This window comes from Scandinavium sp. M-37 (assembly GCF_043558715.1).
In the GTDB taxonomy this organism is placed as follows: Bacteria; Pseudomonadota; Gammaproteobacteria; order Enterobacterales; family Enterobacteriaceae; genus Scandinavium; species Scandinavium vulneris_A.
In genome coordinates, this window is the sequence record NZ_JBIGIN010000006.1 from 1 (window position 1) to 114,966 (window position 114,966).

Sequence of the window (114,966 nt, forward strand, 5' to 3'; positions counted from 1 at the left end):
CGGTTGAGTGGCTGGTTAGTGTTTTGGCGAATACAAAACTAACCACTTTTACCGCCGTTTTCTATTGATTCACGCTTAACCGCGATGAACCTTATTTAATCCGTACTTTCGTCGCCACCAATAAGGCGGTGAGTAGCATCAGGGTGCCGGAAATCATCAGCGGCGAGAGTAAACCGAAATGGTCCAGCGCCACGCCGCCCACGGCGGCCCCGCAGGTGTTGGCTAACTGGATAACCGCTACCTGAATGGAACCGGCTTTCTCCGCCTGATCGGACAGCGAGCGGGTTATCCACGTCGACCAGCCGACCGGCACCAGCGCAAAAGCAAAGCCCCAGATAACCGCCACCGTGGCGGCCACGAATTTCTCGCTTCCCCACAGAATCAGTACCAACGCGCTAATCGCGAGGATCAGCGGGGCGCAGGCCAGGGCCACTTTCACCGAGCGTTTGAGGATCACAGCGGAAAGCGATGTGCCAACAAAACTCGCGATGCCAAAACTCAACAACACCAGGGTCAGGCCATCAACATCAAAGCCCGCAAGATTCATGAATACCGGGCGAATGTAGGTAAAGAACGCGAACTGACCGGCAAAAGCCATGAAAATCGCCGTCATCCCTGCCAGCACGCCAGGGCGTTTTAACAGCCCAAACATGTTTGCTTTCGGCCCGGTTTCGCCGGGTAATGACGGCAGCACCTTCCAGACCCAGATCACGCACAGCAGACCCATCAACGCCGCGCCGTTAAACACGTTGCGCCAGCCAATAATGCCGCCTAAAAAGCTGCCGAGCGGGGCGGCAATCACCAGCGCGATAGATACCGCGCCAAAAATTACCGACAGCGCTTTCGGCACCATCCGCGCCGGAACCAGCCGCATGGTTAACGAGGCTGACATCGCCCAGAACCCGCCGAGCGCCAGCCCCAGGCAGGCACGCCCGAGTAGCAACAGGCCGAAGCTTGTGGCAAACGAGACCAGCAGGCAGGAGACCGTCAGCAGAACAGAGAACAGGATAACCACGTAACGGCGGTCGGTGCGGCCAATCACGTGAGTGATGAACAGGCTGGCGAACATCGCCACGAAGGCGGTGGTAGTGACCGATTGCCCGGCCACGCCTTCGGTAATGCCAAGCTCCTGCGCCATCGGCGTCAGCAGGCTCACTGGCAGAAATTCAACGGTAATCAGGCAGGCAACGCAAAACGCCACGGCAAAAACCGCCGACCAGTTTGGACGGGTTAGCGTCTCACCGCGGGGGAGTGTTTCAGTACATTCGCTCATGGGACACCTGCGCAATTTCGATGGGAAAGTTGCGCAGTGTAACATTTTGTTTGTGACGTATTTAACGTTTTGACAACTTTAGGGTGGCAAACAATCCCCTCTCCCTGGAGGGAGAGGGTCAGGGTGAGGGGGAAATTACGGCACAGGCGGCGAAATAGGTGCAGCCGGCGTCGGCGCAGGCGTAACCGGTTGCGCCGTATTCACTTCGCCGTTGCGCATCGTCTGGGTGACTTCTTGCTTGCTCATATTCACCGCGTGTAGCTGTCCGTTGACCGTCGGTTTGAGTGGGGCATTGGCCTGCACGTTGCCGCTGGCGCGCAGTTGGAGGTTGCCGTCGCCGCCGAGAGGCAGCCCTGGCCAGCCCCACTGTTGCAAAATATCCAGCGGCACGCCGCGCCCGTTCAGGTTAATGGCGACCTCCCGCTGCGGTTGCTGTGACACCGCGCCGGTGGCTTCGAGAATGCCTTTTTCGGTGAACGCGCTCAGCTCGTTGATATTAACCTGCGCGTCATTAGCCACCAGTTTGAGCGACGGGCGGCGCACGTCCACCCGGTTGAAGGTTGCGGCCGCGGCATTCAGTGCCGCGCTGCCGCGCCATACGCCCCAGCTGCCGTTTTTCGCCAGCTGCAGGTTGTCACCGTAGCCGTCGAGGGAAGTGGTTTGCCATGGGAACGCCGGGTCGATATCGATGATCAGATTGCGGCTGGCGGTGAATTTCGCCAGGGTGACGCTTTGCAGCCAGGCCGGGAGGGGGGCCATCCACAGCTGCTTCCAGTTGGACGGCAGGGTGTATTCCAGCCCTGCGATGGCGGTGTCATTGAGCACCAGCGCGTTACCGTTGCGTAACCAGTTGCCGGAGGTGCGTACCACCCCGCCTTCCCAGCGCGAGGTGAACTGGCGGAGTGCCACACCCTGCGGAGAAAATTCGGCGTTAAAAATAGGGTCCATCAGGTGCATCGAGCCATAGATAAATTCGTCGGCGTTCATCGACAGACGCCCGCCGTCGCTGGTCCAGCCACCGTTGCTCAGGGTCAGATTACGCAGGCTGAGATCCCAATCGGCAATCGCCCAGTCCGGGCCTTGCAGTCGGGCGTCGGTCACTTCCAGGCTGCCAATCGTCAGCGAAGGGACGGTCATCAGCGGGGCGAAGAAATCGGCCAGTGATTTATCGCTCTGCATACGGATATCGGTCAGGCGCAGGCTATCGACCAGCCAGCTGCCGTCGGCATTGCGTTTGGCGTTCCCGGTCAGCGAGCCGCGCGCGATATCGGCCCCCAGCGTGCCGAGCGTCACCACCCCATTGTCGATGCTGCCCTGCACCAGCACATTGGTGGCCGGGATCCCGTTGAGGGTCATCGAGCCTGCGCTCATCTGAATTTGCGTTTGTTTCCCGAGCACGTTGCCGGCTTCTGGCACCCACGGTGATACGCCGCCGGTCACGCGCTGAGCGCTAAGATCCCAGCCGCTTTCCGGGCTGTTCAGCGCCATATTGCGCAGTTGTAGGGTATCGGCTTCAAACGGGAACGGCGCGTTGGACGGCGACAGGTTCAGGGTGCCATCCTGTAGGGTAATGGTATCGGCATGCAGCGGATCGGTGAGCTGACGGCTGCTCAGGCCAATATCGACGCTTTTGGCGACCAGCGTCGCGGGCTTGCCATCGCGGCCAAAGGTGACGTTTCTCAGCAGGACGTGTGACGGAGAGGAAAAACGATGATCCATCGCGTCGAAAGCGATGTGGTATTGGGAGTTACTGGAAATCCAGCCGCTGACCTCACGTGCGCCCCAGCGTGTTTGCAGCAAAAAGTAAAACGCTACCACAACCAGCAGCAGGGCGATAAGCAGCCAGACCAGCAGCTTCCCGATAAATTTCATCGTCTTCCATCCAATGAAGGGCACATAAAGGAGTTATGCACGATTTGTGCGCAATCCTCAAGGAAGGATTCGTGTAATAAGGTTTCACGGCGGCACCGATAGCGCCGCCGTGATGAGGATCAGTTCTTTTCTGGCGGGAAAACCAGGTTCAGAACAATCGCGGTGATGCCGCCGGCGGCGATCCCGGAGGAGAGCAGATTTTTCAGCCAGTCCGGCGCGAATTGCAGGATCAGCGGCTGTTGGGAAACGCCGAGGCCCACCGCCAACGACAGGGCGATAATCAGGATTGCACGGCGATTCAGCGGCTCGCGCGACACAATACGCACCCCGGAGGCCGCGATGGTGCCGAACATCACCAGCGTCGCACCGCCGAGTACCGGCTCAGGAATGTGCTGCACGAAACCACTCACCGCCGGGAACAGGCCCAGCACGATCAGCATCAGCGCCACCACAAAGCCCACGTAGCGGCTCGCTACACCGGTCAGCTGGATTACGCCGTTGTTTTGGCCGAAGCAGGAGTTAGGGAAGGTGTTGAAGATGGCGGACACGCAGGAGTTAAGGCCGTTGGCCAGTACGCCGCCTTTCAGACGTTTCATGTACACCGGGCCGGAGACCGGTTGCTCAGAGACATCGGAGGTGGCGGTAATATCGCCGATGGTTTCCAGGGAGGTGATCATGAACACCAGCATCAACGGCAGCAGCAGGTTCCAGTCGATCCCGAGACCATAATAGAGCGGGGTCGGCACCATGATTACCGGGCTGTTGGTCGGCACGGTTTCCGGCAACATGCCCAACAGCCAGGCCGCTGCATAGCCTGCCGCCATCGCAATGACCAACGACGCTATGCGCAGGTACGGGTTACGCTGACGGTTAAGAACGATGATGATAGCCAGCACGATACCCGCCAAAAGCAGGTTTTTCGGGGCACCAAACGTGTGGTCAGCCATCGCCGCATAGCCGCCGCCGATGGACGTCAGGCCCACCTGAATCAGCGACAGGCCGATAATCATCACCACCACGCCAGAGACCAGTGGAGTAATAATGCGGCGCGCCAGATGCAGCACACGGGAGAGCGCCATTTCGGTGAAGCTTGCGAGCATTAAGGTGCCAAACAGGGCGGCCATCATGGTTGGCACATCTGCGCCGCCGGTTTTCAGCGCGGTACCGCCCATGATAAGCGGAGCCACGAAGTTGAAACTGGTGCCCTGAATCGACAACAGTCCGGAGCCAACCGGGCCCCACGCTTTAATCTGAATTATCGATGCCACACCGGAAGCGAAAAGCGACATGCTGATGATGTGCTGCGTATCTTCGGCGGGTAAGCCGAGCGCCTGGCAAATTAGCAGGGCGGGGGTAATAACCGCCACGAACATCGCCAGCAGGTGCTGGAAGGCAGCGAACAGGGTCTGTGGCAGCGGAGGTCGGTCTTCAAGGCGGTAGATAAGCTCGCTGTTCTGTGTCTGCGCAATCGGTTGCGCATTTTCAGCTTCGATGGTGTTCACTGACATTTTCAGAGGCAATCCCGTGTGGAAAAGGGGGGATTTTAGCGGACTGCCAGGCAAAAGCAAACGGTTGCTTTCAATATATTAAGGACGAATAAGCAAGCAGATTTTTATGCTGTTTTTGCTGCTTTTGTCGCAAATTTCACCGCTTTGATTATTTTTCTCTGTCATTTTTCACTGCGTTTTGCGTAAAATTCGGCTCCTGATGATAAACGATGAGAACTTTTCGCCGCAGGACATCACATCGCGTGATATTGGATTATGCGCTAACAAGGAGCTTTTATGTTTCATCTCGATACCTTATCGACGCTTGTTGCGGCAACACTGGTGTTGCTGTTAGGACGCAAACTGGTCCATACCGTTCCCCTCTTCAAGAAATACACCATCCCTGAACCGGTTGCGGGTGGCCTGCTGGCTGCGCTGGCGCTACTGGTGCTGAAAAAAAGCATGGGCTGGGAAGTCGATTTCGACATGAGTCTGAAAGATCCGCTGATGCTGGCGTTTTTCGCGACCATTGGTCTGAATGCGAATCTCTCGAGCCTGCGCGCGGGCGGTAAAGTGCTTGGCACCTTCCTGATTGTGGTGGTTGGGCTGCTTTTGATGCAGAACGCCATCGGCATCGGGATGGCGAAAATGCTGGGGCTGGATCCGCTGATGGGTCTGCTGGCCGGGTCGATTACGCTGTCCGGCGGTCATGGCACCGGTGCGGCCTGGAGTAAGCTGTTCGTTGAGCGTTATGGCTTTGCCAATGCTACCGAGGTGGCGATGGCCTGCGCGACCTTTGGTCTGGTGCTGGGCGGCCTGATTGGCGGCCCGGTGGCGCGTTATCTGGTGAAACACTCTTCAACGCCGGACGGGAATCCGGACGATCAGGCGGTGCCGACCGCGTTCGAAAAACCGGACGTGGGCCGCATGATAACCTCCCTGGTGATGATTGAAACTATCGCCATGATCGCCATCTGTCTGACGCTCGGTAAAATTGTGGCGCATTGGCTGGTGGGCACCACCTTTGAGCTGCCAACCTTCGTCTGCGTGCTGTTTGTCGGGGTGATCCTCAGCAACGGTCTGGCGCTGCTGGGCTTCTATCGCGTGTTTGAGCGTGCGGTGTCGGTGCTGGGGAACGTGTCGCTGTCGCTGTTCCTGGCGATGGCGCTGATGAGTCTGAAGCTGTGGGAACTGGCATCCCTGGCGCTACCGATGATTGCGATTCTGGCAGTGCAAACCGTGGCGATGGCGCTGTATGCGGTGTTCGTCACCTATCGCATGATGGGTAAAAACTACGACGCGGCGGTGCTGGCGGCGGGCCACTGTGGATTTGGTCTGGGTGCGACGCCGACGGCGATTGCCAATATGCAGGCGATCACCGAACGTTTCGGTCCGTCACACACGGCGTTCCTTGTGGTGCCAATGGTTGGCGCATTCTTTATTGATATCGTGAATGCGTTGGTGATTAAGCTGTATTTATTGTTACCGATGTTCGGTTGATGAATTGCCCGGCGGCGCAGTCCATTCGCTTGCCGGGCATACAAAACCTAACCTGATTTACTCGTGATCTTCCCACGCCATTGCGCGTTTGACCGCTTTCTGCCAGCCGCTGTAGCGATAGTTACGCTCGGTGGTTTCAATCCCCGGACGGAACTCACGTTCGATCACCGCTTTTTCCTTCAGCTCATCCAGATTCTGCCAGAACCCGACTGCCAGACCGGCAAGATAAGCCGCGCCTAGCGCCGTCACTTCACGCACTTCAGGCCGCTCAACGCGAGTGCCTAAAATGTCTGACTGGAACTGCATCAGGAAGTTATTGGCAACCGCACCGCCGTCCACGCGCAGGGCGTGCAGACGAATCCCGGAGTCAGCCTGCATTGCTTCCAACACGTCGCGGGTCTGATAGGCGATAGATTCCAGCGTGGCACGAATAATGTGGTTCGAGTTCACGCCGCGGGTCAGGCCAAAAATTGCGCCTCGGGCATACGGGTCCCAGTACGGTGCGCCCAGACCGGTAAACGCCGGAACCACGTACACGCCGTTGGTATCGTTCACTTTGGTGGCGAAATATTCGGAATCGAACGCGTCGTTAATCAGCTTCATTTCGTCACGCAGCCACTGAATAGACGCCCCCGCCATGAACACTGCGCCTTCCAGCGCATAGTTCACTTCCCCGCTCGGGCCGCAGGCGATAGTGGTCAGCAGGCCGTGCTCGGATTTCACCGCGGTTTCCCCGGTGTTCATCAGCATAAAGCAGCCGGTACCGTAGGTATTTTTCGCCATCCCTTCTTTGACACACAGTTGGCCGAACAGCGCCGCCTGCTGGTCACCGGCAATTCCGGCGATAGGAATACGCGTCCCGCCTTTACCGCCGATGTTGGTCTGACCGTACACTTCGGATGATTTGCGCACGTCCGGCAGCATGGCGCGCGGAATGTCCAGCGCCTCAAGCATTTTGTCGTCCCAGTCCAGCGTATGGATGTTGAACAGCATGGTACGCGAGGCGTTGGTGTAGTCGGTGACGTGTACCCGGCCCTGGGTCATGCGCCAGATAAGCCAGGTGTCGACGGTGCCGAACAGCAGTTCGCCACGCTTGGCACGCTCACGTGAGCCTTCCACGTGGTCGAGGATCCACTTCACTTTAGTCCCGGAGAAATACGGGTCGATAACCAGGCCTGTGGTGCTGCGAATGTAGTCTTCCATTCCATCGCGTTTCAGCTGCTCGCAGATTTCTGCGGTGCGGCGGCACTGCCAGACGATGGCGTTGTAAATTGGTTTGCCGGTTTCTTTATCCCAAACGATGGCGGTTTCACGCTGGTTAGTTATCCCAATCGCCGCTACCTGGTCGGAATTGATGTCGGCCTTCGCCAGTACTTCAATCAGGGTGGAGCTTTGGGAGGCCCAGATTTCCATCGGGTCGTGCTCGACCCAGCCAGGCTTAGGGTAAATTTGGGTGAATTCGCGCTGTGAAACGCTGACGATATTGGCGTCGTGATCCATGACAACGGCGCGGGAGCTGGTTGTACCCTGGTCGAGGGCAACGATGTATTTTTTATCAGTCATAATGCTTAGTCCCGTAGTCAGATTACAGCGAAGCTTTGTGTTGAGTGGTGCTGGCGGTGGTTTCTTTCTCTTCCGCCACACAAACGTCGCACGGCAAATGGCGGCCAATCAGCTTGCGATAGCCGAAAGCGCCCAGCGATGCGCCGACAATGGGTGCGAACAGCGGCACCACGAAATACGGAATATCTTTCCCGCCGGTGAAGGCCATTTCACCCCAGCCCGCAAGCCAGGCAAAGGTTTTGGGTCCCAGGTCACGGGCCGGGTTCATCGCAAAGCCGGTCAACGGCCCCATTGATGCCCCGATCACCGCAATCAGCAGGCCGATTAACAGCGGTGCCATCGGGCCACGCGGCACGCCGTTACCATCATCAGTCAGCGCAAGGATCACGCCCATCAGGATAGCGGTAATGACCATTTCTACCGCGAAGGCCTGCACAAAATTGATATGTGGGTTCGGGTAAGTTGAGAAAATGCCTGCCAGATCCAGACTTTCAACGCTGCCGCGCACCATATTGTGCGTGTGTTCGAAGTCGATGAAAAGATTGTAATAAAGCCCGTAAACTAACGCCGCTGCGCAAAACGCGCCGGCAAACTGAGAAATAATGAAGGGGGCAACTTTACGCCCGTCGAAACAGGCAAACAGCCAGAGTGCGATGGTAACCGCCGGATTGAGATGTGCGCCGGAAACCCCTGCGGTCAGGTAAATGGCCATCGCCACGCCCAAGCCCCAGATAATACTGATTTCCCACTGACCGAAGCTCGCGCCTGCAACTTTTAACGCGGCAACGCATCCCACACCGAAGAAGATCAACAACCCGGTACCAAGGAACTCGGCAATGCACTGGCCTTTTAAGGTTGATGTTTGACTCATGATCGGATCCTGAAGACTGATGAATGATTATGGTGAACGTTTATTGTGAACATGGTGGCCGAAGACGACCATGCTGCCATGTAGGCATAGTGTTAATTTATCGTTAACGAACAAAAACGAGAAATATCGAAATCAAATTCTGTGTGCCCCGTCAATAAAATGAGCGTTATCGCGCGAAAAAGTGCGTGATTTGACCATTCGACCTCCGTGCGTCGAACCATTTTCTTAACGAATGGATTAACAATTTAGGGGGATTTGCGCCGAATGCGTTAGGTATAGACTGAAAAGTGTTGCAAACCACGATCCGTGCGCCCTGGCGCTGGACAGCAGGTGCTGCGCTCCATACAATCGGATGCATAGTAGTGCGCACATTTTCGTTAAGGCGTCGCCGGGGTTCCGGGACGAGATCAACGCCTTGCAAATTCAGGAGAGGTATGACGATGTCATTAGAAGTGTTTGAGAAACTGGAATCTAAAGTACAGCAGGCGATTGATACCATCACCCTGCTGCAGATGGAAATTGAAGAGCTGAAAGAGAAAAACAACGCGCTGTCGCAGGAAGTACAGAACGCACAGCACGGTCGTGAAGATCTTGAGCGCGAAAACAACCAGCTGAAAGAACAGCAGCACGGTTGGCAGGAACGTCTGCAGGCGCTGCTGGGCCGCATGGAAGAAGTGTAATCTTCGTTCCCTTCCCCTTCCCCTTCCCCTTTCAGTGGGGAAGGGAAATTTAACCCATCAGGCCTTTTCCTGACGATACGACGTGCCATACGTGCTGTATCCGTAACCGTAGTCGCTGCTTTTCCTTTTCTTCACACCGTTCAGGATCCACCCCTGGACTGCGATACCGTTCTGTTTAAAACGACGGATGCAGACCTCAACCTCTTTCGCCGTATTCTCTTCAAAACGCGCCACCATCATGATGGTTTCCGCATGACGGCCCACAATCGTTGCATCCGTTACCGCCATCACCGGTGGAGTATCAATGATAATCAGGTCATAGCGGGAAGAGGCAGTGTCGAGCAGTGCCTTGAAGGCGGGGCTCGTCAGCAACTCCGCCGGATTGTTGGGGACATGGCCGCGCGAGAGATAATCCAGCCCGATATCAGGCAGTGAAATCACGCTCTGATCAAAGGTGCTGGTCCCCTGCAGTATTTCTGCCAGCCCGCGGCTTTCCTCCAGACCGAACAATTCGTGCAAATAGCCTTTGCGCATGTCGGCATCAATCAAAAGTACCTTTTTCTGCGTCTGCGCAATGACTGCCGCCAGGTTGCTGCAGATAAACGTTTTGCCCGCGCCAAGGCTGACGCCTGAAATCATCAGCACGTTATTTTTCGCCTCCATCATGGTGAAGTAGAGGCTGGTACGTAGGCCGCGAAGGGTCTCAATAGCCATATCTGCGGGATTTTTGATGGCCAACACCAGGCTGGCCGTGCCTGTTAGGCTTTTGATATTTTTTTTGCGCTGCCACTCGGAGTGGGGAACGCTGGCAAACACGTTGATGCCTCTCTCTTCCAGCTGTTCCTGAGAGCTAATCCCCTGATGAAGAGAGAATTTCAACAGCACAATCGCGACGGAAACCATGGCTCCCAGCATCATGCCAACCACCACAATAATCGCTTTTTGGGGTTTGACGGGTTTTACCAACGTGACCGCATCGTCGATGATTCGCACATTGCCAATGGCGCTGGATTTGGCGACGCTCAGTTCCTGTTGTCGGCTAAGTAACTGGAGATAGACCGCACGCCCCGAATCCACATCCCGGCTCAGGCGGAGCACTTCCTGCTGCGTTGAGGGCATGGCACTGACGCGCTTGTTCATCTTGGCCCTTTCGCTTTGCAGCGTTTGGCGCTTTTCCCTCAAGGCCCGGTAGTTCGGATGCTCTTTTTTATAGCGCTGCGAGATTTCCGCTTCGCGGAACGTCAGTTCATTGAGCTGATTCTCAATGTTAACGATCTGGTCGAGGGCGGATTTGGCTTCCATGTTTAAGTCGACCGAGTCTTTCTGTTTTCGATAGGCGTTGAGCTTATCTTCTGCACGGTCAAGGTCGTGGCGGATCGCTGGCAGCTGCGTATCAAGAAATGCCAGACTTTTGCCGTCCTGCTCCGCCTGCCGGGTTATATTCTGTGCCAGATAGTTCTCGGCGATATTCTGCAGAATCGCGTTAATCAGCTGCGGGTCTTCGCCGGACATGGTCAGGTTAAGCATGCCGGTGTCTTTCCCCTGTTCAGAGACGTTAAAGCTTGCCTGCAACAGGGAAATGGCCTGCAGACGCGACGTTTGGGTCACCGTGAACAGCGTGCCGGGTTCGGCATTGATTTCAGTGACGAGCAGCGACACACCGTTTTTTTCCAGGCGTTCGCCCTTGTGGCCATCAAGCTCAAAACCCTCCCCGGAAAGATGATATTGGTTGCTATTGATGACCCTGAGCGTGGCACTGGCGCTTTCATCGTTTTTGAGTGGGAGAACCAGATGCGTTAACCCTATCTTGCCGGGCTTTTGCCCTCGCAGCCAGGCTACCGTTCGACCGATTAACGGGAGATAGCGCGGCTGGATTGTCGTCTGGAGCGCCAGGGCATCAACGGTGGTGCCAAGGATCATCCGTGAGCGCAGCAGCATAATTTCTGGCGCCGATTGCGGCTGGTTATCCGGCAGCATCTGGCTCAAGTTGTTAAGTAATGCGTTCCCCTGTTTTTGTTCAATCTGAACCAGCGCATTGGCCTGATAAATCGGGGTGGCATTCAGGGCATAACCCATTGCCGCGAGGGTAAATAATACTGTTATCGCTACGATAAGCTTATAGCTATCGAAGAGCACGCCCAGCAGCATCACAAGATTAATCTCTTCGATCTCGCCCTGAGGCCGAGAGGCGTTTTTTATATTTATTAATGACATTACGTCGCTACCTGATTATTAACTGGCGAGTTTGCTGACCCACGCCTGACAAGATTGGTTGATCAATTGAAAGACGTGATTAAAAGCTTCATCGCTTTGGTGCCACGGATCGGGAATTTCCATTTGATTGAGCCAGTAGCCCAGTAGCATGCTTTTACTGCGGGCTTCAGGTGCAATATGGGCGATGTGTTTGAGATGCAGTTTCTCCATCACCAGAATGAGATCGTATTGGGCGCTCAGTGCAGCAGTAAATTGCTGACTTTGATGGCCATCAAGCGATAGTTTGTGTCGATCGGCGACGCGCTTTACATCAGGATCTACGCTTTGGCCAGCCCGAGCGACCATTCCCGCTGAAGCTATGGTTTTATGCGGCAGACGGTGGCGCAACAGCCGCTCGCCGAGGGGAGAGCGGCAGATGTTGGCCGTGCAAATGACGAGAATGGCATTACACATTAGCGAGGCCACGTTTTGATGTAACGGACCGTTTCGGTAAGATCATGCACTCCACTAATGGTCGGAACCAGCTGCGAAACAACGCGGTTCCATCTCACCAGCGGCGCGGTGGTGACATAGACGATATCGTAGGGTTGCAGCTGAAATTCGGTACTGAGCACCATGGCGGATGCATCTTTTGCATCCAGCTGATAAATGGTGGCAATTTTCCCATCGGCCTCTTTCGCTTTCTGGCGAATAATAAATATCCCTGATGCATCCGCCATGCTCTGGTTAATCCCGTTGGCGTTACCTAAAGCTTCCGCAAGCGTCATGCCGCTGCGATCCATTTTCAGCGTGCTCTGTTTGGCGACCTCGCCCATCACAAATACTTTCAGGTCATCGTTCCGCGGTACGAAAAGAATATCGCCCGGATAGAGCAAATGATTTTGGGTAAGATCCCCGCGTTGCATCAGGGCATAAAGCGAAATTTTGGTATCCGCACCGTTATGTGTCAGCACCACGTTCCGCCAATCGGCATCGGCTGTTAAACCGCCGGCGGTATTAATTGCATCCATCACGGTGAGGGGGACATTGGTAATGGCCTGCTGCCCTGATTTTGCCACTTCGCCAGTGATATAGACTTTCTGCGAGCGAAACGATGCCACGCTGACATCCACCTGCGAACTTTCGATAACGCTATTCAATCCTTGCGTGAGGGTGGTGCGGACCTCTTCCAGCGATTTCCCCACGACCCTTACTTTGCCGACGTAAGGATAGAAAATGGTGCCGTCAGATTTGACCCAATTCCCCGTGTCGCTGCCGCTACGATACTGGCCTGCCGGGGTGGTGAGTTCCGGATGATCCCACACGGTGACCATCAGGACATCGCCCACGCCAATACGGTATTCGTACTGGCCGATCAGCGTTTCGAGTTGGGGATTGGGCCGTGAGGAAACGACGGGGGAGCGCAGCCGGTCAATAACCTGCGGCGTTAAAGGCATTACGCTGACCATCTGGTTGATGTCATAGTCATCGTTCGCCCCTGTCACCTGCGCTTTGTGCGAAAGGCTCAGATCTTGTCCGGGAGAGAGTGTGCAGCTGGTAAGTAACGTTAAAAAGGGTACCAACGCAAAGACGTTAAACCATGAGTTTTTCATTTGGCTCTATAAGTAATGAGTAATTTATTCGTTTGTTTTTATAAATATTGCCACGCTAAAATAAATCTTCAGGGCGTAATTAAAACAATTGTATTCGGAGTGATTAACAGTATTGCATACATTTAAATGCATGATACATAAGATAAATATTTCCGCGCCGCAATGGTATCCCTGAACTTAACCTTTACTCAACTTAATAACATTATTAGAAAAGATATATCGGTTAATTTTATGGCGTCAGGGTTGCTTTAATAACAACATCTGGAACCTTCCGGTTATTTAATCTTTATTGGTGGGAATGATAGGGGTAGGTTATTTAATAAATAAAGCTGATAATTCCCTGTTGGTGTGAACGGTCAATGCCCTTATTTCATAAAGTTATATCCAATCTTTTTTTATTCTTTAATCATCGGATCTGTTTCTGGCAGGCTAGGCTCATCACAACATCACATAAGAGAGTGGTCGATGAACAAGTTAGGCCTCGGGTTAACGCTGCTGCTGGCTTCTGCTGGCGTTCTGGCAAAAGATATTCAGTTACTCAATGTCTCGTACGATCCGACGCGCGAGCTTTACGACAACTACAACAAAGCTTTCAGCGCTTACTGGAAACAAAAAACCGGTGACAATGTGGTCGTTCGTCAATCACACGGCGGTTCCGGGAAGCAGGCCACCTCGGTTATCAACGGTATTGAAGCCGATGTGGTGACTCTGGCACTGGCCTATGACGTGGATGCCATTGCCGAGCGCGGTCGTATCGATAAAAACTGGATCAAACGCCTGCCGGATAACTCTGCACCTTATACCTCCACCATCGTTTTCCTGGTGCGTAAAGGCAACCCGAAACAAATCCATGACTGGAATGATCTGATCAAACCGGGCGTGTCGGTGATCACCCCGAACCCGAAAAGCTCCGGCGGCGCACGCTGGAACTATCTGGCAGCCTGGGGCTATGCCCTGCACCACAACAACAACGATCAGGCGAAAGCCCAGGACTTCGTGAAAGCCCTGTATAAAAATGTCGAAGTGCTGGATTCCGGCGCGCGCGGTTCGACCAACACCTTCGTCGAACGCGGGATTGGCGATGTCCTGATCGCCTGGGAAAACGAAGCCCTGCTGGCGACGAACGAACTCGGCAAAGATAAATTCGAAATCGTGACCCCGAGCGAATCGATTCTGGCTGAACCGACCGTTTCCGTGGTCGATAAAGTGGTCGACAAAAAAGGCACGCGCGACGTAGCAGATGCTTATCTGAAGTATCTGTATACCCCAGAGGGCCAGGATATTGTCGCGAAGAACTACTACCGCCCGCGTGACGCGGCAGTGGCGAAGAAATACGAAGCGGAATTCCCGAAACTGAAGCTGTTCACCATCGATCAGGAATTTGGCGGTTGGACGAAAGCGCAGAAAGACCACTTCTCCAACGGCGGTACGTTTGACCAAATCAGTCAGCGATAAACACCAAAAACGAAGCGGCCCTACGGGGCCGTTTTCATTTGGTCATCATTTTGCGTTACCCTTGCGCTTCAGAGCTTTCACAGGGACCGAAAAATGAAGCGCATTAACTACCTGATTCTGGGGATCATTGTTTTAGTCGGCGGGGCGGCCGCGGGCGGCTGGTATTGGTTGCACTCAGGCAATCCCGATGCCTTACGCCACTTTGTTATCGACCAGTGCGTACCTAACCAGCAACAGCATCAGTCGCCTGCGCCGTGCGCGTCGGTGAATCTGCAGGGGGGCTATGTGCTGTTTAAAGACCGGAACGGGCCTCTGCAGTATCTGCTGATGCCGACTTATCGCATCAATGGCACGGAAAGCCCGCTGCTGCTCAACCCACACACCGCGAATTACTTCTGGCAGGCCTGGCAAAGCCGTCAGCTAATGAGCGCCCGACACGGCTCACCGGTGCCTGATTCAGCTGTCTCACTGACCATCAATTCGCGGACCGGACGCACGCAAAACCATTTCCACATCCACATCTCCTGCCTGCGGCCCGATGTGCGCCAGCAACTCGACGCCAGCCTGGATTCCATCAACAGCCGCTGGCAACCGTTGCCGGGGGGATTACGCAGCCATCAATACCTTGCGCGCCGCGTGACGGAAACGGAACTGGCGCAGAAAAGTCCGTTCCTGATGCTGGCGGAAGAAGTGCCAGAAGCGCGTGACCACATGGGGCGCTTTGCCCTGGCGATGGCGCAGCAGAGCGACGGAACCTTTGTGTTGTTGGCGACCGAGCGTGATTTGCTCACCCTGAACCGTGCCTCGGCGGAAGAAATTCAGGATCACCGCTGCGAGATCTTGCAGTAAAGCCGCTCCTTGCAAAGCCATAAAAAAACCCGGTCGCAATGACGCAGACCGGGCCTTATGTTTTGAAGTACAACAGCGATTAAGCCTGTTTAGCGGCTTCTGCAGCTTTAACGATCACCGCGAAAGCGTCAGCTTTCAGGGAAGCACCGCCAACCAGCGCGCCGTCGATGTCCGGCTGGGTGAACAGTTCAGCAGCGTTAGCAGCGTTAACAGAACCGCCGTACTGAATGATGACCTGCTCGGCCACTTTCGCATCGGCTTTAGCAATGTGATCGCGGATGAATTTGTGAACCGCCTGAGCCTGAGCTGGGGTGGCAGATTTGCCGGTACCGATAGCCCATACAGGTTCGTAAGCGATAACCACGCCTTCGAATGCGGCTGCGCCCTGAGTTTTCAGAACGGCATCAATTTGACGGGCGCACACTTCTTCGGTTTTGCCCGCTTCGTTTTCTGCTTCGGTTTCACCGATGCACAGAACCGGCACCAGACCCTGCTCTTTCAGCACGGCGAATTTCTTGGCGATCAGTTCGTCAGATTCTTTGTGGTATGTACGACGCTCAGAGTGACCGATGATGATGTATTTCGCACCGATATCTTTCAGCATTTCCGCAGAGGTTTCACCGGTGAATGCGCCGGACAGGTTCAGGTCAACGTTCTGCGCGCCCAGGATGATATGGCTGCCGCCAGCGGCCTGTTTAGCCAGGTCGATGTACATTTCCGGCGGCGCGATAGCCACGCCACAACCGGTCACGCCAGACAGCTCTTTACGCAGGTTAGTCACCAGCTCGTTCACCATGTGGCGGCTGCCGTTCAGTTTCCAGTTACCCATCACTAAAGGATGTCGCATTTGAATTCTCCACGCTACTTGAGCGAATTAAGGATTATGGCCACCCATAGGGGCGGCATGGTCTGTGAAACAGTATAGAGATTCGACGCTGGAAAGGCTTTGCTTTTTGTCATTTATTGTTGCTTTCCAGAGTCTCAGATAGCGCCAGCTTAATCGGTTCAACAGCGAAGGTCAGGCCTTTTTCACCGTTGTCTGCGACCACATAGCGAAGTGCACCTTCGTTGCTGGTGTAGTACCGCTTGTTCTTCCCGGCGTTGAGTAGTTTTTGCAGTTTTTGCAGGCTTTGCGCTTTGGTGATAGCCGGGGTAAAGACGCGTAACACCGCGCTCATGTACTCCAGTGCTTTCGCTTTGGCGGCTTTTTGTTCCGGGCCCTGAATCGGTAGCCAGGTAATCTGCATCGATTTAATTTTCAGCGTGCCGCGCTCCAGGGCGGTGGAGGCATACAGATTTTCATTAATTTTGCTGGCAGCACGGGTGAGGTTGAGCTTATCGCGGCTGGTGGTTATCGAGCGAAATTCATTCAGCGGCAGCGTTGGATTGTCGGCATTAAACTTCTCGCGGAACTGACTGACCGAGAGGTCGAACGTTGGCGCACCCGAGAGCAGATAAGGCGCGGTAGTGTTCTCGCCTGTTTCAGCCGACAGCGCATTCGGGCCGATAGCCAGCGCCATCAGCCCAAGAAAACACAAAGTCAGCCATTTGATCATCTACATCACCTAAGATTTTTTCCTGTGACGATTAAAACGGTAAACCGCCCCGCTTGTCAAAAAGAGACCACTTCAGGGTAAACTACGCCCCATTACGATGATAAGGATTTTTCCATGACCCTACAGCAGTGGTTATTTTCGATTAATGGGCGTATTGGACGCCGTGACTTCTGGATTTGGATTGGCATTTGGGTGCTGGCGATGATTGTGCTGTTCACCCTGGCCGGGGGCGGCTGGCTGAATCTGCAAACTGCCGCGTTTGCGCTGGTGTGTCTGCTGTGGCCGACTGCGGCGGTGACCGTCAAACGTCTGCACGATCGCGGTAAATCAGGCATCTGGGCGTTGCTGATGATCCTGGCGTGGATGCTGCTCGCCGGGAACTGGGCGATGCTGCCGGGCGTCTGGCAGTGGGGCGTGGGCCGCTTTATTCCCACTCTGATCATCGTGATGATGCTGATTGACCTGGGCGCGTTTGTTGGCACCCAGGGTGAAAATAAGTACGGGAAAGAGACGCTGGACGTTAAATACCGCTGATCACCAGTAGTGCTCGGCGGTCATATGGCCCGGTCGGCGGCGCAAATGTTTGGTCATCTGCCGGGACTCTTTTAGCAACTGCTGGGTGTCGCGCACCATCTGCGGGTTGCCGCACAACATGACATGGCTGTTTTCAGCGGTCATCGTCAGGCCCGTTGCGGCTTCCAGCGCGCCGCTTTCAATCAGCGCCGGAACGCGGCCCGTAAGCGAGCCAGGCACAGCTTCACGGCTCACCACGGTTTGAATCCGCAGTTTGCCCTCATAGCGCTGTTGCAGCTCCAGCATCAGCGGCAGATAGCTTAAATCGGCGGCATAACGCACGGCGTGTACCAGCACCAGATTTTTGAAACGCGCTAAATCTTTGCCTTCCTGCAAAATCGAGAGATACGGCCCCAGCGCGGTACCGGTCGCCAGCATCCACAGGGTCTCGCAGTCCGGGACTTCATCCAGCACAAAGAACCCTGCCGCTTCGCTGACCAGCTGGACTTCATCGCCGGGTTTCAGCGCCGCCAGCCGTGGGCTGAGCTTACCTTCCGGGACGGTAACCAGATAAAACTCGAGGTCGGGATTGCTCGGGGCGTTGACGTAGGAATAGGCGCGCTGAACGCGCTCGCCGTCAATTTCCAGCCCCAGCTTGGTGAACTGTCCGGCCGTGAAGGGGTGAACGGGGGCATGAACGGTGAGGCTGAACAGGGCATCTGTCCAGTTCTCGATTTTGGTAACTTTGCCTGTGACCCAATCCGCCATGTTAGTCTCCTCGTTACTTTGATAGTCCTATCTTCGCCACCCGGAGGAAAGATTTCCAGCCCCAAAGGGCCTGAAAGCTCTATTGATCAAATGAATCAGAGAATGTGACGCTGGATTTCGGGATCTTTGCGATCGAGATAGTGAATCGACTGAATGCGGCGGATGGTGCGCGATTTACCACGAATCATCAGGGTTTCGGTGGTGGCGATATTGCCCTTGCGAGTGATCCCGTCCAGCAGGTCGCCTTTGGTTATCCCGGTGGCGGAGAAAATGACGTTATCGCTGCGGGCCATTTCGTCGAGACGCAGAACTTTACCGGCTTCAATGCCCATCGCGGCGCAGCGTTCCAGTTCGTTTTCGCCGATACGACGGTTCTCTGGCGTGTCGCCTTTGACATCGTGACGGGCCAGCAAACGGCCATGCATATCGCCATCAAGCGCGCGGATCACCGCTGCCGACACCACGCCTTCCGGCGCGCCGCCAATTCCATACAGCACGTCCACTTCGCTGTCCGGCATACAGGTGAGAATCGAGGCCGCCACATCGCCATCGGGAATAGCGAATACCCGCACACCGAGTTTCTGCATGTCAGCAATCACCTGGTCATGGCGCGGCTTGGCCAGAATGGTCACCGTGAGTTCTGACAGCGGTTTATCCAGCGCTTTTGCGACGTTACGCAGGTTCTCTTCCAGCGACAAATTGAGGTCGATGGCGCCTTTCGCGCCCGGGCCGACAATCAGTTTTTCCATGTACATGTCCGGCGCGTTGAGGAAGCAGCCTTTGTCGCCGACCGCCAGTACCGCCAGCGCGTTGGCTTGGCCCATGGCGGTCATGCGGGTGCCTTCAATCGGATCGACCGCGATATCCACCGCGTCGCCCTGGCCGGTCCCGACCTGCTCGCCGATAAACAGCATCGGGGCTTCGTCGATTTCACCTTCGCCAATCACGATTGTGCCGTCGATATTGACCTTGTTGAGCATGATGCGCATGGCGTTCACCGCGGCACCGTCGGCGGTGTTTTTATCACCCCGGCCCAGCCATTTATAACCCGCAAGCGCGGCGGCTTCGGTCACACGCGAAAATTCGATGGCAAGTTCTCGTCTCATAACATACTCATTGTGGAAGCTAAAAATGGCACGCAGCGCTGACGGCTACGCGTTGGAATATCGTTCGGTTTCCGGCATCCAGCGTTCGATTAACGCCTGCGCCTGCTCGGGATATCTTTCATGAATATGGCGCGCGATGCGTTGAATGTCGGGGATCATCGCCTGATCGCGCAGCAAATCGGCCACTTTAAATTCGGCTGCACCGGTCTGGCGAGTGCCGAGCAATTCGCCCGGGCCACGGATCTCGAGGTCTTTTTGTGCAATCACAAAGCCGTCGTTGCTGTCGCGCAAGACCTGTAAGCGTTTTTGCGCCGTTTTTGACAGCGGTGCTTTATAGAGTAGTACACAGTGTGAGGCGACCGCGCCACGGCCTACGCGCCCGCGTAGCTGGTGGAGCTGCGCCAGGCCCAGACGCTCTGGGTTTTCTATAATCATCAAGCTGGCGTTGGGCACGTCCACCCCGACTTCAATCACCGTGGTGGCGATCAGTAAATGGAGTTCACCCTGCTTGAAGGCCTGCATCACGGCCTGCTTCTCAGCGGGTTTCATACGACCATGCACCAGACCGATATTCAGTTCCGGTAGCGCGATTTTCAGCTCTTCCCAAGTTGCTTCTGCCGCCTGCGCTTCCAGTAAATCGGACTCTTCAATCAGGGTGCAGACCCAATAGGCCTGACGACCTTCGTGCATACAGGCGTGGCGAACACGCTCGATAATTTCATGTCGCCGCGTATCGCCAATGGCCACGGTGGTCACCGGGGTACGGCCCGGCGGCAGCTCGTCAATAACCGAGGTGTCGAGATCGGCGTAGGCGGTCATCGCCAGGGTGCGCGGGATAGGTGTCGCGGTCATGATCAGCTGATGAGGATGGAAGCCCTGCTGCTGACCTTTCTCCCACAGCGCCAGACGCTGGTGGACGCCGAAGCGGTGCTGTTCATCAATGATAACCAGCGCCAGGCCATTAAACTGCACCTGTTCCTGGAAAATGGCATGGGTACCGACCACCATTTGCACCTGACCGCTGGCAATAGCTTCCTGCTGCGCCAGCCGCGCTTTGCCTTTCTGCTTGCCCGCCAGCCAGCCCACTTCAATGCCCAACGGCGCAAACCAGCTGCGGAAGTTATTGGCATGCTGCTCAGCCAGTAGCTCGGTCGGCGCCATCAACCCCACCTGTTTGCCGTGAGCGATAGCCCGCAGGGCGGCCAGAGCGGCAACCAGCGTTTTCCCCGAGCCGACATCGCCCTGAACCAGGCGCATCATCGGGATATCCTGCGCCAGGTCTTTTTCGATTTCAGCCACGACCCGCGCCTGTGCGGCGGTTGGCTTAAACGGCAGGGCGGCAAGCAGGCCGTTTTTCAGTTCGTCTTTCGCCGGGAGTGATTCTGCGTGATAGCGCTGGGCACCCGCGCGAAGCGCCAGCATGCTGAGGTTATGGGCCAGCAACTCTTCCATGATCAGGCGGCGCTGTGCCGGGTGTTGACCACTTTCTAGATCCGTCAGCTGTAACGACGGCGGGGGGCGGTGCAGCGTGCGTAACGCTTCCGGCAGGCTCATCAACCCTTGCGCCAGTTCCGGCGGCAGCAGTTCGGTAATGGCGCAGGTGTCGAGCAAATCCAGCGCCTGGTCGGTGAGCTTGCGCAGCGTGGCCTGACGAACGCCTTCGGTGGTCGGATAGACCGGCGTCAGCGTTTCCTGCAACTCTGGCTCGCTCAAATCGCCCTGCACGCGGTATTCCGGATGGATCATCTCCGCGCCGTATTTCCCGCGCTTGGCTTCCCCGTAGGCCAACACACGGCGGCCGGTGGCGAGACTGTTTTTCATCGCCGCGTTGAAGTTGAAAAAGCGCATGGTGAGGATGCCGGTGCCGTCGCTGATCTGGCAGGTCATCATTCGGCGACCGCCGAAGGTGATATTGCTGTTGAGGACTTCGCCTTCCACCGTGGCGTAGATGCCAGGCAGCAGGTCATTAATGGGGTAAAGCTGGGTGCGATCTTCGTAACGTAGCGGCAGGTGCAGAAGCAAGTCCTGCACGTTATGCAGGCCGATTTTCGCCAGTTTGCTGGTTTGCGCTGCGCCAACGCCCGTTAATGCACTGAGCGGGACGGCATCCAGCAGACGGCCTTTCATGGCTTACTTCGCCGCCTGCATGGTGGCCCACCAGGTTGCATCGGCCTCGATTTCACCACGGTCATTGACGTGCGGATAGGGTAGCTTTTTGCGTTTTGCGACGTGCGCCAGAACGGGATAACCGCCCTCGAACAGCAACCGCTGCTGCTCGTCATCCGCCAGCACGCTGTTTTCGCGCTGATACATACCGGCATTTTGCCGTTGTCGCTGGGCTTCGTAGAGGATAAGCGCCGAGGCCACGGAGACGTTCAACGACTGCACCATCCCGGTCATCGGGATGATGATGTCCTGGTCGGCGAGATCTAAGGCTTCCTGAGTAATGCCGGTTTTTTCCTGACCCATCAGAATGCAGGTCGGACGCGTGTAGTCGATTTCACGAAAATCGACAGCGTTATCAGAGAGATGAGTTGCAAGGATTTGCATGCCACGGCTTTTCAGCACGCTCACCGCATCGCCAATGGTTGGATGGGTTTTAACCTGCACCCAACTGTTACTGCCTGCAGCGGCAGAGGCCATGGTGCGCATGCGATTGCCCGGCCAGACGGCGTGGACTTCATGCACGCCAACGGCATCGGCCGTGCGGATAATCGCGGAGACATTATGAGGCTTATGAACCTGCTCCATGCAGACCGTCAGATCAGGCTGACGCCTGGCGAGCATCTCACATATACGCGCATAACGCTGTGTATTCATTGCACTAGTTTCGGTTACGGGTAACTTTAATCACATCCGGCATAACGCGAATTTTGCGCATAATGTTGGCCAGATGGACGCGATCGCGTGCCGTCAGACGAATGAAGGCGCTGTAGACGCGACCATCTTTCTCTTCCGTATTCAGGCTCTGAATATTGGATGAGGCGGTGTTGATCGCGGCGGTGAGATTCGCCAGCGCACCCTGATGGTTGAACATATCCACCTTAATTTCGGTGATAAATTCCTGTTCGGTCTCTTTATCCCACTCCACGGCCATGAATTTTTCCGGTTCTTTCTGGTAACCGCGAATATTTCGGCACGACTCGTGGTGGATAACCAGCCCTTTGCCCGGGCTGACGTGGGCGATGATCGGATCGCCTGGAATAGGACGACAGCACTTGGCGAAGGTGATCAGCACGCCATCGGCGCCTTTAATCGGCAGATGTCCGTGGCCGGTTGGCGTAGGCTGCAGCTGTGCCGCACCCGCTTCACCCTGCTGAAGATTTTTCGCGACCACCACGCTCATGGCGTTGCCCAGACCAATTTCGGCCAGCAGATCGTCGAGCGTCGGCAGCTTCATACGGACCAGTTCGCGATGAATATTTTCTTGCGGAATTTCTGCCAGCTTGCGGCTGCCGCCGAGCGCATGGTTCAGCAGGCGACGGCCAAGGCTGACGGAGTCATCACGTTTCAGGTTTTTCAGCAACTGACGAATTCTGGCGCGTGCTTTAGAGCTGACAACAAAGTTCAGCCACGCGGCGTTCGGACGAGCGCCCGGTGCGGTAATTATCTCCACCGTCTGCCCGCTGGTTAGCGGCTGCGACAGAGGATACGGCTGCCTGTCGACGCGTGCGCCCACGCAGGCATGACCGATATCGGTATGCACCGCATAGGCGAAATCGACCGGCGTAGCGCCAGCAGGCAGTTCGACAATGCGGCCTTCCGGGGTGAAAACATAAATCTCATCCGGGAAGAGATCAGATTTTACGCTCTCGATAAATTCAAACGAGCTACCGGCGCTCTGCTGTAGTTCCAGCAGGCTTTGCATCCAGCGCTGGGCACGGATTTGCGCGGTGGTACTGCTTTCGCCGTTCTCTTTGTACGCCCAGTGAGCGGCAACACCCATCTCTGCCATCATGTCCATGTCTTCGGTGCGGATCTGCACCTCAACCGGCACGCCGTGCGGGCCAATCATGGAAGTATGCAAGGACTGATATCCGTTCGCTTTCGGAATGGCGATATAGTCTTTCACCCGGCCCGGACGCGGTTTGTACAGGCTGTGCATCTGCCCCAGAACGCGATAGCAGGTGTCGAAATCATGCACGATCACGCGGAAGGCGTAGATATCCATGATCGAGTGAAAACGCTGCTCTTTGAGCACCATTTTGCAGTAGATGGAGTAAAGATGTTTTTCCCGGCCGCTGACGCGACATGGAATACCCGCTTCCTGTAAACGCCCATCGATTTCCGAAAGGATTTTTTGAATCATCTCTTTACGGTTACCGCGTGCCGCTTTAACCACTTCTTTAATGACGCGATAGCGGTTCGGGTACAGCGCTTCAAAGCCCAGCTCTTCAAGCTCGGTTTTGATGTGATGGATACCTAATCGGTGCGCCAGCGGGCTGTAGATTTCCAGCGTTTCGCGGGCGATGCGGCGACGTTTATCCGGACGAAGAGAGCCCAGAGTGCGCATGTTGTGAGTACGGTCGGCGAGTTTGATGAGTATGACGCGGATATCCTGCACCATCGCCATAATCATCTTGCGGAAGTTTTCGGCTTGCGCCTCTTTCTTATCGCGGAATTTGAGCTTATCAAGCTTCGACACCCCTTCTACCAGTTCGGCAACGCTTTTACCAAACAGCTGTTCCATATCCTGGTAGGTGGCGGGAGTATCTTCAATCACGTCATGCAGTAGCGCGGCCATCAGCGTTTCATAGTCGAGTTTCATCTCGGCCAGAATGCAGGCGACGGCTACCGGATGGGTGATATAGGGTTCACCGCTTGAACGTGTCTGTCCCTCGTGAGCATCACGTGCGACGAGATAGGCCTGCTGAAGACGCTTAATCTGGTCTTCTGGCAGGTAAGTTTGAATCAGCTGATTCAGGCTCTCAAACAGATACAAGGGCGACCCGCAGGGTTAATTAACGACGACCTTCAGCAATGGCGGTTACGGCCTGCAGTTCTGCGGCTTCCTGCTCTTGCTGCTCCTGGCGATCACGAACGTCGAGGATCTGGTTGTTGATCAGACCTTCTTCGATTTCGCGCAGCGCGATTACGGTAGTTTTGTCGTTCTCTTCCGGTACCAGCGGATCTTTACCGCCTGTCTGCATCTGACGAGCGCGACGCGCGGCGACCAGCACCAGGTCAAAACGGTTACCAATTTTTTCTACAGCGTCCTGAACAGTTACGCGTGCCATATTTCAAAGCTCCACAGATGACGAAATGACTGGGCATGATACTGAATGTGGGTTCAGTCTGCCAATAGTTTGCTGATTAAAGCGTCATGGCGCTGTTTTTGGCGGCTCATGCGCAGACGTTCAGCACGAATGATGGTTTTCAAGTCGCCCAAGGCGGTATCAAAATCATCGTTCACAATCAGGTAGTTATATTCGGCGTAGTGGCTCATTTCCGCCACGGCCTGCGCCATACGTTTGGCGATCACTTCTTCGCTATCCTGACCACGACCGCGCAGACGGCGATCGAGTTCGTCTTTCGACGGCGGCAGAATAAAGATACTGCGCGATTCCGGCATGGCTTTGCGGATTTGCTGCGCGCCCTGCCAGTCGATATCAAGGAACACATCGACGCCGGATTTCAGAACCTGCTCGATGGTTTCACGCGAAGTACCGTAATAGTTACCAAAAACTTCTGCGTGCTCAAGAAACGCATCTCTGCCAATCATCGCTTTGAATTCGGCGTGATCCACAAAGAAATAATGCTCACCGTGAACTTCACCCGGACGCGGCGCGCGCGTGGTGTGTGAAACAGAAACCTGGGTGTCGTATAACGGTTGGGTTTTCAGTAATGCCTGAATCAGGCTGGATTTACCCGCGCCACTAGGGGCAGAAACAATATAAAGCGTGCCTTGAGCCATGAGAGTCTTGTGTATGTTGAGTCGAAAGAAAGTCTACATACGAGCCTATTATACACGTCGCCGCTGCGTGACGTAGTCTTTGTCACACTTTTTGCGTGAGTTTCTTTACTTTTGCGCACTGCTTTCCTGATTTTTCTGCCTGTTGCAGCAACAACGCATGTTTCTCTGAATCCTCTGCGCAAACCCGTAAAGCCCGCCTCGCCAGCAGATTGTGGTCGCGTTACAACCAGCCGTACTTAGGCAGGAGAAGAGACATGACAGGGATAAGAGGAATAGTGATGGTGGTATTGGCGGCATTGGCGTGTTCCGCCCAGGCGGCTTGCCCCGACTGGTCTGCGGACAGGGCCACACAGGAGATTACCCGTCTGCAGCGGCAAATAGACGAGTGGAATGAAGCTTACTGGCTGTCGGGGATTAGTGAGGTGAGTGATGATGAATTCGATCAGCTCAGCGCCCAGTTAACACAGTGGCGTCGATGCTTTGATAAAGCAGTCGAAATCCCCGAAATACCTGCGCTGAAAGGCGCTCTCGCTCATCCTGTGGCGCACACCGGCGTGCGTAAGCTGAAAGACAACCAGGCTGTCGCCCTTTGGATGCACGATAAAACAGACTTATGGATCCAGCCCAAAGTTGACGGTGTGGCAATGACTCTCGTTTATCGTAGCGGCGAACTGGTGCAGGCGATCAGTCGGGGAGATGGCCTGGCCGGAGAGGACTGGACGGCGAAGGTGCTTCAAATTCCAGCGATCCCCAAAAAACTCCAGGGCAGGTTGGCCAACAGCGTGCTGCAGGGGGAGCTTTTTCTTCGACAAGCCGGACACATCCAACGGCAAAAGGGGGGGATAAACGCCCGTTCAAAAGTCGCGGGTGCCATGCTCCGTAAGACCGACTCTGGCCTGCTCTCTGACTTGGCCGTGTTTATCTGGGGCTGGCCGGATGGCCCTGAGGAGATGCTCCAGCGGCTGGCGTGCCTGCATGAGGCCGGTTTTGCTCTGGTGGCGGAATACTCTCTTCCCGTGAAGACCGTTTCAGAGGTGGCCGCCCAACGCCAGCGCTGGTTCTCTTCGCCGCTGCCTTTTGCCACCGACGGCGTTGTACTGCGTTCGGCAAAAGAGCCCGATGGGCGGCACTGGCAACCGGGAGAAGGCACCTGGGTGGCAGCCTGGAAATATCCGCCAGCAACACAAATCGCCGAGGTGAAAGCCATTGAGTTTGGTGTGGGGCGCACCGGTAAAGTGGCCGTGGTGGCTCGGCTTGAGCCCGTTATGCTGGATGATAAACAGGTTCGCCGGGTGAATATCGGGTCACTTCGGCGCTGGCAGGAGTGGGATATTGCCCTCGGCGATCGACTGAATATCAGCCTCGCCGGGCAAGGCATCCCGCGTATTGATAGCGTTGCCTGGCGCACCGTTCAGCGCATTAAGCCCACACCACCGGCTGGAAACGTTAATGAGCTGACCTGCTTTTGGTCCTCACCTGAGTGCCAGCCACAGTTTTTGGCGCGGCTGGTATGGGCGGCTCAACGGCTGCACATTGACGGTGTGGGCGAAGCGAGTTGGCTGGCACTGTCTCAGGCACATCATTTCGAACACCTGTTTTCATGGCTGGCGCTGGATGAAGCGCAACTGCGCCAAACGCCAGGCGTGTCGGCAGGTAAAGCGCGAATGCTCTGGCATCAATTTAATCTGGCGAAGCAGCAACCTTTTACTCATTGGCTGCTGGCGATGGGTATTCCACTCAATCAAAAAACGCTATTGAACCTGCGGGTGCAAGGCTGGGCGCAGCTTGTGGAGATACAAACAGAAGACTGGCAAAAACTGCCGATGATCGGAAAAACCAAAGCCAGCCAATTGAGGCGCTGGCTGGCGGATTCGCAGGTTAAGGCGTTGGCGCGGTGGCTTGCGGGTTATCACATTGAGGGTTTTTAAAGGGAGTTTTTCCCTACTTTGCGAAAACGTGTATTTTTCTCTGGCGAACCGAAGGTGTCACGCAGATCGTCATAATCGAAAATATGACGACCACCATCCATCACCGGGAATGATGTCTCTGGTTTATAACAGGCTTCAAGAGGGGATTCGCAGTGAGAGACTCCCGTAGAAATGCCCATCAAACTGAGCATCAATTCATAGTTATGCGCAGTGGAGTAGCGTTCTTCCACTGTACCAAGTCGACGCGGTTTGTTGGCAAGAGCTGACGGGCTGTACCAGATAAATTGGGGCACATCATAGGCTTCCTTACTCGGATTACGAGAACCGTGCATATAGTGTGATTCAAGACTTGGGTTTTTCTCTAAACCATGATCGGAGAAATAGAGCAGCGCCGAGGCACTGTTGTTAAGTCGTTTGACGACTTCCCCAATAACGTGGTCGGTATAACGAATAGCGTTATTATAACAATCTTCATATTTATCTTGGGTATGGAAATAGTCCGCAGAGGCTGGATAGCGAATACAGGCCATTTCATGGCTGCCATTGATATGCAAAACAATCAGTTTGCGGCCCGCAACCGTCAGGGCTTTATCCAGCGCAGGAAGAAGCTCTTCGTCATAGTTAGTGCTGATCCACTGTGCCTTTTGGCTCAGTGAAGCAATCGCTACCACATAATTATTACTTTTCCCGGAATTACCCTGGGCACTGATCCACTCGGTGTAAAAACCTGCTTCATTGGCAACGCGAAGAATATTATCGGCCAGTTCATTGGCAGTGAAATTGTCAGGATCTGCTTTGCTGAGGATCATCGGAACAGCCAACACCGTTGCCGATGCAGGCGCAATCGCGTGCTTGAAGACCAGCGCGTTATGACGAAAGGCGGACGCAACGGGGGTGGTATCCAGGCCGAAACCATAGAGCTGCATGTTACTGCGGCGGGCAGATTCACCCACGATAACAACATAGTTCTCGATGCCGGTATCACTTGCGGTTAATGCGGGATAGTGAAGATCGGCCTTATAAATTTGCTCGGCGAGTTTACTGTCACGCACCGCAATAATAAATTCCGACCCTACATAAAATGGGGTATTAGCCAAAACTCGAGAGCTTAACGGGTAATAAACTTCCAGATCTTTACGCTGCTTCAACCAGCATGCTGAGGTGTACCAGACAAAAAACACCACTAACAAGCTCATCCCCACGCGTTGAGTCGTGGTGGAGGTATTTTCAGCCAGATAACGAATGGCCAGCAGTGTCATGATGAAATAGAGCGCAATGATTGGTATGTAATAGGTAAAAAGCCCAGACATACTGGTCACTTCACTGAAGTGCGTGGTCAAAATACTCATAGCGAAAACGCTACTGAATTCGCTTTGGTATATGCGCCAGGTACAAAATGAAATCGCAAAATTGAAGGTTAAGGCGATGGTCAGCAGCAGAGAGAATAATTTCCCAACAAAGTAGCGGTAGACCGCAGCGGCTGACAGCAGCAAAAGTGCGTTACAAATCGCAATGCGGATCACGAACCTGAACGGCAGCGTGACGGCTGCAGGCCAGATCTGAATCAGCATGGAAAAAAGAAACGCCAGGATAAAATACTGGCTAAGATTCTTTTTAAGAATAGGTAGCGATGCACTAATAAACGACATAAGAGACTTAACGTAAATTGGACTTAAAAAATTGTCGCTATTGTATCCGCTTTTTCAAAATTTCGCTGTGCGGGATGTGTGTTTTTCACCGTAAATTAATCACCAGGCAGAGCATGTGCCCCATATTTTGGGTAAAAATTAATGTGAATTGTGCGTGTAATGAAAAACAGGCAGTCCAAGCTTAAGCCGCAGGGCTAACATGCGCATCGTAAAGCCAAAGAATAGCGTGGCGATCACTACCACGTCATGGCTACTGACGTAGTGCTGCAGGGCGATATACAGCACCGCTGAGGCAAACGAGACGCCGGCATACAGCTCTTTCTGAAATACCAGTGGAATGCGTTTACAGAACATATCGCGCAGCACGCCGCCAAAGACACCGGTGATGACCGCCGCGATGGTGGCAATAATGGGGCCTTCACCCATGTCGAGGGCAATTTGCGCCCCGATAATGGAAAATACCACCAGACCCAGGGCATCCAGCACCAGGAACAATTTGCGAAGATGTGGCATCACGGGTGCCACGATGGTGGTCAGCACCGCGGCAACCGCCACGATAACCACATATTCCGGGTGCTTCACCCAGCCCAGCGGATAGTGCCCGAGCAGAATATCGCGCACTGAACCGCCACCCAGCGCTGTCGCGGTGGCAATAATAATGACGCCAAAGGTATCCATCCGACGACGACCCGCCGCCAGCGCGCCTGTCATTGCTTCCGCAGTGATACCGATAAGATAGAGAATGTGTAGCAGCATGGTCGCCCCCGAACTGTGTCGAGGCAGATTAGCGATTTGTGCGCTGCATCACGATTGAGATTTTCTAAGGCAAATCAGAATGGATTAGTTTTTCTTATTCAATGTTGCTTATGCGTGAAGGGTTGGCGGAATGGGTGTTCAATTATGGATTAGAAAAAGTATGTCATATAAGTTGTGTGTAGCGTGGGATTTACGGTGACGAGCGTGGGGTGAGAAGAAGCCCGAAGAGCCGGGCTTCCAGGCGCTTATTCGATTGAATCTGAATATTGAGTGATTGTATGAATGTGTTGATCTTATTGTGTTTTTTATAATCTGTTTTTTCGTTAAGTACACCCTTAAGTACACAAGAAAAGAAAGTGTTCATTGCAGTTGGGGAAATCGGTTCAGTAAGATGAAGTAACAAGTGCGGATTGTTGGCATACTTTACATTTTGCAACTTTAAGAGAGGGCTCTGTAGGGCCTCCTCCTTGCCATTCTGTATGAAAATGTTGGAAAGAGCCTCTGACCTGCTCCCCGTTGATTAGTACACCCCGATGTTAGTAATGTCTTCATAAGCCACATGAGGACATCCCCATGAAGAAGCGTTTTTCCGACGAACAGATCATCAGTATTCTCCGCGAGGCCGAAGCCGGTGTATCCGCCCGTGAGCTCTGCCGCAAGCACGCCATTTCTGATGCCACGTTTTACACCTGGCGTAAGAAGTATGGCGGTATGGAGGTGCCCGAGGTTAAGCGCCTGAAGTCGCTTGAGGAAGAGAACGCCAGACTCAAGAAGCTGCTTGCCGAAGCCATGCTGGATAAGGAGGCGCTTCAGGTGGCTCTGGGGCGAAAGTACTGACGACAGACCAGAAGCGCGAAGCCGTTGAGTTTATGTGTGATGCGACCGGTCTGTCGCAACGTCGTGCCTGCGGGCTCACAGGCTTGTCCCTGTCGACCTGCCGCTATGAGGCTCAGCGTCCGGCGGCTGATGCCCATTTATCAGGGCGCATCACTGAGCTGGCACTGGAGCGCAGGCGTTTTGGCTACCGCCGCATCTGGCAGTTACTGCGCCGTGAAGGCCTTCATGTTAATCACAAGCGCGTATACCGCCTTTATCATCTGAGCGGGCTGGGCGTAAAACGCAGACGACGTCGTAAAGGGCTGGCAACAGAACGTCTGCCGCTGCTCCGCCCGGCGGCGCCCAACCTGACCTGGTCGATGGATTTTGTCATGGACGCACTGGCTACCGGTCGCAGGATCAAGTGCCTGACCTGTGTGGACGACTTCACGAAGGAGTGTCTGACAATTACCATCGCATTCGGGATTTCAGGCGTTCAGGTCACGCGTATTCTGGACAGCATTGCGCTGTTTCGAGGCTATCCGGCGACGATAAGAACTGACCAGGGGCCAGAGTTCACTTGCCGCGCACTGGATCAATGGGCCTTTGAGCATGGTGTTGAGTTGCGCTTAATCCAGCCGGGCAAGCCAACGCAGAACGGATTTATTGAGAGTTTTAACGGACACTTTCGCGATGAATGCCTGAATGAACACTGGTTCAGAGACATCAGTCATGCTAGGAAAATCATCAGTGAATGGCGGCAGGATTATAATGAGTGTCGCCCGCACTCCACGCTGAATTATCAGACGCCGTCTGAATTTGCGGCGGATTGGAGAAAGGTTAATTCTGATAGTGAAGGATCCGACATTACTAACTAAGCGTTGTATCTAATCCTGGGGGCAGGTCACGACGGCGAAGGATATCTGGATGTTTCCAGTTCCCTAATATCTGGCGTTCGAAGTACTCATGGGCCAGATCTGAAACCTTCAACGCATTTTTTTGCTCTTCAATCTTTTTGATAGCCTCGGCCTTACGTTCCTGCTTTTCTCCTGCAACGTCATAGCCTAAGGCAACACGCGCGGAAAGTTCTTTCGCCATTTCTCGCGCTTTAGCGAGTGAAAATTCAGAGTAGGTTCCAATAACCATTGCCCTCTGTTTCCCGACAAACCGATAGCGGAAACGCCAGAATGGGATAGCGTAGTTTTTAGGAAAGCATAGATACAAGCCATTGCCATCAGATCGACCATTAAATCGTTCCCCAGCCCTCACCCATGCTTTGATCTGAATGTCCGTTAGCTTTGCCATAATTCGTCCTCAATAAAGTTCTTACTGTGTACATAGATGTGCGTGTACATAACATGAGTATATACACAACTATGTACACGATAAACGTGCGCTGTATTGAGATCGCGTGAGATTCTATGGCATTAGAAAAGCCCGTTATTACACGGGCTTGTTGGTATGGTGGAGATGTTGTGAGACTTAAAAAGTTTGTCTAAAACTTTACTCTATGTTTTGAATCTGTTCGCGCATCTGCTCAATCAGCACTTTCAGCTCAATGGCAGAGTTGGTGACTTCGCTGTTGATGGATTTGGAACCCAGGGTGTTCGATTCGCGGTTGAATTCCTGCATCATAAAGTCGAGGCGACGGCCAACGGCTTCTTTCTTCTTCAGGATATTCCAGGTCTCTTTGACGTGGGCTTCCAGTCGGTCGAGTTCTTCAGCGACGTCGATACGCTGCGCCATCATCACCAGCTCCTGCTCAAGACGGTTGTTCTCAAGCTGGACCTGCGCTTCTTCAAGCTTGGCGACCAGACGCTCGCGTTGCCATTGCATTATTTCAGGCATATGGGCACGCACTTTGCTGACTTCTGCGCTAACACCGTCGAGACGCTGTTCGATCAGGGCTTTCAGCGCCTGGCCTTCGGTTTCACGGGCCACGATGAAATCATCCAAAGCGCCATCAAGGGCTGAAAGAATCTCCGCGGTGATGGCATCCAGGTCTTGCTCTTGTGCGGCCATTACACCCGGCCAGCGCAGGATATCGACCGGGTTAACCTCACCTTCGTCGCTCTGCATTTTGACCCAGTTGGCAGCGTTAACCAGCTGTTTAGCCAGCTTTTCGTTGAGAATAAGCTCACCTTGGGCGCTCGGATCCTGCTCAAAACGCAGCGTGCATTCGACTTTACCACGCGTCAGACGGGCACGAATACGCTCACGAACCACGGGCTCCAGGCTACGGAACTGCTCCGGCATGCGGAAATAAGTTTCGAGATAACGCTGGTTTACCGAGCGCAGTTCCCACGCGGCACTGCCCCATTCACCCTTGATTTCACGCCGGGCATAGGCGGTCATACTGCGGATCATAGACGTTCCTGTTTTGAAAGGAGTGATGGGGGGATTATAGCTAGCGGGGCTTTCTCATGATAGGAATATGCATCCTTAATCCGTATATACACGTCATCTTTCAGGCTGCTTCTTTGTTGGCTGCCTTCGCTCACCCCGGTCACTTACTGATGTAAGCTCCTGGGAGTTCACTCAGTTGCCGCCGCAATGCAACCTAAATGATTTTGTGTATAATGCGCGCCACACTCGTTTTAAGCCGGAGATATCATCATGCGTCCAGCAGGCCGTAGCGCTCATCAGGTGCGTCCCGTAACCCTGACCCGTAACTACACCAAACACGCTGAAGGCTCCGTGCTGGTCGAATTCGGTGATACGAAAGTGCTGTGCACTGCCTCTATTGACGAAGGCGTACCGCGCTTTCTGAAAGGCCAGGGCCAGGGCTGGATCACCGCCGAATACGGCATGCTGCCGCGTTCGACGCATACCCGTAATGCCCGTGAAGCGGCAAAAGGGAAGCAGGGTGGCCGTACTATGGAAATCCAGCGTCTGATCGCCCGTGCGCTACGCGCAGCGGTCGATCTGAAAACCCTGGGCGAGTTCACCATCACCCTGGACTGCGATGTAATTCAGGCCGATGGCGGCACGCGTACGGCTTCCATTACCGGTGCCTGCGTGGCGCTGGCAGATGCGCTGAATAAACTGGTGGCTGCCGGTAAGCTCAAAACCAACCCAATGAAAGGCATGGTTGCTGCGGTTTCCGTCGGCATCGTGGCGGGTGAAGCGCTGTGCGATCTCGAGTATGTAGAAGATTCCGCCGCAGAGACCGACATGAACGTGGTGATGACTGAAGACGGTCGCATCATCGAAGTTCAGGGCACGGCAGAAGGCGAGCCGTTCACCCATGAAGAATTGCTGACCCTGCTGGCGCTGGCCAGAGGGGGGATTGAATCCATTGTCGCGACGCAGAAAGCGGCACTGGAAAATTGATTTTAAGGGCGACGTTGTCGCCCTTTTTTTTGTCCGTAGAAAAGTAAGATGAGGAGCGAATCCATGAAACCGTATCAGCGCCATTTTATTGAATTTGCGCTTAACAAGCAGGTACTGAAGTTCGGCGAATTTACGCTGAAATCTGGGCGTAAGAGTCCGTATTTCTTTAATGCCGGGCTGTTTAATACCGGGCGCGATTTGGCACTGTTAGGCCGTTTCTACGCAGAAGCGTTGGTGGATTCCAGCATTGATTTCGATTTGCTGTTTGGCCCTGCGTACAAAGGTATTCCGATTGCGACCACCACCGCGGTGGCGTTAGCGGAACATCATGAGCGTGATGTGCCTTACTGCTTCAACCGTAAAGAAGCCAAAGATCACGGCGAAGGCGGAAGTCTGGTAGGAAGCCCGCTGGAAGGGCGCATTATGCTGGTCGATGACGTGATCACCGCCGGGACGGCGATTCGCGAATCGATGGAGATTATTCAGGCCAATGGTGCGACCCTGGCCGGGGTGTTGATCTCTCTGGACCGTCAGGAGCGAGGCCGCGGTGAGATTTCTGCTATTCAGGAAGTGGAGCGCGACTATGGCTGCCAGGTGATTTCGATCATTACCCTGAAAGACCTGATTGCTTATCTGGAAGAGAAGCCGGAGATGGCTGACCACCTGGCTGCGGTCCGAGCTTACCGCGAAGAGTTTGGCGTTTAAAAACGAAACCGGGCTTTACGCCCGGTTTTGTTACTGTAACTGCGCCGCAACCAGCGGCCAACGGGCATCAAAATCTTCCGTTGGGCAGTATTTGAATTCACTGCGTACAAAGCGAGACAGCATCCCTTCGCAAAACGCTAACAGCTGACCGGCGAGCAGCGTTTCATCCGTCGTATAGCCTTCACCTTCGCGCATTTTCTTTTCACGTAGCACCTGACGCAGCTGAGCTTCGATACGTTCAAACAACTGATTGATGCGGCTCTGCAGCCTGTCCTGCTCAAACATCAGCGCATGGCCGGTCAAAATGCGGGTCAGACCAGGGTTACGTTCCCCGAAGCCGAGGATCAACAGCACAATCAGGCGCAGACGAGCGCTGGTATCTTTCTCATCCTTTAAAATCAGATTGATACGCGTAATCAGACTGTCTTCGATAAACTCGATCAGGCTATCGAACATCCGGGTTTTGCTTGGAAAATGACGATACAACGCCGCTTCGGATACGCCGACCGATGCCGCCAGTTTTGCGGTGGTAATACGTTGGCTACCGTCACTGGATTCAAGCATAAGTGCCAGAGATTGAAGTATTTCTTCGCGACGATTCCGTTTCGCGGTTTGTTTTTCTGCCATGTTATTCAAATACCCCTGAAAATAAACACTCGTCTGGCGGGCATCCACACAGCGACCGCAAACGGTCGCTTGCGGTGATGTTATTGCATTATTTCGCTGTAGGATGCTGCTTCAGAACGGCTTATTTGCGTCCTGAATGACCGAAGCCGCCTTCGCCACGCTCGGTGGTGTCAAACTCTTCCACCAGGTTGAATTCTGCCTGAACGACAGGAACAAACACCATCTGGGCAATACGCTCGCCCGGCTCGATGGTAAAGCTTTGCTGACCACGGTTCCACACGGAAACCATCAGCTGGCCCTGGTAATCGGAGTCGATCAGGCCGACCAGGTTGCCGAGCACGACACCATGCTTATGACCGAGGCCTGAGCGTGGCAGAATAACCGCCGCCAGAGACGAATCGGCGATATGAATAGCCAGACCGGTTGGCAGCAGGGTGGTTGCGCCAGGAGCCAGTTCCACGGCGTCATCAAGACAGGCTCGCAGGTCAAGTCCGGCAGAGCCGGAGGTGGCGTAAGTTGGCAGCGGGAATTGCTCGCCAACGCGCGGGTCCAGAATCTTAACGTCGATTTTTTTCATCATAACGGGTAACGATCTCGTCCAGTAGTAATTGGCCCAGGAGTTCCTTTCGCGTAAGCGGTAAGACTTTATCTCCATCCTGCCAGAATAGGTGCAAGGCGTTGTTATCGCTGTTAAAACCCTGATTTTCCTGCGATACGTCGTTCGCACAGATCAGATCAAGGTTCTTGCGGGCGCGTTTTTGCTGCGCGTATTCTTCCACATTATTTGTTTCTGCGGCAAACCCTACGACGTAAGGACGAGAAGTTTTCAACGCGGCAACACCGGCAACGATATCCGGGTTTTTGACCATTTTTATCGTTAATTCATCACCTTGCTTTTTAATTTTCTCATCCGCAATCGCTGCTGCACGGTAATCCGCGACGGCGGCGCAGCCAATAAAAATGTGCTGACCCTGAGCATTGTCCTGAACCGCCGCTTCCATCTCAAGTGCGGTGGTGACATCGATACGCTGCACGAGCGGTGGCGTCGTCAGCGAAACAGGGCCGCTAACCAGGGTGACGTTCGCGCCACGATGTGCCGCTGCGGCGGCAATCGCAAATCCCATTTTACCGGAGCTGTGGTTTGTGATGTAGCGTACCGGGTCGAGAGGTTCTCGCGTCGGGCCTGCGGTAATCATGATATTGAGATGTTGCAGATCGTTGACAGGCGAAAAATGCGTTGCGGCCATGTCGACAATCACTAACGGGTCGAGCATACGGCCAGGGCCGACGTCGCCACACGCCTGGCTCCCGCTATCCGGGCCCCAAAGCAAAACGCCGCGTGATTCGAGCGTATTCAGATTTTGCTGGGTAGCCGCGGCCCGATACATCTGCTGGTTCATTGCCGGAACGACCGCCACCGGCGACGGTGTAGCCAGGCAAATGGTTGAGACCAGGTCGTTTGCCATGCCGGCGGCAACGCGGGCAATGAGATCGGCGGTGGCCGGCGCCAGGATAACTAAATCGGCCCATTTCCCGAGTTCGATATGACCCATCGCCGCTTCGGCAGCCGGGTCCAGCAGGCTATCGGAGACCGGATAACCGGAAACCGCTTGTAGGCTCAACGGTGTAATGAAGGCTTTTGCCGCTTCGGTCATGGCGACACGAACGTCGGCACCCCGTTCGCGCAAACGACGCACCAGTTCCGGCGTTTTATACGCAGCGATACCGCCGCTGACGCCGAGAACGATTTTTTTACCGGCCAGGCTCATCATGATTCTTTCCTGTGAAGGAGGTAGGAATCTGGCCATTTTATCACAATCCCGATGCTGTCGTGCTGCAAAGGAAAATCCACTTTGCGAGGCATTACGCAAGAGTGAAATTGCGTAGTCGTGTGGGGTGATGCAGGCGTGGCAAGATGGCGCTCGTCAAAAGGAGAGCGTTTATGGAAGACGTTGAGCTGATGTTGCCGCGCGAAAAAATGCAAATCAAAGGAATTGAAGCCCTGAGTGATGTGGAGCTGCTGGCCTTGTTTCTGCGAACCGGAACACAGCGCCGGGATGTGCTCTCGTTCGCCCGCTATCTGCTGGAACATTTTGGCTCACTGCACGGATTGTTGCTGGCTTCAGAGTCTGCGCTCATTAAGATGGACGGCATCGGTATTGCCAAGTATGCCCAACTGAAAGGGATTGCCGAACTGGCGCGACGCTTCTTTAACGTGCGTCTGATGCTGCTGGAAGACCCGCTCAGCAGCCCCGATATCACGCGAGAGTTCCTTCAAAGTCAGTTGGCAAATGAAGAGCGTGAGATCTTTATGGTTATCTTCCTCGACAACCAGAACCGGGTACTGAAGCATTGTCGGCTGTTTAGCGGCACCTTAAGCCACGTCGAAGTGCATCCTCGCGAGATTGTGCGTGAGGCGATTAAGGTCAACGCCGCCGCGCTGATCCTCGCACACAATCATCCTTCAGGCAGCGCCCAGCCGAGTAAAGCGGATAGAATCATTACCGAAAGAGTGATAAAGTGTTGCAACTTCATGGAGATAAGCGTCCTCGATCATTTCATTGTCGGTAAAGGTGAAATGGTTTCTTTTGCCGAACACGGTTGGATTTAGCGATCCATCGGGATCTTTGTCTGTTCGGGACTTGAGCACACCGCGGAGTCAGCGTATACTACGCCACCTTTGAGAATCTCGGGTTTGGCATTTGGGCCTGGCTATACGAGTTCACTTAGAACCGTCAGACCGGGCTGTAGCAGCCTGACGAGGCGCCAATACCCTATACGAAGCTCGAGCTAATTTGATTTTTGGAGAATAGACATGTCCCGAGTCTGCCAAGTAACTGGCAAGCGTCCGGTGACCGGTAACAACCGTTCCCACGCACTGAACGCGACTAAGCGCCGTTTCCTGCCGAACCTGCACTCTCACCGTTTCTGGGTTGAGAGCGAGAAGCGCTTTGTCACCCTGCGTGTATCTGCTAAAGGTATGCGTGTAATTGACAAGAAAGGCATCGATACAGTTCTGTCCGAACTGCGTGCCCGTGGCGAAAAGTACTAAGTACTAAGAGGAATTAAATCATGGCTAAAGGTATTCGTGAGAAAATCAAGCTGGTTTCTTCTGCTGGTACTGGTCACTTCTATACCACCACGAAGAACAAGCGTACTAAGCCGGAAAAACTGGAACTGAAAAAGTTCGATCCAGTTGTCCGTCAGCACGTGCTGTACAAAGAAGCTAAAATCAAATAATTTTAGTTTTCTTGAAGAAAAACCCCGCTTCGGCGGGGTTTTTTGTTTTCTGCTCGTCCCCATAATAGAAGCATCCTGCATTGTCTTTGGAGACGTCATGCCAGAATTACCTGAGGTCGAAACCAGCCGCCGCGGTATTGAACCGCATCTGGTCGGTCAGACTATCCTGCACGCGATTGTACGTAATAGCCGATTACGCTGGCCGGTTTCTGCCGAAATCCACAGCCTCAGCGATAAGCCAGTGCTCAGCGTTCAGCGCCGCGCCAAATATCTCCTGTTAGAACTGCCTGACGGCTGGATTATCGTGCATCTGGGCATGTCCGGGAGCCTGCGTATCCTGCCGGAAGAACGGCCCGCCGAGAAACACGATCACGTTGATTTGGTGATGAGCAACGGGAAGGTGCTGCGCTATACCGACCCGCGTCGATTTGGGGCCTGGCTGTGGACCAAAGAGCTTGAGGGCCACAGCGTGCTGGCGCATCTCGGGCCGGAGCCGCTCAGTGATGCGTTCAACGCTGAATACTTCCGCGAGAAGTGTGCGAAAAAGAAAACGCCGATCAAGCCGTGGCTGATGGATAACAAACTGGTAGTGGGTGTCGGGAATATCTATGCCAGTGAATCGTTGTTTGCGGCGGGTATCCATCCTGACAGGCTGGCGTCGTCGCTGTCTCAGGCAGAGTGTGAGCTGCTGGTGCGGGTGATTAAGGCGGTTTTGCTGCGCTCTATCGAACAGGGCGGAACGACGCTGAAGGATTTTCTGCAAAGCGACGGCAAGCCGGGCTATTTTGCTCAGGAATTGCAGGTCTATGGCCGGAAAGATGAGCCTTGTCGGGTCTGCGGTTCACCGATTATTGCCACCAAACATGCCCAGCGGGCGACCTTTTACTGCCGCCACTGTCAGAAGTGATTACTTAAGCTTGTCCATTAATGCCTGATGGACGGCCGGAGGCAGGAAGTGGGTGACGTCGCCGTCGTGGCGCGCCACTTCTTTCACCAGTGATGATGAAATAAACGACCACTCTTTCGATGGCATCAGAAATACGCTTTCCAGATCGGGCATCAAATGGCGGTTCATGTGCGCCAGCTGCATCTCATATTCAAAATCTGCCACTGCGCGTAAGCCGCGGATCAGAATATTGGCCTGCTGTGCGCGAGCGAAATTGGCCATCAGGTCACTAAAGCCCACCACTTCGACGTTAGGCAAATGCGATGTGGCCTGTTGTGCCAGCGCAACGCGTTCATCCAGATTAAACATCGGCTTCTTGCTCGGGCTGGCAGCAATCGCCAACAGCACGTTATCAAACATGCGACTGGCGCGTGTGACGATATCAATGTGCCCATTGGTTATCGGGTCAAAGGTGCCTGGATAGATGGCTTTTGTGCTCATGACTTACGCCTTGTTGCTAAAGCCGCGGTTCAGCGCCCACAGCTCGGTGTACTTGTTAAACGTATACTGCGCGTTCACAACGGCCAGCAGCCAGCCCTGTGCGCCATCGAGAAAGCCTGCGCGGAGCACCAGCGTTTTGATGAATGCGCCTAACGTATGGCTGAACACGCCGGTCAGAGACGTTTTCTTACCGTGTTGATGGCGTTCCTGTGCCCAAGCCGTGGCGTACGCCAGCTGCTTACGCTGGAAGTCGGCGAAATCACGGCAGGTCAGATGCTTCAGATCGCCTTTCAGCTCAATCACCCGGGCATCACGACAGTCGAGAGATTCATGTACCCGATTGTCGTTGTACTGCCACCGGCTGCGCTCATAAAGACGTAACACGCGGTCCGGATACCAGCCGCTGTGGCGCATAAAACGCCCCAGGAAATAGTTCCGACGGGCGATGCTATAGACCGCGCCCGGTTGAGGGGCTGACAGCACGTCCCGCAGGGATTGCTCGAGTTCAGGGGTGACGCGTTCGTCGGTATCGATCATTAACACGTAATCGCCGCTCGCGAGGGCTTGTGCGCGCTGGCGCTGAATGCCATAACCTTGCCAGTCGGTATTCACGTGGACCTTTACGCCGAAGCTTTGAGCCAGTCCAACGGTGTTATCGTCGCTGCCGGAGTCCAGCAGCACAATTTCATCGGCCCACTGCACCGACGCCAGACATTCTGGCAGCACATCCGCGGCGTTTTTGGCAATCATCACCACCGACAGGCGTGGGGGCATTAGTGACTCCGCTGAGGCAAATAGGGTTGCAGTAACTGTAGCAGACGGGCGAGTGCGCCCTGGTTTTGATGCAGCACCTCGACGGCGTGACGGCCGTACCACAGGCGGTAATCTTCGTCCGTGAGCAGCGTAGAGACTTCTTTCACCAGCGTGTCGGTATCGGTGACGGTGATCAGACCGTCATCCTGCTGCAGCTTGGCGCAGATGTCTTTGAAGTTGAAAGTGTGAGGGCCCATCAACACGGGAATCGCGTGTGCGGCGGGCTCCAGCGGGTTGTGACCCCCGCGCTCGACGAGGCTACCGCCAACGAAGGCGAGGTCAGCAATTCCGTATAGCAGCATCAGCTCGCCCATGGTGTCGCCGATGACCACTTGGGTTGCCGTGGTCGGGATTTCACCGGTGCTGCGCAGAGTGAACGTCATCCCCTCTTTCTGCACCAGTTCGCGTGCATCAGCAAAACGTTCAGGATGGCGCGGCACCAGGATCAGCAGCAGGTTAGGGAACGCCTCAAGCAGCTTTTTATGCGCCTCAAGAATAATTTTCTCTTCGCCGTCGTGGGTACTGGTGGCTATCCACACCTGACGATGTGGGGCCCACTGGCGACGCAGGGTGATGGCACGTGCCGCCAGTTCTGGCGTCACGGAGATATCGAATTTCAGGCTGCCGGTAATTGCGAGCTGGTTGCGTTTCAGGCCCAGAGAAAGGAAACGGTTCCCGTCTTCCTCATTCTGCGCGGCAATCAGCGTAATGCGACTCAACAGGCGGCGCATAAACTTGCCGAGCTTACCGTAGCCTTTCGCCGATCGCTCGGACAGGCGGGCGTTGGCAATCACCAGCGGGATTTTGCGTTTATGCAGGGCGGCGACCATATTCGGCCACAGCTCGGTTTCCATCACGATAACCAGCTTTGGTCGCGTGGTGTTGAAGAAGCGGTTCATCGCCCCGGGCAAATCGTACGGAAGATAGACGTGTTGGACGTCTTTCCCGAAGGCGGATAAGGCACGCTCTGAGCCGGTTGGCGTCATGGTGGTGACGGTTATCGGCAATGATGGATAACGGTGGCGCAGCGCACGCACCAGAGGAATAGCGGCCAGCGTTTCGCCCACAGAGACGGAATGCAGCAGTATGCCATCAGGCACTACCTTGTTTTTGCAGAAGCCATAGCGTTCAGCCCAGCGTTTACGGTACGCGGGCGCCTTGCGGCTGCGCAACAGTAATCGTAGCCAGACCAGCGGCTGAATGAGGTAGAGCAAGGTGGTATACAGAAATTCCAAGCGATTTATCCGTTTTTGTATTTCGGCGGGCAAATTCTAAGCATTTAGGCCGTCTAAAGCTATCTCTTTGGCGCTTTTGCTCGTTCATTTGACTGCGATACGTTCATTCGAAAATGAAAAAACGGGCAATCGCTTGCCCGTTTGTCGTGTTCTGGATTAACGCTCTGCTTCGGGGAGCGCGTTCAGATGGTAGGTCACGCGTTCCGACAGGCCACGAATGTCACCACCGGTAATGAAGTAGCTGTCATCTTTCTGGTTCGGGTTGCTCACCGAGTAGCCCAGCATTTTGTTTATCAGCGTAGCGACCTGGTAGTGGTTCAACGGCATCGGTGAGTCGATGGCGCTCATTGAATAAGCCGGGTCGTTACTGAAGTAGATAAACGGCACTTGGGCAATCGGCATTTCGACAATGGAGTGACCGAACAGACCCCCGTCGCCCACGCGTTCACCGTGATCGGAGGTGATAAACACCAGCACCGGCAGCTTTGACTTGGCCATAGCGGTGCGAATTGCCGATGCCAACTCTCGGTCATACAGGCGAACCGCATCATCGTACTCATTTTTCTTTTGCGCCACGTCATCGCTCAGACGCGGCGTTGAGAATTTCGCGAATCCCTGCGGAATATTACGTTCGTACGGAATGTGCGGCGCGCGACTGTTCAGCACCATCAGGAACGGTTTGTTCCAGTCGAGCGTAGCTTTATCAACGGACGGTGTCAGGACTACGTCCGCACCGACTTCTGGGGCCGGGCGGATTTGCGTATCTTCCCACAGATCTATGTCGTGGATACCAATCCAGTTACTCAGTCCTTCCAACCCTTGCGCAGAGATGAATGCGGTCTGATAGCCTTGTTTTTTGGCGTTAGCGAAGATGTTCGTCGCTTTCGACTTATACGCCCCATAGTTGTCAGGTTCGCGCAAATTGTTCACCAGCATCGGAATTGCCACGCGCGTTGATACAGCGTTAGACACAATCAAGCGGCCCGTTCCGTGATACTGCTGCATTAGCGCTTTAAGTTCAGGCGTTGTGTCGCGTTCGTAACCCAGGGCGCTAACGTGATGCGGGTTCAGACTCTCACCAATCGCCAGAATGATCGAGTATTTCCCTGCATGTGTGCCTTCAACCGGTGTGACCTGGTAAGGCTCGTAATGGGTCAGGTTTTGGTTTTCACCGGACATCGCTTCCGGAATGAGGCGTATGGCGCTAAAACTCATTGCCGACAAGCCGTTACGCAGCAGCGAGTGGCGCAGGTCAGGGTTAAACTTATACATCTGACCATCGACGGCTTTATAGAACTGACCGACGAACATTACGACGATCGCCAGCAGGCACGGGATTGCGAGCCATTTATTCCATTGCGGTGCCAGGCGACGGGTAAATACCAGCGCAAATACCACGGCCACAACCATAATGGCAAAATAGACACCCAGAGAGCCCAGACTGTCGGTGATACCGCTGGCAATATCTTTGGTTTCGACAAACGCCAGCCATACTTCGCTCGGGCCGTAGAATTGGCCGTAGAACTGGTAATAGATGGCTTCGGATATCTGCACGATGAACGTGATGGCCAATAGACAGCGTGTCAGGAAAAAGCGCGCACTGACTGCTGCCAGCAGTGAAATAATGAGATACAACGATATGTCGCCAGCTTTAGGCTGATAAACGTGGTCCTTCAGTAAAATAATCGCTTCGGACAGCGAGAAGAGCACCAGAAAGGCCAGCGTTAACCCCACCGTGCGCATGATATTGCCACGGGAGGTGAGTGATGATTGTGCAGATGTTTTAAACATGAATGGACTCAATCTTACTCAGAACTTTTTAGTCAGCGGACGAATCGCTTTACCAAAACCAAAGCGTAATGCGCGAACCAGTGTAGGGCGATTATGCAGTCCGTTACGCCAGATATCCTCAAACAGGCTTAACCACCGCGCCGCAACGGCTTCACGGGAATAGACCAGCAAACGTTTGTCGCCCTGTTCTCGCATTTGGCGGTACAGCTCAGGGGAGTTTTTCAGTTTCATGATCGCGTCAAACGCTTCATCCGGGTTTTTCGCAATCAGATAGTCCAGTTCGCTTTCGCGAATAGCGCGGTACGACGGCTCATCATCACAAACCATCACCGTTTTTCCCAGCCAGTTGTTGATAAGTTTGCTGGCAGGCTTGCGAGCCAGTTTATGGTCGTGGGATTTGCGAAAACTGATGCAGACATCTACGTCCTGGTAATCAGTCCAGTTATCAAACGAGATACGCAGTTCGATGCCTTGCTCGGCGAGGCGCTGCTTAAAAGTGCCTTCACGATACGCTTCCGGGAAGCTATCAACACGGCCGAAGAAGGCCACCGTTTTAATGGTTTCATCGGTACGCTGGCGAGGTTTTACGCCCGGCTGCGGCCAGTAAGGAACGAAAATACGATTGCTGTGGCCATCGACTTCCGGATTTTGATCAACCACAACATCTGCCCCGATAACCGGTGGGCGATCGGCTCGTGCGACGACGGTAACGCCGCGCCAGGGTTTTACGCGCGATCCGAAGTCGTCGTTGTGCATCAGATTAATGGCGTCAGAACGGCACTCTGAACCGAACGAACATTCGATCTCATCACCATAGTAGTGTTTCAATGCCAGCGTCGTCTGGAATGTCCATCCGCCGCGTCCGCCGCAATAAAAGCGTTCCGGGATAGCGTCCGGGTTTACACGGTTATCGAGCAGGGTCTGAAAATCTGCATAGTTTTTAGCGATAAAATCAGCGCGGGAGACCGCGTGGAGTTTAAGTTTGCTCATAATGTCCGTTAGCCGAGAATTTTTTTAAGTCGGAAGTAGCGACGTCCCAAACGCCACCGCTGGCGAAAACCACGAGCATTCTGCCAGATCATTGACCAGATGCCTCTGTCGAAAAGCTCGCGCGTTATCTCGCGCTTTTTCGCCATGTCTTCAATGTTGTTAATGCTGTGCAGGATCCCAAGGCCTTCTTTCGCAATCTGCCACTGGCAAGCCGGTACGCGTTTGACCTGTTCCGGATGGCGCTTGTTGATGGCATCCAGCATCTCAAGAATCTTCATGTAATGGCGAGATGAGCGCATCCGCGTATCGTCTGTGCCTGGAGTATGGGACACCGAGGCGGAGTGAATCAGATAATCGTAAAATACCTCATCCACATATTGTACGCGTTTCGCGGTCAGGAGCACTTCTGTTGTCCAGGGAATATCCTGATGGCGCAGGCCGTGCTCGAAGGTAAATCCCTGCTCTTTGATAAAGGCATGACGATAGATATTCAGCCAGGTGACATGCAGGAATTTGCGCGACTCCAGCGCCTTTTGCAGCCAGGTCGGGCCATCCAGCACATCAGTTGAAGAGAGCTTATCGGATGGGAAGATCTTTTTCGATGGACGGCCATCGTCGTAAATGTAGGTCCCGTTACAGGTCGCGACATCCAACTGACCGGCAAAGGCAATTTCCAGCAGGCGTGGGTACATTCCGGGATAGATAACATCATCGATATCCGGAAAGGCAACATATTCCCCTTTCGCCACGGCAAGCCCGGTGTTGCGTGCCGCCGAGACACCACCGTTAGCCTGATCAATCACCTTAAAATCGCTAAACTCGACAGCATAGCGGCTGATGATTTCTGCCGAACCATCGCTGGAACCATCATTAACGATAATGAGTTCCAGATTGTCGAGATTCTGTTTTTTGATGCTGTCAAAGAAAGCACTCAGAAATTTCTCGCCATTGTAAACGGCGACAATGAGGCTTAATTGCGGCGTACCAGACATGCTTTCTCCGTTGTATAACGCGGTGACGTGGTTATCAAAGTCTAACTGTATCGTGCGATGGCAATTCGACAGCCGTCAGGCTAAAGAGTTCTGCAGGATTCGACCGCGCCATGCTTATCGCGACTGGACGCGGTCAATACGCATTCAGGCAGGTTTATCTGTGGCTTGCGGCGTTCGGAGGGCACACATGCCGATCAGCAATCCGGTCAGGAACATGTACTGCTCCAGATAGTGATCTTTCAGATTATGGTCGACCATAGTTCGGGAGAAGAAGCCAATGGTGAACAATAACAGGAACATCCCAACCATGGTGTTGCCGTGACGGAACTCTTTCCAGCCAATATACCAGCATCCCGCCAATAGAATCAGCCATCCGGCGATCCCGGCAATGCCATTCTGAATACCAAATTCAATCAGACCATAATGGCTGTGCGGGATATTAATGCGTTTATCCTGGGTATCCTGGCGCAGTATGTAGCGGAATGCCTCTTTGCGCGGCCCCATCCCGGCAGGATGTTCACCCACCAGTTTCCAGCCCTGGTGGAAGAAGCTGGCGCGACAACCGTTGGAATGGTTCATTGGCACACCGAGATCGTTTAATGGCCTGGTTCCATTTGTTCTGTTGTAGCAGAAGCTGGAAAAGGGTGCATTCCATCCCGCCACCGCATCACTTTCAAGATTTTGCCAGCGCGGGTCCGTTTTCCAGGATGCATAGCCCAGCGCCACAGAGGCGATAACAATCGCCAGCAGAATACCGCCCGTCAGGAGAACCCGACTACGGCGCATGCTATGCATGCTTAAAAGGATAAAAGTCGAGAACAGGCTGCCTACCAGGCCGATGGTGCCCCAGCGGGTATCCACCAGGCCGGTGCACACCAAATTACAGAGCAGCATGAACGACAGGACCGGTGTGCTAAGGCGCAGGAAGCGCTGACGCAGCAGTCCGCGTGAGAGCAGCTCTGCAAGGATAAAGCCGGTTATCATGTTCACCTGGAAGCTCATCCGCGTGCGGTTGTAAACAATACGCGTCTCGCCCCAATGGATGATGCCATCACGCCAGTAGAGATAAGCGGTATCCAGCAGGTGTATTAGTACGACTCCCCAGAAGAAGAGGATAACGAGCGTAAACAGGCGAGCTGCTGTCAGCGAGGAGAAATGGGTCTGGATTACCGGTAATAACACCAATCCGGCGCAGAAGAGCAATACCGGACGCAGCCATTGCCCATCCCAGGTTGACACCATCTCTTTGATATCGGGGGCGACAAAAAAGCCGTTAATCAGAATGAAAAAGGTCAATATCCACAGTGCGATGAGCACGAATTTAACTTTGCTTAAATTCAGACTTTGCTTTGCGGTTATGGAGCTGAAAAACAGGCCAAAAGAAACGACAATAATGGGGTAAATCAATCCATTACGATGAAATGGCAGCTGATCATTTGGGATCGGCCAGATAAAACATAAAGCCAATACGGACAGGATGATCGCCCCTGTCAGGATATTTCGAGTATTTGTCATAGTTTTTTGGCTGGTTACGGACTTCGGCATCTTTACCGGCAAGATTTGGACGCTGTGTGGTTTCCACTGGGTTTACGCAGTGCCATTTAAAAAACCGGAGAAAATTACCACAGATACCCCTGCTACAGAAGGGCAATGTTTGTAAGCAGGAATAATCTCTCTCATTTGTAACTGCGGGGTCTTTTATGTATTACATCAGAGCAACGTATATACTACGCCGATGAGTTTGATATGTAGGTTATGAACAGGAAAAGTATGCACATTGTCCACACCGAAGCCGATGGCGGAAAAGGCGGTCAGCCGCTGCGTATCATCAATGAATCTCTGGGCATGATACAACGCGGGCATCAGGTGACCATCCTCTGCCCTGAAACTGCGCCGCTGCATCAGCTGGCGCAATCGGCAGGGCTCAATGTGGTAACCATGCCGCTGCGCCGGAAGAATGTCGGCAATTTGCTGCAACTGCGCCGCTGGTTGCGTGACAACCGCGACAGCATCGACGTCATTAACAGCCATAACTCCGCCGATACCTGGCTGGTGGCGCTGGCGAATCTGTTTTTATCCCGTCCGGTTCCGCTGGTGCGCACGCGCCACGCCTCGGGGGTGCCACGTAACAACTGGACTACACGTTGGCTGTTTCGCAAGGCCTGCAAACATATTGTCTCCACCGGAGAAGCGCTGCGTTTGCAGATGGTTGCATTAGGCGTTCCGCTGGAAAACACTACTTCAGTTCCCAGTGGCGTGGACACATCGCGTTTTCATCCGGGGGATAAAGAAGCCGCGCGCAATCACTGCGATCTGCGTCAGGGCGATTTCTGGCTCGGCGTGGTGTCACATTTACGGCCGAATAAAGGCCACAGCGTATTGATCAACGCGTTGGCACAAATCGATATTCCGCAAATCAAGCTCGCTATTGTCGGCGATGGGCCGCACCGTGAAGCGCTGGAAAGTGAAGTTATCCAGCAAAATCTGTTAACGCGCGTGGTGTTTGCGGGTCATCGGGCCGACCCTGAACGCTGGTTCCCGGCGTTCGATGTGGCGATTAGCCCATCACACGATATGGAAGGTGTGCCGCAGGGCGTACTGCAATCACTGGCGTCCGCCGTAGCGACCATCGCCACTGATGCGGGTGGCACGGCGGATGCGATAATCGACCGGCAAACGGGGTTATTAATTGGCCAGCGGGATGTTGATGCTTTGCGTGAGGCGATCCTCACGCTGTATCACGACGAAGCGTTGCGCCGCCAACTCGCCAGCCAGGGCAATGAATATCTGAATTCGCATTTCACCCGGGAGTGTATGTTGACGGCGATGGAGAAAGTCTTCAGCGACGCCGCTCAGCTCAGCAACTCACGATAAAGGGTCTGAAGCTGGCGGGCCATGTTATCGAGGGTATAGGGTTCTGCGGTGGCGCGTGCCGCTGCCGCATAATCAACCCCACGATGCCGCCCTTCAAGCCACGCGCCGATCACCTGCTGGTAACCTGCCACATCCAGCGCATCGCGAACCCAACCATTTTTCCCTTCGGTTAACCACTCTGCGGCTCCGCAACCGTGACTGGTCAGCAGCGGTAAACCGCAGGCCAGCGCTTCCACACACACATTGGGGAACGGATCATAGAGCGTGGGCAGAATCAGGGCATCCGCACTGCCATAAACTTCACGTACATCAGCCACCGGGCCGAGAAATTTGACCCGAGCCGCGACGCCCAACTTATGGGCCAGTTTCGCAAATTTTGCCGCATGTTTATCGCGCCCGGCGACCAACAGCCAGACATCCTGATGAGGCTGAATGGCCTTGAGCGCGGTGGCAACGCCTTTACGCGCAAATCCGGAACCGACGTAGGCCAGCACCGATGCCGTTTCAGGAACCCCAAGCTGCGCGCGAAGCGATAACTGACGCACGTTGGGATGAAAATGTTGCGTATCGACCCCGTTATAAATCACGGTCAGCTTGTCGGCGCTGAGCCCGAAGCGACGGACGATATCGTCCCGCACCATCCGCGAATTGCAAATAACATTGCGCAGATTAGGATGCGTAAACATCTGCTGCTCCGCGTTCAGAATGTAGCGGTGGTAACGGCTAAACGACTGTGCCCAGCGCGATAACGGCGACTGAATGCGGTTGTATTGCTCAAGCCATGCGGCGTGAACGCCGTCGCCCGCGCGGAAAATTGAGGCTCCGGGGATACGTTCATGACTCTGGACGAGATCAAAATCGTTGAAGTGTGCCGCGGCGGCGGCGGCAAAACCCTCTTCCCGCGCCTGGCGATTGCGAAACGGTGGATCGAGGGTCAACGTATTCCAGCCCGCCGCATTTTCCCATTTGCGCGCAATCAGCGTGACATCAATCTCGGTATCGCGGGCCAGTACATTCAGGGCGCGGGAGACAAATCGCTCGGCCCCGCCGTTGGGATTGTAGGTTTGTCTGACGATAGCGAGCTTCATGCCGGGTTTTCCAAAAGCAGCGTATCGATAGCGCTCAACACCTGCTGAGGCGTGATGGCGGTAATGCAGTCGGAAACATGGCTATCACCACAGCCTGCCTTCCCGCAGGGCTGACAGGTAAATCCGGCGGTGATCACCCGATACTGCACGCCCCACGGTGCCCATTTAATCGCCCCGGTTGGGCCAAAAATAGCGACCGTTGGGGTGCCGACGGCGCTCGACAGATGCATCGGCATGGAATCCACGCCAAAATAGAGCCGGGCGTGCTTCATCAATGCGCCTAACTCTTTCAGGTTCAGTTTGCCGCTTAAATCGTGATATGGCTGGGTGAGCAGTGCCCGCAGGCCATCCATGTACTCACTTTCTTCTTTGGACGGAGCCGCAGAGAGAATAATCGGCAGGCCGCGTGCGGAAAGGGTATCGATGGTGGCGGCGAGTTTATCCAACGTCCAGGCTTTGAACATCCAGCGGGACGTCGGGTGCACCAGCACGTACGAGTTGGCGGCCACGCCAAAATCTGCCAGTTTCTGCGCAATCGAGGCTTCCGCCTCTTCACCGGGCACAAACAGCGTGTGCTTATCTTCGGCGGTCTGCGGATGAATCCCGATATGACGCAGCGCATCCAGATTCACCTCCACCATATGGCGAGAGTTATCCTGAATCGCAGGGTAAAGGGTGGTAAAGGATTTCACCCAACGACGGCGTGCCAGGCCGCTGCGTTTATCCGGTTTGAAGCCGACGGATACCCGAGGCTTCAGGCGACGGGCCAGGCGCGCGCCGTGCCAGTGCTCAGTCAGATTGATTAACACATCGTAATCGCGGGCTTTCAGCGTGTTGAGCAAGGCCCGGTACAGCGTCAGTTGTTTGATGAAACCCTGCTTGCGCCAGTTGCGGCCAATGGTATGTACCTGATTAATAGACGGATGGCTGGTCAGCATCGCCTGCGTATCATCATAAACGAGGGCATCAACCTCAACGTCTGGCCAGTTTTTCTTCAATACGGTAAAGACCGGGGACGTCAGGAGTACATCGCCGTGATGGCGAAGCTTAATGACCAGAACCCGCTTTGGCGGACGATTCGGTGAGAAAAAATCAGGCATGATGACTCTCTGCATCCAGGATGGGCATTAATTGCTCAAAAACGGTGGACGCGCTGAGCTGGCTCAATTGGTTTGAACCCTCAGGGCGGCAAATGGTTTGGTTTTTTCCGTAGCCACCGATAAGACCGGGATCGGTAGGGCCGTAAAGGGTGATATTCGGGCGATCTAACGCGGCCGTTAAGTGGCTTAGCCCTGTGTCGACGGAGACCACTGCCCGAGCACCCGCCAGCACATGCGCGACCTTTTCAAGGCTCATGCGAGGCAGAACCTCTACGTTAACATTCCCTTGTGCCAGACGTTTTGCGCGCGCTTCTTCATGCGGGGCGCCCCACAGCAATTTTATCTGCAGACCGCCAGGCGCCAGGCGGGCAATCAGTTCGCGCCAGTGCGACTCTGGCCAGTGTTTTTCATCACGCGTCGTGGCGTGCAAGAAGACCAGATAAGGCGCAGCGGCCGTGTCGCGGGTGGTCAGAAAATGTTGTGCAATCGCGTAATCGCCCTGGGTCTGCGGTTTTGGGTAACCGAGGCTTTTGGCAAACAGTTCCCGGGTGCGTTCGACGGCATGCTGCTGCTTTTCGATGTGATGGCGACGCGTGTAGAACAGGCTGGCCAGCGGTTCGCGGGCGCTTTGCCAATCCATGCCGTGCTTTGTGCCGTGCGCCAGGCGCGTCACCAGTGCCGCACTTTTCACCAGCCCTTGGGCATCAATGATGGCGTCATATTGTTCCGCCTGCACGAGTTGCCGAAACGCGCGGCGTTCGGCTTTTACCGGGGCAGAGAACCAGGCTTTGCGCCAGCGGCGAATCGCCACCGGAATGACGCTATCCACCGCCGCATGCCAGCCGGGAATTTGTGCGAAGCCTTCTTCCACCACCCAGTCAAAGCGGATCCCAGGGATCGCTTGTGTGGCATCGGTCAGGGCGGGCAAGGTGTGGAGCACATCGCCCATTGAGGAGGTTTTAACGATCAGCACGCGCATTCGTTACACGTCCTCGGCCAGCAACAGCGGGTTTAGCTCTTCCAGCACGCGCGCTGGCGTAATATCGATCAGGCTCTGGTGATAACCGGCGTCGCCATCGCCTTTGCGGACTTTGTGGTAGCCGGTAATCAGCCGGATCACCTTAGCTTTGTTCGACAGCGGTGGAGTGAAGTCCGGGCTGCTTGGGCCGTAAAGCGCAACCAGCGGGCGGTTCAGCGCCGCCGCAACGTGCATCAGCCCCGAGTCGTTGGTGACGACGGCTTTACAGCTCGCGAGCAGAACGACCGCTTGTTCAAGCTGGGTTTCACCCGCCAGATTACGGCACCAGGCCAGCTGTTCCTGACTGAGTGCGGCGAGGATCTCATTCCCGGCATCGTGGTCTTTGGCGGAGCCGAACAGCACCACCTGATACCCTTCGTCGATCAGCTGTTTAGCCAGTTCGGCGTAATGGTAATGTGGCCAGCGTTTTGCAGGGCCAAACTCGGCCCCGGGGCAAAAACCGATTATCTGGCGTTCCGTCGAGAGGTTGAATGCGGTACAGGTCTGCGATTTTTCGCCTTCGTTCACCTGAAGCTGCGGCCACAGCAACGGTTGCGGTAAATCTTTCGCCGAGCGCATCACGCCTTTGTCATAGGCCAGCGCCACATAGCGTTCGACCATCAGCGGCCACGCAGCTTTATCCAGCACGCGAGCGTCATTCAGTAAACCGTAGCGCATTTCACCGCGCCAGCCGGTACGCTGCGAAATACCCGCAAAGAACGGTACCAGGGCAGATTTGAACGAGTTTGGCAGGACATACGCGCGGTCGTAGCGTTTTTCACGCAGGCTTTTTCCAAGCCGACGACGCTCGCCAATTTCCAGCGCGCCGTGCCCCAGCGGCATGGGGATCGCTTCATTCACTTCCGGCATACGCGATAAAAGCGGACGGCACCACGCGGGTGCCATCACATCAATGATCGCCTGGGGATAGCGCGCCTTGAGCGTGCGATAGAGACTTTGCGACATCATCATGTCGCCCACCCATGACGGGCCAACCACCAATATCTTCATTCACTTCATCCTTCAAGCTGTCTCTGCGTTGGCTGCCTTCATTCACCCCAGTCACATAGTTATCCTATGCTCCTGGGGGTTCACTCAGTTGCCGCCTTGATACTGCTTCAATGATTTTGTGAATTTGTATCGTTGTCGCGGTTCAGCCAGTGCATATATTCCGTTACGCCTTCGGCCACGGTTTTAAATGGCTTATCGTAGCCAGCCGCACGCAGGTTGGTCAGGTCAGCCTGAGTGAATGCCTGGTAGCGGCCTTTCAGTTTTTCCGGGAACGGAATGTATTCGATACTGCCTTTTTTGTGGTACGCCAGCGTGGCATCGGCTACGGCCTGGAAGGATTCCGCCCGACCCGTACCGAGGTTGAAGATACCGGAAACGCCATTTTCCCAGAACCACAGATTTACGGCGGCCACATCGCCTACGTACACGAAGTCACGCTTAAAGCTGTCACTGCCTTCAAACAGTTTCGGACTTTCGCCATTATTGAGCTGGGTGTTGAGGTGGAAGGCCACGCTCGCCATGCTGCGTTTATGGCCTTCGCGCGGGCCGTAGACGTTGAAGTAACGGAAGCCCACCACCGGAGAATCGGCTTCCGGCAGGATCTGACGCACGTATTCATCGAACAGGAACTTGGAGTAGCCGTACACGTTTAGCGGCTTTTCGTACTCGCGGGATTCGATAAAGTCGGAGGTACGGCCGCCGTAGGTGGCTGCAGACGAGGCGTACAGGAACGGAATTTCACGCTCCAGGCAGTAGTGCAGCAACTCTTTGGAGTACTGATAGTTGTTATCCATCATGTACTTGCCGTCCCACTCGGTGGTAGAAGAGCATGCGCCTTCATGGAACACTGCTTCGATCTCGCCCATCTCTTCGCCAGCCATAATCTGGATCAGGAAATCTTCTTTATCCATATAGTCGGCGATGTTGAGGTCCACCAGGTTGACGAATTTGGTGCCATCTTTCAGGTTGTCCACCACCAGAATGTCAGTGATGCCTTTATCATTCAGGGCTTTAACAATGTTGCTGCCGATGAAGCCTGCGCCGCCGGTAACGATGATCATAACGATAACCTTTGAAATGTGGGTGACCGGGACTATCCCGGACGCTAATGGTTCTTATCATACCACCACTGTGCGGAGTCTTCACATTCACCGACAACCCGCAGGGGTACACGTGATTTATGCTGCAAAAACGGGTAACGGGTGCTGTGTCATCTCGTATCAGCGTAGAGCTTTGGGTAATATGTGCCAAATTTTGCCGAATCTGGAGAGTTGCAATGCGTGGTGATTTTTACAAACAGTTAACCAGCGACCTGGAAACCGCTCGCGCGGAAGGGTTGTTTAAAGAAGAACGCATCATTACCTCTGCCCAGCAGGCGGATATTACCGTCGGTGATGGCAGCCATGTCATCAACTTCTGCGCCAATAACTATCTGGGGCTGGCGAACCACCCTGAACTGATCGCGGCGGCGAAAGCAGGCATGGACAGCCACGGATTCGGCATGGCCTCCGTCCGTTTTATCTGCGGAACCCAGGACAGCCACAAAGTGCTGGAAAAGAAACTGGCCGATTTCCTCGGTATGGAAGATGCCATCCTGTACTCCTCCTGTTTTGACGCCAACGGTGGCCTGTTCGAGACCCTGCTCGGCGCGGAAGATGCAATTATTTCCGATGCCCTGAACCACGCTTCGATCATCGACGGGGTGCGTCTGTGCAAGGCCAAGCGTTTCCGCTATGCCAATAACGATATGCAGGAACTGGAAGCACGTTTGAAAGAAGCCCGCGAAGCCGGGGCGCGCCACGTGCTGATCGCCACCGACGGCGTATTCTCGATGGACGGCGTGATTGCCAACCTGAAAGGCGTGTGTGATCTGGCCGACAAGTACGATGCGCTGGTGATGGTGGATGACTCCCATGCGGTCGGTTTTGTGGGTGAACATGGTCGTGGCTCCCACGAATACTGCGAGGTAATGGGTCGCGTAGACATCATCACCGGCACACTGGGTAAAGCGCTCGGCGGCGCATCTGGCGGTTACACCGCGGCGCGTAAAGAAGTCGTTGAATGGCTGCGTCAGCGCTCCCGTCCGTACCTGTTCTCCAACTCTCTGGCCCCGGCTATCGTTTCTGCCTCAATCAAAGTGCTGGAAATGGTGGAGTCCGGCGCTGAACTGCGTGACCGTCTGTGGGCCAACGCCCGCCTGTTCCGCGAGAAAATGTCTGCCGCAGGCTTTACCCTGGCCGGGGCCGATCATGCCATCATTCCGGTGATGTTAGGTGAAGCGTCCGTTGCGCAGGATTTTGCCCGCGAGCTGCAAAAAGAAGGGATTTACGTCACCGGTTTCTTCTACCCGGTGGTGCCAAAAGGTCAGGCGCGTATCCGCACCCAGATGTCTGCGGCGCATACCCCTGAGCAAATTGAACGTGCGGTGGACGCGTTTACCCGCATCGGTAAGCAACTGGGCGTGATTGCCTGAGGATGTGAGATGAAAGCATTATCGAAACTGAAGGCTGAAGAAGGCATCTGGATGAACGACGTTCCGGCACCGGAAGTCGGTCATAACGATCTGCTGATTAAAATTCGCAAAACCGCTATCTGTGGTACCGATGTACACATCTATAACTGGGACGAATGGTCACAAAAAACCATTCCGGTGCCGATGGTCGTCGGCCATGAATATGTTGGCGAAGTGGTTGGCATCGGTCAGGAAGTGAAGGGCTTTAAAATCGGCGACCGCGTTTCCGGTGAAGGCCACATCACCTGTGGGCATTGCCGTAACTGTCGTGCTGGCCGCACCCATCTGTGCCGCAACACCACCGGAGTGGGCGTCAACCGCCCCGGCTGTTTCGCCGAGTATCTGGTTCTTCCGGCGTTTAACGCGTTCAAAATCCCGGACAACATCTCTGACGAGCTGGCCTCCATCTTCGACCCGTTCGGCAACGCGGTTCATACGGCGCTCTCTTTTGATTTGGTCGGTGAAGATGTGCTGGTGTCCGGCGCAGGCCCAATCGGCATCATGGCGGCGGCGGTGGCGAAACATGTCGGCGCCCGCAATGTAGTCATCACCGACGTGAATGAATACCGTCTGGATCTGGCGCGTAAAATGGGTGTCACCCGTGCGGTGAACGTGTCCAAAGAAAGCCTGACCGACGTGATGGCCGAACTGGGCATGACCGAAGGGTTTGACGTGGGCCTGGAAATGTCCGGCGCACCACCGGCGTTCCGCACTATGCTCGACACCATGAATCACGGGGGTCGTATCGCGATGCTGGGTATTCCGCCATCAGATATGTCTATCGACTGGACCAAAGTCATCTTTAAAGGGCTGTTCATCAAAGGCATTTATGGCCGTGAGATGTTCGAAACCTGGTACAAGATGGCGGCGCTTATCCAGTCAGGCCTGGATCTCTCCCCGATTATCACCCACCGTTTCGGCATCGACGACTTCCAGAAGGGCTTTGACGCCATGCGTTCAGGTCAATCCGGAAAAGTTATCCTGAGCTGGGATTAATCAGACAAAGCGCCTTCGGGCGCTTTTTTTTCGTGCCAGTTTCACGTTATTTAGTTCAAATTCGGATTTCCGCCAGGAATTCTTCGCTTTTTTGCCCATACGTTTATAAAGTTTGTTGAGGTTCCATTTAACTTTGTAGCGCCTATGTTCAAACTCACTGTTTGCTTATTGACCTTTAACTCTGCACGTCTGTTGCGTGAAGTTCTGCCTCCGCTGGTGGCAGTGGCGGATGAGTTTATTGTGGTGGATTCCGGCAGTACGGATGCGACGTCATGTATTTGCCAGGAGTATGGTATTACGCCCCGTCATCATCCCTACGCTATGCACGGCGCGCAAATGCAGCACGCTACGCAATTAGCTACCCATGACTGGGTGCTCTGCATGGACAGTGACGAAATTCTGGATGCTGAAACCGTAGAGTTTATTCTGGCGCTTAAAGCGGGAGAAGAACCCGATGCACACTACGCCTGGCGCATTGCGCGTCACTGGCATGTATTGGGCGAAGAAGTCCGCACAATTTACCCCGTGTCCTCTCCCGATTTCCCGGTACGGCTATTTAATCGCACACAGGCACAATTCAATAATCGGCCAGTCGACGACAAGGTTGAGGGCAATGTGATGACTGCTGTCATGCCCGGCCGTGTGCGCCACGATACGTTTTACTCGCTCCATGAAGTCTTCAATAAGCTCAATAGCTACACCACTCGACTGGTTAAGTATCAGAAGATTCGACCGTCGATTGCCCGCGGGGTGATTAGCGCGATCGGTGCATTTTTCAAATGGTATCTTTTCAGTGGGGCGTGGCGATACGGAAAAGTGGGCATCGTGACGGGGTTATACGCCACCTCATACAGCTTTCTGAAATACTTCAAAGCCTGGTATCAGCACCAGGAGAAAAAAGAGCCCGTTGCTAAAGAACATTCGGACTCTCAAGCCATTGAGTGATCGTTTTCGCCTGATGGCCGGAATTAAGGCTTATCCCAACCCTGCCATTGCAGCTGCATATACTGCACCAGCGTGCTGTGCGTAATGCTGTCACTCAACACGTTAAAGAAGCGGCTGGCGTAAACCGGCTGCTGTGGCTGCTTAGGTTTACACAGCTTCACGCCATGGAACGGGTTACGCGGGGCGGTTGTTTGAACCGGCGTGGCGTTATTTGGCGTTGAGTTATCCACCTGCGGTTCGTTCAGTAGGCTGCTCGGGCGCACCAGGGTGATATCCGGCGGCAGGTTGTAGACCATTTGTTGTAGCACGCGAACCGTTGAGGGATGCGGGTGGCCGATGGCAATCGCTGAGCCGTTACGTCTCGCCAGCTGGACAGCACGATTAAACTGCACCCGGATATCCGCTTCGTTCTGCGTATCATCGAGGAACACCCGGCGCTTAATCACCTTCACGTTCGTGCCCGCCGCAGCCCGCATTGACTGGCTATTGCCAATCGTCATGCTGTCGAGGAAATAGAAGTTGTAGTGGCTGAGCGTCTGCATCACCTTCTGCATCCCAAACAGGCTCGAGGTCATGGCGCTGCCCATGTGGTTGTTCAGACCCACGGCATACGGCACCTTGTTGACCGCATCACGAATAATGCGGTCAATCTCATCGCTGCTCATTTCCGGGCGAAGGGTGTCTTTTTCCAGCGGCTGTTTACTCAGCGGCGCCATCGGCAGATGGATAAGCACTTCATGGCCGCTGTTATGGGCTTTGGTCGCCATTTCACGGGCGTGTGGCGCGTTCGGCAGCACGGCAACGGAGATGGTGTTGGGCAGAGCCAGGACCTGGTTTTCTTGATGCGGACGGTAGCCAAAATCATCAATGACTATCGAGAGTTTTCCGGCGTGGGCCGGGGAAATCATCGCCAGTGCGGCGGTGACGGACAACGCTAGCGAGCGAAATTGAAGCAAAACTTATCTTCCCAACCACGGCTGTGGATTGACCGCCTGACCCTGGCGGCGAATTTCGAAGTAGAGTGACGGTCGACCCTGACCGCCACTGCTGCCCACAAGGGCAATCGGCTGACCGGCGCGAACCTGGGTCCCGACGCTGACCAGCGCGCTTTGGTTATAGCCATACAGACTCATGTCGCCTTTACCGTGCTCAACCACCACCACCAGGCCGTAACCTTGCAGCCAGTCGGCGAGGATAACCCGGCCATCGGCGATGGCTTTCACCTCGGTGCCTTCAGAGGCACCGATAACCATCCCTTTCCAACGTAGTTCACCCTGCAGCTGTTCGCCATAGCGATGCAACGTTGGGCCGCGAACCGGCCAGTAGGCCTGACCACGCGGTGAACCGAGGCCGCCGGTTCGGGACATCAGCGAGCGTTCGCTCTCGGACGGTTTGTAGGTGGTGCCTTTGCGCGAGGCGTCCTGTTGACGATTGCGAACGGCCTGCGCTTCCCGGGCCTCACGTTCGGCGCGTGCGCGTGCCGCGGCTTCGGCCTGGGCAATACGGGAGCGCATGCGGGATTCGTTGGCCCGCAGTTCGGAAAGCTGCTGCTGACCGGCCTGAATCGAGGACTCCAGCCCGGCGAGTGTTTTCTTACGTTCGTTGCGCGCCTGCTCAAGCTTAGCCTGCTGCGCTTTCTGTTCGTACAGCAGCGTTTGCTGCTGACTCTGTTTCTCTTCCAGCTCGGCTTTTTGCGTCGCCACTTCGGCGCTGGTCTGTTTCAGATCGGCGATGGTTTCCTGGCGGGCCTGGTTGAGATAGCCGAAATAGGCCTGCAGACGCTGGCCACGCTGGCTCTCTTCCCCGCTGAGGATCAGCTGAATTCCGGTGTGCTCGCCCTGACGAAACGCGGCATCAAGCTGGGCCGCGAGTGAACGCTCCTGAGCGGCTTTTTGCTTCTCGAGTTTGGCAATTGACGCGTTCATCGCATCAACCTGCTTATTGAGGTCAGCCAGCGTATTTTGGGTTTCGCGAAGTTTGCGGGCGGCGGCGGAAATCGCTTCTTCCTGCTTTTTGAGTTGGGCGAGCAGGGCAGAGCGCTGCTGTTGTTGCTGGCGTACCGCCTTTTCTTTGCTGGCGATATTGGCCTGAATCGATTTCAGCTGGTCACGATCGTCCGCATGGGCGGATGCCGCGCACAGCAATACGCCAGCGCTGAGTGCGCTGGCGTAGCAAACGGATCGGACAGCCGTCGCGATCCATGTATTTGAAAAAATCGCCTTTCCCCTCATGGGGAGGGATTATTCCACGATGAACAGCGGCTTGCCAGTCATCTCTTGCGGGATTTCCATGCCCATCAGCGTCAGCATGGTTGGGGCGATATCGGAAAGCTTACCGCCATCAACCGCTTTAACCGCTTTGTCGCCGACGTAAATCAGCGGCACTGGCAGGTTGGTGTGCGCGGTGTGCGCCTGGCCGGTAGACGGATCGCGCATCTGCTCGGCGTTGCCGTGGTCAGCGGTAATCAGCATCTGGCCACCAACGGACTCTACTGCGGCAGTGACTTCCGCAATGCAGTTGTCCAGCGCTTCAATCGCTTTCACTGCCGCTTCCATCACGCCGGTGTGGCCAACCATGTCGCCATTCGGGTAGTTACAGATGATGGTGTCGTACTGACCGCCTTTGATTGCGTCGACCAATTTTTCAGTCAATTCTGCAGAACTCATTTCTGGCTGCAGATCGTAGGTCGCCACTTTCGGGGAGTTGATCAGGATGCGTTCTTCACCGGCAAACGGCTCTTCAACGCCGCCGTTGAAGAAGAAGGTCACGTGCGCATATTTCTCAGTTTCGGAGATACGCAGCTGGGTTTTGTCCTTCTTCGCCATCCACTCGCCGAAGGTATTCGCGAGGGACGCAGGTGGGTAGGCGCAAGGGGCTTTAATGTCTGCGGCGTATTCGGTCAGCATGATGTAGTCGAGATTAACCACTTTCTTACGCGCGAAGCCGTCAAAGTCTTTATTCACGAATGCACGGGTGATTTCACGCGCACGGTCAGCACGGAAGTTCATGAAAATCAGCGCATCGCCATCTTCCATCGCGGCATCGGCCTGGCCTTCAGCGCGGATAACGGTCGCTTTCACGAATTCGTCGTTTTCTTCACGGGCGTAAGCCGCTTCCAGACCTGCAACAGCGGTATCAAACTGGAACTCGCCTTTCGCCAGGGTCATCAGGTCGTACGCTTGTTCCACGCGATCCCAACGGTTGTCGCGGTCCATTGCGAAGTAACGGCCAATAATGGACGCTACGCGGCCTTTACCCAGCGCAGCAAATTTCTCCTCGAACTGCTGAAGAGAGGATTTAGCGCTGCGCGGCGGGGTATCGCGGCCATCAAGGAAGGCGTGCAGGTAGATTTTTTCTGCGCCACGTTCCGCGGCCAGCTCAACCATCGCCATGATGTGATCTTCGTGGCTGTGAACGCCACCGGCAGACAGCAGACCCATGATGTGAACCGCTTTGCCTGCGGCAACGGCTTTATCTACCGCACCGGTCAGCACGCTGTTCTCAAAGAAAGTACGTTCTTTAATTTCAACATCCAGACGGGTCAGGTCCTGATACACGATCCGGCCCGCGCCCAGGTTGACGTGACCGACTTCGGAGTTACCCATTTGACGGTCTGGCAGACCCACTTCCAGGCCGGAAGCGTCAATCAGCGTATGCGGACGTTTGGCCCACAGGGCATCCATAACGGGCGTTTTCGCGTTGAAAATCGCGTTATCCTGCTGGTCTTCGCGATAGCCATAGCCATCCAGAATCACCAGCACCATTGGTTTTTTAGTAACAGACATTGCGACAACCTCATGCTCACGAGATGAAAAATTTGCGTAATTTTACTACAGCTGAATCGATAAATCTGCCCTGGAAGATCAAAGAACAGGCGAGCCAGAGGATGTGTTTCATCAATTTTGGGCATAATTTCTCGAAACAGCCCGCAGAAATTAGATTAGCTTGAGTCCGGCTTGCTGTATTTGCCACCTTGCACAGGTATACTCCTTTCCTGTTTTTTTAATCACTGAGTCGGGAGTTATCACCCCCCATGCAAGAAATTATGCAATTTGTTAGCCGTCATCCCATACTGAGTATCGCCTGGGTTGGCTTACTGGCTGCCGTACTGTTCACGACGTTTAAAGGCCTGACCTCTAAAATCAAAGTGATCACTCGCGGTGAAGCGACGCGTCTTATCAACAAAGAAGATGCAGTGGTGGTCGATCTGCGTCAGCGTGATGATTTCCGTAAAGGTCACATTGCCGGTTCTATCAACCTGCTGCCGACTGAAATCAAAGCCAACAACCTTGGCGAGCTTGAAAAACACAAAGATAAACCCATCATCGTAGTAGATGGTTCCGGTATGCAGGCACAAGATCCGGCCACCGCGCTGAACAAAGCGGGCTTTGAGCGCGTATTCGTTCTGAAAGAAGGCGTTGCTGGCTGGAGCGGTGAGAACCTGCCGCTGGTTCGTGGAAAGTAATAGTCTGAGGTAACGTCATGGCCAATATTGAGATCTATACCAAAGCAACCTGTCCGTTCTGCCATCGCGCGAAAGCGCTGCTGAACAGCAAAGGCGTCACCTTTCACGAGCTGCCAATCGATGGCGACGCGATGAAGCGTGAAGAGATGATTGAACGTAGTGGCCGCACCACGGTGCCGCAGATTTTTATTGATGCACAGCACATTGGCGGCTGTGACGACTTGTATGCACTTGATGAGCGTGGTGGACTTGATCCCCTGCTGAAATAATCCCTTTTAAGGACAAAAAAAGATGTCAGAACAAAACAACCCAGAAATGACTTTCCAGATTCAGCGCATTTACACCAAGGACGTTTCATTTGAAGCGCCAAATGCGCCGCATGTTTTCCAGAAAGACTGGCAGCCAGAGGTTAAACTTGATCTGGATACGGCTTCATCCCAACTGGCTGAAGGCGTATACGAAGTCGTACTGCGTGTAACCGTTACTGCATCTCTGGGCGAAGAAACCGCGTTCCTGTGCGAAGTTCAGCAGGGCGGCATTTTCTCCATCGAAGGTATCGACGGCAACCAGATGGCGCATTGCCTGGGCGCATACTGCCCGAACATTCTGTTCCCGTATGCGCGCGAATGCATCACCAGCCTGGTCTCCCGCGGCACGTTCCCGCAACTGAACCTTGCGCCAGTCAACTTTGATGCGCTGTTCATGAACTATCTGCAACAGCAGGCTGGCGAAGGTGCCGAACAACATCAGGATGCCTGATGAACGCACTTAATGCTGCAATGACTGTGATCGGTGCCGGCTCTTACGGCACCGCTCTTGCCATCACCCTGGCAAGAAATGGCCACGATGTGGTGCTTTGGGGACACGACCCGAAACACCTCGCGGTCCTGCAACAAGACCGCTGCAACGCGGCCTTCCTTCCCGATGTGCCTTTCCCCGACACGCTGCACCTTGAAGCGGACCTCGCCACGGCGCTGGCCGCCAGCCGCGATATTCTGGTGGTTGTGCCAAGCCATGTGTTTGGTGACGTACTGCGCCAGTTAAAACCGCTGCTGCATCAGGACGCGCGTCTGGTCTGGGCGACCAAAGGTCTGGAAGCTGAAACCGGGCGTCTGTTACAGGATGTCGCACGCGAAGCCTTGGGCGACGATATCCCGCTGGCGGTGATTTCCGGCCCGACCTTTGCCAAAGAGTTGGCGGCAGGCCTGCCGACCGCAATTTCACTGGCGTCAACCGATGCGAAGTTTGCTGACGATTTGCAAAAGCTGCTGCACTGCGGCAAGAGCTTCCGCGTCTATAGCAACCCGGATTTCATCGGCGTCCAGCTGGGTGGCGCGGTGAAAAACGTGATTGCGATTGGTGCAGGCATGTCCGACGGCATGGGCTTCGGGGCGAACGCGCGCACGGCGCTGATCACCCGTGGGCTGGCTGAGATGTCGCGTCTGGGCGCTGCGCTCGGCGCCGAACCGTCCACCTTTATGGGGATGGCGGGATTGGGCGACCTGGTGCTGACCTGTACCGACAATCAGTCGCGCAACCGTCGCTTTGGCATGATGCTCGGCGAAGGCAAAGATGTGCAAACCGCGCAGGACGTGATTGGTCAGGTGGTTGAAGGCTACCGCAATACCAAAGAGGTCAGGGCACTCGCTCACCGATTTGGTGTCGAAATGCCAATAACCGAGGAAATTTATCAGGTATTGTATTGCGGAAAGAATGCTCGCGAGGCAGCATTGACCCTATTAGGTCGTGCCAGCAAGGAAGAGCGCAGCCACAACTAGTCACCTCAATGACCCGGTCAGCGCAGAACTGACCGGTCATTCGCTATCTGCTGGAGTTCGCAATGCCGTGTGAAGAACTGGATATCGTCTGGAACAATATTAAAGCCGAAGCCCGCGCGCTGGCTGACTGTGAGCCGATGCTCGCCAGTTTTTACCACGCAACGCTCCTCAAGCACGAAAACCTCGGCAGCGCGCTGAGCTACATGCTCGCCAACAAGCTCGCCTCCTCGATCATGCCTGCTATCGCCATTCGTGAAGTGGTGGAAGAGGCCTACGCCGCCGACCCGGAAATGATTGCCGCTGCCGCCTGTGATATCCAGGCCGTGCGCACCCGTGACCCGGCGGTGGATAAATACTCCACGCCATTGCTGTACCTGAAAGGTTTCCACGCGCTACAGGCCTATCGTATCGGCCACTGGCTGTGGCATCAGGGGCGTCGGGCGCTGGCGATTTTCCTGCAAAATCAGGTATCGGTGACCTTCCAGGTGGATATCCATCCGGCGGCAACCATTGGCCGTGGGATCATGCTCGATCACGCCACCGGGATTGTGGTGGGTGAAACGGCGGTTATCGAAAACGATGTTTCTATTCTGCAATCCGTCACCCTCGGCGGGACCGGTAAAACCAGCGGCGATCGCCACCCGAAAATTCGTGAAGGGGTGATGATTGGTGCCGGAGCGAAAATTCTGGGTAATATCGAAGTGGGACGCGGGGCGAAGATTGGTGCGGGTTCCGTGGTGTTACAGCCCGTTCCGCCGCATACCACCGCCGCTGGCGTACCGGCGCGAATCGTCGGCAAGCCTGACAGCGATAAGCCGTCGATGGATATGGATCAACATTTCAATGGTATTCACCATACCTTCGAGTATGGCGACGGTATCTGACCCGTAGGCCCGGTAAGCGCAGCGCCCCCGGGCGATTTTGGAATAATTAGCTACGTAGTACCGCGCCAGCGTATCCCAGCTGGCGCCAGGCTTCATACACCACTACCGACACCGCATTCGACAGGTTCATGCTGCGGCTGTCCGGCATCATCGGAATACGAATTTTTTGCTCTGGCGGTAACGCATCCAGAATGCTGGCGGGTAGGCCACGCGTTTCCGGACCAAACATCAGATAGTCACCGGCTTGATAACTCACCGCGCTGTGCGCAGGCGTGCCTTTGGTCGTGAGCGCAAACAGACGCTTCGGTTGTTCCGCCGCGAAAAACGCCGCGTAATCGGCATGACGCTGCACGGCGGTGAATTCGTGGTAATCCAGCCCGGCACGACGCAGACGTTTATCGTCCCAGGTAAAACCCATCGGTTCGATGATATGCAGACGAAAACCGGTATTGGCGCACAGGCGAATAATGTTGCCGGTATTGGGTGGGATTTCTGGTTCGAATAAAACGATGTTAAGCATAGTGCCCCCTTAATTGCGGGGGCAGCATAGCAGAATTTTTTCGTTCCCTCGCCCCTTTGGGGAGAGGGCGCTTTAGGCCGCGTCTCCGCGCGTGACCGGTGCCAGCGCGGCCGCCAGATGCTTCGCTTCCTGCACCAGCGAATCGCGGGAAATTTCGCCGATGGATTTCGCTCCGGTCAGGGTCATCGCGACCTTCATCTCTTTCTCAATCAAATTCAGCAGGTTGGTCACGCCCGCCCCGCCGTGGGTGGCCAGCGCATACAAATAGGCCCGCCCTAACAGCACGCTGTCGGCACCCAGCGCAATCATGCGTACCACGTCCAGGCCGTTGCGAATGCCGCTGTCGGCGAGAATTGCGATATCCCCTTTCACCGCGTCGGCGATAGCCGGTAACGCGCGAGCGGACGAGAGTACGCCGTCGAGCTGGCGGCCGCCATGGTTGGACACCACAATGCCATCGGCACCAAAGCGCACCGCATCACGGGCATCTTCCGGGTCGAGGATCCCTTTGATCACCATCGGGCCATCCCAGAATTCACGGATCCACTCCAGGTCTTTCCACGAAATGGACGGATCGAAGTTATTCGCCAGCCAGCCGATGTAATCTTCCAGCCCGGTTGGTTTGCCGAGATAGGTGGAGATATTGCCCAAATCATGCGGACGACCGTTCAGGCCCACGTCCCATGCCCACTGCGGATGAGTCATCGCCTGCCAGTAGCGGCGCAGGGCCGCGTTCGGGCCGCTCATCCCGGAATGGGCATCGCGATAGCGCGCGCCCGGCGTAGGCATATCCACGGTAAATACCAGGGTTGAACATCCCGCCGCTTTGGCGCGCTCCAGCGCATTACGCATAAAGCCTCTGTCGCGCAGGACGTACAGCTGGAACCACATCGGGCGCTTGATAGTCGGGGCCACTTCTTCAATCGGGCACACCGACACGGTCGACAGGGTAAAAGGAATGCCTTTGGCATCTGCCGCGCCTGCGGCCTGCACTTCACCGCGTCGGGCATACATCCCGCACAGCCCCACCGGGGCTAGCGCGACGGGCATCGACAGCGTTTCATTGAACAGCCTGGTTTCCAGACTCAAATCGGACATGTTCTTTAGCACGCGCTGGCGGAGCGCCACTTCCGAAAGGTCCGCCACGTTGCGCCGCAGGGTGTGCTCGCTGTATGCCCCGCCGTCGATGTAGTGGAACAAAAACGGCGGCAGGATGCGCTGGGCCGCGGCCCGATAATCACTGGCGGCTGAAATAATCATCAATGGTTCTCCCTGGAATGCTCGTTATGGTCGCCGGGCAGGCGAGTGATCCGCGCCTGGCGGGCCCTGTCTTCATCAAACTGTTTAATGGTGGTGTGGACGAATCCGAGGTGCGACATCATCGCCTGGCGCGCGCCCTCCGCATCGCCCGCGAGGATAGCGTCCAGCACCGCCTGATGCTGTTCGGTCAGTCTGGCGAACACCGGCGGGACGAGGTACATCCGCTGGCGGCTCTGTTTGACCGACGACTGCAGCAGGTCGAAAAAACCACGCATGGTCTGTAGCAGCACCACGTTGTGCGACGCTTCGGCGATGGCGAGATGGAAGCGCACATCGGCCTGTGAGGCCAAATCCGGGTCGTCACTTTGCGTTGCTTCAAAGCACAGGCGAATTTTCTCTTTATCGGCCTCGGTGGCGCGCAGGGCCGCATGCCAGGCGGTGCTGGCCTCAATGGCGTGGCGGGCTTCGAGGATGTCGAAGCTGTAATCCGGGTCGTCGGCGAGCAGGCTTTTCAGCGGCTGAACGATATTTTGCTCAGACCACGGTTCATGCTGCCAGCGCACAAAGGTGCCGCCGCCACGACGGCTGACCAGCAGCCCTTCGCTCACCAGTTTCGCCAGCGCTTCCCGCAGTGAATTGCGCGATACGCCGAGCTGTATGGCCAGCTGGCGTTCGGCGGGTAATCGCATTCCCGCCTCCAGCTGTTGTTCTTCAATCAGCGTCCGCACACGGGTTGCGACCTCGTCTGCCAGACGCCGGGGCATCACAATCATGGGATCATCCAGGTTAAGACGTAAGCTTGTAGGGTGGTAATAATCCCCACCATGCAGGTGAAAATCAGGCTGTGTTTAACCGTAAAGCGGAACAGGTCCGACTCTTTGCCGACCAGCCCCACCGCCGCGCAGGCGATAGCGATAGACTGCGGCGAAATCATCTTGCCGGTCACGCCCCCGGTGGTATTCGCCGCGACCAGCAGCACGTCAGACACGCCAATCTGCTGGGCGGCCGTGGCTTGCAGGGCGGCAAACAGCGCGTTCGAGGAGGTATCCGACCCGGTGAGGAATACGCCCAGCCAGCCGAGGAACGGCGAGAAGAACGGGAACGCGCTGCCGGTATGTGACAGCGCCAGTGCCAGGGTAGACGACAGGCCGGAGTAGTTAGAGATAAACGCGAACGCCAGCACCATACCGATGGAGTAAATCGGCAGCGCCAAATCTTTCAGCGTATGCCCAAAGGTAGCGACGGCGTCTTTCGGCTTCATCCGCAGCCAGACAATCGACAGCAGGGCAGCAAACAGGATCGCGGTCCCGGTGGCCGAGAACCAGTCAAATTTATACACCGCTGCGTACGGGGTGGCGTCATGAACCACCGGCGGCATGCGTGCGACCAGTTTGTCGAGGTAGGGCACGGAGATGTTGATCACCCAGTCATACAGCGCGCCGCCAGGGGCAAACAGCGCTTTAAACGGCGGAACGCTCCACAGCGTGACGGTGGCGGTGAGGAACAGGAACGGCGACCAGGCGCGAATCACCTGCCCAGGGGTGTATTTGGTGCGAGCGAGAGTCATATCCACCTGCGACGCCCCCACATCGCCAAAGCGGAAAATACGCACCGGCTGCCAGCGCTTCAGGAACAGCGTCAAGCACACCAATGACACCAGCGACGAGATAATGTCCGGCAGTTCCGGGCCGATAAAGTTTGAGCTCAGATATTGGGCGATAGCGAATGAACCGCCCGCCACCATCACCGCAGGCCAGGTCTCTTTCACCCCGCGCCAGCCATCCATAATCGCCATGATCCAGAACAGTACGATAATGGTCAGGAACGGTAGCTGCCGGCCCACCATCTGGCCGATTTCAAAGCTGTCGAGACCGGTGACCTGTCCGGCAACCAGAATCGGAATGCCCATCGCGCCAAATGCCACCGGCGCGGTGTTGACGATCAGGCACAGGCCCGCGGCATACAGTGGATTAAAGCCGAGCCCAACCAGCAGGGCGGCAGTAATCGCCACTGGCGCGCCGAAGCCTGCGGCCCCTTCCAGGAACGCGCCAAACGAAAAGCCGACAATCAGCATTTGCAGGCGCTGGTCCGGGGTTATCGATAATATCGATGATCGGATGATGTCGAACTGCCCGGTTTTCACCGAAATTTTGTAGACAAAGACCGCGGCAATAATAATCCAGGCAATCGGCCACAGACCGTAGAAGAAGCCGTAAACCACGGACGCCAGCGCGCGGTCGACCGGCATTTTGTAGAACAGCAATGCGACAACCAGCGCAATAGCAACGGTATAGCTCGCGGCGACATAGCCCTTCAGTTTGAGCTTAATCAGCGCGAAGAAGAAAAAGATGATCGGTAGGGCGGCAATCAGGCTTGAGAGCCAGATGTTTCCCGCAGGGTCGTAGTTTTGTTGCCAGAGGTTCATGCAGGTCTCCTGAGAACCACTCCACGGCGACGCGGGCGAGTCTGCGCTCAGCTCGGCGTCACACGCTTTGTAAAAGTGGTCCTGCCAATAGGGTGATGTGAGGGTAATGCCAAATAATAGTTAATCATATGTTGCCGTCAGGCAATTCATATGTTGCATGAGATGTGGGTTCTGTGAAGCGATGGGCACAACGAATGGGAATTGGTAGGGCCAATCTAAACAGAGTGGTTATGAAGGGATTGCAGGGAGACCTCTCCCGGGCGGGAGAGGAGGTAACAGACCGGGGAGATTAAAACTCAGTCTTCGCGAAACCGGTCATCTCTTTCAGATCCATCTCGCGGCCGAGAGCGGTCATCGGGTGGACAACCACCAGGCCGCGCGCGCTTTTCTTCAGCTTGCCCATGTCGGCCTGCTCTTTCTTGGTGATCGCGCGACGGAACGGCATATCCATCAGCTTCTGCGCTTCTTTGCTCAGCTTCTCAGTATGCACTTCACGCAGGCGCGCGATTTCGGTTTCCAGCGTCGCTTTCTCTTTTTCAAGTTCAGCGTATTTCTCAGCGTCATCGACCAGAGACAGGGTCGGCTGCTGGTGGCGGATAGCGTCCAGGCGGTCGCTCAGGCGTTTGATTTCGTTCTTAACAACTTCTTTCATGGTCTGTGGCTTTTGCTAGTAAAAAAATATCGATGCTTAATAGTATGCGCTGAGCGCTTTTCCCGATAGTTAATTATCGTAATTTGGCGGTCGATCAACCGGCATGCAGTCAGGAAAGTGAGCGTCAGAGCTCGCTGAGCGGATTATTTCTGGAAGGCTTTTTTCAAGCTGATCCGTGAAATCAGCTCGGTGAGAGACAGGACCATCGTTGAGCGGACGACCTGTTGGTAACGCTGTTTCTGCATGGCAAACAGCTCTGCATCGCTGGTATCGAATGCAGGCTGCGGCGGTAGCGCGACAACACAATGCAGCTCGCCGAACGGGCCGAGGATTTCATCGTCGGTGAACGCGTACTCATTGCCGTCGTGATTCAGCTCTTCGCGCAGCGCCATGAGAAGCTCGGCGTCTTCGTATTCCGCACGGCTTATCACCCCAAGCCCGTAAATGAGCTTCAGGCGTACCGACAGATCGCCCAGCGGGCCTTCGCCGTCCAGCAACGGCTCCACTGCGTATTTGACCGCGTAATCGTCTTTGCGGAACACCTGAAGCACCAGCATGTTTACCGCCTCGGTCAGCAGATCGACGGCGGCAATCAGAAAGCTTCGTACGGTTTTGCCAGCATTCAGACGCTCAAGCACACGGTTTTCAAAGGCTTGCGTTTGTTCCATTATGGCCTGCATATCTGACAATCTTGTGTTGAGGTGCTGCTGCAAGAGCAGCACCGGGTCCTGCATCATGCGGTCGTGTTATAGGCCGCAACGGCCTGGGCGACCACCTCGCTGTTGGCATCCAGACCGGAGATCTCGGCCAGGGCTGACTGCGGGCCTTTCAACTCGATAAGCTGCGCCAGTTCCTGCGCCTGCGGGTCCTGCTCGCTGCGATAGTGCATCGCCGCGGCAATGCCTTTCACCAGACTGGCGTGCGGCAGATCGTACTCCAGAGTGCCGAGCAGCGGTTTAATCAGGCGATCGCCCGCGCTCAGTTTACGCAGCGGCTGACGGCCTACGCGTTCCACGTCATCTTTCAGATACGGGTTCTCGAAGCGACCAAGGATTTTCTGGATATAGGCAGCGTGTTTATCGGCATCAAACCCGTAACGCTTAATCAGCACCGCACCGCTCTCTTCCATTGCGCCTTTCACCACCGCACGGATCTTCTCATCAAGGATCGCATCACGAATGGTCTGATGACCTGCCAGCTTACCGAGGTACGCGGTTATAGCATGCCCGGTGTTCAGGGTGAAGAGCTTGCGTTCCACAAATGCCATCAGGTTATCAGTTAATTCCATTCCTGGAATAGTCGGCAGCGTGCCTTTGAACTGGGTCTTATCGACGATCCACTCGCTGAAGGTTTCAACGGTCACTTCCAGCGGGTCGTTGGTGGCGGATTCAGACGGCGGGACGATACGGTCCACGGCGGAATCGACGAAGCCCACGTGCTCGGCAACCCAGGCCTTATCGTCGTCAGCCAGCGCGGCGTCAACGTGGCCTTTCAGCTGCGTAGTGCCACGCACCATGTTTTCACAGGCGATAATGTTCAGCGGGGTGGTGTTGCCCGCCGCTTTACGTTTTGCCAGGCCTTTAGCAATTGCCGGGGCGATTCTCTCCAGCACGACCGGGCCAACGGCGGTGGTCACCAGATCAACCTCGGCAATCAATTCCACCACGTCATCGCCGATGCTGCTAACCGCGTTCACGCCGGAGACGGTTTCTACCTGCTCGTTCTCGCCAACCACATGCACCTGATAGCTATGACGGGCATTCAGGGCATCCAGAACCACCTGATTCACATCGGCAAACGTTAAGGTGATACCCGCGTCAGCCAACAGTTTGCCGATAAAGCCACGTCCGATATTACCTGCGCCAAAATGTAATGCTTTCATAGTCTCAACCTTCATCAATGTTTTTACCCGAGAGGGCTCGGGTGAGGGACGGCGAATTTCCCCTCACCGGAACCCTCTCCCTGTTACAGGAGAGGGGCGTTGCCGTTAGGCGACTTTGTTACCCGAAATCAGTGCCAGAACTTCGCCCACGCTGTTGGTGGTCGCCAGGCGCTCGATGACAGACTCATCGTCCAGCGCGTTGGTCAGGCTCGTGATAACGTGGATGTGTTCGTTATTGCGCGCTGCGATACCAATCACCAGACGGGCAATGTCGTCCGGTTCTTCGCCGAAGCGCACGCCGTCAGGGTACTGACAGAATACCACGCCGGTTTTCAGCACACGGTCTTTCGCTTCGATGGTGCCGTGCGGTACCGCGATAGATTCGCCCAGGTAGGTCGGGGTCAGTCTTTCACGTTCCAGCATCGCTTCCACATACTCAGGTTCAACGTAGCCGCCTTTCACCAGTTCCTGACCGGCGAAGCGGATGGCTTCTTCTTTGCTGAACGCTTTACAGCCGAGGAAAATGTTTTCTGCGCTGAGTTTGAACAGGTTGCTGTCGTCAGCGTCGAAGCTGTCTTTCAGGCTGTCGCGCACTTTCACTTCGTTATCTTCGTGACGCTGTGCGGCAACCAGACGCTCGGTCAGGCTGGTGTACAGGCCGCTGTCGAGGAAGTTGGTCAGCGAAATGTGCTGAGCCTGTGGTACCTGGCGCATCGCACGCTCGGTCAGGTCGCGGTGAGTGATCACCAGGTCGACATCCGGCGGCAGGTTGTTGATCGCGCTGTTGGTCACAGAGATATGGCTCAGACCCGCATCCGCCACTTTCTTACGCAGCACGCCTGCACCCATGGCGCTGGAACCCATACCGGCGTCACAGGCGACGATGATTTTACGCACGTGGCTCAGGTCGTTGGTCACGTCACCCGCGGTCAGCGGATTGGCAGCACCTTTGGATTCGGCTTTCATGTCGTTCATACGACGGGTTGCCGCTTCAATATCGTCTTCTTCTTTCACTTTGCTGGTTTTCAGCAGGACGGCGGAGACCACGAAGGAGACTGCCGTTGCCGCCACAATCGCCGCAATGTTAGCGAAGTAAGCGCCTTTCGGCGTCATCGCCAGAATCGCCAGGATAGAGCCTGGAGAGGCCGGAGACACCAGGCCGCCGTTGAGGATAGTCAGGGTGAACACGCCGGTCATACCGCCGAGGATAACGGCCAGGATCAGACGTGGGTTCATCAGCACGTACGGGAAATAAATTTCGTGAATACCGCCGAGGAAGTGGATGATAGCCGCCCCGCCCGCAGACTGTTTGGCGCTACCGCGACCAAAGAACATGTATGCCAGCAGAACACCCATACCCGGACCTGGGTTAGCTTCAATCAGGAAGAAGATGGATTTGCCCAGTTCATGGGACTGCTGAATACCCAGCGGTGAGAAGATACCGTGGTTGATGGCGTTGTTGAGGAACAGGATTTTCGCCGGTTCAACAAAGATAGACGCCAGCGGCAGCATGTCGTGCACAACCATGAAGTTAACGCCAGCAGCCAGCACTTTGGACAGCACTTCAACCGCAGGGCCAATGCCGAGGAACGCCAGTACCGCGAGGATCATACCAATGATGCCCGCAGAGAAGTTGTTCACCAGCATTTCAAAACCGGATTTGATCTTACCGTCTACCCAGGCGTCAAAACGCTTAATCGCCCAGCCACCCAGGGGACCGGCAATCATCGCGCCGAGGAACATCGGCATATCCGCACCGACGATAACGCCCATGGTGGTAATCGCACCGACCACGCCGCCGCGGTCACCGCCAACCAGACGACCACCGGTATAACCGATCAGCAGTGGCAGCAGGTAAGTAATCATTGGGCCGACAAGCTTCGCCAGCGTTTCGTTTGGCAACCACCCTGTTGGAATAAATAACGCGGTAATGATACCCCACGCGATAAACGCGCCGATGTTTGGCATCACCATATTGCTGAGGAATCGACCAAAGCTTTGCACTTTGATCTTGATATCGGATGACATAAAAACACCCCTTCTTATGTTTGCTGTCGCGCAGGCTAAAAGCCCGAGGTTTGGTTTGTTGTTAAGTAGCGGCAGAGGTAGCCGGACCCTGTTGATGATGCGAAATCTGGCACTGAATCGTTCAACTGTCCAGCGAGCCCCAGATTGTGTGATCTGAGTCACGCTAATATAGGGTGATGAGGCGTAATTGACGTGATCACTGTCACAAAATGACCGTATGAAAAAAGTGCGGTGGCTGAAAAATCACCCGCAAAGGGTTGTTAGTGTGATGTTAATCACATTTTGTTGGCGGCTGTTTGTTGCTGATATGTGATTAACATCACAAAGTATTTTCATCTGCACGCGGGCAACTGTGATCGTCCGCATGTTCTGCATTTCGGTGCGTCATCACGCTGAGATAATTCCAGGGCAACGGACGGCGAGTTTAGTGATTCTGTGTTATAGCAATATGACCGACTAACGATTATTTTTTCAGTTATCACTCAGGCGCTTCGCAATGGGGCGCGTGCCGATGGGCGTGTCGTAATTTCGAGGCGGCTATGTTTCTTAATTATTTTGCGTTGGGTGTGCTTATTTTCGTTTTTTTGGTGATTTTTTACGGGATCATTATTTTGCATGATATTCCTTATCTTATCGCCAAATCCCGTAATCACCCTCATGCCGATGCTATCCACGTCGCGGGTTGGGTGAGTTTGTTTACCCTTCACGTTATCTGGCCGTTTTTATGGATCTGGGCCACTCTCTATCGCCCGGAGCGCGGCTGGGGAATGCAGCAGGCAGAACAGGAATCTTTCGCTCAGTTGCAGCGCCGGGTCACGGAGCTTGAGCAAAAACTCGCGGAAACATCACGCTCGCCAGCGGAGTAACCATCATGGATTTGCTCATTATTCTGACCTATGTCGCGCTGGCCTGGGCGATATTTAAGATCTTCAAAATCCCGGTAAATAAATGGACGGTGCCGACCGCTGCATTAGGTGGCGTGTTTATCGTTAGCGGGCTTATTTTATTAATGAATTACAACCACCCTTATACTGCCCAGGCACAAAAAGCGGTGATCTCTATTCCCATTACCCCTCAGGTAACGGGTATCGTCAGCGAAGTGACGGATCAACAAAATAAGCTGATTAAAAAAGGCGACGTGCTGTTTAAACTCGATCCGACCCGCTATCAGGCCCGGGTCAGCCGCCTGGAGGCCGATCTGGTGACGGCTATTCATAATGCCGATGCCATGAAGGGGGAACTGAACGAGGCCATCGCCAATACCCAACGTGTCGGCGCTGAACGCGACCGCCTGTACAAGGACTATCAGCGTTACCTGCAAGGCAGCAGGGCGAGAGTGAATCCGTTCTCAGAAAGTGATATCGACAACGCCCGGCAAAATTATCTCGCCCAGGATGCGTTGGTGAAATCATCGGTTGCCGAGCAGTCGCAGATAAAAAGCCAGCTCGACAGCGTGATTAACGGCGAGCAATCGCAGATCGTGAGCCTGCGGGCGCAGCTGACGGAAGCCCGCTATAACCTCGATCAGACCATTGTGCGAGCCCCCAGCGATGGCTATGCCACCCAGGTATTGATTCGTCCTGGCACCTACGCGGCTGCGCTGCCGCTGCGCCCGGTGATGGTGTTTATCCCTGAACAAAAACGGCAAATTATCGCCCAGTTCCGGCAAAATTCGCTGTTACGCCTTGAAGCGGGCGATCAGGCCGAAGTGGTGTTCAATGCGCTGCCGGGGCAGGTTTTCGTCGGGAAACTGACCAGTGTCATTCCCGTCGTTCCCGGCGGCTCATATCAGGCACAGGGTACGCTGCAATCGTTAACGGTCACGCCCGGTAGCGATGGCGTATTAGCCCTTATCGAACTGGAGTCGAATGCCCAAGTGGAGGCCCTCCCGGACGGCATTTTTGCGCAGGTGGCGGTCTATTCCGACCATTTCAGCCACGTGGCGGTGATGCGCAAAGTGCTGCTGCGCATGACCAGCTGGATGCACTATCTGTATCTCGATCATTAACCTGAATTTTTAATGCGCCTGCGCCATACTGATATTTTTGCGGAGTATTAAGGGAGCAGGCGATGAAACTGATCGGCAGTTATACCAGCCCGTTTGTGCGTAAAATTTCGGTTATCCTGCTGGAAAAGGGGATAACGTTCGAGTTTATCAACGAGATGCCCTACAACGCTGAAAACGGCGTGGCGAAGTACAACCCGCTCGGTAAAGTGCCCGCGCTGGTGACCGACGACGGTGAATGCTGGTACGACTCACCGCTGATTGCGCAGTACATCGAACTGCTGGATATCGCCCCGGCGCTGGTGCCCCGCGACCCCAAAGCGGCGCTGCGGATGCGCCAGCTGGAGTCGCTGGCCGACGGCATTATGGATGCGGGCCTGGTGTCCGTGCGGGAACAGGCGCGCCCGGCGGCGCAACAATCACCGGAAGAACTGGTTCGTCAGCGCGAGAAAATTACCCGCGCGCTGGATGCCCTGGAAGCCTATGCTGCCGATGGCACGCTGAAGGCCGATGAACTGAACCTGGCGACCATCGCCGTAGCCTGTGCGGTGGGCTACCTCAATTTCCGCCGCGTCTCGCCGGGCTGGTGCGCCACCCGTCCGCATCTGGTGAAGCTGGTGGAAACGCTGTTCCAGCGCGACAGTTTTGCGCGCACAGAACCGCCAAAAGCCTAACGCGATCAATATCGTTCTGCCCCTAACCGCAGTACAATTCCCGCACGTTTATTCCCCTCTCCCGTCGGGAGGGGGCATACCACAGGCTTGCTCATGACCCCGGAAAACCCTTCGCTGTTCAGTCAAATACCCGCCACCGATCGCCTGTTGCGCGACCCGGCTTTTACCTCGCTCATCGACCACGCCGGGCATAGCCAGGTGGCGAACGTGGTGCGTCAGTTGCAGGCCGAGGCCCGGGCAGCTATCCGTGAACAGGGCGAACTGCCTGCCTGGGGCGCAGACTGGGCGCAGGCCGTTGCCGGGCGATTATCGGCGGAGGCACAAAGCCCGCTGCGTCCGGTGTTTAACCTGACCGGCACCGTACTGCACACCAATCTCGGGCGTGCCATTCAGGCAGAAGCGGCGGTGGCGGCGGTAAGCCAGGTGATGCGCGCCCCGGTCACCCTGGAATATTCGCTGGATGACGCCGGACGCGGACATCGAGATCGCGCCCTGGCGGATCTACTCTGCCGCCTGACGGGGGCGGAAGACGCCTGCATCGTCAATAACAATGCGGCGGCGGTACTGCTGATGCTGGCGGCGACGGCGAACGGTAAAGAAGTGGTGGTCTCTCGCGGCGAGCTGGTGGAAATCGGCGGCGCGTTCCGCATCCCGGACGTGATGCGTCAGGCGGGCTGCGGGCTGCACGAGGTGGGCACCACCAACCGTACCCATCCACGCGACTACCGGGAAGCCATCAACGAGCACACCGGGCTCTTGATGAAAGTCCACACCAGCAACTACAGCGTGGAAGGGTTTACCAAAGCGGTGGATGAAGCCGAGCTGGCGGCCATCGGTCAGGAGCAGGGCATTCCGGTAGTGGCTGATTTAGGCAGCGGCTCGCTGGTGGATTTAAGCCAGTACGGTTTACCGAAAGAGCCGATGCCGCAGGCGCTGATCGCCAGCGGTGTGAGTCTGGTGAGCTTCTCCGGCGATAAGCTGCTCGGCGGGCCACAGGCCGGAATTATCGTCGGCAAGCGCGAGCTGATTGCAAAACTGCAACAGCACCCGCTCAAGCGGGCGCTGCGGGCGGATAAAATGACCCTGGCGGCGCTGGAAGCCACGTTGCGTCTGTACCTACACCCGGAAAAATTACGCCAGTCGCTGCCGACCCTGCGTCTGTTAACCCGCGAGCAGGATGACATTCATGCCCAGGGCGAACGGCTGCTGGCCGCGCTGCAGGCGCATTACCCGGCGTTCACCGTGCGGCTGGAAAACTGTTTATCGCAAATCGGCAGCGGCTCGCTGCCCGTCGACCGACTGCCATCGCACGCGCTGACCTTTACCCCCAACGACGGTCGCGGTACGACCCTCGATGCGCTGGCACAACGCTGGCGTCGGCTTGAGAGGCCGATATTAGGGCGTATTTATGACGGACGCCTGTGGCTCGATCTGCGCTGCCTCGAGGACGAGGCGCGCTTCATGGAGAGTGTGCTGAAATGATTATTGCCACCGCCGGTCACGTCGACCACGGCAAAACTACCCTGTTGCAGGCGATCACTGGCGTTAACGCCGACCGCCTGCCGGAAGAAAAATCGCGCGGAATGACCATCGATCTGGGCTACGCCTATTGGCCGCAGCCGGACGGACGCGTGCCTGGGTTCATCGACGTGCCGGGCCACGAAAAGTTTCTGGCGAATATGTTGGCGGGTGTCGGCGGGATCGATCATGCGCTGCTGGTGGTGGCCTGTGATGACGGGGTGATGGCGCAAACCCGTGAGCACCTGGCGATTTTACAGCTGACCGGGAAACCGACGTTAACCGTGGCGCTGACCAAAGTCGGTCGCGTTGATGCCGCCAGAATTGCCGAGGTTCATCGGCAAGTTCAGGACGTTCTGCGCGAATACGACTTTGACTCAGTAACGATTTTTGAGACCGCCGCCACGCAAATGCACGGCATCGACGCCCTGCGGGCGCATCTTTTACAGCTGGCTGAACGCCAGCAGGTGGCACATCAGCGTTTCCGCCTGGCTATCGACCGGGCGTTCACCGTCAAAGGCGCTGGGCTGGTGGTAACCGGAACCGCGCTGTCTGGCGAAGTTAAGATTGGCGATACGCTGTGGCTGACGGGCGTCAACACCCCGATGCGCGTGCGCGGCCTGCATGCGCAGAATCAGCCCGTCGACCAGGCCCATGCCGGGCAGCGTATCGCCCTGAACATCACTGGCGATGCGCAGAAAGAAGACCTCACTCGCGGCGACTGGCTGCTGGCGCAGCAGCCAGATGAGCCATCGGAGCGGGTGATTGTCGAGTTGCATTGCCACACGCCGCTTACTCAGTGGCAGCCGCTGCACATTCATCACGCGGCGAGCCATATCACCGGGCGGGTGTCGCTGCTGGACAACAATCTGGCGGAACTGGTACTCGACTCGCCGCTGTGGCTGGCTGACAACGATCGGCTGGTGCTGCGCGATATCTCGGCCCGCGTCACTTTGGCGGGCGCGCGGGTAGTGACGCTGCATCCCCCACGTCGCGGCAAACGAAAACCTGAATACCTGAGCTGGCTCTCGGCGCTGGCCACGGCTGAAAACAGCGCTCAGGCGCTGGATATCCATTTGCAGCGCGATGCGCTTCGCCTGAGCGAATTTGGCTGGGCGCGGCAGCTCAACGCGGCGGGTCTGGCGGAACTCACCGCCCAGGCCGACGTGCTGATGGCGGGCGACAGCCTGCTCAGCGCCAGCCTGGCCGCCCGCTGGCAGGAAAAATTGCTCAACGCGCTGGCGACCTATCACGACCAGCACCGGGATGAACCCGGTCCGGGCCGCGAGCGTCTGCGCCGGATTGCGCTGCCGATGGAAGACGAGGCGCTGGTGCTGATGCTGCTGGAGAAAATGCGGGCTTCTGGCCTGATCGACAGCCATCACGGCTGGCTGCATTTGCCGAGCCACAAAGCCGGATTTACCGAGGAGCAGGCTGCCGTCTGGCACAAAGCGCAGCCGTTATTTGGCGACGAGCCGTGGTGGGTGCGCGATCTGGCGCAGCACACCAGCACCGATGAGCAGGTCATGCGCGTCACGCTGCGGCAGGCGGCGCAGCAGGGGATGATCACCGCCATCGTCAAAGACCGCTATTACCGCAACGACCGCATCGTGCAGTTTGCCGGGCTGATTCGCGGGCTGGATACCGCCCGTGGCTCAACCTGCGCTGCGGATTTCCGTGACAGTCTCAACGTCGGGCGTAAGCTGGCAATTCAAATCCTCGAATATTTCGACCGCATCGGCTTTACCCGCCGTCGCGGCAACGATCATCTCCTGCGTGATGGCATGCTGTTCCCGGACGCCGATAACCGCAATCCGTGACCGCGCTCGTAAAGCGATAAACGGCTGGCGAATAAATCGCCAGCCGCGTCTACCCTTACAGGACACCCCACTGCAAGGAGACGGTAATGACCAACAATCCTCCCTCCACGGGCATCCAGCCCGGCGTTTATGGTTACCCGCTGAAACTCAAACCCCGTTACGACAACTTTATCGGCGGCAACTGGGTCGCTCCGGCGGACGGTGAATACTACAAAAATCTGACCCCGGTAACCGGCCAGTTGCTGTGCGAAGTGGCCTCGTCCGGGCCTAAAGACATTGATTTGGCGCTCGATGCGGCGCACAAAATCAAAGACAAATGGGCGCACACCTCGGTGCAGGATCGGGCCTCAATCCTGCTGAAAATTGCCGATCGCATGGAGCAGAATATTGAGCTATTGGCGACGGCGGAAACCTGGGATAACGGCAAACCTATCCGTGAAACCACCGCCGCCGACGTGCCGCTGGCTATCGATCACTTCCGTTACTTTGCCTCCTGTATTCGTGCGCAGGAGGGCGGGATCAGCGAAGTCGACAGCGACACCGTGGCCTATCATTTCCACGAGCCGCTCGGCGTGGTCGGGCAAATCATTCCGTGGAACTTCCCGCTGCTGATGGCGAGCTGGAAAATGGCCCCGGCGCTGGCCGCCGGGAACTGCGTTATCCTCAAACCTGCCCGGCTGACGCCGCTGTCGGTGTTGATGCTAATGGAAATAATCGGCGACCTGCTGCCGCCGGGCGTGGTTAACGTGGTTAACGGCGCGGGTGGGGAAATCGGCGAATATCTGGCGACGTCAAAACGCATCAATAAAGTTGCCTTTACCGGTTCGACGGAAGTCGGCCAGCAAATCATGCAGTACGCCACCCAGAACATCATTCCGGTGACCCTCGAACTCGGCGGCAAATCGCCGAATATTTTCTTCGCCGACGTGATGGACGAAGAGGACGCTTTCTTTGAGAAAGCGCTGGAAGGGCTGGCGCTGTTTGCCTTCAATCAGGGCGAAGTCTGTACCTGCCCGAGCCGTGCCCTGGTGCATGAATCGATTTATGAGCGCTTTATGGAACGCGCCATTCGCCGGGTGGAAAGCATTCGCAGCGGCAACCCGCTCGATAGCATCACCCAAATGGGGGCGCAGGTCTCCAGCGGACAGATGGACACCATCCTCAACTACATTGATATCGGCAAGAAAGAGGGGGCGGACGTGCTGACCGGCGGACGCCGCAAGGTGCTCGACGGGGAGCTGAAAGAGGGCTATTACCTCGAGCCGACTATCCTGTTTGGTAAAAACAATATGCGGGTATTCCAGGAAGAGATCTTTGGCCCGGTGCTTTCGGTCACCACCTTTAAAACCATGGAGGAGGCGCTGGCGATTGCCAATGATACCCAGTACGGGTTGGGGGCGGGCGTATGGAGCCGCAACGGCAATCTGGCCTACAAAATGGGCCGCGGGATCCAGGCCGGGCGCGTGTGGACCAACTGCTATCACGCCTATCCTGCCCATGCCGCCTTCGGGGGCTACAAGCAGTCAGGGATTGGCCGCGAGACCCACAAAATGATGCTCGAACACTACCAGCAAACCAAGTGCCTGCTGGTGAGCTACTCCGATAAACCGTTAGGCCTGTTCTAGCGGGAAATATGCGGGCCTACGGTGTGTAGGCCCGGTAAGCGCAGCGCCGTCGGGCGTTTAATGCCCCGCGGCGGCGGCTGCCGACGGTGCGCCGGACTTCACAAACGGTGGCCGGGTAAACCAGATAATCAGCACCAGCCCCATAAAGCCCCAACCTAATATCCAGAAATAATCGATGGTCGACATCATGTACGCCTGTTGTTCGATAGTTTTATCGATCAGCGCAAAGTGCTGCTGCGTCGGGCCCCCCATCTTCTGCACGTAGTCCACCGCCGCCGGATTGTACTGTGACACGTTCTCCGCCAGATTCGCGTGATGGAAGATTTCGCGGCGCTGCCAAATCCAGGTGGTCAGCGATGAGGCAAACGACCCACCGAGCACACGGAAAAACGTCGCCAGCCCCGAACCTTCCGCCACTTGATTGCCGTGCAAATTCGACAGCACGATGGTGGTGAGCGGCATAAAGAAGAACGCCACGCCGATCCCCATGAACATCTGCACGCTAGCGATGGTGCGGAAGTCCACATCGGTGGAGAACTGCGCGCGCATCAGGCAGGACGCGCCCATCGTCAGGAACGACACCGAGCACAGAATACGCAAATCCACTTTGGTGGCGTAACGGCCGATAATTGGGGTTAGCAGCAGCGGTAAAAAGCCCATCGGTGCGGCGGCAAGCCCCGCCCAAATCGCGGTATAGCCCATCTGCGTTTGCAGCCACTGCGGCAGAATAATGTTAATTGCAAAGAATGCCGCATAGCCGAGCATCAGCGCCAGAGTGCCAATCGCGAAGTTGCGGTCCTTAAACAGCCGCAGATTAACGATCGGATGCTTGTCATCCAGCTCCCACAGCACAAAGGCAATCAGGCTTACCGCCGACACAATCGACATCACGATAATCGGCGTCGAGGAGAACCAGTCCTCATCGTTGCCCTTATCGAGCACTACCTGCAACAGCCCGACGCCCAGCACCAACAGCGCAATGCCGATGTAGTCGATAGGCGAAGATTGAGTGGTTTCTTCGCGCCCGCGCAGCTGGCTCCAGACCACAATTGAGGCAAAAATCCCGATGGGCACGTTGATGTAGAAAATCCATGGCCACGAATAGTTGTCGGTTATCCAGCCGCCGGTTATCGGCCCCACGATGGGCGCCACCACGGTGACCATCGACAGCAGCGCCAGGGCCATGCTGCGCTTCATCGGCGGGAAGATAACCAGCAGCAGCGTCTGACACATCGGGAACATCGGCCCGGCGAAAAAACCTTGCAGTGCGCGGAAAATAATCAGCTCCGTCATGCTGTGGGCAAACCCGCACAGGAACGAGGTCAGGGTGAAAAACACCACCGAGGCGATAAACAGCCGCAGCTGGCCAAAGCGACGGGTAAACCAGCCGGTCAGCGGCAGGGCGATGGCGTTACACACCGCGAAGGAGGTGATCACCCAGGTGCCCTGATCGGCGCTAACCCCGAGGTTGCCGGAAATAGTCGGCAACGCCACGTTAGCGATAGTGGAATCCAGTACCTGCATAAACGTGGCCAGCGACAGTGCCAGCGTCGCCAGAAACAGGCTCGGGGGCGTATAGGCCGCCTTCGATTCAGACATGCGGGCTCTCTTAGCGCTGTGCGGCTACGGCGCGGCTGTTATCACGCAGGATTTGTGCGACCAGTTTGTCGGCGGCGGCCATCGGCGTGTTGTACACGTCGGTGGTAAAGCGCGGCTGGCTGACGGTTTTTTGCGGCAGCAGATGGCCATCGAGATCACGAATATCGACCTTCACATTCATCGACAGGCCAATACGCAGCGGGTGTTTTTGCATGTCGTGTTCGTCGAGCAAAATACGCACCGGCAGGCGCTGCACGATCTTTATCCAGTTCCCGCTGGCGTTCTGCGCTGGCAGCAGGGAAAACGCGCTCCCGGTGCCGATACCTAAGCTTTCGATGGTGCCGTGGTACTGCACGTCATCGCCGTAGAGGTCAGCATTCAGGGTCACTTTTTGCCCCAGACGCATATCCTGCATCTGGCTCTCTTTAAAGTTGGCGTCGACCCACACTTCCTTCAGCGGCACGATCGACAGCAGCGTGGTGCCTGAGGTGACGCGCATCCCGAGCTGCACCGCGCGTTTGGCGACATACCCGCTGACCGGCGCGACAATCGTGCTGCGGGCGTTATCCAGATAGCGCTGACGCAGCGTGGCGACGGCGGTTTTAATTTCCGGATGGCTGTCGATCACGGTGTCATCCACCATCGCCTGATTGGTTTTCAACGCCTGCTGCGCGGCGAGCAAATCGCTTTGCGCACTGGTCACTGCATCGCGGTAATGCGACAGGTCTTCCGCTGCGATGGCGCCGCTGGCGAAAATTTTCTGCCGACGGCGGTAGTCATTCTGCGCCGTTTGCAGGGCAACTTTTTTCGCATCGACCTGGGCACGGTAATTATCGGCGGTGCTGTATAAGCCACGCACTTGACGCACGGTGCTGGCGAGGTCAGCTTCGGCCTGCTGCAATGCGATTTCGGTATCGCTCGGGTCGAGCAGCACCAGCGGCTGGCCTTTCTGCACGTAATCGCCTTCGTCCACCGTCACCTGGGTCACGGTCCCGGCAATTTGCGGTGTGAGCGTGACCTGGTTGCCGTTGACGTAGGCATCGTCGGTGGATTCGTAATAGCGGGCATACAGCAGATACCAGGCAAGACAGCCCGCGGCGGCCAGCACCAGGATCAGCAATAAAATAGCGAAGTTACGTTTGCGTCGGCTTGGACGCTGAGTGGCTTCAGGAGCGGTGTTTTCCATAGTGTTCAGGGCCTTAAAACGGGAGCTTAGCGATGGGGCGCCGTGTATTCATCCGGCAGCATTTTGATAATAAGGGCTTGTAGTTGCTGGGATTCTTCAGCGGTCAGACGGGCGGTGAGTTCCGCCAGAATGGTGTTTAGCGCTTCATTCTGAAACGTATTGCACAGCGACTGTCCTTTCTCGGTCAGGGCCAGAATCACCTGGCGTTTGTCCTGCGCGTTGCGATGACGTTCGATAAGCCCACTCTTTACCATGCGCTCAACCATCCGGCTCATCGCGCCGGTATCCATCAGCAGGCTCTTGCAAATCTCCGCCGGGCTGGTATTGCCCTTATAGATATTAATCAACACTTTAAACTGTGGCGCGGTAATCCCCGCCCCGGAGAAATAATGCCCAATGAGCTGATCTTTAAACTGGTTGGTCAGATGAAAAAGTAAACCCAGATGCAGGTTTTTAGCGGGGGGTTGCGAATGCGTTGTCATGATAGCTGCCTGGTCAGTAATTAACTTTATGATTACTGCCAGGTCAATAATTGTCAAATAGTGTCAGCGTAAAGCACACGGATTGACAAACCGCTTGGCTGAGGAGGTTTGCGTCTATGCCCGCAAAAAATCCTGTCGATTGCACGGCACATTAACTTTTTTGCGGCGAGCTTTCCCGAATGAAAAATCAGCAAAGGTCATACCCGGTGGGGAGCGGTATTGTGATGGCTGATACTCATTGAATGTGTATGGTGTGTATGATCATTTAAGGCAGGCAGCGTGACCAGTGCGGAAGTGATTGTGATATTGAAAAAGCACGGCTGGATCCAGAAGCGTACAAAGGGAAGCCATCACCAATTCCATCATCCGGAACGCCCCGGGTTGGTAACCGTTCCGCATCCGAAAAAAAACATTAAACCCGGCACGCTGATGCAAATCTGACGGCAAGCCGGACTCAAAATCTAACGTATCAGGAGCAAATATGTTTTATCCGGCTTATATCCATTCTGATGCTGATGGCAGCGCCAGCGGTTTTTTCCCTGACGTTCCGGGCTGTTACTTTGCTGGTGATTCGCTTGATGACGCTTTCCAGGATGCAAGAAATGCATTGGTGGCGCACTTCGAAACGCTGTGTGAGATGCAAGAAGATATCCCGACGCCGGGCATTGTTGAGCATCATCTGGAAACCCGACCAGAGGATTTCAGCGGCGGGCAATGGCTACTGGTGGATATCAACATGCATCAATTCGATGGCCGTGCGGAGCGAATCAATATCACGCTCCCGCGTCGGCTGTTGGTCAAAATCGATGGATTTGTGCGCGAACACCCGCGCTTTAGCAACCGTAGTGCCTTTCTCGCCGAAGCCGCACGGCGTGTTCTGCTGGGGTGAACGGCACATCTCGTTGACCCGGCAAGCTCGCGCCGCCGGGCGGGAAGCCCTAACGTTTAAAGATAAAGTGCTGCCGTGGCTTTTAGGATATCGGCCCAGGAAAAGATATCATCCACCGTTTCCATCGGGTGGCGTGTTTCATTGTGCCCGGCAAACGGAAAAATCACCCCTCGTTGACCCAAATCCGCATTTCGCCTTCGCCGCGGTTGGCCCAGCTGAACCACGGAATAAAGGTCAGGGTGTGCGCCTGACGCGTGGCGGGCGAGCGGTCGTAATGCCAAAGCGGCTGCTGATCGGGCTGGGCGGCGGTGTGCTTATAGCCTTCGGCCTGAATGAGCACCTTGTGCGCGAACAACCCTTTGCCTTCAAAGGCGTTAAAGGTTGCCGACTCGGGCAGCCACAGGTTATGCAGCTCTTCGCCGTTATCCGCCTGTTCAAGGCAGTACACCAACGGTCCGCGCTGTATCGCCACTTTCCCGGCGACGTGGCGCACTAACGGATTGCCATACACCCGACGTACCGGCATCGGCAAGGTGAGCGTCAGGGTGTCGCCTTCCTGCCAGCGGCGGTTGATATGCAGATACCCTTTGCGGACATCCTTCGCTACCGGCACGCCGTTGAGCGTCACCTGTGGGGCATTGCACCAGTCTGGCAGACGCAGCGCCAGGGTGTGCTGCACCGGCTGCGCGGAGTCGATGGCGATCGTGACTTTTTCCTGCCACGGGAAGTTACCGCTGATACGCAGGCGCAGCGTCTCATTGCCGACGGCAATCTCTGCGCTGTTGCCGACATACAGGTTGATGTACAGCGCGTCCTCACGTGGGGTGTAGATATAGTGCCCGAGGGAGGTCAGCACCCGGGCAATGTTCGGCGGGCAGCAGGCGCAGCCGAACCAGCGCTGACGCACCGGTTTGACGTGATCGTATATATGATTGAAGTTCAGCGATTTAGGATGCACTTCCAGCGGATTGACGTAGAAGAAGTGTTTGCCATCCAGCGCCATCCCGCCGAGCACGGTGTTGTACAGTGCGCGCTCCATTACGTCGGCGTACTGGCTGTCGGCTTCCATCTCTAGCATTCGGCGGGCGAACATCATCAGGCCAATCGAGGCGCAGCTTTCGGCATACACCGTGTCGTTCGGTAAGTCGTAATCGCTACTGAAGGCTTCGCCGCTGCTCTGGGAACCGATCCCGCCGGTGATATACAGCTGACGCTGAGCCATGTTGCTCCACAGGCGCAGGCAGTCCTGACGCTTGGCTTCGTCCTGGCTGAGGCGCGCCAGATGGGCCACGCCGGTCATCAGGTAGACGAAACGCACCGCGTGGCCGATGGCGCTTTGCTGTTCAGCCAGCGGCTGATGCGCCTGGCTGTAGGCTTTATCCTGCACCATCCATGCCGGGCCATAGGTATTCCAGTACGAGGTTTTTCCCCGTTTTTCATATTCGATATCGTAGAAATGCGGCTGCGTTCCCCGCTGTTCGACGAAGAAGTTCACCAGTTCGCGGTAGCGCGGTTCCTGCGTCACCTCGAACAAGCGCATTAACGCCAGCTCGATTTCCGGATGGCCGGGGTAACCGCGCAGTTGCGACTCGCCGGGGCCAAACACGCTGTCGATGTGGTCGGCAAGTTTGCAGACCACCTCCAGCAAACGGCGTTTGCCGGTGGCCTGGAAGAACGCCACGCCTGCTTCAATCATGTGCCCGGCGCAATACAATTCATGGCATTCCGCCAGATTGGTCCAGCGCGCCTGGGGGGCTTTGACGGTGAAATAGGTGTTGAGATAGCCGTCGTCGCACTGGGCGGCGGCCACCAGTTCAATCACCTCATCGGCGGTTTTTTCAAGCGCCGGGTCCGGCTTTTGGCACAGCGACCACGCCACGGCTTCCAGCCATTTCGCCACGTCGCTGTCCTGGAAAACCATGCCGTAAAACTCACCCTCTGACAGCCCAGCGGCGATACGGAAATTTTCGATAGCGTGGCTCGGGTCCGCTTGTGCGATCCTGTCGTTCAGCGCGTCCCACTGATAGGGAATAACCACATCACGAACCAGTTGCTGATACTGCCCAAGAAATGGATCGTTGACTTTGAGCTTGTGTAAATCGACTTCCATCACAGACATAACGGTCTCCTTAAGACTGAACATGGCGCACGCGTAAATCGCTGGCGATGCGCGACATCATTGGGTTATTGAGTTTGCAGGTACGCAGGGTGAAGGCCAGCAGCAGGTGGAACACGGCGGGCAGCAGCGTTTCCATCGCGGTCATGCCGTGCAGCGAGGCCGCCGTCTGGTTGCCGATGCCGGGCTGATAGGCCACTAAGATAAACACCAGGCTGACAATCCCGGCGCTGGAGGCCCAGGCGAGCTTGATGAAAAAGAGGTTAAACGCGAAGTTCATGCCTGAGGAACGCACCCCGTTTTTCCACTCGCCGTAATCGTCGGCGAAGGCCATCAGGCCGAAGTGCAGCGGCAGCGTAAAGCCCAGGATGATGCCGTTGCCAAGGATGACAACCAGCCACAGCGTCTGCCACGCAGGGCCAACGGGCAGGAACCACATCGCCACCGCCAGTGCGGCTAAAACCAGATTGGTGTAATAGTAAAGTTTGACGGTATCGACGCGTTTGGTCAGCGGATTGACGAGGATCGAACCTAAAATTGAAGCGAAGGTCACCATGGTGAAGAACAGCGAAGTGTACGCCGTGCTGCCTTGTAATACGTAGGTGATGAAGTACATATAGCCCCCGCCGCGAATGTTAAAGACGTTAATCAGCAGGAAGGACATCACCAGCATCAGCAGTAGCTGGTCGTTTTTCCGCAGCCCGGCGATGTGCTGGCGTAGGGTAAATTTGCCCAGCGCGTCCAGCGGCACCCGCTCGCGTACCCAGAAGAAGCAGCACAGGAACATCACCACCGCCACGCCGCATAGAATGCTGACGCCCATTTGCCAGCCGTGCGCCACGTCGCCTTTACCGAATACGGAGACCAACCACGGTAGCCCGACGGAGACTAAAAACCCCGCCACGCCACACAGCACAAAGCGCCAGGATTGGCAGCCCAGCACTTCCGTATGGCGCGTAGTCATGGTGTTAATTAGCGCACAGTAGGGTACGTTGATGGCGGTGTAGCTGATGGACAGCAGCAGATAGGTGCCGAATGCCCAAACGATTTTCATGCTCATGCTGACGTCGGGGACGGTAAAGGTCAGGACGCCGATAATGCCGATCGGCAGCGCAATCCACAGCTGCCAGGGGCGAAAGCGTCCCCAGCGGCTTTGGGTTCGGTCGGCGATCACTCCCATAATCGGGTCAGAAATCGCATCGAACACGCGCAGGGCGATAAACAACGTGCCGACCAGCGCCGGGGTCAGACCGAAAACGTCGGTATAGAAAAAGGTCAGAAAGTTCATGATAAGGCAGGTGATCACCGTCCCGCCGGCGTCGCCCAGCCCGTAACCGATTTTCTCCCGCAGCGACAGCGCGTCGTTAATGGACTGCTGGGCGAGTTCGGCTTGTGTAATCGGAGCAGAAGTCATCGAAAACTCCTCACGTAAGTCAGGGGGTATGACCCGCTTTTTCGCGGGCTTCGGATGTGATGTGCAAGGTACATCCTCAATTCTGCCCGGAATTGCCCGCGCAACAAGGGAAGGGAAAAGTATAAAAAGGTGAGGATTCCGACCTGATGTGCAAACTGTGATCGCTGTCCGGTGATGGCGCTATTTATGGTTAATAATCAATGCTAAAGGTGAATTTTTATCTTTCAGTAAGCGGAAAAACACATATCCATGCTCGAATTATCCATAGCTTTTCCGATTCGCGTACAAAACGGTGGTCTGTTCATTTCCCGCGGGGTGGGCAGCCATCCGGCGCGTAGACTCACCTCCTGGGAACTGGTTTTTGTCGAACGTGGCGAGCTAAAGATTCGTGAGGAAGGGCAGCTGTTTAGGGTGCAGGCAGGTGATAGCCTGCTGCTGCGCCCGGGGTGTCAGCACGTTGGCGAGGGCCAGTTTCCGGGCGATTTGAAATTTTACTGGCTGCATTTTGACTGGCTGGAAAGCGCGGCAGACTCGGCCCTGCGCCAGACGTTACTCAGTATTCCCCAGCACACGAGCGTGAGCCATCCGCAGTACATTATTGCCCTGTTCCGCCAGTTCCTGAGCGAGCAGGAGAACGTGCATCGCAGCATTGCGCTGGAGTGCATTTTGCTACTGATCCTCCAGCAGCTTTCGGCGGCGGGCGTAGAGGAAAGCGTGGGTGACAGCCCCGGCGTGGCGCTGGCGTGGAAGGCGCAACAGAGTATCCGCACCCAGTTTCATCTGCCGCTTTCAACCTCAACGCTTGCCAAAGAGCTGCATTGCAATGCGGACTACCTCGGTCGCGTATATCGGCGCACGTTTCGCCTGACGCTGACCGAGTCGCTTCATCGTCAACGGGTGATGGCGGCCGAGAAGCTGTTGATCAGTGATTCGCTGTCGTTAACCGAAGTGGCGGCACGCTGTGGATTCAACGACGCCGGCTATTTCCGACAAATCTTCCGCAAACACACCGGGCTCACACCCGCGGCGTGGAAGCGTCGCTATTGCAAAGAGCATATTAATTCCGGCTAGGAATTTTCAGTACCCGCCGGGCTTAGCATCCACTTTCACGCCAGGCATTTTCTATTTCTTCAGCGAGGATTTTAACGCCCGCTTCGATTTTCTCCGGATCCGGCACATAGTTCATACGCATACACTGATGCGTGTGCGGCCAGGGTTTATCGAGTCCCGGGAAGAAGAAATCGCCCGGCACCATCAGCACGCCGCGTTTTTTCAGGCGCTGATAAAGAATTTCGGTGGTGATCGGCAAATCCTTAAACCACAGCCAGAGGAAAATTGCCCCTTCTGGTTTGTGAATAAGGCAGCGTTCTTCGGGTAAATAGCGGCGAATAGTGGCGATCGTCTCCTGCACGCGTTGGTAATAGAACGGTTTAATCACCGTTTCAGACAGGCGCAGCAGGTCTTTACGTTTGATCATCTCGCACATCATCGCTGGGCCAATTCCCCCAGGAGAGAGGCTAATAATGCCGTTCATATTGCTTATCGCGCTGATGATTTTCTCATTGGCGATGATAATGCCGCAGCGGCTGCCAGGCAGGCCGAGCTTCGACAGGCTCATGCACAGCACGATATTCGGGTTCCACAGCGGGCGCGCTTCGCTGAAGATAATCCCCGGGAACGGCACGCCGTAGGCATTATCAATCACCAGCGGGATACCGTGCTGATTAGCCAGTACGTCGAGCTTCATCAGCTCTTCGTCGGTGATAACGTTACCCGTCGGGTTGGTCGGCCGCGAAACGCAGATCATCCCGGTTTCGTCGGTGACGCGCAGGTGTTCGAAATCAACGTGGTATTTGAACTGGCCTTCCGGCAGCAACTCGATGTTTGGCCGGGCCGAGACAAACAGGTCTTCTTCGAGGCCGGAATCGGCATAGCCGATGTATTCCGGGGTCAGCGGGAACAGCACCTTACGGGTGGTCCCGTCGGCACGGCGACCAGCGAAGAGGTTGAACAAGTAGAAAAACGCGCTTTGACTGCCGTTTGTCAGTGCAATGTTCTGTGGTCCAATATCCCAACCCAGCTCGTCGCGCAGCATGTTCGCCAGCTCTGCCAGCAGCTCGGTTTTACCCTGCGGGCCGTCATAATTGCACAGCGCCTCAGTGGCTTTACCGCTTTCCAGCATATCCGCCAGCAGCTGGTGGAAATAGTCGTTCATCTGCGGGATTTGCGCCGGGTTGCCGCCGCCGAGCATGATGGCGCCTGGCGTACGCAGGCCATCGTTGAGATCTTCCATCAGGCGGGTGATACCGGAATGACGGGTGAATTTGTCGCCGAAAAGTGAAAAAGTCATATGCAGGTGTTCTGTCGGTCTTACTGGTTAGGGGCTCACCATAACCCCTGCGCCAGCGAGGTGCAAACCGGGCAAGGGTTGCACCTTTGGTTCCTTCTTCTGCTGATGTCTCATATCACGGATGATTACTCTGTTTTAGGCCTCAGGGCTTTCCTGCCCACACCACCATCACTTTGTCATCGCCCTGCTCGCGCATGAAGCCGTAACCCCGCGGCATTGAAAGCGTGGTTTGCTTGCCCGCACCAATCGCCGGGTGACGGGCGCGGAACTGGCCGAGTTTCTGCCAGTGGGCGACGGTCGCGGCCTCTTTGCCGACGACGTCTTGCCAGTTCATGTCCGAACGCGTGCCCTGTAACGGGTCAGACCCGGTCGGGCCGAACGGACGCGCCGACTCATCGCCGTAGAATATCTGCACCGCACCGGGGGCCAGCAACAATAGCTCTGCGGCCTCGCTGCCGCCCTCGCGGAACAGCCGGGTATCATGCGATGAGAGATAGCTCAGCACGTTGAAGTTTTGCAGCTTGTCGGCCATCTGTTGCCAGGTGAGGTCGATATTCGCCAGGCAATCCACCGCTTTCGCCGCCTGATCCTGATAATCGAAGTTAATCATCGCATCGAAGCCATTCTGGTAATACGTACTCTTTAGCACGCCGTGGCCCCAGGCTTCGCCGGTCATCCAGAAGGGACCGTTATCCGGCGACTTGCCCGGATTGGCTCTCTTCCATTGCGCCAGCGCCTCGGTGGCCTCGGTTTTCAACTGTTGCCAGGCCGGAAGCTCAACGTGTTTGGCGGTATCAATGCGAAAACCGTCGATGCCATAATCGCGCACCCACTGGCTCAGCCAATGGGTCAGATAATCGCGTGGCGTAAAGCCTGCAATCGCTTTAGCTGCGGTATCCGACTTGTGTTGATAGAACATCGGCAGGCCAGACGCTTCCTTCGATTCGGTTTTGAGGTCCGGCAGGAAAGCCAGCGACAGGGTTAAATCGTCAAAGCCGGGATTGTCGTAGTCGCCGATATCGGTGCGGATCCACTTTTTGCCCCACCAGTTGTCCCACGCGGGTTTATCGCTGAAGTTGATGTAGTCATTAAAGCTGTGCCAGCTCTGGCCGGGGCCGGGTTTCCAGTCGGTCCAGTGCTCGCCCAAGGTTTTTTTCAGCTCCTCACCCTGTAAATACAGTGCACCAAACTGGTACTGCTGCATGTCAGCCAGGGTGGAGTAGCCGGTGTGGTTCATCACCACGTCAAACAGAATACGGATCCCGCGTTTGTGCGCTTCGTCCACCAGATGGCGCAGGTCGTCCTCGTTGCCCATGTTGGCATCAAGTTTCGTCCAGTCCTGCGGGTAATAGCCGTGATAGGCGTAGTGCGGGAAGTCACCTTTGGTGCCGCCGCCGACCCAGCCATGAATTTGCTCCAGCGGGGAGCTTATCCACAGCGCATTCACCCCGAGTTGCTGCAAATAATCGAGCTTGCTGGCAAGTCCCTGCAAATCTCCGCCGTGAAAAGTGCCTATCTCCTGCAATCCGTCTTGGTGACGACCGTAACTGTTATCGTTGGCGGGATCTCCATTCACATAGCGATCGGTCAGCACAAAGTAGACGGTGGCATTGTGCCAGTTAAAGGCGGCGGGCGAGTCTGACTGCGCATTTTCCAGCAGCAAAAGGCCGTTGCTGTCAGGGGATGGTTGCAGGGTGATTTTCCCGCCGCTTACCGACGTGGTCTGGCCGCTGTAAAAGTCACGGACTTTGCTGCCTTCGGTAAAAACTTTGCTGACATCCATCGTTAGTGGTTTACCGTCCCAACGCGGACACTGGCGGGTCTCGACCTTTGCCGACGGCGTGGCGGTACTTTCCACGCTCAGCATCAGCGTCGGCGTGCCGGAGCGGGTATCGACGGTTAGGGTGTATTCCCCGTCACGATACAGTCGCCACTGCGGGGCCGCGCCCTGACAGGGTTCCAGCGACAACATCTCATTGAGTTTGATAGCCGAGGCGGGCTGCCAGCACTGCTGGTCAAGATTTAACGTCAGCGGGCGAGTACCCTTCGTCAGCGTTTTCTGACTGACAAATTTTCCGCTGCCTTGCGCGTTGAAGGCAGGAAAATCCGGCGCGGTCCAGGCCGCCAGGGTAATTTCGGGCAGCAGAAGCAATATCAGAGCGGCACGTTTCATTCCGTTCACCAGAGTCGATTTTTGTACATTTTGCCAGCAGAGCCCATCCGGTCCCTCATCCCTGAACCACATTCAAGGGGAGGATGGCGCAGGGTGAGTGATCGGCTTCAAATCAGAAAAGGAATTTCTGCGATTAAGCCAGCAATTTCAGGCTTATGAGCCGAAAGGGAGCGGTTTATGCGTGACATTGTTTCGGAATTGGATTATTTCTTTGGGTGCGTCCACACGGTATTTTTGCTATGATTCGCGATTCATTTCGCAGTTATGTGGATAAAACAACGTGTTGGAATGATTTTTTCCGACCAGGAGACCTAATGATATCGACTCCCATTCGACGATATGGGGCCGCGATACTCATGTTACTCACCTGTGTATTTTCAGGTAGCGTGCTGGCAAAGACGCACACAGCAACAACGAGTCACAAAGCCCCAATAATAAAGGCAAGCAGTAGTAGTAAGGTTAGCAGTAAACAAGAGTATTCTCGCAATAGTGCAAAGAGTAGTTCACTTCCTGATTTGCGAAAATACCCTTCCGGAACACCTCGTAAAAAAGCGTTTCTCCGGACCGTAATGCCTTATATTACCAGCCAAAATGCGGCAATCACCGCCGATCGTAACTGGCTTGTTTCCAAGCAGTACGATGGTCGTTGGTCGCCGTCTGAACGCGCGCGCATGAAAAAAATTACTCAGCGCTACAAAATCAGGTGGACCGGGAACACGCGTAAAATTCCGTGGAACTCGCTGCTTGAGCGTGTGGATATTATTCCTGGCAGCATGGTGGCAACCATGGCCGCAGCAGAAAGCGGTTGGGGCACGTCCAAACTGGCGCGCAACAACAACAACCTGTTCGGCATGAAATGTGGTTCGGGCAAATGTCCTGTGGGGAGTGGCAAGGTGAAAGGCTACTCTCACTTTGACTCGGTCAAAGAGTCTGTGGATGCCTATGTGGTGAACCTGAACACGCATCCGGCTTATAAGTCATTCCGTAAGTCCCGTGCGCAGCTGCGTAAAACGGACCAGGAAGTCACGGCCAGTGCGATGATCCACAAGCTGAAAGGCTATTCGACTCGTGGGTCGAGCTATAACAACTTCCTGTTCAGTATGTACCAGGATAACCAGCGTCTGATTGCCGCCCATATGTAATGGCAATCTGTCAGCTAAGAAACGCCTTCCATCGGAAGGCGTTTTTGTTTTTAAGTTTTTAATTTCTAAATCAACGTTTCACCAAAGCGTTCCCGATATTCTTTCGGCGTGGCGTCGTACTCTTTTTTAAATACCGAGTAAAAATATTGCAGCGAAGGATAGCCGCACATCTGCGAAATCTCGTTTATGGATAATGAGGTGGAAACCAGCAGGCTGCGGGCCTTTTCCAGTTTCTCACTGTGAATGACCGCGTGAATGGTTTCCCCCACTTCCTCTTTAAAGCGTTTCTCCAGATTCGAACGCGAAATCCCTACCGCATCCAGCACCTGTTCCACTTTAATGCCCTTGCAGGCGTTATTGCGGATGTAGTGCATCGCCTGAATGACCGCCGGGTCGTCGAGCGATCGGTAATCCGTCGAGCGGCGTTCCACCACGCGCACCGGGGGAACCAGCAGACGTTGCAGCGGCAGGCTTTCGTTATCAAGCAGGCGGTGTAACAGCTTGGCGGCCTGATAGCCCATTTGACGCGTCCCCTGCGCCACAGACGACAGCGCCACGCGTGACAGATAGCGCGTCAACTCTTCGTTATCGATGCCAATCACACACAGCTTCTCGGGCACCGGAATGTGCAAATGTTCGCAGGCCTGCAAGATGTGGCGTGCCCTGGCATCGGTCACGGCGATAATCCCGGTTTGCGGCGGCAGCGTTTGCAGCCAGTCCGCCAGCCTGTTCTGCGCATGCTGCCAGTTTTCCGGGGCGGTTTCCTGGCCCTGATACACTACGCCACGGTATTTCTCTTTCGCCACTATCTGGCAAAACGCATGCTCACGCTCCATCGCCCAGCGTTTACCGCTTGAGGAGGGCAGTCCGTAAAAGGCAAAACGGTGGACGCCTTTTTCCTTCAGGTGCAAAAACGCGGTTTCCACCAGAGCATGGTTATCGGTGGCAATATAGTGCACCGCGGGATATTGCTCCGGGCGGTGGTAAGAGCCGCCCACGCCGACGATTGGCACCTCCACATCGCCGAGCAGGGCTTCGATGGTCGGGTCGTCAAAGTCGGCAATCACGCCGTCACCGAGCCACTCTTTGATGTTTTCAGTGCGGGCGCGAAAATCCTCTTCGATAAAGATGTCCCATTCCGACTGCGACGCCTGCAAATACTCGCCCACGCCTTCCACGACCTGACGGTCATAGGCTTTGTTGGCGTTGAATAACAGCGTGACGCGGTGGCGCTTTTCAAACATGTTTTGCTTTCCTGAAGAGACAAGAATGGCGATACCCGAAGGCACCGCCATCGTAGCGGAAACTGCCGCGATCAGGCCCGCCGCTTAGTGGCTGAATCCATCCACACCGCCAGCAGCAAAATGGCACCCTTAACGATATATTGCCAGAAAGTCGGCACGTCCATCATGCTCATTCCGTTATCCAGCGCCGACATGATAAACGCGCCCATTACCGCACCCGCCACGCTTCCCACGCCGCCTGCGAGGCTGGTGCCACCAATCACACAGGCGGCAATGGCGTCGAGTTCGGCGATATTCCCCGCAGAAGGCGACCCGGCCCCAAGACGCGAGCTTAAAATTAATCCTGCGATAGCCACCATCAGGCCGTTAATAGCGAACACCGCAAGCTTCGTGCGTTCCACGTTAATGCCCGACAGGCGGGCGGCTTCCAGGTTGCCGCCGATAGCGTAAATGCGCCGACCAAATGCGGTGCGGGTAGCCATAAACATGCCAGCCAGCAACAGCAGGGCGAGGATCAGCACCGGCGTTGGCACCCCGCGATAGTCGTTCAGCATCCAGATAGCGCCCAGCGCAATCACGGCGGTGATCGCCTGACGTCCCACCACGCGCGTGGAGGCCGGGTTACTTAGCCCAAGCGCCTGACGACGCAGTCGGCCGCGCCATTGCCAGGAGACAGAGGCCATCAGCCCTACTACGCCGATGATGAAGCCAATACCGTCCGGCAGATAGCTCTGACCGATTTGCGACATTGCCGGGCTAGTCGGCGAGACGGTAGTGCCGTTGGTGATGCCAATCAGAATGCCACGAAACGCCAGCATCCCGGCGAGGGTCACGATAAACGAAGGCACTTTGCGATACGCCACCCACCAACCGTTCCATGCCCCTAACACCAGGCCCAGCGCCAGCGTGACCACGATGGTCAACGGTAAAGGCCAGCCGAGCCAGACATCGAAAATTGCCGCCACGCCGCCGAGCAGGCCCATCATCGAGCCAACCGACAGGTCAATTTCTGCCGAGATAATCACAAACACCATGCCCACCGCCAGAATGCCGGTGATGGCGGTTTGGCGCAGCAGGTTGGAGACGTTACGTGCGCTGAGGTACGAGCCGTCAGTGGTCCAGGTGAAGAACAGCATGATGACGACGATCGCGGCAATCATCACAAACACCTGCAAATTGAGATTTTTAAGCCCGGCGAAGGCGACAGGCGCCCGCGCCTCGAGCTTCAGTTCAGACGGCGTGTTTTTCGACATGACGTTCACTCCTCAGAGCCGCTTCCATTACCTGTTCCTGGGTCAGTTGATCATTGACCAGGTTCGCTTTCAGTTTGCCTTCGTGCATCACCAGCACGCGGTCGCTCAGACCGAGCACTTCCGGCAGTTCGGAAGAGATGACGATCACCGCAATGCCCTGCTGCACCAGTTGATTAATCAGTTTGTAGATTTCGTATTTCGCGCCGATATCAATCCCGCGCGTCGGTTCATCGAGGATCAGAATGCGTGGATTGAGTAGCAGGCAGCGGGCCAGAATCGCCTTCTGCTGGTTACCGCCGCTGAGCCTGCCGATCGCCAGCTCGGGCGAAGAGGTTTTTACTTTCAGGCGTGAAAGAGATTGCAGAATGCAGTTCTGCTCTGCGGCCTCATCCAGCGCGCTGAGCGGACCGGAAAACTGGTCCAGCGCGGCGAGGGTGATGTTTTTCCCGACCGCCATCACCGGCACGATACCGTCTCTCTTCCTGTCTTCCGGCACCATCGCGATGCCGTGAGCAATCGCCTGCTGGCAGTTCTCAATGTTCACCGCCTGACCGTCGATAAATACCCGGCCTTCCCAACGTCCGCGCCAGACGCCAAACAGACACTGCACCGCTTCGGTTCGTCCGGCCCCGACCAGCCCGGCGATACCGAGTATTTCCCCGCGCCGCAGGGAAAAGGAGAGGTTATCCACCCGCCGGATATGACGATTAACCGGATGCCAGGCGGTAAGGTTTTCCACCCGCAGGATTTCTTCTCCGGGCGTATGGGGTTCGTTCGGGTACAGCGCGGTCAGCTCGCGACCGACCATCATGGTAATGATGTCGTCTTCGCTCATCCCGCTGGCGTCGCGGGTGCCGATGTGTTGCCCATCGCGGATAACACAAATGGTGTCCGAGATAGTTTTCACTTCGTTAAGCTTGTGGGAGATATAAATACCGGCAATGCCGTGGTTTTGCAGGTCACGAATAATATTCAGCAGCACCGCCGTTTCTTGTTCGGTGAGCGACGCTGTCGGTTCGTCCAGAATAAGCAGACGTACCTGTTTGTTCAGCGCCTTGGCTATTTCGACCAGCTGCTGTTGTCCCAGCCCTAAATCGCCTACCCGAGTATCGGGCGAAATGGCAAGGCTGACCTGGGCGAGCAATTTCTCGCAGCGCAGGGTCATCTGGTCGTAATCGAGAATGCCGTGGCGGGAGATTTCCGCCCCGAGGAATATGTTTTCCAGTACCGTCAGATGCTTCACCAGCGCTAGCTCCTGGTGAATAATGGCGATGCCCCGGCGCTCAGTGTCGCGAATATGCGCCGCCTGGAGCGGTTCACCGGCAAACACAATTTCGCCCTCAAAGCTGCCGTGGGGGTAAATGCCGCACAGCACTTTCATCAGCGTCGATTTCCCCGATCCGTTTTCCCCGCACAGGGATACCACTTCCCCGGCGTTAAGGCGCAGGCTGACATTATCGACAGCTTTTACCGCGCCAAAGGCTTTGGTAATGCTCTTCATTTCAAGTAGATAAGGCATAGCGACTCCGTGTAGCGTTCCACGTAGAAGGGAAATGCCCCTCGAGAGAGGGGCGCGCGGAATTACAGTTCGCTCTTCTTGTGGAAGCCGTCTTTAATCACGGTGTCGTCGATGTTGGTTTTATTGACTTCAATTGGCGTTAACAGGCGTGCAGGCACGTCTTTCAGGCCATTATTGAGCGTCGCGTCAGATTTAGGCTGCTGCCCGTTGCCCAGTTCCACGGCAATTTCAGCGGCGGTGGTGGCGAGCTGGGTGATGGGTTTATACACGGTCATGGTCTGGGTGCCGGCGATAATGCGTTTCACCCCTGCGAGGTCAGCATCCTGGCCGGAAATGGCAACTTTGCCCGCCAGACCCTGAGCGCTCAGCGCCTGAATTGCCCCCCCGGCGGTGGCATCGTTTGACGCCACCACGGCATCAATTTTGTTGTTATTGGCGGTGAGCGCGTTCTCCATAATCTTCAGCGCATTTTCCGGCAGCCAACCGTCGGCCCACTGATCGCCCACGACCTTAATTTTACCGTCGTCGATATACGGTTTTAAGACTTTCATCTGACCAGCACGGAACAGCTTGGCGTTGTTATCCACCGGTGAGCCGCCCATCAGGAAGTAATTCCCGGTCGGCACTTTAGCAACCAGGCTTTGGGCCTGCATTTCACCGACTTTTTCATTATCAAAAGAAATATAAAAATCAATATCGGCGTTATTAATCATACGGTCATACGCCAGCACTTTTATGCCTTCCTGTTTGGCTTCTTTAATGACGTTGCTGAGCACCTGACCGTTGTAAGGAATAATAACCAACACATCGACGCCGCGGTTGATCATATTTTCAATCTGCGACATTTGCGTTTCTTCGTTACCGTTGGCCGACTGCACAAATACTTTTGCGCCTAATGATTCGGCCTTATTCACAAATATATCGCGATCCTTTTGCCAACGTTCCAGACGCAGGTCGTCGATAGCCATCCCGATTTTCACTTCTTTGGCGATGCCTGCAAAGCTTGTCAGCAGCAGCGAGGCACAGAGCGTGAGGCAGAGGTTCTTTATCTTTATCTTCATCATCGTAGGGCCTTTTCTGGGTATAGAGGGTGTTGAGATTGGCGATAAAAGAAACAGATACGACGGATACGCAGCAAATTTTTAGCACGGGAGGGATTTATGGCAATTATAGATTTTTATCTTCTGGTTACGATATTTGGTTTATTTTCTGATTTATGACCGCGATCTGATTTTAAATCGTTTCAGCTATTTGTTGCATTGATGTCTGGAAGCAAGGCCGAAAAAAGAGCCAACAGGGGAAATATTTTGCGAGCCAGCGCACGTTTGTGGATTCTCTTAATCTCAGTGTGAAATAACGTAATTGAGCAACCGCCAAACAGGTAACAGTATTAACCCACAACCTGGTATTCGCCGCGTCTAATGGAGTTCAATTATGCAAGCTTATTTCGACCAACTCGACAGGGTCCGCTATGAAGGCCCGAAAACGCAAAACCCGCTGGCTTTCCGCCACTACAACCCTGATGAGCTGGTGCTCGGCAAGCGCATGGAAGACCACCTGCGGTTTGCGGCGTGCTACTGGCATACCTTCTGCTGGAACGGCGCAGACATGTTCGGCGTGGGCGCGTTTGACCGTCCATGGCAGCAGCCTGGCGAAGCGCTGGCGCTGGCCAAACGTAAAGCCGATGTGGCCTTCGAGTTCTTCCACAAGCTGAACGTGCCGTACTACTGCTTCCACGACGTTGATGTTTCCCCGGAAGGCGCGTCGCTGAAAGAGTACCTGAATAACTTTGCTCAGATGGTCGACGTGCTGGCGGAAAAACAGCAACAGACCGGCGTTAAGCTGCTGTGGGGCACGGCGAACTGCTTCACTAACCCGCGCTACGGCGCAGGTGCAGCCACCAATCCGGACCCGGAAGTGTTCAGTTGGGCCGCCACACAGGTGGTGACCGCGATGAACGCGACCCATCAGCTCGGCGGTGAAAACTACGTGCTGTGGGGGGGCCGCGAAGGCTATGAAACGCTGCTCAACACCGACCTGCGTCAGGAGCGCGAGCAGATTGGCCGCTTCATGCAGATGGTGGTCGAGCACAAACACAAAATCGGTTTCCGCGGCACGCTGCTTATCGAGCCAAAACCGCAGGAGCCCACCAAGCATCAGTACGATTACGATGCGGCTACCGTGTACGGCTTCCTCAAGCAGTTCGGTCTGGAAAAAGAGATCAAACTGAACATTGAAGCGAACCACGCCACCCTGGCGGGCCACTCGTTCCACCACGAAATTGCCACCGCCATTGCGCTGGGCCTGTTCGGTTCTGTCGATGCTAACCGCGGCGACGCGCAGCTCGGCTGGGATACCGATCAGTTCCCGAACAGCGTGGAAGAAAACGCACTGGTGATGTATGAAATTATCAAGGCGGGTGGCTTCACCACCGGCGGCCTGAACTTCGATGCCAAAGTGCGCCGTCAGAGCACCGATAAATATGACCTGTTCTACGGTCACATCGGCGCAATGGACACCATGGCTCTGTCACTGAAAGTGGCGGCGCGCATGATTGAAGACGGCGAGCTGGATAAACGCGTGGCGCGTCGCTATGCGGGCTGGAATGGTGAACTGGGCCAGCAGATCCTCAAAGGCCAGATGTCACTCACCGACATTGCGAAGTACGCTGAACAGCATAGCCTGTCTCCGCAGCATCAGAGCGGGCATCAGGAGCAGCTGGAAAATCTGGTTAATCATTACCTGTTCGACAAGTAAGCTCGTTACAGCCTGAAGCCCGGTACGCCTTGCGTCGCCGGGCATGTTTAATTAAGGAATCGTCACTATGTATATCGGGATCGATCTTGGCACTTCCGGCGTCAAAGCTATTTTGCTCAGCGAGCAGGGCGACGTGCTGGCCTCGCACACCGAGAAACTGACCGTCTCGCGCCCGCATCCGCTTTGGTCCGAGCAGGATCCTGAGAGCTGGTGGCGGGCAACGGACAGCGCGATGAAAGCGTTGGGTGCGCAGCATTCGCTGGCAGGGGTGAAGGCGCTAGGGATTGCCGGGCAGATGCATGGGGCGACACTGCTTGATAAACAGCAGCGCGTTCTGCGGCCCGCCATTCTCTGGAACGATGGGCGCTGTGGCGAAGAGTGTGTCCTGCTCGAAGCATCGGTGCCTCGCTCGCGGGAAATCACCGGGAACCTGATGATGCCCGGCTTTACCGCGCCAAAGTTACTGTGGGTAAAACGCCACGAGCCTGAGGTGTTTGCGCAGGTCGATAAGGTGTTGTTACCGAAAGATTATCTGCGTCTGCGCATGACCGGCGAGTTCGCCAGCGACATGTCCGACGCGGCGGGCACAATGTGGATGGACGTGGCGAAGCGCGACTGGAGCGATGAAATGCTTCAGGCCTGTGGGCTGAGCCGCGACAACATGCCCGCACTGTTCGAAGGCTGTGATATCACGGGCACTTTACTGGCATCTGTTGCACAGGCATGGAATATGCCCGCGATACCGGTGGTGGCGGGCGGCGGTGATAACGCCGCGGGTGCGGTCGGCGTTGGCATGGCCGAGGCCGGGCAGGCGATGCTGTCGCTCGGGACTTCCGGGGTTTACTTCGCCGTCAGCAATGGCTTTCTCAGCAAACCTGAAAGCGCGGTACACAGTTTCTGTCATGCGCTGCCGGGCCGCTGGCATTTGATGTCGGTGATGCTCAGTGCGGCTTCGTGCCTCGACTGGGCGGCGAAGCTGACGGGCCTGGGCGACGTGCCCGCGCTATTGGCAGCCGCGCAAACGGCGGATAAAAATGCTGACCCGATAGGGTTCCTGCCGTATTTATCCGGGGAACGTACGCCGCACAATAATCCGAATGCCAAAGGCGTGTTCTTTGGCCTGACGCACCAGCATGGCCCGGCGGAGCTGGCGCTGTCGGTGCTCGAAGGCGTCGGGTTTGCGCTGGCAGACGGCATGGACGTGGTACATGGCTGCGGGATTACGCCTGAAAGCGTGACCCTGATTGGCGGCGGGGCACGAAGCGCGTACTGGCGTCAGATGTTGGCGGATATCAGCGGCATGGCGCTGGACTATCGTACCGGCGGTGACGTCGGCCCGGCACTCGGCGCGGCGCGGCTGGCGCAGTTGGCAATGCACCCCGGTAAACCTGTTGCGGACCTGCTCCCACAGCTGGCGCTGGAGCAGACGCATCAGCCAGATGCGGCGAAAAATGCGGCCTATGCCCCACGGCGTGAAACCTTCCGCCAGCTTTATCAGCAGCTCAAACCGCTGATGTCCTGAATGAACGGTTAGCTGTCCTTTTTTGACCTTAGCAAGACGCCTTTTCGTGGCCACAATAGGCCTACATCCACACGAAAAGGCGTCTCATTATGTCCCGCACCGCTCTGATTAACATCGATACCCAGCAGTCTTTCGAACAGCGTCCATTCTGGACAACCGCCGATTTACCCGCGTTTCAGGCAGCGATACAGCAGCTGATCGCCGGGTGTGAGCAGCGTGATATCCCGGTGGTGGATATCTTCCACGTCGACGATCAGGGCCCCTTTTCGCTGGAAAGCGGCTTTGTGAAACCGATGTCCTTTTTACGCCATCAGCCGCAGGTGACTTTCTACAAGCACGTGCATAACGCCTTTACCGATACCGGGCTGGATTTTTGGCTACGCAGTCGCGATATTAATCACCTGATTATCTGCGGGTTGCGCACCGAACAGTGCTGTGAAACCACCACGCGCGTGGCGTCTGACCTCGGGTATCAGGTGACGTTTGTCACCGAAGCTACGCTGACCTTCCCGATGACTCACAAAGGCGTTACGCTGGACGTTGAGACGCTGCGCCATCGCACAGAAACCGTGCTCGAAGGGCGCTTTGCCAGCATAAAAACAGTAACGGAGACGCTTGAATCGCTATGACCACTGATGTCTGGTTCGTGATGTTGCCCGGAGTCCTGTCGCTGGATATGACTGGCCCGGCAGAAACGTTTGTGCTGGCAGGTGACGCATTTCGCCTGCATTACATCGGGCCAGACGCTCAGGTGCCGACCTCCATCGGCATGACGATGGGCAACATACAGCCGTTGCCAGACACACTCCCGCCGGGCAGTCTGCTGGTGTTGCCCGGGGTCTGCGATTCAAACCACTTCTTTTCTACCCCCCAGGCCGAGCTGGTACGCCGTTGGCTCACCCGCCAGCAGCCACTTCTGCACAGCGGGAAAATCACCCTGATGTGCGTCTGTTCGGGCTCGCTGCTGGCGGCGAAAGCCGGGCTGTTACACGGGGTGCAATGCACCACCCATCATGATGTGATTTCGCGGCTGAGGGCCGCAGCCCCAGGGGCGATGGTCAAAGAGAACCGTATTTTCATTGAAGATAAGGGGATATGGACCAGCGCCGGGATCACCTCCGGCATCGATCTGGCGCTGCATTTGATTAACCGACTGTATGGCCCGGAGAAGGCGATGACGGTAGCCCGGGAGATGGTGGTGTGGTTCCGCCGTTCCGGTGACGATCCGCAACTTTCACCGTGGCTGCGTTACCGAAATCATCTCCATCCGGCTATTCATCGGGCGCAGGACGCACTCACCGCCGCTCCGCAGCGCGCCTGGCCCCTGGCTGATATTGCCGACCGGGCCCACGTCACCCCGCGCCATCTCACGCGGTTGTTTAAGCAGCATCTGGGGGTCAGCGTACGGGATTATCTGGAACAGCTGCGGCTGGCGTTAGCCGAACAGCGACTGTTGCAGGGTAGCGGGGTGGAACAGGCTGCGCAGTCGGCGGGCTTTACTTCTGCCCGCCAACTGCACCGGGCGCGTCAGCGGGCGTTAGCTCACCAGCCTGCGGGTGTCGATTCGCTGCAACAGCATTGACAGCAGCAGGCTGACGCCCAGCGTCGCGCAGAATATCCATCCGATATCCAGCAGCGGCCAGCGCTTGAGATCCAGTCCGCCGTACCGCAGCGCGTGGATCACCAGCGCATGAAATCCGTAAATCCCCAGCGAGTGCTGAGAAATGGTGCGTAATCCCGGCAGTTCGCGGCTGTTTAGCGTATTTTTCACCAGCGTAAACAGCGTCACGCCACAGATGAACACCATCGGCCCGGCATACAAATACCAGGTATCGGCGAAGTTACCGCGCCATTTGAGCTCGTGCAGCGTGCCGCGCGAAATCACCCATACCGCGGCGGCAAACAGTGCGGCGCACAGCAGCGTCAGCGGTTTTTTGTCAGTGTCCATCATCCCCAACGCACGCCCCAGCAGGCCGTACAGCACGTAGTAAAAGGTATCGCCGTCGATATATAAATTCACCGGCAGCCATTCAAATCCACCGGTTTTCAGCGGCACGGTATTCGGGTTGGCGACGATGCCGAGCACCACCATCAGCGCCAGTAGCATCCAGCCATTGACGCTTTTCACCTGAATCAGCGGGGAGAGCAGATAAATCACAAAAATCGCGAAGAAAAACCACAGGTGATAGAACACCGGTTTTTGCAGCAGATTCTTCAGGGAGAGTTCAGCGTTGATGTGGGTAAACAGCAGAATATAAATCAGCGCCACGGCACTATAAAACAGTAAACAGAGCCCAATACGCAGGAAATGGCGCGGAGCCGCGCTGCGTTCGCCAAAGAACAAATAACCGGAAATCATGAAGAATAGCGGCACGCTGACGCGCGAGGCCGAGTTCAGCAGGTTGGCGACATCCCAATTGAGCGGGCTGATACTGTGGGCGTGTGTGACATACCAGGTGGTGGTATGGATCATCACCACCATCAGACAGGCAATCCCTCGCAGGTTGGTAATCCAGCTAATCTTTCCTGACATCCGTTCCCCATTGTGAATGATGAAAAAAACTCTGACCTGCGATTGTAGCCGCTGACGCAATGGAAAATTCTGATTTGTCCCGGGGCGCTTGTCGATGACGGAACGCATTTGCAGAATGCGAAGTCATAAAAAGCATCTAGTCTTAAAAATGACAATAACAGGCAAAGAAGAAGGCCGTAACCAAAAATGATGATGAAGTGTGGTTTATCCCTATTGCTGGTCGTGCTGCTGGCGGGGTGCAGTGCTCACCACGCACCTGAGCAAAAAGCGCAACGCGCGAAAATGCCCCCGGTGAGTTCGCTGAATATGGAACAGCTTTGCAAGAGCCAGGCGGCTGCGCGGTACAACACCGGGCCTCAGAAAGTGGAACTGATTGGCTTCGAGCAATTCCAGGGCAGCTATGAGCTGCGGGGCAATACGCCAAAGAAAGAGAGCTTCGTCTGTTCTTTCGATGCAGAAGGGCAATTTTTACACCTTTCGATGCGCTAACGGGCGACGATACAGGAGGGAAATGCCTGGCGTTTCCCCAATATTCTCTCAATTTTCCGCAAACAACTGCCATTCATACTGTATATCTCGCAGCCAGCGGGTATACTTGACCCTTCCTTAATTCCACACGTATCCAGCACGAAAAATATGCAAAAGTTTGATACCAGGACTTTCCAGGGCCTGATCCTGACCTTACAGGATTACTGGGCTCGTCAGGGCTGCACCATTGTTCAACCACTGGACATGGAAGTAGGCGCTGGCACCTCTCATCCAATGACCAGTCTGCGCGCGTTAGGCCCTGAGCCGATGGCGACTGCTTATGTGCAGCCGTCCCGCCGCCCGACCGATGGTCGCTATGGCGAAAACCCGAACCGTTTACAGCACTATTACCAGTTCCAGGTGGTGATTAAGCCATCGCCGGACAACATTCAGGAGCTGTACCTCGGGTCTCTGAAAGAGCTGGGTATGGATCCGACCATTCACGACATTCGTTTCGTGGAAGACAACTGGGAAAACCCGACATTGGGTGCCTGGGGTCTGGGTTGGGAAGTGTGGCTCAACGGCATGGAAGTGACGCAGTTCACCTACTTCCAGCAGGTTGGCGGCCTGGAGTGTAAGCCAGTGACCGGTGAAATCACCTACGGTCTGGAGCGTCTGGCGATGTACATTCAGGGCGTAGACAGCGTTTACGACCTGGTCTGGAGCGACGGCCCGCTGGGTAAAACCACCTACGGCGACGTGTTCCATCAGAACGAAGTGGAGCAGTCCACCTACAACTTCGAATACGCCGATGTCGACTTCCTGTTCTCCTGCTTCGAGCAGTATGAGAAAGAAGCCCAACAGCTGCTGGCGCTGGAAAACCCGCTGCCGCTGCCTGCCTATGAGCGTATTTTGAAGGCCGCCCACAGCTTTAACCTGCTGGATGCGCGTAAAGCCATCTCGGTCACCGAGCGTCAGCGCTACATTCTGCGCATTCGCACCCTGACCAAAGCCGTGGCAGAAGCCTATTATGCTTCCCGTGAGGCCCTCGGCTTCCCGATGTGCAACAAGAATAAATAAGAGGCGGCCATGTCTGAAAAAACTTTCCTGGTGGAAATCGGCACTGAAGAGCTGCCACCAAAAGCCCTGCGCAACCTGGCGGAATCCTTCGCTGCGAACTTTACGGCAGAACTCGATAATGCGGGTCTCGCGCACGGTAACGTAGAGTGGTTTGCGGCTCCGCGTCGTCTGGCGCTGAAAGTCGCCGCGCTGGCGGAAGCTCAGCCAGATCGCGAAGTTGAAAAACGTGGCCCGGCGGTGTCTGCGGCGTTTGACGCCGAAGGCAAGCCGAGCAAAGCGGCAGAAGGCTGGGCGCGTGGTTGCGGTATCACCGTTGATCAGGCCGAGCGTATGGTCACCGACAAAGGTGAATGGCTGCTGTATCGGGCGCACGTCAAAGGCGAAAGCGCCGAAGCGCTGCTGCCGCAGATGGTCGCCACCTCGCTGGCCAAGCTGCCGATCCCTAAACTGATGCGCTGGGGTGCGTCCGACGTGCAGTTCGTGCGTCCGGTCCACACCGTGACCCTGCTGCTGGGCGACACCGTGGTGCCTGCCACTATCCTGGGCATTGCTTCCGATCGCGTGATCCGCGGCCATCGCTTTATGGGTGAGCAGGAATTTACCATCGACAACGCCGATCAGTATCCGCAGATCCTGCTGGAACGCGGCAAAGTTGTGGCTGATTACGAACAGCGTAAAGCCAAAATCAAGGCAGATGCTGAAGAAGCAGCGCGTCAAATCGGCGGTAACGCTGACCTGAGCGAAAGTCTGCTGGAAGAAGTCACCTCCCTGGTCGAATGGCCGGTTGTGCTGACCGCGAAATTCGAAGAAAAATTCCTCGCCGTTCCGGCTGAAGCGCTGGTCTACACCATGAAGGGTGACCAGAAGTACTTCCCGGTGTATGGCAACGACGGCAAACTGCTACCGAACTTTATTTTCGTGACCAACATTGAGTCGAAAGATCCGATTCAGATTATTTCCGGGAACGAAAAAGTGGTTCGTCCGCGTCTGGCGGATGCTGAATTCTTCTTCAACACCGACCGTAAAAAGCGTCTGGAAGACCATCTGCCACGTCTGCAAACCGTTCTGTTCCAGCAACAGCTCGGCACGCTGCGTGACAAAACTGACCGCATTCAGGCCCTGGCGGGCTGGATTGCCGGACAGATTGGCGCCGATGTGAACCATGCTACGCGTGCGGGGCTGCTCTCCAAATGTGACCTGATGACCAACATGGTGTTCGAATTTACCGACACTCAGGGCATCATGGGTATGCACTATGCGCGTCACGACGGCGAAGCCGAAGACGTGGCGGTGGCGTTGAACGAGCAGTATCAGCCGCGCTTTGCCGGTGACGATTTGCCGTCCAACCCGGTCGCCTGTGCCGTGGCGATTGCCGATAAGATGGATACCCTCGCGGGGATCTTCGGCATCGGTCAGCACCCGAAAGGCGACAAAGATCCGTTTGCGCTGCGTCGTGCTGCGCTGGGCGTGCTGCGTATCATCGTTGAGAAGAACCTGAACCTCGATCTGCAAACGCTGACCGAAGAAGCGGTGCGTCTGTACGGCGACAAGCTGACCAACGCCAATGTGGTTGATGAGGTAATCGACTTCATGCTGGGCCGTTTCCGCGCCTGGTATCAGGACGAAGGCTACACCGTTGACACCATTCAGGCCGTGCTGGCGCGTCGTCCGACCCGTCCGGCAGATTTCGATGCCCGTATGAAGGCGGTGTCGCACTTCCGTACCCTGGATGAAGCCGCTGCGCTGGCCGCTGCCAACAAGCGTGTCTCCAACATTCTGGCCAAGTCTGACGAAACGCTGAACGATGCCGTTCACGCTTCGGTCCTGAAAGATGCGGCGGAAATCAAGTTGGCGACTCACCTGGTGGTGCTGCGCGATAAGCTGCAGCCGTTCTTCGCCGAAGGCCGTTATCAGGATGCGCTGATCGAACTGGCGTCCCTGCGTGAGCCGGTGGATGAGTTCTTCGAGAACGTGATGGTTAACGCCGATGAAAAAGAGGTGCGTCTTAACCGTCTGACGTTGCTGAGCAAACTGCGTGAACTGTTCCTGCAAGTCGCGGATATTTCCCTGCTGCAGTAATCGGTCCTATGATTAAAAAAACCCGCTGAAAAGCGGGTTTTTTATTTTCTGAATTCTTTTTTACTTTATTGAATATATGATCGGGGAAACAATATTTAGCCTGATAAAAAGAGTAAGCTGATGATGATTATTCAGTTGGGATATGCATTATCCCGGAAAAGGACGTCATTGCATGAGTCATACTGTTTATTTAAGAATGAAAGGCGAAGGCCAGGGTGAAATATCATCCGGTTGTGGGACCTATAGCTCCATTGGTAATCGCTTTCAGCATCAACACACTGATGAAATTCTTGTCTATCAGCTTTCCAACAGTAGCGCGAATACCTCTAACGGAGTTAACCATCATGGGTTACGCTTCACTAAGCCGATTGACAAAAGTACTCCCCTACTGTCGACGGCGATTAATGAAAATGAAAGGTTACAGTTAAGCTTTGATTTTTATCGCACCAACCGCTACGGGCGACAGGAGAAATACTATCAGATAGAACTGCGTGGGGCGTCTATACAGGGGATTACATCAACATTTGTTCCAGATATACTCGATAGTGAAAGTATTGCTGTGACGTATGAATATATCCGCTGTAAACATCTTATTGCTAACACCGAATTTAGTAACCTGATCCTGCCAGATAACTACAACCAACTATTTCCAGTGAATGATAAACCACAGCCCGACACGCGTAATATTATCCTGACCCTGGGTGTCTTTTTTGATGGAACCGGTAATAACGCGGTGAATACGCAGAATATGCTGACCGCCTTTACCGCTGCTCACTTTGATCTCTCTGACCCGGATGCCGAGAGTATTCTTGCCCGCACCGTCCAGCAAAATATGGGCGTTTCAGGTATCGGAGCCACCAGCTATATCGGTGGGTATACGAATATTCACTGGCTAAATACGTTGTACAAAACGGATATCCCTCTCGAGTCAGGGCAGGCGCAGGCAGCCATATATGTGGAGGGGATCGGTACTGAAGCCGGGAGGCCGGATAGCCTGATTGGACTCACCCTGGGCGTGGCCGATACCGGCGTGATCGCAAAGACGGACTTTGCGGTAAAGCAGATTGCCGGGGCGATAGACGACGCATTACGCAAGCTTCTACAGAAAATCCCTGGTTGTGTCGTGAAGATCACATCCTTTCAGTTTGATATCTTTGGTTTTAGCCGCGGTGCAGCTGCCGCGCGCCACTTCGCGAACCGTATTCAGACAGAAGACAGAGCCATTATCAATGCGATTCGCCAGGGAATGAATCATGTCAATTACACCGGTGCGCCTGCAAGGAAAACCCGATTTATCGGCATTTTTGATACCGTCGCCGCTATCGGCACGCCACAAAATGGTCTGAATCCACACACGGCCAACACCGGAGAGGTCAATATCATGCTGCGCCCCGGCGTGGCGGAGAAGGTGTTTCATATCACGGCGCAGAATGAATGCCGCTTCAACTTTGCGCTCAACAGCGTCCAGCCGGCCTGGCCGGAACTGGCGTTGCCTGGGGCGCACTCCGATATCGGCGGCGGCTATTTGCCTGTCATGCGTGAAAACCTCTATCTCACCCGCCCGGAAGCAGAAACGGTCCCGCTGAATACGTTGGCCCAGAAGTCGCGGGCATATCAGCATGCCTTTAAGCAACTGTCCGTGCTGGAGTCTTCCGCCGTGATTGCCCCGATTATCCGCACCAATGACATTAGCGCAGATGTCTGGGAAGACGAGCGGATACCCGCTCATCACACAGAGGGTATGCAAAAGCGGGTCTTTGCGGCGCTGACAATGAAGCAGAGACTGGTGAAGAACGACTGGTCCAAAGTGGTGCTGAGTGTGATGTTGGATGCGGCGCAGGATGCAGGTGTGGTGTTTGATCCAATAACAAATGAATACAAAGAGTTATTACTTCCTTCCGAGCTAAACCTCTTAGCTAAAAAAGCAATTTTTGCAGCTAATTCTGTTCGCTCAGGGAGAACCACTGATTCCTTTACTTCAGCGGATATTGACCTTCTTGCACAGGATTATATCCACTGTTCGGCAAACTGGAACAGTATTACGTTTGATGGAAAAGGAATTGCCTATGGCGGGACCTCTGCTTCGCAGCTTATTGGTTTTGTAAATCGACCGGATGAAAACTGGCAACGGACAACCTACAACATGGACGGTAATAAAAAATGAACGGTAGCAAAAAGATATATCTCGCTCTCTTGCTGACCCTCTCTGGCTGCCATTCGGCTGGATCCATCACCCCGGAACAAACCGGCGAAATGCCCTATGGAATGTGGGGATTCGCATTTTTTACGCCCAAAGCTCTCCCGGCCCGAGTAACTTATGTTGGCATTATTGATGACAAAAAAATCCTCTACTCGTTCAGAAACCTTGACAACGTTCAGCGTGATGAAGCAAGTATTGGGCATTGGGATAACCGCTATATGCGCTTCGCGCAATTTAATAAGGCCCGTCATCCGCCTGTGGCCATACTGTTTTGCTGGGATTCGATTATCGATAAAAAAACCTACGAGACGCGCATTATATTTCCGGAGTCAATGAGGGAAAAAATGAATGTTTCTACAGGATTAGACCGTTTGGGAGAAAAGGCCTGGTACAGCACCATTCTGTTTGGTCTTGCTCCAGAGGGTAAGGTCAGAGTGTGGCTACAGAACAGTGGCGGCGGCGACAACCTGCCGGTGGAACCTAAAAAAATCACTACTTTGTCTGGTGATAAATTGGATGGCTGTAGAGGTATAAGTCGAATCGATATGTCTTATAAAATCCCTGATGGTTATGACCAGAGTACAAAAGACTTTATCAAAGGCAAAACTTACCCCTATGGTGAGTGGTGAGGCTGAGTGCTGCCACCCGCCTTCGGGCTAATATCGATCGGTTAAGCAAACCGAACGGTTGAACGATCTGGCAGATGGTTCACAATAAGCCTCATCATTTCCCGATCGGGCTTTTTTATCCTTTTGACCTGACTGGACGATATACAAACCTGGGCTGAACCCGACTCGCTTTCTCATTTTCAACGCACTATCCCTCATGAATGGATCTCTCACGTCCTTGAGTCCACTGACAAAGCCAGTATCAGAAAACGGAAATCAAAATATCTTAAGTGAATGGTGTTAATCTTCGGGCGTTTTTTATTGGCTCATCACCTGTTATCGCAAATCAATAGAAAGAGGCAGTAAGAAGATTGAGGTTTGTATTTGTAAGTTTTTTATCGTTATTTTTTTCTTTTTCGTTTCAGTAGAAAACAACCTAGTACATGGTTTTGTTTTTGAATAAACAAAATGACTTATTTTGATTATGAAAATGAGGTTGTGCTTATTTACTTATTGTTGTTTACTCTCCGCTCTTTGAATCTAATATTGTTTTAGATTGGTTTTTGAATGCTACGGATTTTATAAATGAAAAATAACATTATTGAGAAATTGGACACGGGAATTTCCCCTGAAATGACAGCATCAATATCTGATGCTATTGGCGAAAATGAATTTGATGTTCAAAAAGGGCTTTCGGCTATCTTCCCTTTATTAATGCATAAAACAATTGATTGCCTGAACTCAGTTCATTTGCATGAAGATTTTATGAGAATTATGGAGCGACTTCCGTTCTATGAATCAATGCAGCATCTCTCCTGGGAAGCGGCTTCCAATGACACTTCAGTTCTGAATGCGCTGAATGAACAGTTAAGTTCATTGCTCCTCCCCGAGTCTACCACCGGACTGGAAATGAAGTTAGCTCGTTTTGTGGGGTGCTCTTCTGAGGTTATTCGTAAAATCATGGCCGTCGGGTCCGCATTCTTCTTCAATGCGATCAAAGGGCATCTTCTTATGAAAGATGATCAATCGCTGCCTTTGAAGGAATGGCTAATCAGTCATAGTAAACATTCTGATGCTCTCGTACCTGCTGGTTTAGTTAACTTGCTCAGCAAAGAAGAGTTAGCTGAATATTATCCATTGACTTCACGTAAGTCAGATAAGAAAAAATGGCCATGGTGGTTGCTGTTTATTTTACTCATCGGGCTGATTATCTTTGTGCTGCGTGGTTGTTTCTTCCAACCGAAGACTACCAGCGTTTGGGGTAATTTAGGCGAGTATATCAGTAAGACATTACCAGATGGTAATACGCTGAAGTTTCCTGAGTTAGGTATGGAAAATAAGCTGATTGGATTTATTGAAAGTAAGGACAACAAATCTGTTTGGTTCTCTTTTGATCGACTCAAATTCAAAACCAACAGCGCAGATCTTCAACCTGAATCCGAAGAGCAGATGAAAAACATCGCCGAAATAATGAAAGCCTATCCAAATATCCAACTGGAACTGGGTGGCTATACGGATAATACAGGTGATAACGATTTCAATCTGAACCTTTCGCAAAAACGCGCTAATAGTGTCCGTCAAGGTTTAATCAACTTAGGTGCCAACGGTGCCAATCTGGTGGCTCATGGTTTCGGCTCAGCTTACCCTATTGTGCCAAATGACACGGCAGAAAATCGAGCTAAAAACCGCCGTATTGATATCAGAATTTTGAAGTAATCTGAACAGTGTAGATGCCTTCAGTGGGCATCTACTTTTTTATGGCTGGGGTTCAGTCCGTGTCTTCCCGAAGCGAGTTCACAAAAAATTCGGTCTGAACTCATATTTCAGACAAATGTCATGGCACGAAAGTAGGAGTGTGGTTTATGTTCATAGGGAATCACCTACTTGAAGGTAATCAACATGCGTAAACATCGTGGCTTTATTACAGCGGCGGTCACCGCGCTGAGTCTGTCTCTGGTCGTGCTGCCTGTGATGGCGAATCCCGGAAACGGAAACGGAAATGGCAACGGACATGGTAACAGCGGAAACAGTGGTAATAGCAGTAACCATGGAAACAGCGGCGATCACGGCAATAAAGGAAACGGAAACGGGAAAGGGAATGCATCAGGCGATCACGGCAGTAGGAAAAACTACGGCAAGCCTGACCACGTGGATTCCGATATCAGTTTGTCTGATGCCCGCAGGCTCGCAGTCAACCTGGGCTTGACCGGTTATAAACCGCTCCCTCCCGGAATTGCTAAAAATCTCGCCCGGGGTAAGCCGTTACCTCCAGGCATCGCAAAAAGAACGGTTCCCGGTTCGATGCTCAATCAACTGCCCTATTATCCAGGCTATGAATGGCAGACCGTCGGCAACGATTTAGTGCTGGTTGCCCTGAGTACAGCCATCGTGACGTCGATCATTAAAGGTGTTTTCGATTAACCCCGCCTTTCAGTCATGAATCGCCATCAGGTGATTCATGACTCCTGTTATTTCCTGAAGCGTGCTCGCAAACTCACTGAGCGTAGATGATTACCGGGCGTTTTATCCCTGCACCACTGGCGAACATTTAACCTTGAAATTCTGGCCGGAATCCGGCTATCCTGTCTCCCGACTTTTCTCTTCTCTCTGGAGCGCATCCCGAAAATGAACAATCACGACTGATGAATTCGGCCCTGGCATAACGCAATCGCGTTGGCGGGGATGGTTTTTGATTTCATTCAGGAGTGCTTATGGCTCATTTTTGTGCGCAATCCCCTGCGTTTATTTTGCATCAGGTCACCTGTCAGTTTGCGACGGGCGATGTGTTATTTGGTCCGCTGGATCTCTCCCTTGAACGTTCCCTGTGTGGCCTGGTTGGGCGTAACGGCAGTGGAAAAACGCGTCTGTTACAGCTGCTGGCTGGCGCAGAAACGCCCGCTCAAGGGCATATCGAACATTCTGCCAATGTGGCTTACGTGGCTCAGCAGCCGGAACTTGCTGCGCACAGTACGCTGGCGGATTTGCTTGGATTAACGGACATCTTCTCCGCTCTGCATCGGGTGACTCATGGTGAAATGCTGCCGGATGACGGGGATGTGCTCGAGGGTAACTGGGAGTTATCGGAACGTCTGGCTGCCGCGTTTACGGCGTTATCGTTGCCGGAGTTTGACCCGTATCGCCCGGCGTCATCCCTGAGCGGTGGCGAACGCGTGAAAGCGCTGCTGTGCGCCGCGTTTCTTTCCGGGGCCGATTATCTGTTGCTCGACGAGCCAACTAACCACCTGGATAGCGCCGGGCGGGCATGGTTTTATCAGCAACTTGCCCAGTGGCGCGGCGGGGCGCTGATTGCCAGCCACGACCGGGCATTGCTGGCGCAGCTGCCGCGCATTCTGGAACTCTCAGCCGGAACGTTGCGGCAGTACGGCGGTAATTTTGAGGTATACCAGCAACAGCGTGAAGCGGAACAGCAGGCGGCGCGTTCTGCGCTGGACCACGCGGCAACCGAGCGCCGCCGCACCCGTACCCGGCTGCAAAAAGAACACGATAACGGCCAGCGACGCTCGGCCCAAACCCTGCGCACCGTCGATTCCCTGAATATCGCCTCGTTCGAACGCGTAGCCTATAAAGGTGCGGCGAAAGCCCGGCCCGGCACGCTGCGCCGTCAGCATCGCGAGCAGAACGATGCCCTGAACGCGGCGGTCAATCAGGCGCGTGAGCGGGTAGAGGATGACATGCCCGTGATGATGACGCTGCCAGGGAATCAGGTTGCGGCGGGTAAACAGGTACTGGAACTGCACAATCTGGTGCTGGCGCATACCGCGCTCGCGCCGCTGACC

At 55.2% G+C, this 114,966-nt stretch carries 102 protein-coding genes and 1 pseudogene (1 of these 103 only partly in view); 44 read left to right on the forward strand and 59 right to left on the reverse strand.

Going from position 1 to position 114,966, the window contains the following annotated elements:
* Positions 1-91: 91 nt before the first annotated feature.
* From nepI to ACG0Z5_RS06375, 3 genes are all read right to left on the reverse strand, one after another.
* A complete protein-coding gene (nepI, locus tag ACG0Z5_RS06365; protein ID WP_394446159.1) occupies positions 92-1,273 on the reverse strand; it encodes a purine ribonucleoside efflux pump NepI in 1,182 nt (393 codons plus the stop codon).
* Between the two features lie 135 nt (positions 1,274-1,408).
* Complete coding sequence (locus ACG0Z5_RS06370) at positions 1,409-3,145, reverse strand: AsmA family protein (RefSeq protein WP_394446161.1); 1,737 nt, start codon at positions 3,143-3,145, stop codon at positions 1,409-1,411.
* Positions 3,146-3,264: 119 nt separating this feature from the next.
* Positions 3,265-4,653: a nucleobase:cation symporter-2 family protein gene (locus ACG0Z5_RS06375; protein WP_394446163.1), complete on the reverse strand. Its 1,389-nt coding sequence runs from the start codon at positions 4,651-4,653 to the stop codon at positions 3,265-3,267.
* 276 nt (positions 4,654-4,929) lie between these two features.
* On the opposite strand from ACG0Z5_RS06375, the gene gltS reads away from it, so the two are divergent.
* Positions 4,930-6,132, forward strand: coding sequence for a sodium/glutamate symporter (gene gltS / locus ACG0Z5_RS06380; RefSeq protein WP_394446165.1), 1,203 nt, complete (start codon positions 4,930-4,932; stop codon positions 6,130-6,132).
* 57 nt (positions 6,133-6,189) lie between these two features.
* Here gltS and glpK read toward each other — a convergent pair whose 3' ends face one another.
* Complete coding sequence (glpK, locus tag ACG0Z5_RS06385) at positions 6,190-7,695, reverse strand: glycerol kinase GlpK (RefSeq protein WP_394446167.1); 1,506 nt, start codon at positions 7,693-7,695, stop codon at positions 6,190-6,192.
* A 22-nt stretch (positions 7,696-7,717) separates the two neighbouring features.
* Positions 7,718-8,566 carry an MIP/aquaporin family protein gene (locus ACG0Z5_RS06390; protein WP_394446169.1) on the reverse strand — a complete coding sequence of 283 codons (849 nt, stop codon included), beginning with the start codon at positions 8,564-8,566 and terminating at the stop codon, positions 7,718-7,720.
* Between the two features lie 434 nt (positions 8,567-9,000).
* Here ACG0Z5_RS06390 and zapB point away from each other — a divergent pair, with 434 nt between their 5' ends.
* The gene (gene zapB / locus ACG0Z5_RS06395) at positions 9,001-9,246 is read left to right on the forward strand and encodes a septal ring assembly protein ZapB (RefSeq protein WP_319627249.1); all 246 of its coding nucleotides are present in this window, start codon (positions 9,001-9,003) and stop codon (positions 9,244-9,246) included.
* A 57-nt stretch (positions 9,247-9,303) separates the two neighbouring features.
* Here zapB and ACG0Z5_RS06400 read toward each other — a convergent pair whose 3' ends face one another.
* The 3 genes from ACG0Z5_RS06400 to ACG0Z5_RS06410 are packed head-to-tail and all read right to left on the reverse strand — an operon-like array spanning position 9,304 to position 13,052.
* Positions 9,304-11,460 carry a polysaccharide biosynthesis tyrosine autokinase gene (locus ACG0Z5_RS06400; protein WP_394446171.1) on the reverse strand — a complete coding sequence of 719 codons (2,157 nt, stop codon included), beginning with the start codon at positions 11,458-11,460 and terminating at the stop codon, positions 9,304-9,306.
* 18 nt (positions 11,461-11,478) lie between these two features.
* Positions 11,479-11,913 carry a protein tyrosine phosphatase gene (locus tag ACG0Z5_RS06405; protein ID WP_394446174.1) on the reverse strand — a complete coding sequence of 145 codons (435 nt, stop codon included), beginning with the start codon at positions 11,911-11,913 and terminating at the stop codon, positions 11,479-11,481.
* Positions 11,913-13,052, reverse strand: coding sequence for a polysaccharide export protein (locus tag ACG0Z5_RS06410; protein ID WP_394446175.1), 1,140 nt, complete (start codon positions 13,050-13,052; stop codon positions 11,913-11,915). Before ACG0Z5_RS06410 ends, ACG0Z5_RS06405 begins: the two co-directional genes overlap by 1 nt.
* A gap of 465 nt (positions 13,053-13,517) precedes the next feature.
* Here ACG0Z5_RS06410 and ACG0Z5_RS06415 point away from each other — a divergent pair, with 465 nt between their 5' ends.
* The gene (locus ACG0Z5_RS06415) at positions 13,518-14,507 is read left to right on the forward strand and encodes a sulfate ABC transporter substrate-binding protein (RefSeq protein ID WP_394446176.1); all 990 of its coding nucleotides are present in this window, start codon (positions 13,518-13,520) and stop codon (positions 14,505-14,507) included.
* Positions 14,508-14,600: 93 nt separating this feature from the next.
* Entirely contained in the window at positions 14,601-15,356 is a 756-nt protein-coding gene (locus ACG0Z5_RS06420; RefSeq protein ID WP_394446177.1) for a CDP-diacylglycerol diphosphatase, read from the forward strand.
* A 79-nt stretch (positions 15,357-15,435) separates the two neighbouring features.
* On the opposite strand, the gene tpiA is transcribed toward ACG0Z5_RS06420, so the two are convergent.
* Positions 15,436-16,203: a triose-phosphate isomerase gene (gene tpiA, locus ACG0Z5_RS06425; RefSeq protein WP_319627243.1), complete on the reverse strand. Its 768-nt coding sequence runs from the start codon at positions 16,201-16,203 to the stop codon at positions 15,436-15,438.
* 109 nt (positions 16,204-16,312) lie between these two features.
* The gene (locus ACG0Z5_RS06430; protein ID WP_394446179.1) at positions 16,313-16,912 is read right to left on the reverse strand and encodes a DUF1454 family protein; all 600 of its coding nucleotides are present in this window, start codon (positions 16,910-16,912) and stop codon (positions 16,313-16,315) included.
* A gap of 114 nt (positions 16,913-17,026) precedes the next feature.
* Between ACG0Z5_RS06430 and ACG0Z5_RS06435 the strand changes: the two genes are divergently transcribed.
* The gene (locus ACG0Z5_RS06435) at positions 17,027-17,446 is read left to right on the forward strand and encodes a DUF805 domain-containing protein (RefSeq protein ID WP_394446181.1); all 420 of its coding nucleotides are present in this window, start codon (positions 17,027-17,029) and stop codon (positions 17,444-17,446) included.
* Here the strand turns inward: ACG0Z5_RS06435 and fpr are convergent, their stop codons facing one another.
* From fpr to gmk, 7 genes are all read right to left on the reverse strand, one after another.
* Positions 17,447-18,193: a ferredoxin--NADP(+) reductase gene (gene fpr, locus ACG0Z5_RS06440; RefSeq protein ID WP_394446183.1), complete on the reverse strand. Its 747-nt coding sequence runs from the start codon at positions 18,191-18,193 to the stop codon at positions 17,447-17,449.
* 95 nt (positions 18,194-18,288) lie between these two features.
* Positions 18,289-19,299: a class II fructose-bisphosphatase gene (gene glpX, locus ACG0Z5_RS06445; protein WP_394446185.1), complete on the reverse strand. Its 1,011-nt coding sequence runs from the start codon at positions 19,297-19,299 to the stop codon at positions 18,289-18,291.
* 45 nt (positions 19,300-19,344) lie between these two features.
* Positions 19,345-21,426 (reverse strand): ATP-dependent DNA helicase RecG, encoded by a 2,082-nt coding sequence (gene recG / locus ACG0Z5_RS06450; RefSeq protein WP_394446186.1) that lies wholly within the window; start codon positions 21,424-21,426, stop codon positions 19,345-19,347.
* 3 nt (positions 21,427-21,429) lie between these two features.
* On the reverse strand, positions 21,430-22,119 hold the full coding sequence (gene trmH / locus ACG0Z5_RS06455; RefSeq protein WP_394446187.1) for a tRNA (guanosine(18)-2'-O)-methyltransferase TrmH: 690 nt from the start codon (positions 22,117-22,119) through the stop codon (positions 21,430-21,432).
* 4 nt (positions 22,120-22,123) lie between these two features.
* Positions 22,124-24,241 (reverse strand): bifunctional GTP diphosphokinase/guanosine-3',5'-bis pyrophosphate 3'-pyrophosphohydrolase, encoded by a 2,118-nt coding sequence (gene spoT / locus ACG0Z5_RS06460; protein ID WP_394446189.1) that lies wholly within the window; start codon positions 24,239-24,241, stop codon positions 22,124-22,126.
* Between the two features lie 19 nt (positions 24,242-24,260).
* On the reverse strand, positions 24,261-24,536 hold the full coding sequence (rpoZ, locus tag ACG0Z5_RS06465; protein ID WP_110510340.1) for a DNA-directed RNA polymerase subunit omega: 276 nt from the start codon (positions 24,534-24,536) through the stop codon (positions 24,261-24,263).
* 53 nt (positions 24,537-24,589) lie between these two features.
* The gene (gene gmk / locus ACG0Z5_RS06470) at positions 24,590-25,213 is read right to left on the reverse strand and encodes a guanylate kinase (protein WP_394446191.1); all 624 of its coding nucleotides are present in this window, start codon (positions 25,211-25,213) and stop codon (positions 24,590-24,592) included.
* Positions 25,214-25,467: 254 nt separating this feature from the next.
* Between gmk and ligB the strand changes: the two genes are divergently transcribed.
* Positions 25,468-27,141 carry an NAD-dependent DNA ligase LigB gene (gene ligB, locus ACG0Z5_RS06475; protein WP_394446193.1) on the forward strand — a complete coding sequence of 558 codons (1,674 nt, stop codon included), beginning with the start codon at positions 25,468-25,470 and terminating at the stop codon, positions 27,139-27,141.
* On the opposite strand, the gene ACG0Z5_RS06480 is transcribed toward ligB, so the two are convergent.
* Together ACG0Z5_RS06480 and ACG0Z5_RS06485 are read right to left on the reverse strand one after the other, a co-directional pair.
* On the reverse strand, positions 27,138-28,790 hold the full coding sequence (locus ACG0Z5_RS06480; RefSeq protein ID WP_394446194.1) for a phosphoethanolamine transferase: 1,653 nt from the start codon (positions 28,788-28,790) through the stop codon (positions 27,138-27,140). The genes ligB and ACG0Z5_RS06480 overlap by 4 nt on opposite strands.
* Positions 28,791-28,928: 138 nt before the next feature.
* Complete coding sequence (locus ACG0Z5_RS06485) at positions 28,929-29,546, reverse strand: trimeric intracellular cation channel family protein (protein WP_394446195.1); 618 nt, start codon at positions 29,544-29,546, stop codon at positions 28,929-28,931.
* Positions 29,547-30,119: 573 nt separating this feature from the next.
* Between ACG0Z5_RS06485 and ACG0Z5_RS06490 the strand changes: the two genes are divergently transcribed.
* Positions 30,120-31,240, forward strand: a protein-coding gene (locus ACG0Z5_RS06490; RefSeq protein WP_394446196.1) for an IS3 family transposase whose coding sequence is annotated in 2 segments (ribosomal slippage) — positions 30,120-30,378 and positions 30,378-31,240 — 1,122 coding nt in all. Because the reading frame shifts where the segments join, the coding sequence is not laid out codon by codon here.
* A gap of 28 nt (positions 31,241-31,268) precedes the next feature.
* On the opposite strand, the pseudogene ACG0Z5_RS06495 reads toward ACG0Z5_RS06490, so the two are convergent.
* Both ACG0Z5_RS06495 and ACG0Z5_RS06500 read right to left on the reverse strand, forming a co-directional pair.
* A pseudogene (locus ACG0Z5_RS06495) lies at positions 31,269-31,667 on the reverse strand (Arm DNA-binding domain-containing protein); the annotation flags it as partial.
* Between the two features lie 198 nt (positions 31,668-31,865).
* Complete coding sequence (locus ACG0Z5_RS06500) at positions 31,866-32,729, reverse strand: YicC/YloC family endoribonuclease (protein ID WP_319627231.1); 864 nt, start codon at positions 32,727-32,729, stop codon at positions 31,866-31,868.
* Positions 32,730-32,978: 249 nt separating this feature from the next.
* On the opposite strand from ACG0Z5_RS06500, the gene rph reads away from it, so the two are divergent.
* Both rph and pyrE read left to right on the forward strand, forming a co-directional pair.
* Positions 32,979-33,695 (forward strand): ribonuclease PH, encoded by a 717-nt coding sequence (gene rph, locus ACG0Z5_RS06505; RefSeq protein ID WP_319627230.1) that lies wholly within the window; start codon positions 32,979-32,981, stop codon positions 33,693-33,695.
* A gap of 63 nt (positions 33,696-33,758) precedes the next feature.
* Complete coding sequence (gene pyrE / locus ACG0Z5_RS06510) at positions 33,759-34,400, forward strand: orotate phosphoribosyltransferase (protein ID WP_394446197.1); 642 nt, start codon at positions 33,759-33,761, stop codon at positions 34,398-34,400.
* Between the two features lie 30 nt (positions 34,401-34,430).
* On the opposite strand, the gene slmA is transcribed toward pyrE, so the two are convergent.
* From slmA to coaBC, 3 genes are all read right to left on the reverse strand, one after another.
* Positions 34,431-35,027 (reverse strand): nucleoid occlusion factor SlmA, encoded by a 597-nt coding sequence (slmA, locus tag ACG0Z5_RS06515; RefSeq protein ID WP_394446198.1) that lies wholly within the window; start codon positions 35,025-35,027, stop codon positions 34,431-34,433.
* A gap of 121 nt (positions 35,028-35,148) precedes the next feature.
* Positions 35,149-35,607: a dUTP diphosphatase gene (dut, locus tag ACG0Z5_RS06520; RefSeq protein WP_394446199.1), complete on the reverse strand. Its 459-nt coding sequence runs from the start codon at positions 35,605-35,607 to the stop codon at positions 35,149-35,151.
* The gene (gene coaBC / locus ACG0Z5_RS06525; protein ID WP_394446302.1) at positions 35,585-36,796 is read right to left on the reverse strand and encodes a bifunctional phosphopantothenoylcysteine decarboxylase/phosphopantothenate--cysteine ligase CoaBC; all 1,212 of its coding nucleotides are present in this window, start codon (positions 36,794-36,796) and stop codon (positions 35,585-35,587) included. Before coaBC ends, dut begins: the two co-directional genes overlap by 23 nt.
* A gap of 173 nt (positions 36,797-36,969) precedes the next feature.
* Here coaBC and radC point away from each other — a divergent pair, with 173 nt between their 5' ends.
* The 4 genes from radC to mutM all read left to right on the forward strand — a co-directional run bounded on the left by radC (position 36,970) and on the right by mutM (position 39,174).
* Positions 36,970-37,638, forward strand: a complete 669-nt coding sequence (gene radC, locus ACG0Z5_RS06530; protein ID WP_394446303.1) for a RadC family protein — start codon at positions 36,970-36,972, stop codon at positions 37,636-37,638.
* Positions 37,639-37,842: 204 nt separating this feature from the next.
* A complete protein-coding gene (rpmB, locus tag ACG0Z5_RS06535) occupies positions 37,843-38,079 on the forward strand; it encodes a 50S ribosomal protein L28 (protein WP_002436699.1) in 237 nt (78 codons plus the stop codon).
* A gap of 20 nt (positions 38,080-38,099) precedes the next feature.
* Positions 38,100-38,267, forward strand: coding sequence for a 50S ribosomal protein L33 (gene rpmG, locus ACG0Z5_RS06540; protein ID WP_003024094.1), 168 nt, complete (start codon positions 38,100-38,102; stop codon positions 38,265-38,267).
* A gap of 97 nt (positions 38,268-38,364) precedes the next feature.
* Positions 38,365-39,174 (forward strand): bifunctional DNA-formamidopyrimidine glycosylase/DNA-(apurinic or apyrimidinic site) lyase, encoded by an 810-nt coding sequence (mutM, locus tag ACG0Z5_RS06545; RefSeq protein ID WP_394446200.1) that lies wholly within the window; start codon positions 38,365-38,367, stop codon positions 39,172-39,174.
* Here mutM and coaD read toward each other — a convergent pair whose 3' ends face one another.
* The 7 genes from coaD to ACG0Z5_RS06580 form a co-directional block, all read right to left on the reverse strand.
* A complete protein-coding gene (coaD, locus tag ACG0Z5_RS06550) occupies positions 39,175-39,654 on the reverse strand; it encodes a pantetheine-phosphate adenylyltransferase (protein ID WP_394446201.1) in 480 nt (159 codons plus the stop codon).
* 3 nt (positions 39,655-39,657) lie between these two features.
* A complete protein-coding gene (locus tag ACG0Z5_RS06555) occupies positions 39,658-40,428 on the reverse strand; it encodes a glycosyltransferase family 2 protein (RefSeq protein ID WP_394446202.1) in 771 nt (256 codons plus the stop codon).
* Complete coding sequence (gene waaA, locus ACG0Z5_RS06560; RefSeq protein WP_394446203.1) at positions 40,428-41,702, reverse strand: lipid IV(A) 3-deoxy-D-manno-octulosonic acid transferase; 1,275 nt, start codon at positions 41,700-41,702, stop codon at positions 40,428-40,430. The genes ACG0Z5_RS06555 and waaA overlap by 1 nt, the downstream gene beginning before the upstream one ends.
* Before the next feature lie 156 nt (positions 41,703-41,858).
* Positions 41,859-43,493 carry a sulfatase-like hydrolase/transferase gene (locus ACG0Z5_RS06565; protein WP_394446204.1) on the reverse strand — a complete coding sequence of 545 codons (1,635 nt, stop codon included), beginning with the start codon at positions 43,491-43,493 and terminating at the stop codon, positions 41,859-41,861.
* An 18-nt stretch (positions 43,494-43,511) separates the two neighbouring features.
* Positions 43,512-44,483 (reverse strand): glycosyltransferase family 1 protein, encoded by a 972-nt coding sequence (locus tag ACG0Z5_RS06570; RefSeq protein WP_394446205.1) that lies wholly within the window; start codon positions 44,481-44,483, stop codon positions 43,512-43,514.
* 8 nt (positions 44,484-44,491) lie between these two features.
* Positions 44,492-45,475, reverse strand: a complete 984-nt coding sequence (locus tag ACG0Z5_RS06575) for a glycosyltransferase (RefSeq protein ID WP_394446206.1) — start codon at positions 45,473-45,475, stop codon at positions 44,492-44,494.
* A gap of 144 nt (positions 45,476-45,619) precedes the next feature.
* Complete coding sequence (locus ACG0Z5_RS06580) at positions 45,620-46,990, reverse strand: O-antigen ligase family protein (RefSeq protein WP_394446207.1); 1,371 nt, start codon at positions 46,988-46,990, stop codon at positions 45,620-45,622.
* Between the two features lie 255 nt (positions 46,991-47,245).
* On the opposite strand from ACG0Z5_RS06580, the gene ACG0Z5_RS06585 reads away from it, so the two are divergent.
* On the forward strand, positions 47,246-48,349 hold the full coding sequence (locus ACG0Z5_RS06585; RefSeq protein WP_394446208.1) for a glycosyltransferase family 4 protein: 1,104 nt from the start codon (positions 47,246-47,248) through the stop codon (positions 48,347-48,349).
* Here ACG0Z5_RS06585 and ACG0Z5_RS06590 read toward each other — a convergent pair.
* The 5 genes from ACG0Z5_RS06590 to rfaD form a co-directional block, all read right to left on the reverse strand.
* A complete protein-coding gene (locus ACG0Z5_RS06590) occupies positions 48,328-49,437 on the reverse strand; it encodes a glycosyltransferase family 4 protein (protein WP_394446209.1) in 1,110 nt (369 codons plus the stop codon). The genes ACG0Z5_RS06585 and ACG0Z5_RS06590 overlap by 22 nt on opposite strands.
* Complete coding sequence (gene rfaQ / locus ACG0Z5_RS06595; RefSeq protein ID WP_394446210.1) at positions 49,434-50,537, reverse strand: putative lipopolysaccharide heptosyltransferase III; 1,104 nt, start codon at positions 50,535-50,537, stop codon at positions 49,434-49,436. Before rfaQ ends, ACG0Z5_RS06590 begins: the two co-directional genes overlap by 4 nt.
* Complete coding sequence (gene rfaC / locus ACG0Z5_RS06600; protein ID WP_394446211.1) at positions 50,530-51,516, reverse strand: lipopolysaccharide heptosyltransferase RfaC; 987 nt, start codon at positions 51,514-51,516, stop codon at positions 50,530-50,532. The genes rfaQ and rfaC overlap by 8 nt, the downstream gene beginning before the upstream one ends.
* 3 nt (positions 51,517-51,519) lie before the next feature.
* Positions 51,520-52,566, reverse strand: coding sequence for an ADP-heptose--LPS heptosyltransferase RfaF (rfaF, locus tag ACG0Z5_RS06605; RefSeq protein ID WP_394446212.1), 1,047 nt, complete (start codon positions 52,564-52,566; stop codon positions 51,520-51,522).
* 107 nt (positions 52,567-52,673) lie between these two features.
* Positions 52,674-53,627 (reverse strand): ADP-glyceromanno-heptose 6-epimerase, encoded by a 954-nt coding sequence (gene rfaD, locus ACG0Z5_RS06610; RefSeq protein WP_394446213.1) that lies wholly within the window; start codon positions 53,625-53,627, stop codon positions 52,674-52,676.
* A gap of 215 nt (positions 53,628-53,842) precedes the next feature.
* Between rfaD and kbl the strand changes: the two genes are divergently transcribed.
* The 3 genes from kbl (at position 53,843) to ACG0Z5_RS06625 (ending at position 57,019) form a co-directional block, all read left to right on the forward strand.
* Entirely contained in the window at positions 53,843-55,039 is a 1,197-nt protein-coding gene (gene kbl / locus ACG0Z5_RS06615; RefSeq protein WP_394446214.1) for a glycine C-acetyltransferase, read from the forward strand.
* Positions 55,040-55,048: 9 nt separating this feature from the next.
* Positions 55,049-56,074, forward strand: coding sequence for an L-threonine 3-dehydrogenase (gene tdh, locus ACG0Z5_RS06620; RefSeq protein ID WP_394446215.1), 1,026 nt, complete (start codon positions 55,049-55,051; stop codon positions 56,072-56,074).
* A 144-nt stretch (positions 56,075-56,218) separates the two neighbouring features.
* Positions 56,219-57,019: a glycosyltransferase family 2 protein gene (locus ACG0Z5_RS06625; protein WP_394446216.1), complete on the forward strand. Its 801-nt coding sequence runs from the start codon at positions 56,219-56,221 to the stop codon at positions 57,017-57,019.
* 23 nt (positions 57,020-57,042) lie between these two features.
* Here ACG0Z5_RS06625 and ACG0Z5_RS06630 read toward each other — a convergent pair whose 3' ends face one another.
* Genes ACG0Z5_RS06630 through gpmM form a run of 3 tightly spaced genes read right to left on the reverse strand, consistent with a single transcriptional unit; the run spans position 57,043 to position 60,804 of the window.
* Entirely contained in the window at positions 57,043-57,975 is a 933-nt protein-coding gene (locus tag ACG0Z5_RS06630) for a divergent polysaccharide deacetylase family protein (protein WP_394446217.1), read from the reverse strand.
* 3 nt (positions 57,976-57,978) lie between these two features.
* Positions 57,979-59,250, reverse strand: coding sequence for a murein hydrolase activator EnvC (gene envC, locus ACG0Z5_RS06635; RefSeq protein ID WP_394446218.1), 1,272 nt, complete (start codon positions 59,248-59,250; stop codon positions 57,979-57,981).
* A 9-nt stretch (positions 59,251-59,259) separates the two neighbouring features.
* Positions 59,260-60,804 carry a 2,3-bisphosphoglycerate-independent phosphoglycerate mutase gene (gene gpmM / locus ACG0Z5_RS06640; RefSeq protein WP_394446219.1) on the reverse strand — a complete coding sequence of 515 codons (1,545 nt, stop codon included), beginning with the start codon at positions 60,802-60,804 and terminating at the stop codon, positions 59,260-59,262.
* A gap of 248 nt (positions 60,805-61,052) precedes the next feature.
* On the opposite strand from gpmM, the gene ACG0Z5_RS06645 reads away from it, so the two are divergent.
* From ACG0Z5_RS06645 to cysE, 5 genes are all read left to right on the forward strand, one after another.
* Positions 61,053-61,484, forward strand: coding sequence for a rhodanese-like domain-containing protein (locus ACG0Z5_RS06645; protein ID WP_319786004.1), 432 nt, complete (start codon positions 61,053-61,055; stop codon positions 61,482-61,484).
* A 17-nt stretch (positions 61,485-61,501) separates the two neighbouring features.
* Complete coding sequence (grxC, locus tag ACG0Z5_RS06650; RefSeq protein WP_394446220.1) at positions 61,502-61,753, forward strand: glutaredoxin 3; 252 nt, start codon at positions 61,502-61,504, stop codon at positions 61,751-61,753.
* 22 nt (positions 61,754-61,775) lie between these two features.
* Positions 61,776-62,243 carry a protein-export chaperone SecB gene (secB, locus tag ACG0Z5_RS06655; protein WP_319627205.1) on the forward strand — a complete coding sequence of 156 codons (468 nt, stop codon included), beginning with the start codon at positions 61,776-61,778 and terminating at the stop codon, positions 62,241-62,243.
* Positions 62,243-63,262: an NAD(P)H-dependent glycerol-3-phosphate dehydrogenase gene (gpsA, locus tag ACG0Z5_RS06660; RefSeq protein WP_394446221.1), complete on the forward strand. Its 1,020-nt coding sequence runs from the start codon at positions 62,243-62,245 to the stop codon at positions 63,260-63,262. Before secB ends, gpsA begins: the two co-directional genes overlap by 1 nt.
* A 62-nt stretch (positions 63,263-63,324) precedes the next feature.
* Complete coding sequence (gene cysE / locus ACG0Z5_RS06665) at positions 63,325-64,146, forward strand: serine O-acetyltransferase (protein ID WP_394446222.1); 822 nt, start codon at positions 63,325-63,327, stop codon at positions 64,144-64,146.
* 46 nt (positions 64,147-64,192) lie between these two features.
* On the opposite strand, the gene trmL is transcribed toward cysE, so the two are convergent.
* The 8 genes from trmL to ACG0Z5_RS06705 all read right to left on the reverse strand — a co-directional run bounded on the left by trmL (position 64,193) and on the right by ACG0Z5_RS06705 (position 72,913).
* The gene (trmL, locus tag ACG0Z5_RS06670; RefSeq protein WP_394446223.1) at positions 64,193-64,666 is read right to left on the reverse strand and encodes a tRNA (uridine(34)/cytosine(34)/5-carboxymethylaminomethyluridine(34)-2'-O)-methyltransferase TrmL; all 474 of its coding nucleotides are present in this window, start codon (positions 64,664-64,666) and stop codon (positions 64,193-64,195) included.
* A gap of 72 nt (positions 64,667-64,738) precedes the next feature.
* A complete protein-coding gene (lldD, locus tag ACG0Z5_RS06675) occupies positions 64,739-65,926 on the reverse strand; it encodes an FMN-dependent L-lactate dehydrogenase LldD (RefSeq protein WP_394446224.1) in 1,188 nt (395 codons plus the stop codon).
* Positions 65,926-66,699: a transcriptional regulator LldR gene (gene lldR / locus ACG0Z5_RS06680; RefSeq protein WP_394446225.1), complete on the reverse strand. Its 774-nt coding sequence runs from the start codon at positions 66,697-66,699 to the stop codon at positions 65,926-65,928. The genes lldD and lldR overlap by 1 nt, the downstream gene beginning before the upstream one ends.
* On the reverse strand, positions 66,696-68,351 hold the full coding sequence (lldP, locus tag ACG0Z5_RS06685) for an L-lactate permease (protein WP_394446226.1): 1,656 nt from the start codon (positions 68,349-68,351) through the stop codon (positions 66,696-66,698). Before lldP ends, lldR begins: the two co-directional genes overlap by 4 nt.
* Before the next feature lie 289 nt (positions 68,352-68,640).
* Positions 68,641-69,003 carry a YibL family ribosome-associated protein gene (locus ACG0Z5_RS06690; RefSeq protein ID WP_319627198.1) on the reverse strand — a complete coding sequence of 121 codons (363 nt, stop codon included), beginning with the start codon at positions 69,001-69,003 and terminating at the stop codon, positions 68,641-68,643.
* Positions 69,004-69,146: 143 nt separating this feature from the next.
* A complete protein-coding gene (gene mtlR, locus ACG0Z5_RS06695; RefSeq protein WP_319627342.1) occupies positions 69,147-69,737 on the reverse strand; it encodes a mannitol operon repressor MtlR in 591 nt (196 codons plus the stop codon).
* Complete coding sequence (gene mtlD / locus ACG0Z5_RS06700) at positions 69,737-70,900, reverse strand: mannitol-1-phosphate 5-dehydrogenase (RefSeq protein WP_394446227.1); 1,164 nt, start codon at positions 70,898-70,900, stop codon at positions 69,737-69,739. The genes mtlR and mtlD overlap by 1 nt, the downstream gene beginning before the upstream one ends.
* 90 nt (positions 70,901-70,990) lie before the next feature.
* Positions 70,991-72,913 (reverse strand): PTS mannitol transporter subunit IICBA, encoded by a 1,923-nt coding sequence (locus tag ACG0Z5_RS06705; RefSeq protein WP_394446228.1) that lies wholly within the window; start codon positions 72,911-72,913, stop codon positions 70,991-70,993.
* 539 nt (positions 72,914-73,452) lie between these two features.
* Here ACG0Z5_RS06705 and ACG0Z5_RS06710 point away from each other — a divergent pair.
* The 6 genes from ACG0Z5_RS06710 (at position 73,453) to ACG0Z5_RS06735 (ending at position 80,555) form a co-directional block, all read left to right on the forward strand.
* A complete protein-coding gene (locus tag ACG0Z5_RS06710) occupies positions 73,453-73,779 on the forward strand; it encodes a DUF3302 domain-containing protein (RefSeq protein WP_319627195.1) in 327 nt (108 codons plus the stop codon).
* 5 nt (positions 73,780-73,784) lie between these two features.
* Complete coding sequence (locus tag ACG0Z5_RS06715; RefSeq protein WP_394446229.1) at positions 73,785-74,921, forward strand: HlyD family secretion protein; 1,137 nt, start codon at positions 73,785-73,787, stop codon at positions 74,919-74,921.
* Between the two features lie 62 nt (positions 74,922-74,983).
* On the forward strand, positions 74,984-75,592 hold the full coding sequence (locus tag ACG0Z5_RS06720; protein ID WP_394446230.1) for a glutathione S-transferase: 609 nt from the start codon (positions 74,984-74,986) through the stop codon (positions 75,590-75,592).
* Between the two features lie 93 nt (positions 75,593-75,685).
* Positions 75,686-77,074, forward strand: a complete 1,389-nt coding sequence (gene selA, locus ACG0Z5_RS06725; RefSeq protein WP_394446231.1) for an L-seryl-tRNA(Sec) selenium transferase — start codon at positions 75,686-75,688, stop codon at positions 77,072-77,074.
* Positions 77,071-78,930: a selenocysteine-specific translation elongation factor gene (selB, locus tag ACG0Z5_RS06730; protein ID WP_394446232.1), complete on the forward strand. Its 1,860-nt coding sequence runs from the start codon at positions 77,071-77,073 to the stop codon at positions 78,928-78,930. Before selA ends, selB begins: the two co-directional genes overlap by 4 nt.
* Positions 78,931-79,016: 86 nt before the next feature.
* Positions 79,017-80,555 carry an aldehyde dehydrogenase family protein gene (locus ACG0Z5_RS06735; RefSeq protein WP_394446233.1) on the forward strand — a complete coding sequence of 513 codons (1,539 nt, stop codon included), beginning with the start codon at positions 79,017-79,019 and terminating at the stop codon, positions 80,553-80,555.
* Between the two features lie 57 nt (positions 80,556-80,612).
* Here ACG0Z5_RS06735 and ACG0Z5_RS06740 read toward each other — a convergent pair whose 3' ends face one another.
* The 3 genes from ACG0Z5_RS06740 to ACG0Z5_RS06750 are packed head-to-tail and all read right to left on the reverse strand — an operon-like array spanning position 80,613 to position 83,822.
* Positions 80,613-82,154: a DHA2 family efflux MFS transporter permease subunit gene (locus ACG0Z5_RS06740; protein ID WP_394446234.1), complete on the reverse strand. Its 1,542-nt coding sequence runs from the start codon at positions 82,152-82,154 to the stop codon at positions 80,613-80,615.
* Positions 82,155-82,164: 10 nt separating this feature from the next.
* Positions 82,165-83,340 (reverse strand): efflux RND transporter periplasmic adaptor subunit, encoded by a 1,176-nt coding sequence (locus tag ACG0Z5_RS06745; protein WP_394446235.1) that lies wholly within the window; start codon positions 83,338-83,340, stop codon positions 82,165-82,167.
* A gap of 26 nt (positions 83,341-83,366) precedes the next feature.
* Positions 83,367-83,822: a MarR family transcriptional regulator gene (locus ACG0Z5_RS06750; protein ID WP_394446236.1), complete on the reverse strand. Its 456-nt coding sequence runs from the start codon at positions 83,820-83,822 to the stop codon at positions 83,367-83,369.
* A 279-nt stretch (positions 83,823-84,101) separates the two neighbouring features.
* Here ACG0Z5_RS06750 and ACG0Z5_RS06755 point away from each other — a divergent pair, with 279 nt between their 5' ends.
* Positions 84,102-84,263 (forward strand): type II toxin-antitoxin system HicA family toxin, encoded by a 162-nt coding sequence (locus ACG0Z5_RS06755; protein ID WP_394446237.1) that lies wholly within the window; start codon positions 84,102-84,104, stop codon positions 84,261-84,263.
* A 40-nt stretch (positions 84,264-84,303) separates the two neighbouring features.
* Positions 84,304-84,711 carry a type II toxin-antitoxin system HicB family antitoxin gene (locus ACG0Z5_RS06760; RefSeq protein WP_394446238.1) on the forward strand — a complete coding sequence of 136 codons (408 nt, stop codon included), beginning with the start codon at positions 84,304-84,306 and terminating at the stop codon, positions 84,709-84,711.
* Positions 84,712-84,874: 163 nt separating this feature from the next.
* On the opposite strand, the gene ACG0Z5_RS06765 is transcribed toward ACG0Z5_RS06760, so the two are convergent.
* Both ACG0Z5_RS06765 and ACG0Z5_RS06770 read right to left on the reverse strand, forming a co-directional pair.
* Positions 84,875-86,830 carry a glycoside hydrolase family 127 protein gene (locus ACG0Z5_RS06765; protein ID WP_394446239.1) on the reverse strand — a complete coding sequence of 652 codons (1,956 nt, stop codon included), beginning with the start codon at positions 86,828-86,830 and terminating at the stop codon, positions 84,875-84,877.
* A 10-nt stretch (positions 86,831-86,840) separates the two neighbouring features.
* Positions 86,841-88,241 (reverse strand): MFS transporter, encoded by a 1,401-nt coding sequence (locus ACG0Z5_RS06770; protein WP_394446240.1) that lies wholly within the window; start codon positions 88,239-88,241, stop codon positions 86,841-86,843.
* Positions 88,242-88,490: 249 nt separating this feature from the next.
* Here ACG0Z5_RS06770 and ACG0Z5_RS06775 point away from each other — a divergent pair, with 249 nt between their 5' ends.
* Positions 88,491-89,312: a helix-turn-helix domain-containing protein gene (locus ACG0Z5_RS06775; RefSeq protein ID WP_394446241.1), complete on the forward strand. Its 822-nt coding sequence runs from the start codon at positions 88,491-88,493 to the stop codon at positions 89,310-89,312.
* Positions 89,313-89,334: 22 nt separating this feature from the next.
* Here the strand turns inward: ACG0Z5_RS06775 and avtA are convergent, their stop codons facing one another.
* Together avtA and ACG0Z5_RS06785 are read right to left on the reverse strand one after the other, a co-directional pair.
* Positions 89,335-90,591, reverse strand: a complete 1,257-nt coding sequence (gene avtA / locus ACG0Z5_RS06780) for a valine--pyruvate transaminase (protein WP_394446242.1) — start codon at positions 90,589-90,591, stop codon at positions 89,335-89,337.
* Between the two features lie 142 nt (positions 90,592-90,733).
* Entirely contained in the window at positions 90,734-92,764 is a 2,031-nt protein-coding gene (locus tag ACG0Z5_RS06785; protein WP_394446243.1) for an alpha-amylase, read from the reverse strand.
* 314 nt (positions 92,765-93,078) lie between these two features.
* On the opposite strand from ACG0Z5_RS06785, the gene ACG0Z5_RS06790 reads away from it, so the two are divergent.
* On the forward strand, positions 93,079-93,906 hold the full coding sequence (locus ACG0Z5_RS06790; RefSeq protein WP_394446244.1) for a protein bax: 828 nt from the start codon (positions 93,079-93,081) through the stop codon (positions 93,904-93,906).
* A gap of 65 nt (positions 93,907-93,971) precedes the next feature.
* Here the strand turns inward: ACG0Z5_RS06790 and xylR are convergent, their stop codons facing one another.
* The 4 genes from xylR to xylF all read right to left on the reverse strand — a co-directional run bounded on the left by xylR (position 93,972) and on the right by xylF (position 98,977).
* On the reverse strand, positions 93,972-95,150 hold the full coding sequence (gene xylR, locus ACG0Z5_RS06795) for a D-xylose utilization transcriptional activator XylR (protein WP_394446245.1): 1,179 nt from the start codon (positions 95,148-95,150) through the stop codon (positions 93,972-93,974).
* A 71-nt stretch (positions 95,151-95,221) separates the two neighbouring features.
* Positions 95,222-96,403 (reverse strand): xylose ABC transporter permease XylH, encoded by a 1,182-nt coding sequence (gene xylH, locus ACG0Z5_RS06800; protein ID WP_394446246.1) that lies wholly within the window; start codon positions 96,401-96,403, stop codon positions 95,222-95,224.
* Positions 96,381-97,922, reverse strand: a complete 1,542-nt coding sequence (locus tag ACG0Z5_RS06805; protein ID WP_394446247.1) for a xylose ABC transporter ATP-binding protein — start codon at positions 97,920-97,922, stop codon at positions 96,381-96,383. The genes xylH and ACG0Z5_RS06805 overlap by 23 nt, the downstream gene beginning before the upstream one ends.
* A gap of 62 nt (positions 97,923-97,984) precedes the next feature.
* Complete coding sequence (xylF, locus tag ACG0Z5_RS06810; protein WP_394446304.1) at positions 97,985-98,977, reverse strand: D-xylose ABC transporter substrate-binding protein; 993 nt, start codon at positions 98,975-98,977, stop codon at positions 97,985-97,987.
* Positions 98,978-99,356: 379 nt separating this feature from the next.
* Here xylF and xylA point away from each other — a divergent pair, with 379 nt between their 5' ends.
* The 4 genes from xylA to ACG0Z5_RS06830 all read left to right on the forward strand — a co-directional run bounded on the left by xylA (position 99,357) and on the right by ACG0Z5_RS06830 (position 103,783).
* A complete protein-coding gene (gene xylA, locus ACG0Z5_RS06815) occupies positions 99,357-100,679 on the forward strand; it encodes a xylose isomerase (protein WP_394446248.1) in 1,323 nt (440 codons plus the stop codon).
* A 67-nt stretch (positions 100,680-100,746) separates the two neighbouring features.
* Positions 100,747-102,201 (forward strand): xylulokinase, encoded by a 1,455-nt coding sequence (xylB, locus tag ACG0Z5_RS06820; RefSeq protein WP_394446249.1) that lies wholly within the window; start codon positions 100,747-100,749, stop codon positions 102,199-102,201.
* 89 nt (positions 102,202-102,290) lie between these two features.
* Positions 102,291-102,830, forward strand: a complete 540-nt coding sequence (locus ACG0Z5_RS06825) for an isochorismatase family protein (RefSeq protein WP_394446250.1) — start codon at positions 102,291-102,293, stop codon at positions 102,828-102,830.
* On the forward strand, positions 102,827-103,783 hold the full coding sequence (locus ACG0Z5_RS06830; protein ID WP_394446251.1) for a GlxA family transcriptional regulator: 957 nt from the start codon (positions 102,827-102,829) through the stop codon (positions 103,781-103,783). The genes ACG0Z5_RS06825 and ACG0Z5_RS06830 overlap by 4 nt, the downstream gene beginning before the upstream one ends.
* Here ACG0Z5_RS06830 and ACG0Z5_RS06835 read toward each other — a convergent pair.
* A complete protein-coding gene (locus tag ACG0Z5_RS06835) occupies positions 103,739-104,734 on the reverse strand; it encodes an acyltransferase (protein WP_394446252.1) in 996 nt (331 codons plus the stop codon). The genes ACG0Z5_RS06830 and ACG0Z5_RS06835 overlap by 45 nt on opposite strands.
* Before the next feature lie 186 nt (positions 104,735-104,920).
* Here ACG0Z5_RS06835 and ACG0Z5_RS06840 point away from each other — a divergent pair, with 186 nt between their 5' ends.
* From ACG0Z5_RS06840 to ACG0Z5_RS06875, 8 genes are all read left to right on the forward strand, one after another.
* Complete coding sequence (locus ACG0Z5_RS06840; RefSeq protein WP_394446253.1) at positions 104,921-105,223, forward strand: YsaB family lipoprotein; 303 nt, start codon at positions 104,921-104,923, stop codon at positions 105,221-105,223.
* 147 nt (positions 105,224-105,370) lie between these two features.
* A complete protein-coding gene (gene glyQ, locus ACG0Z5_RS06845) occupies positions 105,371-106,282 on the forward strand; it encodes a glycine--tRNA ligase subunit alpha (protein WP_319627170.1) in 912 nt (303 codons plus the stop codon).
* Between the two features lie 9 nt (positions 106,283-106,291).
* Positions 106,292-108,361, forward strand: a complete 2,070-nt coding sequence (gene glyS / locus ACG0Z5_RS06850) for a glycine--tRNA ligase subunit beta (RefSeq protein WP_394446254.1) — start codon at positions 106,292-106,294, stop codon at positions 108,359-108,361.
* Between the two features lie 172 nt (positions 108,362-108,533).
* Positions 108,534-110,525 carry a type VI secretion system tube protein TssD gene (tssD, locus tag ACG0Z5_RS06855; RefSeq protein ID WP_394446255.1) on the forward strand — a complete coding sequence of 664 codons (1,992 nt, stop codon included), beginning with the start codon at positions 108,534-108,536 and terminating at the stop codon, positions 110,523-110,525.
* The gene (locus ACG0Z5_RS06860; RefSeq protein WP_394446256.1) at positions 110,522-111,190 is read left to right on the forward strand and encodes a DUF2931 family protein; all 669 of its coding nucleotides are present in this window, start codon (positions 110,522-110,524) and stop codon (positions 111,188-111,190) included. The genes tssD and ACG0Z5_RS06860 overlap by 4 nt, the downstream gene beginning before the upstream one ends.
* Before the next feature lie 564 nt (positions 111,191-111,754).
* Positions 111,755-112,885 (forward strand): OmpA family protein, encoded by a 1,131-nt coding sequence (locus ACG0Z5_RS06865; RefSeq protein WP_394446257.1) that lies wholly within the window; start codon positions 111,755-111,757, stop codon positions 112,883-112,885.
* Between the two features lie 183 nt (positions 112,886-113,068).
* Positions 113,069-113,590 (forward strand): anti-virulence regulator CigR family protein, encoded by a 522-nt coding sequence (locus ACG0Z5_RS06870; protein WP_394446258.1) that lies wholly within the window; start codon positions 113,069-113,071, stop codon positions 113,588-113,590.
* Positions 113,591-113,880: 290 nt separating this feature from the next.
* Positions 113,881-114,966 carry the 5' portion of an ABC-F family ATP-binding cassette domain-containing protein gene (locus ACG0Z5_RS06875; protein WP_394446259.1) on the forward strand. The gene runs 537 nt beyond the window's last position, so 1,086 of the gene's 1,623 nt are visible here — the first part of the coding sequence; the start codon lies at positions 113,881-113,883; its stop codon lies off the right edge, out of view.

What these genes read in the sequence shown, in the direction of transcription:
- ACG0Z5_RS06435 (WP_394446181.1), top strand. Translation starts at nt 17,027, where the DNA reads ATGACCCTACAGCAGTGGTTATTTTCGATTAATGGGCGTATTGGACGC.
- ACG0Z5_RS06430 (WP_394446179.1), bottom strand. Translation starts at nt 16,912, where the DNA reads ATGATCAAATGGCTGACTTTGTGTTTTCTTGGGCTGATGGCGCTGGCT.
- nepI (WP_394446159.1), bottom strand. Translation starts at nt 1,273, where the DNA reads ATGAGCGAATGTACTGAAACACTCCCCCGCGGTGAGACGCTAACCCGT.
- cysE (WP_394446222.1), top strand. Translation starts at nt 63,325, where the DNA reads ATGCCGTGTGAAGAACTGGATATCGTCTGGAACAATATTAAAGCCGAA.
- ACG0Z5_RS06370 (WP_394446161.1), bottom strand. Translation starts at nt 3,145, where the DNA reads ATGAAATTTATCGGGAAGCTGCTGGTCTGGCTGCTTATCGCCCTGCTG.
- ACG0Z5_RS06825 (WP_394446250.1), top strand. Translation starts at nt 102,291, where the DNA reads ATGTCCCGCACCGCTCTGATTAACATCGATACCCAGCAGTCTTTCGAA.
- mutM (WP_394446200.1), top strand. Translation starts at nt 38,365, where the DNA reads ATGCCAGAATTACCTGAGGTCGAAACCAGCCGCCGCGGTATTGAACCG.
- rpmG (WP_003024094.1), top strand. Translation starts at nt 38,100, where the DNA reads ATGGCTAAAGGTATTCGTGAGAAAATCAAGCTGGTTTCTTCTGCTGGT.
- xylA (WP_394446248.1), top strand. Translation starts at nt 99,357, where the DNA reads ATGCAAGCTTATTTCGACCAACTCGACAGGGTCCGCTATGAAGGCCCG.
- ACG0Z5_RS06570 (WP_394446205.1), bottom strand. Translation starts at nt 44,483, where the DNA reads ATGAGCAAACTTAAACTCCACGCGGTCTCCCGCGCTGATTTTATCGCT.
- ACG0Z5_RS06750 (WP_394446236.1), bottom strand. Translation starts at nt 83,822, where the DNA reads ATGACAACGCATTCGCAACCCCCCGCTAAAAACCTGCATCTGGGTTTA.
- ACG0Z5_RS06400 (WP_394446171.1), bottom strand. Translation starts at nt 11,460, where the DNA reads ATGTCATTAATAAATATAAAAAACGCCTCTCGGCCTCAGGGCGAGATC.
- rfaD (WP_394446213.1), bottom strand. Translation starts at nt 53,627, where the DNA reads ATGATCATCGTTACCGGCGGCGCAGGCTTCATCGGCAGCAACATTGTT.
- ACG0Z5_RS06740 (WP_394446234.1), bottom strand. Translation starts at nt 82,154, where the DNA reads ATGTCTGAATCGAAGGCGGCCTATACGCCCCCGAGCCTGTTTCTGGCG.
- xylR (WP_394446245.1), bottom strand. Translation starts at nt 95,150, where the DNA reads ATGTTTGAAAAGCGCCACCGCGTCACGCTGTTATTCAACGCCAACAAA.
- rfaF (WP_394446212.1), bottom strand. Translation starts at nt 52,566, where the DNA reads ATGAAGATATTGGTGGTTGGCCCGTCATGGGTGGGCGACATGATGATG.
- ACG0Z5_RS06585 (WP_394446208.1), top strand. Translation starts at nt 47,246, where the DNA reads ATGCACATTGTCCACACCGAAGCCGATGGCGGAAAAGGCGGTCAGCCG.
- gmk (WP_394446191.1), bottom strand. Translation starts at nt 25,213, where the DNA reads ATGGCTCAAGGCACGCTTTATATTGTTTCTGCCCCTAGTGGCGCGGGT.
- ACG0Z5_RS06690 (WP_319627198.1), bottom strand. Translation starts at nt 69,003, where the DNA reads ATGAAAGAAGTTGTTAAGAACGAAATCAAACGCCTGAGCGACCGCCTG.
- dut (WP_394446199.1), bottom strand. Translation starts at nt 35,607, where the DNA reads ATGATGAAAAAAATCGACGTTAAGATTCTGGACCCGCGCGTTGGCGAG.
- rph (WP_319627230.1), top strand. Translation starts at nt 32,979, where the DNA reads ATGCGTCCAGCAGGCCGTAGCGCTCATCAGGTGCGTCCCGTAACCCTG.
- ACG0Z5_RS06785 (WP_394446243.1), bottom strand. Translation starts at nt 92,764, where the DNA reads ATGAAACGTGCCGCTCTGATATTGCTTCTGCTGCCCGAAATTACCCTG.
- ACG0Z5_RS06805 (WP_394446247.1), bottom strand. Translation starts at nt 97,922, where the DNA reads ATGCCTTATCTACTTGAAATGAAGAGCATTACCAAAGCCTTTGGCGCG.
- coaBC (WP_394446302.1), bottom strand. Translation starts at nt 36,796, where the DNA reads ATGAGCCTGGCCGGTAAAAAAATCGTTCTCGGCGTCAGCGGCGGTATC.
- mtlD (WP_394446227.1), bottom strand. Translation starts at nt 70,900, where the DNA reads ATGAAGGTTGAGACTATGAAAGCATTACATTTTGGCGCAGGTAATATC.
- recG (WP_394446186.1), bottom strand. Translation starts at nt 21,426, where the DNA reads ATGAAAGGCCGTCTGCTGGATGCCGTCCCGCTCAGTGCATTAACGGGC.
- ACG0Z5_RS06485 (WP_394446195.1), bottom strand. Translation starts at nt 29,546, where the DNA reads ATGCTGCTACACATTCTCTATCTTATCGGTATCACTGCGGAAGCAATG.
- tdh (WP_394446215.1), top strand. Translation starts at nt 55,049, where the DNA reads ATGAAAGCATTATCGAAACTGAAGGCTGAAGAAGGCATCTGGATGAAC.
- ACG0Z5_RS06835 (WP_394446252.1), bottom strand. Translation starts at nt 104,734, where the DNA reads ATGTCAGGAAAGATTAGCTGGATTACCAACCTGCGAGGGATTGCCTGT.
- ACG0Z5_RS06715 (WP_394446229.1), top strand. Translation starts at nt 73,785, where the DNA reads ATGGATTTGCTCATTATTCTGACCTATGTCGCGCTGGCCTGGGCGATA.
- selB (WP_394446232.1), top strand. Translation starts at nt 77,071, where the DNA reads ATGATTATTGCCACCGCCGGTCACGTCGACCACGGCAAAACTACCCTG.
- ACG0Z5_RS06480 (WP_394446194.1), bottom strand. Translation starts at nt 28,790, where the DNA reads ATGTCGTTTATTAGTGCATCGCTACCTATTCTTAAAAAGAATCTTAGC.
- rpoZ (WP_110510340.1), bottom strand. Translation starts at nt 24,536, where the DNA reads ATGGCACGCGTAACTGTTCAGGACGCTGTAGAAAAAATTGGTAACCGT.
- ACG0Z5_RS06580 (WP_394446207.1), bottom strand. Translation starts at nt 46,990, where the DNA reads ATGACAAATACTCGAAATATCCTGACAGGGGCGATCATCCTGTCCGTA.
- lldR (WP_394446225.1), bottom strand. Translation starts at nt 66,699, where the DNA reads ATGATTGTGATGCCCCGGCGTCTGGCAGACGAGGTCGCAACCCGTGTG.
- gpsA (WP_394446221.1), top strand. Translation starts at nt 62,243, where the DNA reads ATGAACGCACTTAATGCTGCAATGACTGTGATCGGTGCCGGCTCTTAC.
- xylB (WP_394446249.1), top strand. Translation starts at nt 100,747, where the DNA reads ATGTATATCGGGATCGATCTTGGCACTTCCGGCGTCAAAGCTATTTTG.
- lldP (WP_394446226.1), bottom strand. Translation starts at nt 68,351, where the DNA reads ATGAACCTCTGGCAACAAAACTACGACCCTGCGGGAAACATCTGGCTC.
- envC (WP_394446218.1), bottom strand. Translation starts at nt 59,250, where the DNA reads ATGAGGGGAAAGGCGATTTTTTCAAATACATGGATCGCGACGGCTGTC.
- selA (WP_394446231.1), top strand. Translation starts at nt 75,686, where the DNA reads ATGACCCCGGAAAACCCTTCGCTGTTCAGTCAAATACCCGCCACCGAT.
- glyS (WP_394446254.1), top strand. Translation starts at nt 106,292, where the DNA reads ATGTCTGAAAAAACTTTCCTGGTGGAAATCGGCACTGAAGAGCTGCCA.
- glpX (WP_394446185.1), bottom strand. Translation starts at nt 19,299, where the DNA reads ATGAGACGAGAACTTGCCATCGAATTTTCGCGTGTGACCGAAGCCGCC.
- glpK (WP_394446167.1), bottom strand. Translation starts at nt 7,695, where the DNA reads ATGACTGATAAAAAATACATCGTTGCCCTCGACCAGGGTACAACCAGC.
- ACG0Z5_RS06555 (WP_394446202.1), bottom strand. Translation starts at nt 40,428, where the DNA reads ATGCCCCCACGCCTGTCGGTGGTGATGATTGCCAAAAACGCCGCGGAT.
- tpiA (WP_319627243.1), bottom strand. Translation starts at nt 16,203, where the DNA reads ATGCGACATCCTTTAGTGATGGGTAACTGGAAACTGAACGGCAGCCGC.
- mtlR (WP_319627342.1), bottom strand. Translation starts at nt 69,737, where the DNA reads ATGCAGGACCCGGTGCTGCTCTTGCAGCAGCACCTCAACACAAGATTG.
- ACG0Z5_RS06375 (WP_394446163.1), bottom strand. Translation starts at nt 4,653, where the DNA reads ATGTCAGTGAACACCATCGAAGCTGAAAATGCGCAACCGATTGCGCAG.
- ACG0Z5_RS06860 (WP_394446256.1), top strand. Translation starts at nt 110,522, where the DNA reads ATGAACGGTAGCAAAAAGATATATCTCGCTCTCTTGCTGACCCTCTCT.
- ligB (WP_394446193.1), top strand. Translation starts at nt 25,468, where the DNA reads ATGACAGGGATAAGAGGAATAGTGATGGTGGTATTGGCGGCATTGGCG.
- ACG0Z5_RS06710 (WP_319627195.1), top strand. Translation starts at nt 73,453, where the DNA reads ATGTTTCTTAATTATTTTGCGTTGGGTGTGCTTATTTTCGTTTTTTTG.
- fpr (WP_394446183.1), bottom strand. Translation starts at nt 18,193, where the DNA reads ATGGCGGATTGGGTCACAGGCAAAGTTACCAAAATCGAGAACTGGACA.
- gltS (WP_394446165.1), top strand. Translation starts at nt 4,930, where the DNA reads ATGTTTCATCTCGATACCTTATCGACGCTTGTTGCGGCAACACTGGTG.
- xylH (WP_394446246.1), bottom strand. Translation starts at nt 96,403, where the DNA reads ATGTCGAAAAACACGCCGTCTGAACTGAAGCTCGAGGCGCGGGCGCCT.
- trmH (WP_394446187.1), bottom strand. Translation starts at nt 22,119, where the DNA reads ATGAATACACAGCGTTATGCGCGTATATGTGAGATGCTCGCCAGGCGT.
- ACG0Z5_RS06735 (WP_394446233.1), top strand. Translation starts at nt 79,017, where the DNA reads ATGACCAACAATCCTCCCTCCACGGGCATCCAGCCCGGCGTTTATGGT.
- ACG0Z5_RS06830 (WP_394446251.1), top strand. Translation starts at nt 102,827, where the DNA reads ATGACCACTGATGTCTGGTTCGTGATGTTGCCCGGAGTCCTGTCGCTG.
- pyrE (WP_394446197.1), top strand. Translation starts at nt 33,759, where the DNA reads ATGAAACCGTATCAGCGCCATTTTATTGAATTTGCGCTTAACAAGCAG.
- ACG0Z5_RS06390 (WP_394446169.1), bottom strand. Translation starts at nt 8,566, where the DNA reads ATGAGTCAAACATCAACCTTAAAAGGCCAGTGCATTGCCGAGTTCCTT.
- glyQ (WP_319627170.1), top strand. Translation starts at nt 105,371, where the DNA reads ATGCAAAAGTTTGATACCAGGACTTTCCAGGGCCTGATCCTGACCTTA.
- rfaC (WP_394446211.1), bottom strand. Translation starts at nt 51,516, where the DNA reads ATGCGCGTGCTGATCGTTAAAACCTCCTCAATGGGCGATGTGCTCCAC.
- tssD (WP_394446255.1), top strand. Translation starts at nt 108,534, where the DNA reads ATGAGTCATACTGTTTATTTAAGAATGAAAGGCGAAGGCCAGGGTGAA.
- ACG0Z5_RS06420 (WP_394446177.1), top strand. Translation starts at nt 14,601, where the DNA reads ATGAAGCGCATTAACTACCTGATTCTGGGGATCATTGTTTTAGTCGGC.
- ACG0Z5_RS06565 (WP_394446204.1), bottom strand. Translation starts at nt 43,493, where the DNA reads ATGTTTAAAACATCTGCACAATCATCACTCACCTCCCGTGGCAATATC.
- ACG0Z5_RS06745 (WP_394446235.1), bottom strand. Translation starts at nt 83,340, where the DNA reads ATGGAAAACACCGCTCCTGAAGCCACTCAGCGTCCAAGCCGACGCAAA.
- kbl (WP_394446214.1), top strand. Translation starts at nt 53,843, where the DNA reads ATGCGTGGTGATTTTTACAAACAGTTAACCAGCGACCTGGAAACCGCT.
- zapB (WP_319627249.1), top strand. Translation starts at nt 9,001, where the DNA reads ATGACGATGTCATTAGAAGTGTTTGAGAAACTGGAATCTAAAGTACAG.
- gpmM (WP_394446219.1), bottom strand. Translation starts at nt 60,804, where the DNA reads ATGTCTGTTACTAAAAAACCAATGGTGCTGGTGATTCTGGATGGCTAT.
- slmA (WP_394446198.1), bottom strand. Translation starts at nt 35,027, where the DNA reads ATGGCAGAAAAACAAACCGCGAAACGGAATCGTCGCGAAGAAATACTT.
- ACG0Z5_RS06720 (WP_394446230.1), top strand. Translation starts at nt 74,984, where the DNA reads ATGAAACTGATCGGCAGTTATACCAGCCCGTTTGTGCGTAAAATTTCG.
- ACG0Z5_RS06500 (WP_319627231.1), bottom strand. Translation starts at nt 32,729, where the DNA reads ATGATCCGCAGTATGACCGCCTATGCCCGGCGTGAAATCAAGGGTGAA.
- ACG0Z5_RS06590 (WP_394446209.1), bottom strand. Translation starts at nt 49,437, where the DNA reads ATGAAGCTCGCTATCGTCAGACAAACCTACAATCCCAACGGCGGGGCC.
- ACG0Z5_RS06415 (WP_394446176.1), top strand. Translation starts at nt 13,518, where the DNA reads ATGAACAAGTTAGGCCTCGGGTTAACGCTGCTGCTGGCTTCTGCTGGC.
- trmL (WP_394446223.1), bottom strand. Translation starts at nt 64,666, where the DNA reads ATGCTTAACATCGTTTTATTCGAACCAGAAATCCCACCCAATACCGGC.
- lldD (WP_394446224.1), bottom strand. Translation starts at nt 65,926, where the DNA reads ATGATTATTTCAGCCGCCAGTGATTATCGGGCCGCGGCCCAGCGCATC.
- ACG0Z5_RS06775 (WP_394446241.1), top strand. Translation starts at nt 88,491, where the DNA reads ATGCTCGAATTATCCATAGCTTTTCCGATTCGCGTACAAAACGGTGGT.
- coaD (WP_394446201.1), bottom strand. Translation starts at nt 39,654, where the DNA reads ATGAGCACAAAAGCCATCTATCCAGGCACCTTTGACCCGATAACCAAT.
- ACG0Z5_RS06705 (WP_394446228.1), bottom strand. Translation starts at nt 72,913, where the DNA reads ATGTCATCCGATATCAAGATCAAAGTGCAAAGCTTTGGTCGATTCCTC.
- rpmB (WP_002436699.1), top strand. Translation starts at nt 37,843, where the DNA reads ATGTCCCGAGTCTGCCAAGTAACTGGCAAGCGTCCGGTGACCGGTAAC.
- ACG0Z5_RS06625 (WP_394446216.1), top strand. Translation starts at nt 56,219, where the DNA reads ATGTTCAAACTCACTGTTTGCTTATTGACCTTTAACTCTGCACGTCTG.
- ACG0Z5_RS06575 (WP_394446206.1), bottom strand. Translation starts at nt 45,475, where the DNA reads ATGTCTGGTACGCCGCAATTAAGCCTCATTGTCGCCGTTTACAATGGC.
- radC (WP_394446303.1), top strand. Translation starts at nt 36,970, where the DNA reads ATGGAAGACGTTGAGCTGATGTTGCCGCGCGAAAAAATGCAAATCAAA.
- ACG0Z5_RS06770 (WP_394446240.1), bottom strand. Translation starts at nt 88,241, where the DNA reads ATGACTTCTGCTCCGATTACACAAGCCGAACTCGCCCAGCAGTCCATT.
- avtA (WP_394446242.1), bottom strand. Translation starts at nt 90,591, where the DNA reads ATGACTTTTTCACTTTTCGGCGACAAATTCACCCGTCATTCCGGTATC.
- rfaQ (WP_394446210.1), bottom strand. Translation starts at nt 50,537, where the DNA reads ATGCCTGATTTTTTCTCACCGAATCGTCCGCCAAAGCGGGTTCTGGTC.
- ACG0Z5_RS06645 (WP_319786004.1), top strand. Translation starts at nt 61,053, where the DNA reads ATGCAAGAAATTATGCAATTTGTTAGCCGTCATCCCATACTGAGTATC.
- ACG0Z5_RS06870 (WP_394446258.1), top strand. Translation starts at nt 113,069, where the DNA reads ATGCGTAAACATCGTGGCTTTATTACAGCGGCGGTCACCGCGCTGAGT.
- ACG0Z5_RS06405 (WP_394446174.1), bottom strand. Translation starts at nt 11,913, where the DNA reads ATGTGTAATGCCATTCTCGTCATTTGCACGGCCAACATCTGCCGCTCT.
- ACG0Z5_RS06410 (WP_394446175.1), bottom strand. Translation starts at nt 13,052, where the DNA reads ATGAAAAACTCATGGTTTAACGTCTTTGCGTTGGTACCCTTTTTAACG.
- ACG0Z5_RS06865 (WP_394446257.1), top strand. Translation starts at nt 111,755, where the DNA reads ATGAAAAATAACATTATTGAGAAATTGGACACGGGAATTTCCCCTGAA.
- ACG0Z5_RS06790 (WP_394446244.1), top strand. Translation starts at nt 93,079, where the DNA reads ATGATATCGACTCCCATTCGACGATATGGGGCCGCGATACTCATGTTA.
- ACG0Z5_RS06765 (WP_394446239.1), bottom strand. Translation starts at nt 86,830, where the DNA reads ATGTCTGTGATGGAAGTCGATTTACACAAGCTCAAAGTCAACGATCCA.
- secB (WP_319627205.1), top strand. Translation starts at nt 61,776, where the DNA reads ATGTCAGAACAAAACAACCCAGAAATGACTTTCCAGATTCAGCGCATT.
- ACG0Z5_RS06760 (WP_394446238.1), top strand. Translation starts at nt 84,304, where the DNA reads ATGTTTTATCCGGCTTATATCCATTCTGATGCTGATGGCAGCGCCAGC.
- ACG0Z5_RS06840 (WP_394446253.1), top strand. Translation starts at nt 104,921, where the DNA reads ATGATGATGAAGTGTGGTTTATCCCTATTGCTGGTCGTGCTGCTGGCG.
- grxC (WP_394446220.1), top strand. Translation starts at nt 61,502, where the DNA reads ATGGCCAATATTGAGATCTATACCAAAGCAACCTGTCCGTTCTGCCAT.